The following is a 115,343-nucleotide window of genomic DNA, read 5'->3' as shown; positions in this document are numbered from 1 at the left end:
ATAAGCACATCAAGACCCATTTCATCTCTAAAATACTCAGCCATTGTTAAACCTGTTAAAGCAATACGATTTCTTGCCCCTGGTGGTTCATTCATTTGTCCATAACATAGAGCAACTTTGTCTAAAACATTACTTTCTTTCATTTCATTATAAAGGTCATTTCCTTCACGAGTTCTCTCACCCACACCTGCAAATACAGAATAGCCGCTATGCTTAAATGCAACATTGTGAATAAGCTCCATAATAATAACAGTTTTACCAACACCTGCACCACCAAAAAGACCTACTTTACCACCTTTTGCATAAGGAGCAAGTAAATCTACAACTTTAATCCCTGTTTCAAAAATCTCACTTTTTGTGCTTTGATCTTCAAAAGCTGGTGGATCTCTATGAATTGCCCATTTTTTATCGAAAGAAATTTCTTCACCTTCATCGATCAAATCTCCAGTAACATTGAAAATTCTTCCTAAAACTTTCTCACCAACAGGAACACTAATGGGAGCACCTAAAGCCTCAGCTTTTAAGCCCCTTACCAAACCATCTGTCATATCCATAGCAATAGTTCTAACTCTATTATCTCCTAAATGAGCTGCTACTTCTAAAACAAGTTTATGTTTTTTTCCTTCGCTTTCAAAATTTACAACAATTGCTTCATTAATTTGAGGCAAATAGTCGTTAAAATCTACATCAACAACCGGACCTAATACCTGTGAAATAAATCCTTGCATTATTTATCTTCTCCTTAAAATTTTACTATTTCATTGATTCAACACCACTGATAATCTCTATAAGCTCAGTAGTAATGGATTCTTGTCTTGCTTTGTTATAAGCTAAATTTAGTTGTTTCACTCTTGCCTTTGCGTTATTAGTTGCATTATCCATAGCTTGCATTCTTGCGCTATGCTCTGCCGCCAAAGAATCGATTAACGCATAATACATATTATACTCAAAATACGTTTTCATTAAATCTTTTAAAAGCTCAGTTCCTTCCGGTTCAAGCTCTAAAAGAGAATTATGAGTCTGTTCAATACTCTTTGGCTCAACTGGAATAAGATGATTAATTTTAAGTTCTTGCGTAATCATATTTTTATAACCATTATGAACTAAAATCACTTCATCTGTATTTCCATTTAAAAAATCATCTACAGCAGCATGAATTACTTCACATGCTTTCTCATAATCAGGACTAGAACTAAGATGGAAATATTTCTCTAACAATTCTATTTTTTGAAAATTAAAATATTCAATCCCAGTTTTACCTATAGCTCTAAGACGAATATTAATATTTTTTGCTTCATATTCTTTTAGCATTTCACTTACTGTTTTTAAAGTCTTAATATTAAAACCACCGCATAAGCCTTTATCTGCAGTGATAAATATTAAATCTACGGTTTTAATTTGTTCTTTTTTATGAAACAAAGATAAACGCACATCATCTTCATTGTGAACAATTTTATTGATCTGAAATGAAATTTCACTCAAAATTTCATCGATTTTTTGTGCATAAATTTTTGATCTTTTAGCTGCTTCTTCTGCTTTTTTTAACTTAGCAGTAGAAACTAGCTTCATAGCATTTGTAGTCTTTTGAGTGTTATGAACACTTTTAATTTTTCTTTTAATTTCTTTTAAATTAGACATAAAAGACCTTATAAATGATTTGCTTTAAACTCATTAATGGCTTTAGCTAGTTTTTCTTCCAAATCAGAATCTAAAGCTTTTTTAGAGCGAATTTGCTCAAAAATATCTGGATGTTTTGCCTCAATAAAAGGATAAATTCCATCTTCAAATTCCTTAATTCTAGAAACAGCAATATCATCTAAGAAACCTTTGGTTCCTGCAAAAATTAAAACTACTTGTTTTTCAACGCTAAGCGGAGAATAAGGTGGTTGTTTTAAAAGTTCAACCATTCTTTGTCCACGTTCAAGTTGTTTTCTACTTGCCTCATCTAAATCACTAGCAAATTGTGCAAAAGCTTGAAGCTCTCTATATTGAGCAAGGTCAAGTCTTAATGTGCCTGAAACTTGTTTTGTAGCTTTAATTTGAGCAGCCCCACCTACACGAGATACTGATAAACCAACATTAATTGCAGGACGAATTCCTGAGTTAAATAAATCAGTTTCTAAGAAAATTTGTCCATCTGTAATTGAAATAACATTAGTTGGAATATAAGCAGAAACATCTCCTGCTTGTGTTTCAATTATCGGCAATGCCGTCAAAGAACCAGCACCTAATTCATCATTTAGCTTGCTTGCTCTTTCAAGCAATCTTGAATGAAGGTAAAAAACATCACCTGGATAAGCTTCACGACCTGGAGGACGACGTAAAATCAAAGACATTTCGCGATAAGCTACAGCATGCTTGCTCAAATCATCATAAACAATTAAAGCATGTTTTGCGTTGTCTCTAAAAAATTCACCCATGGTTACACCAGTATATGGAGCTAAGTACTGTAAAGCCGCAGGATCTGAAGCACCGGCATTTACAACAATAGTATATTCCATAGCACCATGTTCTTCTAGTCTTTTAACCACTTGTGCCACTGTACTTTGCTTTTGACCAATTGCAACATATATACAGATAACTCCTTGACCTCTTTGAGATATAATAGTATCAACAGCAACAGTAGTTTTACCTGTTTGTCTATCACCTATGATAAGCTCTCTTTGACCACGACCAATTGGCACAAGCGCATCAATAGCTTTAATTCCTGTATGTAAAGGCTCATGAACACTTTTTCTCGCCATAATACCTTTTGCTTTTTCTTCAACAAAACGATATTCATTAGCATTGATCACACCTTTAGCATCAATTGGCTCACCTAAAGCATTTACAACACGGCCAATCAAAGCCTCACCTACTGAAACTTTAAGTAATTTCTTAAGTCTTTTTACAGAAGCACCTTCTTTTAAACCTTCTCCTTTTCCAAGTATAACAATACCTACACTCGACTCTTCAAGGTTTAAGGCCATTCCTTTATCACCATTTTCAAATTCTACCATTTCTCCAGCCATAATATTCTTAAGTCCATATACCTTAGCAACACCATCAGCTACAGAAATAATCTTTCCTGTTTCTTCAATTTCAAGATTTAAATCAAAATTTTCAATTCTTTCTTTGATTATTGAACTGATCTCATCAGCTTTAAATTTCATTTACTTTTTCTCCTTAGATAATTTTCAATATATATTCGTTTAGCTTATTTTGAAGAGCTTTCATAGAAAAAGAAAGTTCATAACCTAATTCTTCTAATTCTATTTTAACACTATCATCTTGACTGATTTTATTATTTAGTTTAATATTTGCATCAAATTTTTTGTTAAGTTTGACTTCAAGATCTTTAAGATTTTCTTGACTTAATTTTTCTTTAGAATATACAATACCAACAAAAATATTTTCTTTAAAAGCTTTTTGTCTTTCAAGTTCTTTAACTATTTGAGGAATGCATTCTAATCTTGAATTTTCAATCAAAAGTCTTAAAAAATTTTGAAAACTAGAATTTTTAATATCAAAAAAAGAATCAAGAAATTCCATTTTTCTTTCTTTTTTAATCTCATTAGATTCTATAATATTTTTAAATTTTGGCAAAACAAAAGCAGAATTTAAAATACACAAATTCTGATAAAAATCATTTATATCAGCTCTTGAAGCTATCGCTTTTGCATATCTTCTTGCAATTATATTTTCCATATTTAAGATACCTTCTTCATCATAAGTTCTATTATTTCACTCTGTTTTAATGTCATATTTGGATCAGAAAAAATTTCATTTAAAGTATTTGATACTAATTCTTTTTCCATTTTTCTAAATTCATAATCTTTTTGTTCCTCAAAATGTTTTTGAAGTAAATCTAACTCATCTTGAGTCTCTTTCTTAATATTTTGAACTAAAATTTCAGCTTCTTTTTTTGCTGTAATTAAAGCGGCAGCAGCACTTGCCTTAGCTTCTTCAAGTTTTTTCATCGTGTCTAATTTCTTAGCTTTACTTTCTAAAAGTTTTTTTTGAATTTCATCAAGTTTAGAAGAAATTTTTACAATACGGTTTTTGTAAAAATTTTTAAATGGAGTTGCAACAAAATAATACAATATAGCTACAAAAATTAGAAAATTAATAGTCCTTGGAATAATATCATATTCTCCACTACCGTTTGATGCACCAAAAGCATACAAAGGTAGCAAAAATATAATAAAGAATAACTTACTCATTTCTCTCCTCTTAAATTTTCTTTATGTTATTTTGCAAAGCTTGCTTAAGCTCAGATAAATGTATGTTTAAATGTTCTTGCAACTCTTTTTTTTGAACGGCTAAATCTGCATAAAAACTGGCCATTTTTCTTTCTAATTCTTCTTTCTTGCTTCTAAGAATTTGCTCTGCCTCTTCTTTAGCAGCAGCTATAGCACTTTGTTTAATTTTTTGAATTTCTTCTCTAGTGTTAATATGAATAGCTTCTAATTCATCATTCACACCTAAAACTTCTTGAGAATTTTCTTTTACTTTATTCTCATCATTTTTTATAGAATCATTTCTTTCATCCATAAATTTTAAAAGCGGCTTATACAGCATACTATTTAAAATAACTATCATAGCTAAAAAAATAGCCATAGTAGCAAGCATTATGGAAGGATGCATATCTTCAAACATAATTCTCCTTGGTTAGAATTTTTGAAGGACTATTTTACCATAAAAAAGCTAAGATTTTGGTTAAAGCTTTTCAAGCATTTTGATTAATTTTTTAATTTTATCAATATTTTCTAAATGAATTACAAAATCATTATTTTTATTTTTGCAGTCAAATCCAAAGCGATTTAGTATTTGTTTTAATTTTTTTATTTCATCTTCAAATTCTTGATTAGGTAAGCTTTCATTATTTTTTATTTTTTTAACTATTTTTTCAGTATCTCTAACATTAAGTTTTTGACCTATTATGCTATCAACCAACATTTTTTCATCTTTTTGATCTAAACCAACCAAAACTTTAGCATGACCCTGAGAAATTTTTCCAGAAGCAATCAACTCTTGAGTTCTAATATCTAAATTCAGAAGTCTTAAAGTATTTGTTATTTGAGTACGAGACTTATGAATAAGTTCTGCTAAATTCTCTTGAGTAATTTTATGAACTTGCATTAAATCCTTATAAGAATTAGCAAGCTCAATAGGGTTTAAATTCTCTCTTTGTATATTTTCAATAAGAGCCAATTCTCTAAGCTTATTCTCATCAATATCAGCAATAAAAGCTAGAATTTCTTTTTTTCCTAATGCTTTCACTGCTCTTAAGCGACGTTCCCCAGCAATTAAAATAAATTTATTATTTTTTTTAAATACAATAATAGGCTGAATAAGTCCAAATTCTTTGATAGAATTAGCAAGTTCATCTAAAGCTTCTTGATCAAAATTCTTTCTTGGCTGAAATGGATTGGGTGAAATTTGATCAATTTCTATCATAGTGCTTTGATTTTTATCAAAACCCAATTCTTTACTATAAACAGTATCCATATCACTGATTAAACTACTTAAACCCCTATCTTTATTTAACCCCATTATAATTATCCTAATATAGAATACGCCAAATTTTGATAAGCAACAGAACCTGGTGATTTAATATCATAAAGAATTATAGGCTTTCCAAAACTTGGACTTTCTGCAAGTTTTACATTGCGAGGGATCACAATAAAGTCATCTTCGTTTCCATTAATAGTAAAAAGTTGTTTTTTAAAATTTTGTTTCAAATCATCTACAACATCTTTAGAAAGATTATTTTGAGAGCTATACATTGTCGGTAAAAATCCACGAACCCTGAGTTTAGAATTAATAGTTTTTTTGATAATTTTAATTGTATTTAAAACCATAGCTACACCCTCGAGCGCATAAAATTCACACTGTATAGGGATAATTACACTATCACTTGCTGCAAAAGCATTTATAGTAATACTTCCAAGAGCAGGCGGAGAATCAATAATAATAAAATCATACTCATCAATCACTTCTTGAATTTGATTTTTAAGCAGCATTTTTTTCTCATTATTTTCACCTTTAGCAAGCTCTTGTTCTATACCTACAAGACCTATATTTGAAGGAGCTAAATGAAGTTGTGGCAATTCTGTTTTTAAAATAATATCTGAAAGCTTTTTTCTTCCTATAAAAACATGGTAAATATTATACTCATAATTATTACGATTAAAACCAAGTCCTGTAGTCGCATTAGCTTGCGGATCAACATCAATCAAAAGTACTTTTTTTTCAGCCACAGCCAAAGAAGCGGCTAAATTTACTGCTGTTGTAGTCTTTCCTACTCCACCTTTTTGATTTGCTATTGTAATAATTTCGCTCATCTTAAACTATACACCCTTTTATCGCCTAGTAAAATTGAACCATCTTCATACAAAAAAGAATTTTCAAGTGAAAAAACTTTACCTTCATGATGGACGCTAAATTTTCTTGATTTTTCGAATTCTAACATATACTTGCTAAAAATATTCTTCCATAAAATTTTTTTTTCTACTTTTTGCAAAAACTCACTCACTAAATCTTTAAGCGAAATTTCTATATCGCATAAAGCTGTATTTTGGGGTGCAAATTTCAGATTTAAACCCATACCGCCTATGATAAAATTTGAAATTTTAGCACTTATAACCCCTCCAGCTTTTTTATCATCTAAATATAGATCGTTAGGCCATTTAAGCCAAATTTTAGAACCTTTTTCTTGTAAAACTTCTTTAAGTAAATAAGCAAAATAAATACTCACAGAAGCTAAAGGTAAATCTTTTGGCAAGTCTTCTTCTTTAATACAGAAAGAAAGATGTAAATTTCCTTTAGAGCTCTGCCAAGAATTTTCCCTACTTCCAACTCCATTTATTTGTTCTAAAGCATAAATAGCAAAATTTTCATCAATCTTTCCATTGCGTATTTGCTTGCATAAAAAAAGATGAGTTGAGTCTATACTTTCAACACAAACTATCTTCACTTTTAAGCCTTTTTCCATTTAAATAAGTCCTACCATCAAGAGCTTTTTTTCCACTTTCTTGAAGTTTTTTAATACGCAAAACTCCTTGTTTGCAAGCAAGCAAAAAACTTTCTTTTTCTAATTCTAAAATTTCACCCATCTTAGCATTTTGTTTTAATTCATCCACAAGTTCAAGTTCTAAGAATTTAAGTCCATTTTCCAAGAAAACTCCAGGCCAAGGGGTGAAAGCTAGATATTTTTGATAAAGTTCTCTTGCATTTTGCAAATTTATAAGCCCATCTTCTTTTTTGATTTTTCTACAAAGTGTTGCTAGACTTTCCTCTTGTTTTTTAGGGGTGATTTTATCGAAATTTAAAAGAGTAGAGAGGATGATCTTAGCGGCCAAATTTGCTAAAAGTTCAAAAACTTCACTTGAATTTTTATCTTTTATATCACATTCTAAGCTTTCAAGTATAGCACCTGTGTCAAGCCCTTCTTCCATGAGCATGGTGCAAACTCCACTTTTTTCATCTTTGTTTAAAATCGCACTTTGGATCGGACTGGCACCACGGTATTTTGGAAGTAAAGAAGCGTGCAAATTCACACAAGGCGCTAAATCCAAAATGGCTTTAGGTAAAATTTTTCCATAGGCAGCAACCACGATAAAATCAGGATTTAAATCCTTAATCTCTCTTATAATATTTTTATCTTTTAAAGAACTTGGAGTAAAAATAGGAATACTAGGATAATTTTGACTTAAAAAAGCCTTAGTATCACTTGGAGTTAAAATTTGCTTTCTACCTACGGCTTTATCAGGCTGAGTAAAAAGTGCTACGAGTTTAAAATTTTCATTTTCTACTAGTGCTTTTAAAATACAAGTTGCGTAAGATGGAGTGCCCATAAAAATAATTTTTTTCATTTTTTCGCTTTGTGTGAAATTAAAAGTTTTAATTATAGCTTATTTGATTTTAAAAGAGAATTTAATAAATTAATCACTCAAACAAAGTTCCACCTATTTGTTTATCTTCTAATAAAAATGTCTTTGCCACACTTAAATCAAAGCCACTTGCTAAAAACATTTTTTTATTGTGTTCAAGTAAAAATTTAGCTGCCTTAAGTTTGGTTACTATACCACCTGTTCCGTGCTCACTACCTGTTTTTATGGTTGCTTGTAGCCATTCTTCTTTAATATGAGTGATTTTTTCTAAACGCTTTGCATCACTAAATTCACTAGGATTTTTATCGTAAAATCCATCAATATCGCTTAAAATCACAAGCAAATCCGCATCAAAAAAATGCGTAGCATAAGCACTTAAACTATCATTATCACCAAAGACAATTTCTTCTATAGCTGTAGCGTCATTTTCATTGATAATAGGCAAAATTCCTAAATTTATCATCATATCGATAGCATTTTTTGCGTGTTTAGTAGCTTTTCTAGAGTCAAAATCCTTGCCTGTAAGTAAAATTTGTCCGCCTAGTTTGTTAAATTTGGCTAAAAGCTCGTTATAAACACTGATTAAAAAAGGTTGTCCAATAGCAGCTAAAACTTGTTTATTAATAAGGTTTTTTCTATCGATATCTAGTTTGGTGTGTCCTGCCGAAATAGCCGCCGAGGTTACTAAAATTACTTCATATTTTTCCATGAGTTTAGCTAAAAATGCGACTAAATTTTTAAGACGCTCAAAACTTAAAGTGTTTTCTTCGCTAATCACATGAGAACCCACTTTAACAACTATTCTTTTCATGCTTATTCCTTGAAAAATTTTTATAATTTTAGCCAAAATTTCATATAAACTAGTTATTTTTGAAAAAATAGGGAGTGTTTGAAATTTTTAATATAAAACACTTCCTAGATTGTTAAATTTTTTTTGTTATTTCTTAAAGTTTTAATTTCTTCTAAAAGCATGAATTTAAGTTCTTTAAGTCCTGTTTTTTCAAGGCTTGAGACTTTGATTAAAAAGCTTTGTGGATTATTTATTTCTTTGAGATAATTGTCTAACTCATTAATGTTTAAAGCAATTTGCTCAGCAAATTCCTCTCCTAAACGAACACTATCACTTTTTGAAATCATGATGCCAAATTTACGCCCAAAAAGTTCATTGGAAAATTTTTCAAGTTCTTTTCTTAGTACTATAAATTGTTCTTTTAAAGGCATTTGCCTCATAGGATCTAGCACGAAAAGTAAAAAGCTCGTTCTTTCTATGTGCTTTAAAAAGGCAAGTCCTAAGCCTTTACCCCCACTTGCTCCTTCGATAATCCCTGGAATATCAGCCATAACAAAGGAATTATACTCATTTACATCTACAAGTCCAAGTTTTGGAGTAAGGGTGGTAAATTCATAATTTGCAATTTCAGGTTTTGCATTTGAAACAACGCTTATAAGAGTAGATTTTCCCACATTTGGAAAGCCCACAAGCCCTACATCGGCAATAAGTTTAAGTTCAAGTCTGACTAAGCGACTTTCTCCTTTTATACCAGGTTGTGCGTAATCGGGGCGTTGATTGGTGGCGTGTTTAAAATGGGTGTTGCCAAGTCCACCTTTTCCACCTTTTAAAAAAAGCTCTCTTTGTCCTTCTTTGGTAAGATCAAGTAAAATTTCATTGGTTTGTGCATCGATAACTTGCGTTCCTTCGGGCACTATAAGTTCTAAATTTTCACCCTTTTTGCCATTTTTATTGCGTCCCATTCCACCAGCACCATTTTGCGCGCGTAATTCTCTTTTGCCTTTGAAATTTACAAGAGTGTGGGTATTATTATCACATACGAAAATAATATCACCACCATTTCCACCATCTCCTCCATCAGGGCCACCAAGTGGAACATGTTTTTCACGGCGAAAACTTACAGCACCTTTGCCACCATCGCCTGAAGCTAAAGTAATTTTAACACTATCAATAAACATTTAAATTGCCTTTGACTTTAAATTTATAAAGCTAAATTTGAGTAAATAAAAGAAGTTAAATTTATAAATTTAAAGTTTTCAAGACGCTAAAAAGCGTCCTAAAAACTTATGCAGGATATACAGAAACTTTTTTTCTATCTTTGTCTTTTCTTTCGAATTTTACAAAACCATCAATTAGAGCAAAGATAGTATGATCTTTTCCCATGCCTACATTGTTACCTGCATGAGTTGCAGTTCCTCTTTGGCGGATGATGATATTTCCAGCTCTAACAAACTCGCCACCAAATTTTTTAACACCTAAACGACGACCTATGGAATCGCGGTTATTTTGAGTTGAACCTTGACCTTTCTTGTGTGCCATTCTTTACTCCTTAAGCTTTGATATCTTTTACTACAACGCGAGTAAATTGTCTTCTAAAACCGCGTTTGAGTTTAGAATCTTTTCTGCGTCTTTTTTTGTAAATCACAACTTTTTTATCTTTTCCGTGATTGATCACTTCCAAAACAACTTTTGCACCTGCTACGAAAGGCGCACCTACCTTTAATTCTTTATCATTGATAGCAAGAACTTCGCTTACTTCAATACTTGCTTTGCTTTCAGCTTCAAAGTGATCTAGTTTTAGCTCATCGCCAACACTTACTTTGTATTGCTTTCCGCTGTGTTTGATAATAGCATACATTGCTTTTCCTTATAAATTGGTAGTACCATAAAGCACCGTAATAACGGATTTAAAAGCTTTAGTGGTTTAATAAAATTTCGATTTTACAAAATTTTTCTTTAATTTTTGATGAATTTAAGAAAGAGTTTAGAGTTTGAGAAAAATCAAACTCTAAAAATTTAAAAGCCTAGATTTACTCCGCCGCCTTCTTGGGTTTGATAATTTGCATCACGACCTATAGTGTAGCCATTTCCACTACCAGTATTACTTAAAGGTCTGCAAATATCGCCCACTTTTACACTACCTTCTGTGATTTTTGCATAAGAAAATTTAGGGCTTGTGCGAGTGATTTCAATACTTCCTGTTTTGCTTTCTACTCTTCCTGTATTTTCTTTTGTATAAGTATCTTTTATAACCTTCCCAAGAGCAAAACATTCATAAACATCACCTTGATTTAAGCTTTGAGAAAATATTACTTCATTGTTTTCAACACTTGCAACTTTCAAAGGATAAATTGCGTTTAAAATATCTCCTGCTATACGATTTGCAATTTGTTTGAGTGCGGTTTCATTGGCACTAAGACTATTGTCTTTAAGATTGACTTTCATGCTTAAAGTATTAGAAAATTTAATTTGTCTTGTAGCAAATAAAAGCACACGATAATCTACGATAACTTCAATTTCAGTTTTGCTTTTTCCTGTTAAATTGCTTGTTTTTTGTTTACCTTCAAGTCCTGAAATAGAAAACAATAAAATATAATCTGTTGCTAACATATTTTTAAGTTTATAAACTTCATCGCTAGCTGCGTCGCCACTTTTGATTAAAGCTTTTTCCATTTCATAATAGCCACTAGAATCACGGTCTAAAACATTAAATTTACGACTTTGCAATAAATCAGAAATGATTTTTTGTTGCAAAGCTGAGCCTATACCTCTTTTTGCAGCATCTGGAGTAGAATCAAAAACAGTAATACTTCTTCTATTATCTGCACTTAAACCTGGAGCTTGATACTTTTTTGTTGTTGTGGTTTTAAAAATCGTTACATTGGCTGTATATTTACCATTTGCATCTTGTTCAACACTATTGATTTCATAAGTATCAGCTCTACCTTTGGTGGCTTTTGAAATTTGCTCGCTGTAATTATCTTGTATATTTGAACCTGAATTATCAGTTGAAACGCTAGTGTTAGATTTCTTAAGAGAATTGATGCTTACTCCACTCATTTTTCCTATAGCTTCTATAATGGCATTGTTTATCGCATCTTCCCTAGTCAAGCCTGTGCCTTCACCTGTGCTTGATTTTGTTGAAGTTGTGGTTATAACTTTAGCATTAAGACTTAGGCTTAAAAATAAGCCTAAAAAAAGAATTTTAATTATTTTCATCTTTTACCTTTAAAAATCATCCATGCTATTTACAACATTAGAACTTCTTTGTATGCTAGAAGATTTTTTAGCTTCATTTTTTGTTGCATTTGACTTTGAATTTAAAGCCTCATTTGTGTTAGCTAAATTTTCATAAGAATAAAATCTCACAGCTCCTACATGTTCAATACCATTTTCACTTGTATAGCTCCATTTTTTAAGAGTACGAATACCACGAATTTTACCGCTTGCGCTTGCTTTTATTTTACTATTTACTTTGTCAATAATATTTGTTATGTTTTGAGTTTGTTCTTGAGTGGAACTATCATTAACATTAATACTTTGTTTGATGATTTCCTCGTAAGTATCACCAGTTGTTCTTTCATCTTTAAGACTTAAATTTGTATTAATAAACTCTATAATAGCAGCATCAGCCATAGTAAGTGCTGTTTCTTTGGCTCTATCTTCTAAAATATTTGTTTTTTTAGCATTGCTAGGATCTGCTACATAACCCCAGTTTCCATAACTTAAAATAATAGGTGCACCATTTTCATCATAAACTAAGCGAATTCCATATTCATTTAAAAAGCCTTTTGTATCTTTTGGCAGATACTCACTTATTGCCTTGCCTTTACCCTTAATAGCACTCTGTCTTGCTAGTGCCATATCTTTTGCTAATTGGCGAGTTTTATTGGAAATAACAGCAACAACACCTACATCATACTCACCTCTTCTTTGTGTAACTATAGTTTGCACAGGAACAAGTCCACTCATAGAACCTATGGCATTTGTCATAGTTTTATTAAGAAATTCTTGCTTTAATAAAGTCTTTTTTCTGTCTTCGCTTAAAGAATTTGTATCTATACCTAAATCTTTTAATGCCTTATCAAGCTGAGCACCAGCTAATTGTGTAAGTTTATTTAAAATTTGATCAACCTTATCACCTTTTGGCAATTCATCAAATTCCTTAGCATTCGTAGAATTATCTGCTTCATAATTTTGAATCTTGCTTGTAGCAATTCTTCCAAAAGCATCTCTTATAAATTCGCTTTGCAAATTTAACATTGCTTTTTGGTAAGCATTTTGTAAAGCTTGTGCAAATTGTGGATCAGTATCATTTACAGCAACAGTACTTTTTCCTGTATAAAAAGTTTTTCCATCTTTGGTTATACCATATTCTATACCGAAATTATCCGCAAATTCTTCAAAAAAATCTTCAATTGATTTTGGGGTAATATCCTTAGTACTTGCGTCAGACATTTCATTTTGAGTATTTATATCTTGTTGTGTAATTTCTACAGGCTGGGAACCTTGTGCATAAAGTAAACTTGCCATAACTAAAGAGCCGATAAATAATATTTTTTTCATTTCGTATCCTTTTAAAAATCATAAAAAAAGCCCAAGCTAAACACTTGAGCTAAAAAATTTTATTCATAAATTAATTTTTATTTTACCAAGTAACTGATTTACTAGAACCGGTTTTATCAATAGTTTGTTCATCTTCCCAATAAACTAAACCTGATGTTAAATCAGTAAGTCTTAGTAAGAAAAAGTATTCTACTTGAGTTTTACCATTGCTAAGTTTTACATTATCTTGTCTAATTTTACCCGCAAGAGAAAAATCAGGCGATACCAATGTCCCTTTTTTTGCTATGGTTTTTTGATTAAACTCATCATTATCTCTTAATTCTCTTACATCTTCACTCATGCTATCAAGTGCTCCGCCTGCAGCAACTGCTGAAGTTAGAACAAATTTACCTGATTTTCTTAATGCAGAAGTGATTTTTGCGGTGAGTTTTTCAGTATCGATTCTTTGCGGGGTATCATTCACAACCCTACCAATAGCAATAACCTTTCTTGTACCTGGTTTAATATTTGCAAAAGCAGGATCGCTTAACATACTATTTATCATAGTTTCAGCTGCACTTTCAAAATCTTGTCTATCAAGACCCAAGGTTAAAGCATCGCCTTTTTTTACCTGACTTGCCTTTCCATCTGTATAAGCTGTTTGCGCACAACCACTAAAAAGCAAAGCTCCAATAAGAGCTGTTCCTAAAATTTTTGTTTTTTTCATGATTTATCCTTCCTAAAATGAGATTAATTTTTTGCTTTAATTTCTAATCTAAAATCATTCGCTCTTGTATCAGATGCAAGTTTACGAAGAATTACCTCTTGTCCTGCTGGAATTCTAAGGGCTTGATAGTCCTCATTTAAAACATCTCTTAGCACAAAACCATCTTTATCTAACCAATCTACTTTATAAATTACATCTTTAGCAAAAGTACTGCGCAAAATCACTTCAAATTCTAAATAACCATTGCTATTTATACGCTTTTGAAATTGTTTTACTAAACTTTTTGGTAAATTTGAACCTAAAATTACAGTATTTTGATTTGAATTTATTTGATAACTTGGTGCACAAGCACTAAGTAAAAACATTAAAATAAATAAAATATTTTTTTTCATCTTTTAGCCTTATTTTTCCATGATAGCAACACTTGCGGGTAAATACGGAGCAAAAGAACGCACTATCACAAGAGCATTTTTATTTTTATCCAATGATTTTTGAAACAAAATATTGCCTTGTGGATCTTTGATTTCTAAATTTCCGTCGTTTTCTATTGTTGCTATGGCAATACTTTTTGGTAAACCTCTCCAAGAACGCACATCAGCTTTATTGGTTGCAGCAGTTGCTACTGCTGTTGCAAGACTTAGCCATCCACCTGTAGAGTCATTATTTGCAACAGCTACATTTAAAGTGGTTTTAATTATAGTTTGAGCTAAGGCTTTAGCAATCATTGCAGGCATATTTATTTTAAATTCAGTAGCGACAATATTGTCTAAATCTACAAAATCATTTGTATTTTGACCATTTATATTTAAATTTGCAAAAGAAGCTTCCCTTTTTTTCAAGGTTTGCAAAGCAATATTTGTGCTAATAATTTTTTTATCCACTATAAAAGGTAAGGTTAAAGCAAATTCATCCTTAACTACACCAAATCCATTTTCATAAACTACAAAAACATATTTTTTAGCTTTTTTGACTTTTATTTTTGTGGCATATTCTTTAAAAATTTTAGCCTCTTTTTTGATAGTTTTGTTTTTTGGATAAATAATAGCTACTTCTCTAAATAAATCTGCAGCTTTTCTATAATCTTTATCCATAAAGAAAAATATTGAAGCAAGATAAGTCGCATAAGGATTTATGAAATTTTTTGTTGTATCAAATTCTTTAAATAAATTGTCATATTGCGCTTCTATAACTTTTGAATTTTCATTCATATTTTTATCATAATTTTTATCTTCTTTTGCCTTATCTAAATCAGCACGATTTTTTTCAATTTCTTTAGCAAAATATTCTTTTGCCTTATCTTGACGCATTAAAACACGATTAAACTCAACTCTTGCATTTTCATAATCATCTTCTTCCATATAGTTTAGAGCTTTATATATATTAACCATAATTCTTTCATATAAAGAACCATCATAATCTACTATATTATCATTAAGCAAGGTTGTACCAATAAATTTAGCTGCTTTAGGGCTTACATTTTCTAAATCCACATCATATTTATAAGATTCTTCTACAGCATCAAAAAATACATTACTTTTATTAAAATCACCACAATTTCTAGCAATCAAACCTGCATTTAATCCTGTATAAATGACATCATCATTTTTTTTAATTTTTTCTAAATTTTGATTGAAAAAATCATCACCACAATATTTTTGTGTTAAAGTATTTTCAAATGTTGTATTTTGTTTAACCTGATTAACACAAGCTGTTAAAAAAAGGCAAGCAATACCTGAAAAAATCAACCCAACTTTTATCTTCATTAAATTCCTTTCTTAAAGAAAATTAAAAATGAATATTATAGCGTAGTATATACTTAAAAACTAATGAAAAAATTTTAACCCTAGGAGAGAAAAACCTAGGGTTTGATTTAAATAAGCATAGGAGCTAATACAAAGCCTAATGCTACAGCAATTGCAATAGCTAAAACCCCTGGTATAAAGAATGAGTGATTAAATATAAATTTACCAATTCTAGTCGTTCCTGTATCATCCATTTGCACTGCACCTAACAAAGTCGGATAAGTTGGAAGTACAAAAAGTGCTGAAACTGCTGCAAAACAAGCTACAAGCATATAAGAATCATGCGGATTTGCTGCTGAAATTCCTAAAGCAGTGATAATTACAGGTACAATGGCCTTTGCGGTTGCTGCTTGAGAATATAAAAGCATACTTGCAAAGAAAAATGCAACTGCTAACATAGCAGGGGTTTGTTTAACCCAGTCGCCTGCTACTTCTTTGATAGAAGCTTCGTGTCCTGCAACAAAAGTATTTCCAAGCCATGCTACACCAAAAACACAAACACAAGCAGTCATACCGCTTTTAAATACACTAGTGTCAAGAATTTTACCTGGTTCAACTTTACAAAGCCAAGTGATCAAAGTTGCTGCAGTAAGTAAAAAGCTCATAATAGCTGCATCTCTTGAAACCACAACAGGATCAATCCATTTAATATTACTTGAAATTGCGGTTGCATAAAGTACAACTGCCAAAACAGTGATCAAGAAAATTACCACTGAAAGTTTAGCACCTGGTTTATCTTCGCCATGCAAAACAGCTCCTGCATCCTTTACAAGTCCTGCTTTTAATCGTTCTTGATAAACACTATCCTTACTCAAATCCATAGGAGTGATTAAACTCACTATAAAAGCTGCAAGCATACAAGCTACAAAAGTTGTGCTAATCCAAATTCCAATTAAAGTTGGATAATTCCATCCAAGTGGCTCTAAAACTCCGCTCATATAAACCACAGCTGCACTTACAGGAGAAGCAGTGATTCCAATTTGCGAAGAAACAACCATTAATGAAAGTGGAACACTAGGTTTTATGTTTTGAGATTTTGCAACATCAACTACAACAGGCATTAAAGAAAATACCGCATTTCCTGTTCCTGCTAAAATTGTAAGCAACCACCCACAAGCTGGAGCTAAATAATTTATAAATTTAGGACTTGATCTTAAAATTTTTTCTGTCACCCTTACCATGTAATCAAGTCCACCTGCTTGTTGCATAGCAGAAATTGCTGCAATAGCTGCGGCAATAATTAAAATAACATCCCAAGGAATATTACCAGGTTTCATACCTAAAACAAGCCCTAATATAACTACACCTAATCCTCCAGCATAACCTATAGCAATACCACCTAGGCGAATACCGATAAAAATCGCCCCAAGAAGGACGATTACTTGCAAAATTATCATTATATCCATATTAAATCCTAAGTGCTATTTTTTAGCTTCCATGTGAGGATTTAGCATATTTGATGGAGTTAAAATTTCATCAATTTGTTCTTTGCTTAAAAGCCCTCTTTCAAGCGCAATATCAGCCACTCTTTTTCCAGTGTTCATTGCCTCTTTGGCTATAGAAGCTGAATTTTCATAACCAATATAAGGATTTAAAGCTGTTACTATACCTACTGAATTATAGACAAAGTCTGAACAAATTTTTTCATTTGCGGTAATACCATCTATACATTTATCAGCTAAAGTATACATTGCTTTTTCTAGCATTACAACAGAATTAAATAAGCTATATGCTACAACTGGTTCAAAAACATTAAGTTGTAATTGTCCACCCTCACAAGCAAAAGTTACAGTTACGTCTGCTCCAATAACAAAATAACAAACTTGATTAACTACTTCAGGAATAACAGGATTTACCTTACCTGGCATGATAGAACTACCTGGTTGCATTTTTGGAAGATTAATCTCATTAAGACCACATTTTGGACCACTACTTAAAAGTCTTAAGTCATTACATACTTTAGAAAGTTTTGTTGCAACACGTTTTAAAACACCTGAAATTTGTACATAAGCTCCCGTATCTTGAGTCGCCTCGATTAAATCCTCAGCCACAGTATATTCAAAACCTGTCACTTCTCTTATTTTTCTTTCTACAACCTTCGGATAATCAGGATGAGAATTAATTCCTGTTCCAATAGCAGTTCCACCCAAATTGATCTCTAAAATCAATTTTCTAGCTTCTAATACTCTTTGTATATCTTCACCTATCATTACGGCAAAAGTTTTAAATTCACGACCTAAAGTCATAGGTACAGCATCTTGCAGTTGGGTTCTACCCATTTTAAGAACATCTTTAAATTCTTCAGCTTTTCTCTCATAAGCTTTTTTTAGATGTTCCATAGCTTTTGCCAAATCACTTAAATAATCATGCAAGGCAAGGTGTAAAGCTGTAGGATAAGCATCATTAGTACTTTGGCTTAAATTAACATGATCATTTGGATGAAGATATTGGTATTCACCTTTTTTATGACCCATAAGTTCAAGTCCTATGTTTGCTATAACTTCATTAGCATTCATATTTGTACTTGTTCCAGCACCTCCTTGGATCATATCTACTACAAATTGATCATAATACCCACCTTCTAAAATTTTATCACACGCTTTAATAATCGCATCTTGGATATTTTTATCCAAAAGACCTAATTCATGATTTGCCATAGCTGCAGCTTTTTTTACTCTAGCCAAAGCCCTAACAAAGCGAGGAAAATCTTTTAATCTATCATGAGAAATATCAAAATTTTCAACAGCTCTAAAAGTTTGCACTCCATAATAAACCTCATCAGAGATTTCCAATTCCCCAATAAAATCATGTTCTTTTCTTGTTCCCATTTTGAACCTTTCATAAAAGTATTTTAATTTTAAATCAAAAATTTTTGATTTAAATCATAAAATAATGATATCGCATTTTTAGTTAATAGTTGATTAATAAGTAAACTGCTTTCAAATACGATAAATTAAGTATTTTTATATCCTATTATGTCTTTATATTTAATTTTTATTAATATAAAAAATTTTATTTACTTCAAAAAAAATTAATATATTTTTGCAAGCTTTTTTGTTAGAATAAAATTTTTAATAATTTAAATAATTAGGGATAATATGGAAGAAATTACAATAAACATAGATAAGATTAAAATAAATGATGACTGGAAAGAATTTTTAAGAGACGAATTTCAAAAAAAATATTTTCTAGAAATCAAAAAACAATACCTAAATGCGATTAATCAAAATATAATTATTTATCCACCTGCGAATTTAATCTTTAATGCTTTTAATTTATGTCCTTTAAAAGAAATTAAAATTATTATCCTAGGACAAGATCCTTATCATCAACCAAATCAAGCAATGGGGCTTAGTTTTTCGGTTCCAAAAAATGTAAAAATCCCACCAAGTCTTAATAATATTTTTAAAGAATTGCAAAATGATTTAAACATCACTCCAGCAAAAAGCGGAGATTTAAGCTCTTGGGCAAAACAAGGAGTTTTGCTCTTAAATTCTATTCTTAGCGTTGAAGCAAATAAAGCAGCTAGCCATAGTTCGTGGGGTTGGCAAGAATTTAGTGATGCTATAATACATAAATTAAGTAATGAAAAATCAGGGCTTGTTTTTATGCTTTGGGGAAATTACGCAAAAAACAAGGAGATTTTGATTGATAATACTAAGCATTTGATTTTAAAAGCAGCTCACCCAAGCCCTTTAGCTAGAACAGGATTTTTAGGTTGTAAGCATTTTTCAAAGGCTAATGAATTTTTAAAAAAAGTTGGTAAAATTCCTATAGATTGGAAAATAGTTTAAAAAATTATTTTAAACTTTAATAAAAATATTAAAATATATTTATTTAAAAATAAATCATATTTCTATGAAATATATTGTAATAAAACGACTCAAAAATTAATTCTTAAGGAGAAAAATGAAAACCATTGGTATTATAGGCGGAATGAGTTTTGAAAGCACTATTACTTATTATAAAACAATAAATCAAGCTATAAATGATAAATTAAAATCTTTAAATTCTGCAAAAATTTTACTTTACAGTGTTAATTTTGAAGAAATAGAAAATTTACAAAGCCAAGATAAATGGCAAGAAGCTGCACAAATTTTGACTCAATGTGCTAAAAAATTAGAACTTGCAGGGGCTAATTTTATAATAATTGCAACTAATACTATGCATAAGGTTTTTGATGAAATTCAACAAAATATAAATATCCCTATTTTACATATTGCAAAAAGTTCTGCTAAGGCTTTAAAACAAGAAAACATACAAAAAATTGGTTTATTGGGTACTAAATACACAATGACGCAGGATTTTTATAAAAAAATGCTGATTGAAGAAAATATTAGCGTTATTACTCCTAGTGATGAAGATATAAAAATCGTTAATGATATTATTTTTAATGAGCTTTGCAAAGGTGAAATCAAGCAAGATTCTAAAGAAAAATATTTAAATATTATAAAAAAACTACAAGAAAAAGGGGCAAAAGGAGTGCTTTTAGCTTGCACTGAAATTGGTTTATTAATATCCAAAAATGATACAAATATCAAAATTTTTGACACAAGCCTTATTCACGCCCTTGATGCTGCTAATGAAGCTTTAAAAGATTTATGATTAAAAGATACCCAAAAATGGGCAAATTGCAATATTTTGAAAAGATTTATACTTATATCGGTTTAAATCTTATCTTGCTTTATAGTTTGCTATCTTTTTCTAATTGATTGATATTTAGCATTATAAATTTATAGCTCAGATAAATTACTAAAGGCCAAGCCAATAAAAACAAAGCATGTAACATTTTTTCTCCTTAATATGCGTGATCATCGTTTGCGATTTCTTCGCGTGTGATTTTTACTTTATCCATTGCATTCCAAACATAGATAATATAAGCTAAAACAAAAGGTACAAGTAAAGATACATAAGCCATGACGCTTAGAGTATAATAGCTTGAACTTGCATTTTTTAAAGTTAAAGAACTTTGTAAATCACTTAAAGATGGGTAAAAAGCACTTTGACCTAAACCAATGCTTGATAATAAAGCAAAAACTGTTAAAACCGTTCCAAGTCCTAGGGTAAAAATAGCTTTAGAGCAACCTTTTGTTCCTTGAACCATACCTAAAAGCACTAAAATCACACCAATAACAAGCAAAACAGCAAAAATCATTTGATTTAAGAAATTATATAAATATAAATTCGCACTCATGCTTACAACTCCATTTGTATCTACACTAAAACCATCTTTTAAGAAAATCCACGCTAAAAAACCTAAGAAAAAAGGTAAAAATAAAATACTATTGATCATGAGTTTTTTCATAGCTCTTATTTTGATATTCTCATCATTGATATTGTTCATAAAATACGCTGCGCCTAAAAGCCTTGCTAAAAATACTAAAGCTAAGCCTAAGAGATAATTAAAAGGATTAAGTAAAAGTTCTAAGCCGTGCAAAGGATTTTGCCAAGAAACAAAATTATGCTCATTTAAGATAAATTCAGAACCGCTAAAAAAACTACTTACTGCAACTCCGATTAAAAACACACCTAAATAACCATTAATTTTAAGAAAAATTTCATAGGTTTTAGAGCCATAAACATTATTTTCTTTTTTGCGATATTCATAAGCCACAGCCTGTAAAATAAAACAAAATAAAATACAAAGCCAAGCCCAATAAGCTCCGCCAAAACTTGTACTATAAAAAAGTGGAAAAGCTGCAAAAGCTGCTCCGCCAAAAAGTACGAGAGTTGTAAAACCAAGCTCCCATTTACGCCCTAAAGAATTAACTAGCATAGTTTTTTCAAGCTCATCCTTGCTAAGCTCATCGATTAAAGTCTGTCCACCTTGAACAAAAAACATAAAAACTAAAAGTCCACCAAGTAAACTTAAAATCAACCACCAATAAATTTGCAAACCTTCAAGTTCTAAACCAAAAAACATTATTTTTCTCCTTTGCCCATAAGTGGAGTATGTCCTGCATGTGCGTCAAAACCTTTTTTAATCTGAGTAAGCATGATTTTAACTTCTGCAATCAATAATGCTGTAAAAAGTACTGCAAAAATCCAAAATGAAATTTGAACATTGACTTTTCCAAGTTGTGTTGCTGCGATATGTACAGGAAGCAAGTCTTGAATTGCCCAAGGTTGTCTGCCTACTTCAGCAACAATCCAACCTGCTTCAGCGGCAATATAACCCAATGGAATGGATAACAAACACACCCAAAGTACTTTTCTAAATTTCTCAATATCATTTGCCATGGTAAGATAAAGCGTAACGATGAAAAGTAAAAAGAAAAAACTTCCTAAAGCAACCATGATATGAAAGCTATAAAAAGTTAAAGCCACAGGTGGAATAGTATCGCTTGGTTTTTCTAAATATCCATAACCAAAATCTTTAAAATGAGTTTCTAAAATGGATTTGTGATTTGCCATAGCTATTGTATCATTGTTTTCTTTAGCAAGTTTATAGTCTTTTAGAGTTTGTATAGCGATTTTTCCTCTATCGATACGATTTTGCATAGGTTCTATACCTTTGCTTTCATTTCCATAGATCAAATCTTCAATTCCTGGAACAAAAGAATTTGGATCACGGTTTCCTAATATAGAAAGAGCGTAAGGTATAGTAATGTCAAATAAAAACACACTTTCGTTATTATCTATGGTTTTTTTAGGATTTAAAATTCCAAAAGGTACAAGTCCTGCACGATGTTCACCTTGATAAACCCCTTCCATAGCTGCAAGTTTCATAGGTTGAGTTTGAGTTACACGGTAAGCGCTTTCATCTCCGCTGAAAAACAAAAAGATTGAACAAACCAAACCAAAACTAGCTCCTACAACTAAGCTTTTTTTAGCCTCGATAATATGGCGTCCTTTTAACATAAACCAAGCTGAAATTCCCATTACAAATAAAGCTGAAATTACATAACCACTGCCTATGGTATGTAAAAATTTTGAAATAGCTACAGGAGAAAGTGCTACTTCAAAAAAGCTTTGCATTTCATTTCTTGCTGTGTCAGGGTTAAAGCTCATTCCTACAGGATATTGCATCCAACCATTTGCCACTAAAATCCAAAAAGCAGAAAGATTACTTCCTATAGCCACACACCAAGTTGAAAGTAAGTGAAAACCCTTGCTTACTTTATCCCAGCCAAAAAACATAACTGCAAAAAAAGTAGCCTCTAAAAAAAATGCCATAATACCTTCAACCGCCAAAGGTGCACCAAAAATATCACCCACAAACCAGCTATAATTTGCCCAGTTTGTTCCAAATTCAAATTCCATTATAATGCCTGTAGCTACACCGATAGCAAAATTTATAGCAAATAATGAAAGCCAAAATTTGGTGATTTTTTTCCATCTTTCATTTTTAGTTTTTACATAGATGGTTTCCATGATAGCGATCATAAAAGACAAGCCTAAGGTTAAAGGCACAAACAAAAAATGATAAAGTGCAGTTAAAGCAAACTGCGCTCTTGACCAATCAACGCTACTAAGTTCGTTCATTTATTTTCCTTCGAGTGTAAGATTTTTGAGTACAAAAGTGCTTTTTTCTTTGTCGCTTTTAAAAATAGAATTAAAATTTACATCAAAAACAAAAAGTTTTAAAATCACAAACATAACAAAAAGTTTGATAAAAATAATTTTCCAAAGGGTCTTTCCAAGAGTTAAATTTTTAAAACCTTCTTTGTAAAAATTAAAAATTTGAGAGATGCTAAAATATAAGTGTTTAAGATACATATAAATTCTACCTTTAAAAACAACAAAATAAAACATTTTTAAAAAGCGGAAAATTATAATGAAATTTATGTTATTATTTTCTTAAAAATTTAAATACATATCAAGGTTTTTAATGCAAAAAATTATAGTTTTTATTTTATGTTGTTTTATGACTTTTTTTCTTTATGCATGTTCTTCTAAATTTGAAAATGTAAATCCTTTGGGGCGTTCATTTGGAGAATTTGAAGATACTGATCCTTTAAAACTAGGACTTGAACCTACTTTTCCTACCAATCAAGAAATTCCAAGTTTAATTAGCGGTGCTGATTTAGTACCTATTACTCCTATTACCCCACCTTTAACTAGAACAAGCAATAGTGCCAACAATAATGCAGCAAATGGGATCAATCCTCGCTTTAAAGACGAAGCTTTTAATGATGTTTTAATTTTTGAAAATCGCCCTGCGGTTTCTGATTTTTTAACCATTTTAGGCCCTAGCGGAGCAGCTTTAACGGTTTGGGCTTTAGCACAAGGAAATTGGATTTGGGGCTATACTTTAATCGATAGCAAAGGATTTGGCGATGCTAGAGTTTGGCAACTTTTGCTTTATCCTAATGATTTTGCAATGATTAAAAATGCCAAAACCAATACTTGTCTTAATGCTTATGGTAATGGAATTGTCCATTATCCTTGTGATGCAAGCAATCACGCACAAATGTGGAAACTTATCCCTATGAGCAATACAGCGGTTCAAATTAAAAATTTAGGAAATGGAAAATGCATACAAGCACCTATTACAAATCTTTATGGTGATTTTCACAAGGTTTTTAAAATTTTTACCGTAGAGTGTGCAAAAAAAGATAATTTTGATCAACAATGGTTTTTAACTACTCCGCCTTTTACCGCAAAACCTTTATATCGCCAAGGAGAGGTACGATGAAAAAAAATTATATGTTTATTTTTATCTTTTAACCTTGCTTTTGCAAATTTAGAAAATTTTAATGTTGGCACTTGGAATTTGCAAGGCTCATCCGCAGCCACAGAAAGCAAATGGAGTGTTAGTGTAAGACAACTTGTAAGTGGAGCAAACCCCTTAGATATCTTAATGATACAAGAAGCAGGAACTTTACCAAGAACAGCCACTCCAACAGGACGCCATGTGCAACAAGGTGGAACACCTATTGATGAATATGAGTGGAATTTAGGAACTCTTTCAAGGCCTGATAGGGTTTTTATTTATTATTCTCGCGTTGATGTAGGAGCTAATCGTGTAAATTTAGCTATAGTTTCAAGAATGCAAGCTGAAGAAGTGATTGTTTTACCTCCACCTACTACAGTTTCAAGACCCATTATAGGAATTCGCAATGGAAATGATGCTTTTTTCAATATCCATGCTTTAGCTAATGGAGGAACAGATGTAGGAGCAATTATCACAGCTGTAGATGCACATTTTGCAAATATGCCTCAAGTTAACTGGATGATAGCAGGGGATTTTAACCGTGATCCTTCTACTATAACAAGTACAGTGGATAGAGAATTAGCAAATAGAATTAGAGTGGTTTTTCCAACTAGCGCAACTCAAGCAAGCGGAGGGACTCTTGATTATGCAATTACAGGAAATTCAAATAGACAACAAACCTATACTCCACCGCTTTTAGCTGCGATTTTAATGCTTGCAAGTTTAAGATCTCATATAGTTTCAGATCATTTTCCAGTAAATTTTAGAAAATTTTAGGACATTTAATATGAAAAAAATTATTACTTTGTTTTTTATGTTTATAACTTTAGCCTTTGCAACTCCTACTGGAGATTTGAAAGATTTTACCGAAATGGTTTCTATAAGAAGCTTAGAAACGGGAATTTTTTTAAGCGCCTTTAGGGATACCTCAAAAGATCCTATTGATCAAAATTGGAATATTAAAGAAATTGTTTTAAGCGATGAGTTAAAACAAAAAGATAAATTAGCTGATGAACTTCCTTTTGGTTATGTGCAATTTACAAATCCAAAAGAAAGCGATCTTTGTTTAGCCATCTTAGAAGATGGAACCTTTGGAGCAAAATCTTGTCAAGATGATCTAAAAGATGGTAAATTAGAAACTGTATTTTCTATAATGCCAACAACAACTTCAGCTGTGCAAATTCGTTCTTTAGTTTTGGAATCTGATGAATGTATAGTAACTTTTTTTAATCCAAATATTCCTATACAAAAACGCTTTGGAATAGCCCCTTGCACCCTAGATCCTATTTTTTTTGCTGAAGTAAATGAACTAATGATTATAACCCCACCTTTAACAGCTGCTACCCCTTTAGAATAAGATTTTTATCTTGTTCTATTTTTATATTTATTTAATATTTATGATATTACTAAAATACACAAAATAATTAATAATAATACAATGTAATTTACCTTGCTCTATAATTTTTTTATTTTAATGTAATTTTTTGTTACAATAAATTTATACATAATAATTATCAAGGAGGAAAAATTGGAACAAATTTTAACATGGCAACAAATTTATGACCCTTTTTCAAATATTTGGCTAAGTGCTTTAGTGGCATTTTTACCTATACTATGTTTTTTAGTTTGTTTGGTTGTTTTAAAACTTAAAGGCTATCAAGCAGGTTTTTTAACTGTTATACTTGCTACTTTAGTAGCTTTATTTGCCTATAAAATGCCTTGGAATTTAGTGGGTGCAAGTTTTATTCAAGGCTTTACAAATGGTATGTGGCCTATAGCTTGGATTATCATCGCGGCAATCTTTCTTTACAAACTTTCTATCAAGTCAGGTTCTTTTGAAATCATTAAAAAAAGCGTGATGAGCATTACTCCAGATCATAGAATTCAAGTGATTTTAATAGGTTTTTGTTTTGGTTCATTTTTAGAGGGTGCTATAGGTTTTGGTGGCCCTGTGGCTATAACCGCTGCACTTTTAGTAGGACTTGGCTTGCGTCCTTTACAAGCTGCAGGGCTTTGTCTTATCGCAAATACCGCTCCTGTTGCTTTTGGTGCGGTGGGAATTCCTATTATTGCTATGGCAAATCTTGTCGGCATAGAACAGCATTCAGTTTCTGCCATGGTAGGTAGAATGCTAGTTCCTTTAAGCCTTACTATACCTTTTTTCATAGTTTTTTTAATGGATGGATTTAAAGGTATTAAAGAAACTTTTCCAGCTATTTTAGTTGCGGCGCTAAGTTTTACAACTACTCAATTTTTAAGCTCAAATCACCTAGGAGCGGAATTACCTGATATTATTTCAGCTGTGGTTTCTTTAGCAGTTACGACTGTATTTTTGAAATTTTGGAAACCAAAAAATATTTTTAGATTTGACAATGAAAGCAATTTCACTCAAGATAACACCTTAAGTTTTAATCAAATTTTAAAAGCTTGGTCACCTTTTATTTTACTCATTGTTTGTATTATCATTTGGACACAACCTTGGTTTAAAGCTCTCTTTGATAAGGACGGAATTTTAAGCTATACAAGTATTACTTTACAATTTAGCAATATCACAACTGGAATTTTAAGCCCTTCTATCACAGGCATAGGAGAAGCTAAGCCTTTATCTTTGGCCTTGGGTGTAGATTTAATCAATGGAAAAACCGTAGCTCAAGCAGGAACAGCGATTTTACTTGCCGCTTTTTTAACTATAGCTATTTTAAAAATCAAAGCCGAAGATGCTGCAGAATGCTTTTGGGTTACCTTAAAAGAAATGGCTATACCTTGTATCACCATAGGTTTGGTTGTGGCCTTTGCTTTTATCTCTAAAAATAGTGGTATGAGCACTACTTTAGGACTTGCTTTTGCACACACAGGTGATGCTTTTTCTTTCTTTTCACCAATCATTGGCTGGATAGGGGTATTTTTAACAGGCTCTGATACAAGTGCTAATTTACTTTTTGGAACCTTGCAACAAGTAAGCGCTCAAAAACTAGGTATTAGCGAAGCTTTATTTTTAGCAGCTAATTCAGTAGGTGGGGTTGTTGGGAAGATGATCAGTCCACAAAGCATTGCTATAGCTTGTGCAGCGGTTGGACTTGTGGGAAAAGAATCTGATCTTTTCAAATTCACATTAAAATATTCTGTAGCTTTTATTATTTTAATAGGAATTTGGACTTGCATTATAGCTTTTTTCTTACAAGGAATCATCCCTGAAGTTATAGTGAAATAATTAAAAAAATTTAAGTTTTATTTCAACAAATATTCGTTTTTAGAATATTTGTTAGAAATTTTACTTTGCTTTTATTTTTACAGGATTAGAACATTTATCCTAAATTATCCTAAAAGGAGAAAAATGATGAAAAAAGTGTATTTTTACGCCACATGCTTAGGAAGTACTGCTATGCAACAAAGCGTTTTAAATGCGATAAAACTTTTAAGGCGTGAGGGTATTGAAGTGATTTTCAAAAAAAATCAAACCTGTTGCGCCCAACCTTCTTTTAACTCAGGTTATTTCGATGAAAGTCGTGAGATCGCTTTATATAATGTAGATTTATTTGATAAAGATTATCCCATCGTTGTACCCAGTGGTTCTTGTGCGGGTATGATGAGTCATGACTATAAAGAGCTTTTTAAAAACAGGCCTGAATTTTCCAAAATAAAAACTTTTAGCTCTAGAGTGATAGAACTTTCACAATACCTTGATGAAGTTTTAAAAGTAGATTATGAAGATAAAGGTGTACCTATAAAAGTAACTTGGCATTCTAATTGCCATGCTTTAAGAGTGCAAAAAAGCATACAAGCGAGTAAAAATCTTATCAAAAAACTAAAAAACGTAGAATTAGTAGAACTTCAATACGAAGAAGAATGCTGTGGTTTTGGAGGAACCTTTTCAGTAAAAGAGCCTGAAATTTCAAATGCTATGGTAAGAAGCAAAATCAAAGATATACAAAATAGCGGTGCAAAATATCTCATCAGTGGTGATGGAGGTTGTCTTTTAAATATAGATGGCACAATGAAAAGAATGGGTTTGGATATAAAAGGCATACATTTATATGACTTTTTACTTAAACGCTTAGAAGGAGGGAGACTATGAGTCAAAAAATTCCTCACGAACAAATCGTTCAAATTAAACTCAATGACAAACAAATGCAAGAAAATTTAATGACTGCCATGCATACTTTGCAAAAAAATAGACTCAATGTTATTGATGCTAGATTTAAAGACTGGCAGGGCTTAAGAGCTAAAGCTAAGCAAGCTAAAAATAATGCCTTAATGAGCTTAGAAGAAAGACTTTTAGAATTTGAAAAAAATGCTACAAAAAATGGCATTAAGGTGCATTGGGCAAGTAGTGATGAAGATGCCTGTGAAATCGTCTATGAAATCATGAAAGAAAAAAATATCACCAAGCTTTTAAAAGGCAAGTCTATGGCAAGTGAAGAAATAGGCCTAAATCACTACCTAGAAAAAAAAGGTTTAAAAGCTATAGAAACCGATCTTGGAGAGCTTATTTTACAGCTTAATGAAGAACCCCCTTTACACATAGTTGTACCTGCCATACATAGAAACCGCCATGAAATCGGAGAAATTTTCAAAGAAAAATTAGGAGCAAATTTAGAAAACGATGAACCCGAAAGTTTAAATGCGGTGGCTAGAGAACATTTAAGAAAAGATTTTGAAGGCTTAAAACTTGGACTTAGTGGGGTCAATTTTGCCATGTCAAGAGAAGGAGCTTTTTGGCTTATAGAAAATGAAGGAAATGGTAGAATGTGCACTACAGCACCTGATATTCATATCGCACTTTGTGGTATAGAAAAAATCATGGAAAGCTTTGAAGATGCGGCTACTATGGTTTCTTTACTTACTCCTTCAGCCACAGGACAATTTATACCAACTTATAACAATATCATTACAGGTCCTAGAAAAAATGGAGATTTAGATGGTCCTAAAGAAGTACATGTGATTTTATTTGATCACAATCGCTCTAAAATGTTAGCTCATGAGGATTATTATGAGGCTTTGCGTTGTATTCGATGCGGGGCTTGTATGAATTTTTGCCCTGTTTATGATCAAATCGGCGGACATGCTTATCAAACCACTTATCCAGGACCTATAGGAGAAGTAATCAGTCCTAATATTTTTGGTATAGATCATACAGGAGATATTTTGAATTTCTGTTCACTTTGTGGGCGTTGTTCTGAAGTTTGTCCAGTCCAAATTCCTTTGGCTGATCTTATTCGCAAATTAAGATGTGATAAAATAGGACAAGGTAAAAATCCACCTTTAGGAGCAAATAATGTTCATCACAATGCCCTAGAAGCCTTTGCTTTTAAACAATTTAAAAATATCGCAACCAATGGCGATAAATGGCGTTTTTCACTTTCAAAAGCACATTATTTCAACTGGACGGTACAAAATTTCGCAAGCATTTTGCCTGTGATTAAAAAATGGTACGCTTTTAAAGAATTACCTCAAATTAAAATGGATCTTTATAAAGAAGTGCAAAAACTAGAAGGAGTAAGCTATGAGTAAAATCGATGAAATTTCAAGCAAAAGCAAAGCAAATATTTTAGAACATCTTAAAAAAGCTTACAAAGAAACAACTTTCACACGCATTGAAAGTATAGATCCTGTAGAACATATCCAGACAACCCAAGATATGCTTACAGAAATGAAGCAAAAAATGAGCGATAACAAATACATCGTTGAAAATGCTACAAAAGATACCTTAGAAGAAAAAATCAATGAAATTGTCGCAAAATATAGCTTTAAAAGTATGATTTATGGAGCGGATTTAAATTTAAATTTAGAACAAATCAAAGCAGAAAAAAAGATTTGCTTTGATAAAGAAATCGAAAATTTAAGATCTGAAGTTTTTCATAGTGATTTTTCCATCATTCACGCAAGAGCAGGGGTAAGCTCTCACGGAGTTGCACTTATACCTTCAAGTAAAACCCAACCTAGAATGCTAAGCCTTGCACCTAAACTTTGCATAGTATTGCTTAAAAAAGAAAATGTTGTTAAAAGTCTTAGCGAAGCTTTAAATTTAGTAAAAAAAGAAAATGAAATTTTACCTACTAATATCTTATTTATAGCAGGGCCTTCAAGAACAGCAGATATAGAACTTATCACTGTTTTTGGTGTTCATGGGCCACAAATTGCACATATTATTATTTACTGATTCTATACTAGAATCAGTAAGTCTTAATTTTTAATATTAATTATATATATTTTTTATATTATACAAATATAAATAAAATAAATAATTTCTAATTAATAATATTTTAATAAAATATTATGTAATATTTCACTCAAATATATTAAATTAATTTTAAATATAAAAATTAAAGAAGGTGCTTTTAGATAAATTAATTCCAACTTGGAATGAAAAATACAGTATTCATGACACAATGATTGACATTCAACACCAAAAACTTTGTGAACTTGCAAGCAAGGTTGAAAGTGCTGTTTATAAATTTGTAAAACGAGAAGAACTCAAAGAAATTTTAACAGAACTTTTTAACTATATGAAAGAACATTTTAGTAATGAAGAAGATTATATGCAAGAAATTCATTATCCTTATTTAAATGAACACAAAATCATGCATAAAATATCATTCGTGATATGTCTTATCTTATACAAAACATAAAAACCACTAATGATTTAAAAGAGAAGCTTTACACAGTTTCTAAAAAATGGCTTTTAGAACATATACTCTATAAAGATGTGAAAGTTGAACAATACAGAAGATCTTCTTTAACTTCTGAAGATGATGGGGAAGTAAGCTTTGAAGAAGTCAAAGAAGAAAAAGATGATGAAAATACAGTTTATCTTTATACATGCGAATGCGTAGAACAAATGCATGATGTACCATTTGGAATTCATCAAAAAATTCAACTTAAGGGCGTAAAATTTAAATGTAAAAAATGCAAAGAAGCCATACAGTTTTATAAAAAATATTCAGAAAATTTCTAATTAACTATTTATGCGTTAAAATAATAAATAAAGTATAAGTTAGACAAAGAAGGAAATTTAAGGATAAAAAAATAAAATATTTTATTTTGGATAAATTTGACTATTCCTATCCTATACTAACCAAAGATACAAAATGCTCATTTTGTGAAAATTTTTTCTCGATAGAATATAGCTCAAACTTAAAAACAATAGAAAAAGAATGTCCATTTTACAATAATAAAATGGACATTAAGCTTAAAGACTAAGCCTTAGTTTTACTTACAATATTAATAATATTTGAAGCTACTTCATCAGCAAGTTCTAAATGAGAAGTAAAACCTACACAAGAACAATTAATCTCGCCTAAAACATATTTATCATTGCCCTTTTCATCAGTATCTAAAATAAAATCAGCCGTCCAAATCAATGGTAAGTCGTAATTGCCTAATTTTTCCCTTACCTTAGGAAGCTCGCCTAAAAACATATCCACCAAAGTTTTCCAATCTTCTGGCTTATCATAGCGATATTTTGCCCCACTAAAAAGCGTAGCAGAAAAAGCATCAGCATCTTCGGCTGGTTTTTTATGCACTACATTTACAGGGGTGTTATAAAGCATTAAAAGTCTGATTTCACCTTCTTTAATGCGCGGTAAAAAAGTCATATCCACAAGCATACCATTATCACCTATGATATATTGCTCGCAAAAATCCATAAATTCCCCAAGCTCTCTATGTTCTACATGATTATCCTTAGCTTCTGTACATTTGATTTTTGTGTTTAAAGGCAAACTATCTCCACTAACATTACCCTCTACACTCACACGCCAAATTCCCTCTCCTGTAGAGCCACGATTTTGTTTTAAAACCCTTTCACCTTTAGCCAAACTTTTTGGAAAATTTTCTTTAAAAGTCTTAATATCATAGTAAGCATAAGTATCGCTTGGAACAAGATCAGTATCTGCTAATTTTGTAAGTGCATCTTTAGCACCATAACCTATCATAGCATCAGGATGAGGCATACCTACAAGCTTATCGGCACAAAGTTTTCTTAACATATCAAAATACTCATTTTCTTCTTTAAGATTGCCAGGATTGATGCGAGAAACATAACCATCAAAATTTTCTTTCACATATTTGTAAATTTCATCTTTTTTACCCACTTCAAAAAAAATCACCTCAGCATTCCAACCCTTAGCTTTTAAGGCATTTACCATAGGCATGGTATCTTTTCTATAGCCATCTTCACCTTTATCACTCCCACCTTTAACTTCGAAAAAAACAATATTTTTTTTCATTATTTTACTCCTTATCTAAGATATAAATAATTATTGCATAAAAATATTACAAAAATTAAATAAAAATATTTATATATTTTATCTAGCGTTTATAAAACTGCTATTAGTTTTATAAGCGATTTCGATTAAGCTTTTACTTATCAAGCTTGATGTTTGTCCTTCTAGGCGGTTAAGAAATTTATCAATCTTATCTTCTTCTTTCCAAACAGGATTTGAAACATTAGCAAGTTTTTCAAGCTCCTTTTTAGCATTTTCATAATTACTAAGCTCATCTATAAGACCAAGCTCCTTAGCCTTGGCAGCTAAAAACACTCTTGCATTTGCCCATTGATCTTTTTTGTTAAGATCTAATGCTCTTTCCTTGGCAACAAAACCTGTAAAAAGATCATAACTTTGATCAATTAAACCCTGTAAAAAATTTCTTTCATTCTCATTCCAAGCTCTTGCAAAAGTTCCAGCACTTTTAAATTCACCCGCTTGAATAGTTTGTTCTTTAATACCGAGTTTATTAGCCAATCCGCTTAAATCAGCTCCTTGCATAATCACACCGATAGAGCCTATAAAACTTGCCGGATTGGCTAAAATTTTATTTGCTCCAACTCCTGCTAAATAACTTCCACTTGCCATAGTTCCGCTTGCATAAACAAGCACAGGCTTTTTAATTTTTAAATCCTTTATAGCTAGAGCTAGTTCCATGCTAGGAGCAAAAGCTCCACCAGGAGAGTCTATAACAAAAAGCACTCCTTTGATATTGCTATCATTTTTAGCATTGATAATTTTTTCCAAAACCGCAGAGCTGTCAAAAATTTCACCCTTTAAATCAATGCGTTCTAAATTTGCAAGATTAGAGCTTGAATTTGCACTAGGTATTAAAATCCATATAACAATCAACAATAAAACAAAGGTTTTAAAATAAGTATTGATAAATTTTATACCGCATCCTAAAGCCTTAAAAAATGATTTTAAAATTTGCATTCTTTTCCTTTTATAAATAATTTATCCACTTCCTTAGCATTTAAAATAAACTGCAAAGGAGCTTGCTTTTTATCACATTCTCCTAGCTCAAATACGTTAAAATCAGCAATTTTACCTTTTTTAAGCTCTCCTAAATTTAAATTTAAAGCCCTTGCAGGATAAAGTGTTACCATTTGCAAAAGCTTAGAGGCTAACTCTAATAAATCAAAATTCTTATGTATAAGCAAATTCGCGCGCATTTCATCAAGTAAAGACAATGAAATATTTGAGCTAAGTCCATCGGTTCCTAAATGGATATTTAATCCACTTTTTAAAGCCGTTTTTAAATCTAAGCTTTTTTGACTTAAAAGGCGATTTGAAAATGCACAATGTGTAATAGAATGTAAATTTTTATCTAACCATTCATATTCTTTTAGATAAACACAATGCGTAAAAAGAGTCCTTACTCCTTTAAAAAGTTTAACAAAATCCTTTGGTGTATAAAGAGGCTTAGGATGAAGTGTGAAATTTTCAAGCCATTTTTTAAAACCCCCTTTAGACTCTCTAAGCCAGATATTTTCAGCCTTACTTTCTAAAAAATGCGTACTAGCTAGTAAATTTTGCTTTTTAGCTAAATCAAGAGCAAAATGAGCCAAACTAGGATGAGTTGAATAAGGAGAATGAATCGAAATTGCCGGGATAAAAAAATCATTTTTAAATTTCAAAGAATTTTCAAATCTTTTTAAAAATTCTTGTTTTTTATCTTCAACTTGATTTTCATTTGTACCCAAAATTTCATTAAAAAATACTATACGCATACCCTTGTGACTAGCCTTTAAGCAAGGATCTAAATCACTCCCAAAACTTGAAATTTCACCTATAGTGCCTATACCACTTTTTTGCATTTTTTTAATGCTTTGAAGTATTAATTCTTCTTTGGCCTGTGCATTTAATATGGAACGAGAATTTATAACACTTTTAAGCCAAATTAAAAATTCTCCAAAATGTAAAGTTGTTGAATTTGCACTAAATTCTAAATGTGTGTGAGGATTTATAAAAGCAGGTAAAATAACCGAATTTTTAGGTGTTTTGATGATTTTAGCCTTAGGATATTTTTTTTTTAAATTATCCAATTCACCCAATTCTAAAATTTTATCTTCAAAAACAAAGGCTTGATTTTCTAGTATTGTAAAATCTTCATCGCATAAAAAAAGATATCTTGCAGCAACTATAAACACGATTTTCCTTTCAAAAATTACATTGTAGCAAAAATTTATTTTTAAAATGTTATAATAAAAGGTTAAAAATAAATTTTTAAGGTTAAATCCATGAAAATAATGATTATCCAAGGCCCAAATGTTAATATGCTTGGCGTAAGAGAAGTGGGAATTTATGGTGCTATGAAAATGGAAGAAATTCATGAGCAAATGAAACTTGCAGCATCGCAAAACAATGTAGAACTTGACTTTTTCCAAAGTAATTTTGAAGGTGAAATCGTAGATAAAATTCAAGAATGCCTTGGAACAGTTGATGGAATTATTATCAATGCAGCAGGCTATACTCATACTTCAGTAGCTATTCGCGATGCTATTGCAGCAGTAGCTTTGCCTACAATTGAAGTACATATTAGCAATGTTTATCGCAGAGAAGAATTTCGTCAAAAAAGTCTTATAGCGCCTGTATGTTCTGGAACTATTGTTGGTTTTGGTCCTTTTGGCTATCACTTGGCTTTAATGGGTATAATTCAAATTTGCGAACAAATAAAAAATTTGCGCGCAATGCAACAAGCACAACAAACGAATAAATAATAATGCTAAAAATTCAAGGAGTAAAACACTTTGAAAAAAGTCGTTTTTTTCCTTTTTTTAGTCAAAATATACGATCTTTTAAATATTTAGCTCTTATAGGCTTAGGAAGCAATATAGAACCCGAAAAAAAAAGATTTGATATGCTTTTTCGAGTAATGATGGATGATAAAAGATTTAAAATTTTATCCACATCTCCTATGTTGATAAATGAAGCCTTTGGTTTTAAAGAGCAAAAAGATTTTACCAATGCTGTTATGTTGATACAAACTAATTTGCATGCACGAGCACTTTTGAAAGTTTTACTTTACTATGAAGTAAAATTTAAACGCAAGAGAACTTTCAAAAACGCTCCTAGAACGCTTGATTTAGATCTTTTATACTTTTCACAAAAAGTCAAGCGTGATAAGTGGTGTGAGGTGCCTCATAAAGGGGCTAAAGAAAGAGTGAGTGTAATTTTGCCTTTAGGCATGATATAAGGAATATAAATGGGACAACTTATACATACTTTTACCGTTGAAGATACAGAACAAATTATACCCAAAGTAAAAGAAGATTACGGAGATAAAGCTTTAATTATAACAAATAAACAAATTCGTCCTAAAACCTTAAATCGCAGTGCGCTTTATGAGGTTATGGTAGCCATAGAAGAAAGCGACTATGAAGAACACTTAAAAAAACAAGGAAAATCTTTACCTGCAAAAAAAAGCTCGCCAAAACCATCCTCTACCTCTCTTGCAGAAGAAAAAATTAGATCTCAAATCCCTCAAGAAGATGAAGATGTAGTCTTGGATTTCTCAAACACTCGCTTAAATACAAATTTAAACACTGTAAAAAACAATGACTTAGCTAAAAAAACCTATCAAGATTTTCCACAAAACAAAATCAACCCTCATCAAAATAAGACTCTAGGCTTTGATGATTTCAAAGAAAAACTAAGTGAAGTTAGCAATGAAATTTCTAAAGTCACAAACACACCTTTAGAAAATTACACCCCTAATCCAAATTATAATAAAAAAATAGAAAATTTTGAAAAGCAATTTGAAAAACAAATCAACAAGCTTAATGATAAAATAGATCTTCTTGCAGATATGATGTGGGACGATAAAGCTGAAGCTAGAAAAAATCTTATGATACCTCCTGAATTTGCAAGTATTTATAAACAAGCCAAAGAAAGTGGAATGCTTGAAAATCATCTAGAAGCGATTATGAAAGCAACTATAGAAAATATGCCAGCTGCTATGAAAACCAACAAAGATGCGGTTCAAAGATATTTTCACTCACTTTTAAGAAATATCTTGCCTTGTCGTGTTGAAAGCGATATAAAAAAACAAAAAATCATGATGCTAGTAGGCCCAACAGGAGTCGGAAAAACAACAACCTTAGCTAAGTTAGCTTTTCGCTATGCTTATGGAGATAAGCGTTATAAAACAGGTATTATTACGCTTGATACTTATAGAATCGGTGCAGTTGAGCAACTTTTTCAGTATGCAAAAATGATGAAACTTCCTATTATTGATAGCATAGAACCAAAGGATTTAGATGAAGCGATAAAAAGCTTAAATAATTGCGAAGTAATTTTAGTTGATACTATAGGAAATTCACAATACGATCAAAGCAAACTTGCTAAAACTAAAGAATTTTTAATGCACTCAAATGCAGAAATTGATGTAAATTTAGTGGTTTCTGCAAACACCAAACATGAAGATTTAATGGAAATTTATAAAAATTTTTCATTCTTAAATATTGATACTTTGATTATTACTAAATTTGATGAAACAAAGGTTTTTGGAAATATCTTCTCTCTTGTTTATGAAACAAATATTCCTCTAAGCTTTTTCTCTATAGGACAAGAAGTGCCAGATGATTTAGAAGTAGCCAATAGTGATTTTCTAGTTCATTGTATTTTAGAAGGGTTTAACAAAGGAAAAAATAATGAATAACCAAGCAAATAAACTTCGCAATCTCATGAGTCAAAATGGAACCAAAAAATCCCAAAACACTCATTTTATAGCTATTACAAGTGGAAAAGGTGGCGTTGGAAAAAGTACGATTAGCGCGAATCTAGCCAATGTTTTAGCAAATAATGGCTATAAAGTTGGGCTTTTTGATGCTGATATTGGCTTGGCAAATTTGGATGTCATTTTAAATGTACGCATACAAAAAAATCTCTTGCATGTTTTACGCGGAGAATGCTCCTTGGAAGACATTTTAATAGAAGTTAAGCCAAATTTATGGCTCATCCCAGGCGAAAGTGGAGATGAGATTTTAAAATATAATGATAAAAATATTTACGAGAGATTTTTAAATCAAGCAAGTATTTTAGATGAACTTGATTTTCTTATTATCGACACAGGCGCGGGTATTGGTGGAAATATTTTAAATTTTTTAGAAATGGCTGATGAAGTTATAGTAGTAACTGTTCCTGATCCTGCAGCAATCACTGATGCGTATGCAACCATAAAAACAACTTCTAAGACAAAAGAAAATTTACTAATGCTCTTTAATGTTGTAAAAAATGAAAATGAAGCTTTAAAAGTTTTTGAAAATATTAAAAAAGTTGCAGATGCAAACATTAAAAATCCTTTAAATTTAGAATTCTTAGGTCATTTAAGCGCTTCTAAAGATGTAAGTGGTAGTATTAAAAAAAGAACTTTATTTAGCGATGAAAACACAGCCTCAAGTGATGAGATTAAAGCCCTAGCTTCCAAGCTTTTATATAGATTGGAACGGAAAGTGCTTGATAATGTTTCAAATCGTAGTTTTTCAAGTTTTTTTAGAAAAATTATTGAAAGATTTTAGCAATAAAGAGAAGAGATTATGAGGCCAGAAAATTACGTAGCATTTTTCACTGTTTGTGGATTTTTTATAGGACTTGCATTTAGCATTATTAGTATAGATGAAGCCTTTGATATACTGATTTTTACTTGTTTTATTACTTTTATGTTTTATGTTTTTGTTCATATTGCTATTATGAATTTTATAGATGTAAAGAAAATTAGTGGCAGAATCTTTAATAAACACGATTATGAAAAAACTAGCAATAATATTATCAACGATTTAGTTATTCGTGAAAAGAAAATGGATATAATTTTAGAAAAGCTCAATGAAGAAAGAGAAGAGCTAAAGAAAAATGAATTCAAAGAAAGACGAAGAAATGCTAAAAGAGCCGCCTAAAGCTTATGCACAAATGCTAAAGAAAGAGCAAGATGAGCTTGTGCTTTCTTACATGCCAGCTCTGCGTGCTATGGCTTTTAGACTAAAAGAACGCTTGCCTTCAAGTATAGATGTTAATGATCTTATTAGCATAGGCGTTGAAGAAATGATAAAGCTTTCACGCCGTTACGATAAAGAACAAAATGATAACTTCTGGGGTTTTGCAAGAAAAAGAGTTAACGGCTCTATGCTTGATTATCTTAGAAGTCTTGATGTAATGAGTCGAAATAATCGTAAAATTATTAAAGATATTGATGCAATCATGGATGAATATTTTTTAGAACATGAATGCGAACCTGATGATGAGTATCTAGCCAAAAAACTTGATTTAGATGTAGAAAAAATCAAAGAAGTAAGAACAGCTCATGCTATTAGCTATACCCTGCCCATTGATGAGCAAATCGAACTTTATAATGAAGACAATACTTTAGAAAAAATTGAAAAAGAAGAACTTTTAGAAAAAATTCACGAAGTGCTAGATGATCTTAAAGAGCGCGATCAGTTAATTATTCAGCTTTATTATTATGAAGAATTAAGCCTAAAAGAAATCAGTGAAATTTTACAAATCAGTGAAAGCAGAATTTCACAAATTCACAAAAAACTTCTTAAAAAACTTAGAGAAAGGCTAGTGTAATGGCTGAGATACTCTCCCAAGAAGAAATTGATGCTCTACTTGAAGTTGTCGATGATAACACCGACACACCCATAGCCTCAAATTCAAAAGATGAAAAAGATGAAAGAAATATCGTTGTATATGATTTTAAGCGTCCCAACAGAGTTTCAAAAGAACAACTTAGGACGATTAAAGGCATACATGATAAATTAGCAAGAAATTTAGCCTCTCAAATTTCATCGATGATGAGAAGTATTGTTGAAACTAAACTTCATTCAGTCGATCAGATGACTTATGGAGAGTTTTTAATGTCTTTGCCAAGCCCAACAAGTTTTAATGTTTTTTCTATCAAACCTTTAGATGGAAACTGTGTTTTAGAAATCAATCCAAGCATAGCTTTTCCTATGATAGACAGGCTTTTAGGTGGTCAAGGCGATAGCTATGAAGCTTCGCGTGAGCTTACGGATATTGAGCTTAATTTACTTGATTCTATTTTGCGTATCATTATGCAAAGACTTAAAGAAAGCTGGGCTACCGTAACTGAAATTTATCCTAGTATAGAAGCTAAAGAATCAAGTCCAAATGTTGTGCAAATCGTATCTCAAAATGAGATTGTTATCATGGTAGTAATGGAAATCATCATAGGAAATTCAAGCGGAATGGTAAATATCTGCTATCCTGTAGTACATTTAGAAAGTATATTAAGCCGTTTAGCAAACCGTGATATTATGATGGGTGAAACCTCAGCCAAAAAATCACGTAACAAAGAGCTTAAAACTTTAATCGGTCGTGCTGAAGTGGTATATGAGGCAATTTTAGGAAAAACCTTAATTAATGTTCATGAATTTTTAGAACTTAAACAAGGCGATATTTTAAGGCTTGATAGAGAAGCAGACGATAAAGCTATAGTAAGTATCGATAAAAAAGATGTTTTCTTAGCACAAATTGGATTGCATCGTTTTAGAAAATCTATTAAAATTTTAGAACTTATACGCACAGATAAAGATGAAATCAAAGAAATTTTGGAAAAATACGAAGAAGAGCGTAAAGCTAAAGCCAGTGTTTATGATGAGCCTGAAGAGGAGGATGAAGAAATATGATCAATGATTTTTTAAAAATGTTTACAAATGAATGCATCAGCACCATTGAAGGTTTAACAGGAAAAAGTGCTGAATTTAGCGAATATAAAGAATTTGATGTCAATACAAGCGATACTTTAAAAGCACCTTTAGTGTATGCTATATTTAATATAGCAAATGGTGGAAAAATAGGAATTTTAGCTGGTGCTGTTTTAATGAGTGCTATTGGTGAATGGATGATGGGTGAAGAAGAGATCACCAAAAACGATAAACTAGGTCCTGATGAAATGGATGCAGCTAAAGAAGCCATCCAAAATATCATTTCAGCATTTTCTACAACCTTAGGAGCCCAAAAAGACATTCCAAAAATGGATTTTAGCATAGAATCTTGTGAATTTGTGCCTGAAAGCGTAGATTTTAAAGATTTTAAAAAATTATTTTTATATGATGTAAAAATAGGCGATTTAGAAGAACAAGTTTCTTTAGCCATGGATCAAACACTCCATAACATCCTAAGCGGGAAACCTGCTGAAACAGGAAATACAAGCACTGATTCTAATCACAATACTGAAGAAAAAGCGATAATGCTTAGCGAAGAGCTTAAAAATATCAATCTTATCATGGATGTGCGTTTGCCTGTTCGTGTGCGTATAGGCAATAAAAAAATGCTTTTAAAAGATGTTTTAACTATGGATATAGGCTCAGTTGTGGAGCTTAATCAACTTGCAAACGATCCGCTTGAAATTTTAATTGGGGATAAAAGAATTGCTTATGGCGAGGTAGTAATTGTCGATGGTAACTTCGGCGTTCAAATTACAGAAATTGGTTCTAAAAAAGAAAGATTAGAACAACTAAGATAAAAAGTTTTAGCCTACAAATTAAGAATAATAAATATAAACGAATTAAAACTAAAACAAACTAAAAGGGCTGAAATCAAAATGTAAAGATTTTGGAGTGTTTAACTTAAAAGGTTTTAGCTCTTTTTTAGGAGCAACAATTAAAGCATAACCACCTTTATTATATCTATCCCAAATACTAAAAAATTGACTTTTAGAACTTATATATTCTCCATGACTTGGATCAAGCACTTGTAAATAATTACCTTCATGATTGATAATTATAACAAAATGTGGAAAGCGTGGATCATCTTCAATTTTTACAAGCATTGGAATATTTACAAGTTTATCCAAGTTTTCTCTATTGATTTGATATGAATTGCTTTGAAAGTCTAGTTTTTTAACTGCATCGTTTAAATCTGCAAAGCTTACCATATCCGTATAAAGTTCTTGTCCGCTCATAATCTTTAAAAGTTCAAGTTCATCAAACTTTTTTTGATCATCAAGTATATTAAGTAAAGTTGCTAAAGATGAAGCACCACAAGATTGCTCATAAGTTTGTCTTATTACTCTTTCGTTTTTAATTTCTTGATAAGACTTAACTACCCATTCGGCTTTTGTACTCAAAGCAAGAATGGGTAAAAATAATAAAATTTTTAGAATTTTTTCCATAAGCTTATCCCAAATATGCTATCAGGAGAAGCAGAGCTTCCTCCAAAACTAGCATTAACAGAAACTGCGGTATCTGAATTAATGCTATAAGTAGAACCTAAACTTAAAGTTGGAATAGAACGCACTTCAGAATTTTGATAGCCATTGATTTTTTGTTTCATTTGAAATCTTTGCTCTGCTCCTAAATCTAAAGTAATTTTAGGACTTAGAATAATAGATAAATCCCCACCCACATAAATACTATTTCCATACTCTATTTTAAGGGTTTTAAATTTTCTTGATTGATTATAACCAAATCCTGTATAAATACTATAAAACAGGATCGCTATATCCCCTCAAACTAGCTTGTAAGCTTTGTGATTTCAGATAAAAGTTTTTGGTTTGATTGATTGCTTTTTCTCTTTGAACAACTGCAGTTTGAAAGGTAATTTGTGGAATTAAATCTGCAATGCTATCGCCTGTATAAATAAAACCTAGCCATAGATTATCAAATCCTATGCGATCTTTATGGGAATATGCATTTGTGAAAAAATTTGTATATTCTTGTCTTGCATAGCTTCCACCCCCTGAAATAAGTATGTCAAACTTAGGTGTTAGGGTATAAATGAAAGTTTGAGTTAAAAACACTTGCTTTGTATCATTCCAAATTGTAGGATCTCCGCCTATTGTTATATTAGGATAAAGAGAATACGAGTTTGCGTTTCCTGTGCTAAGTAAAGAAAAGCTTGCAATGCTTCTTAAGCCTATTTGCTTTTTAAATAAACTGTCTATATTTAGTTCATCGCTAGCAAAAACACAATTAACTAAAACCATAAATGTTAAGAAAATTTTTTTCATTGTCAATCCTTACATTTTAAATAATCAGCTCAAGTTAATTTTAAAATTTAATCCTTGATATTGAAAAGTTTATTATTCTAAATAAAGTATTTTAAAATCTTTAAATATTTTTACTTGCTTAATATAATTTAAGATAAAAATGAAAATTTATTACAAAAGCAAACAAACCGAGAATAAAATTTTAAGTATTTAAAGAAAATTCACTTAACTTTCAAAGCAAGATTAAACTTTTGCTAGAATAAGTCGATAGTAGTTTTAAAGAACTTACAAAAAGAATTTATGAAAGGATTTTCAATAAAAAAGATTTTTGCTTTATTAGCTTTAACTTCTTTACTGACTAGTTCTGTTTTTGCTGAGGATTTTTTAGCTAAACTCACAAAAGGTGCCTTAAGCGATACAAGCCCGGGTGTCAAAGAACTCAGCCTTGAAGAGATGAAAGAAGTGAAGGGTGGGTATATAACCTATTTAAAACGACTTAGTGATAATGAAGTTATAGCCTTTGCCAAACCTGATTGGAATTTGGAATTAACTTTATTTCAAGATAGTAACGGAGATCAATATTATTGGAATAGAGAAGGACTTGTTCGATTTGGTGGAATGTGCGGTATAGAAACTACAAATTGTTTGGTTAATGGTAAGCATTCCTATATCAATCAAAAAAGACTTTGGGAAACTATGAGTATAGTGGGCGATGACCCTTATCGTAACTTTCTTGGATATACTGTGAAAAGAAATATTGGTATTTCTAATTTAGGAAAAAGATTTGTGTATTTTTCTTATGGAGTGGCTGTAATCAACGAACAATCAGGTTCTTGGTATAGAGTAAAATCAAGTCCTGTTTTGAATAATTACAGAGTAGTTAAGGAAATCAGTTCAAACTATAAAGACTTTTTAGAAAGATATCTTGGTGGGTATTCTATCAAGTAAAGAGGAAAAACTAATGATAAATAGTCTAAACTCAAATTTAAACTATGATTATAACACTTCAAATTTTAAACAAGATAAAAATATTGATTTTAAAATCAACAAACACGGAGTAGCCGTTATAACAGGAGAAGGTGCTTTGCCTTATCGTGGAAAAAAATTTGAGTATAATCCTAAAATATTCGGACTTGATGAAAGTATTAGCAAAAAAGATATGCAAGAATTTAACAACTTTATGAAGTCAAATGCTTTAAAAGACCCCAATAAAATAGAAAAATCCCCTTTAAAAGATTTTAATCCTGCTTATACAAAATGGGACCCAACTACGGAGAAAATGATGTTAGGTTTTTTTGTTTCTTATTCTAAGATGTTTCATTTGGGCTACGACATCATCAAAAAAGCCGATGAATTTTATAAAGAATTTGACGCACTTATAAGTAAAGATTTAAGCTTAAATGAGTTTAAAACTAAATACATAGATTTTAAGCAAAGACACGATGAATTTGTGAAAGAATACGAAATGGCTATGGGTGATAAAATGTTGCTTTCTAGTGATGATGAAATTATCACTCAACAAAGTGAAAAACCCTTCAAAGCCATTCAAGGCGAAAGTAAAAACAAAGAAACTTACAAAGATGATAGCACAAGAAACGAACTTGTAAAAAAACTATTAGAAGGTAAATTTAGCACTAGTAAAGAATTAGAACTTCTTTTTGGTATGAAATTTAGTGATGATGATGCAGGAGAATTTAATAAAATCCTTTCTTTAAATTCTACACCAAAAAGTATAGATATTAAAGCTTAAGGATTTAAAAGTCTTTAAATTCCTAATCTTAATAAAATAAACCTATTAAAACTTATATAATAAAGAACTTATTATAAATTTTTAGCTAGAATGGAATTTATTTTAACTAAAGGTTGAAAAATGAATGAAAAAATAAGCCAAGATTTAGAAAAATTTGCTAACATACCAAACCTAAAAAATGCCGTAACTTTTTTTGGTTCAGCAAGACTTAAAGAAGATAATTTTTATTATCAGCAGGCTAAAATTTTGGCACAAAAATGTGCTCAAAATGGTTTTTGTGTGATAAGTGGTGGAGGTGGTGGTATTATGCGTGCAGCCAACGAAGGTGCTTTTTCACAAAAAAATAATACAAATTCAATGAGTTCTGTAGGGTTTAATATATTTTTACCTCACGAGCAAAAACTTAATGATTTTGTAGAATATAATATTACTTTTGAGAGCTTAGCCATACGCAAAATGGCTCTTATTGAAAAGAGTCTAGCTTTTGTGATCTTCCCAGGCGGCTTTGGAACACTTGATGAATTGTGTGAAATTCTTACATTAAAACAATTAGAATTTAAAAAAGATGTTCCTATTATTTTGTTTGGGAGTGAATTTTGGCGAGGTTTTGATGAGTTCGTCAGAAATTCTTTACTCAAACTTGAAGTGATTTCTAAAGGAGATGAGTTAAAGTATAAAATCACTGACGACTTGGATTTTATAATTAATACTTTAAAGGAAATTTAATGAAAATTCTAGTCGCTATGAGCGGTGGAGTTGATAGTACAGTCACTGCTTATAAACTTAAAAATTTAGGTCATGAAGTTATAGGTTGTTATATGAAACTTCATGGCAAACCAAATTATCACGAAGAAAATATCAAAAAAGTAGAAAAAGTTGCAAACTTTTTGCAAATTCCTTATCATATTTTAGACTTACAAGAAGATTTTAAAAACAAAGTTTACATGCCTTTTGTGGATACTTATAAAGAGGGTAAAACACCAAATCCTTGCGCTTTATGTAACCGTTTTATCAAACTTGGAAAACTTTTAGAATTTGCTAAAAGTTTAGGTTGTGAAAAACTTGCCACAGGGCATTATGCAAGACTTGAAAACAACTTAATAAAAACCGCAGTAGATGAAAGCAAGGATCAAAGCTATTTTTTGGCCAGTGCAGATAAAGAAGCTTTAAAATATCTTATTTTTCCGCTAGGCGAAATGAAAAAAGAAGATGTGAAAAAATTTGCTTCCACTATAGAGGTTTTAAAATCTTTTGCCACCCAAAAGGAAAGTTCTGAAATTTGCTTTGTTGAAGATACTTATGTGCAAGTTTTAGATCAGTTTATGGATACAAAAATTCCTGGAGAAGTATTAGATAGTAGCGGAAAAGTAGTAGGCAAACATGAGGGCTATATGCACTATACCATAGGCAAAAGAAGAGGCTTTGAAGTGCGTGGAGCGCATGAGCCGCATTTTGTTTTAAAAATCAATCCTAAGCAAAACCAAATCATCGTAGGAACCAAAGAAGAACTTAAAATCAGTGAATTTAACCTAAAAAATATCAATCTTTTTATAGACGCTAAAGAGCTTGATTGCGAAGTAAAAATCCGCTATCGTTCAAAATCCACACCTTGCAAGGTAGAAATTTATGAAGATAAAAGTGCAAAAATCATCCTAAAAGATCCTGTTTATGGGCTTGCTAGCGGACAAATGGCAGTCTTTTATGATCATGATAAAGTCATAGCAAGTGGTTTTATAGAATAATTTCTAGGAATTAATTCCTAGAAATTATTAATAAAATCCTAAAATTTTCCACCAAAAAAGCCCAACAGCTATCATCACCACTATATCAACTATGGAAATCACAAAACCTATACTCCACCATTTTTTAAGAGTTACACAGCCTGTTCCAAAAATAACAGGAGCTGTTCCTATTGCATAGTGAGTTAATGCCATCATAACATTACCTGAAGCTATCATAATAAAAGCATAAAAAAGTGGTGGTGCTCCTAAGGCAAGCTGCACTATAAAAAACAAAAAACATTGCTGATATATGAGCTGTAATGGAAGCAAAGAAATAGTGTGTATATAAAAAAAGCAAGGCTTAAAAATATCATAATAGAAATTTCCCCAAGTCCCATAGCAGAAGCAAATTCACCTTAAGCTTCAGCTAAAAACTGTGTAACGCCAAGTTTGCCAAATAAAGTTGCCATCATTACAAGAGCTGAAAACCATACTAAAGTATTCCAAGCAGCTTTTTCAGCCAAAACTTCCCCAAAAGTTAAAACTCCACTAATCAACACCAAAGACAACCCAAGCAAAGCCACACTAGTCGCATCAAGAGAAATTCCAAAAAAACAAGCCCAAAGCTCCAGCCCATAAAAGTAAAAGCGAGACAAAAACACTGAGTATGATTTTTTCACTATTTTTCATTTTTACAAGTTCTTTTAATTTATCTTTAGCAAAAGTAGAAGCATTAGGCGTGGATTTAATTTCTAGCGGAGAGAGAAAATAAAGCATCAAAGGCATCAAAAGCATAGCAGCTATACCAGGTAAAAACATCCCTAAAGCCTATTACCCCCAAGTTAAATACACTTCTAAATTTGTAGCTTGTGCTATAAGATCAACCACCAAAGGATTTGGAGCTGTAGCTGTAATAAACATAGCTGATGAAATAGGATTGGCTCTTGATAATTTACCAAAGAAAGATAAGTGCCTATTTTATTTTGTGTTCCATCTTCAGGAGTGGATTTAAAACTTCTTGCAATAACTTGAACTATAGGATTTATGATAGCCCCTGCTCTTGCAGTATTTGAAGGAGTAACTGGAGCTAAAATAGTTTCACAAAAAGCTATAGAATAAGCAATACCTAAGGTTTTTTTACCAAGAATACTGATAAAATGATAAGCCAAATGCTCTCCAAGTCCTGTTTTAATAACTCCACGAGCCACAATAATAGAAATCACTATAAACCAAATAAGAGAATTTGAAAAACCACTTAAAGCATCTTTTATGCCCGTTTTAGATTTTAAATTTGATATAGCAGTATTTACCTTTTCATCTTATGCTCTTTTGATATAAAAAATCAAGTGCTGAAGTATTTAAAGGAAATTTTAGTCTCATCAATAAGTTGTTGCGTAGAAGTTTTCGAAGTAGCTTTGGTGTAAATTTTACTTAGATTTTCAATTGGGTAGTGGTAATACCCACTAAGAGCTACTATGGCAATAGCTATAAAAGGCATTACTTGTAAAATCACTGCCATAATCACAGCAATAAAAAGCCCAAGAAAATGCCAAGAATTATCTTCCAAACCTACAGGAGTAGGTACAAGCCAAAACACAGCTGCAATTAAAATACACAGCACCAACAAGGGAATTTTCTTTCTATCCATTGTTTATCCTTTGATATTGGTAATGTAATTTACAATGCTTAAATTCTAGTTAACTAATATTTTAATAAATCTTAAAATTATAATTTTTAAATAAATTTTTAATTTATAAAAAAGCTAGCCTAATTGAAAAATGGGAATTTTAAAATGAATAAAACCCTTCCCCAGATAACTGCGGCACACACTAAAATCAAGTGCTCTGCTGTGTTCCCACCCTGAAGCGGTGCTTAAAAATAGCATTGCACAGGTCTAAGAAAAGGCTTAAAAATTATATCATAATATACTTAAAAAGCCTTGAGTTGTTAAGATTCAATATATAAATTTGCAATCAATCCATTGTTTTTATAAGAATTTTAAAAATTCATTTGTCAAATTATTATTTTATTTTCAAAAAATACGATATAAAAATAATTATTACATCCAAAAAGGAAAAATATGGAAGTTAAATGGAGTAGAGATTTTAGCATTAAAAATATGCAATTAGACAAACAACACGAACTAATTTTTGAAATTACCAATCTTGCAAATGATTTAGCTCTAAACATTCAAGATAATAATACACAACACAAAAATGATTTAAAACAAATTCTTGTAAAGCTATTTCAATACATCAAAATTCATTTTAAAGATGAAGAAAAATTTATGGAAAGCATTGATTTTCCTTTGATTGAAGAACATAAAAAATCTCATCAAATATTAGTAGAAAAAACCAAAAAGCTTTTAGAGCATTCAGATAATATTGTAAAAATGTCTCAAGAACTTTCCATATTAACCAAAGATTGGATTTTAGATCATTTTGCTAATGAAGATTTATGGATAGCTAATTTTACAAAAAAAGCCCTACACCTTCAAGAAATCCATTATACCTTAGAACAATACATAAAACTAAAATCAATCAAACAAGACCTAAGAGCTGAAAAAACCTATGATTATATTTGCAATTGTTCTTTGCGTATCCATGCAGTTCCACAGACTATACATCAAGAGCTTGTTAGCAAAGAAAATACCTTAAAGTGCGAAAAATGTGGGCAAATTTTAGTTCATTTGGATTATTTTGATTTGAATCAAAATTTCGAAAAATTCAATGCTATTTTTGAAGATGCACTACAAAATCACCATTTCACGACTCAAAAAAATGATATGGGGGGGGGGGATAGATGAATTTTCAAGTAAAAACCTTAGAAACTTTCAATCCTTTCGAAAGTTTAAATCACGAACAAGCAAACACAGAACAAATTCTTGATTTTAGAGTTATAGATTTTAAACTTCTGTGTTCTAGTGTAAAACCAGCAAAAACAAAAACTTATGAAAGAAAGGATTTTGACTTATTTTATGCAGATGATTTTTTTGTAAAAAACTACAATACCATAGTGCAAAAATTTCTTATAGAAATTTACCCAAAAACCCAAAGTTTTCCTTTTACAGTCAAACTTAGATCCAACTCCAACCTAACCCATCTAAAAGCCAGTATCAACCTTACAGAAAATTTTAAATATTATCCTAATTTAAAATTTGATATTTTACAAAATATCTACAAAATAATGATCAAACAAAAATTTTTAATCTTAAGACTTGATAAAAATTTATTTGACAAGATTGATGATTTTATCTTATCAATACAAAAAAGTCCATCTATTAAAGAAATAGAGCTTGAAATTGCCAAAGGTGTAGATAAGATTGAACATAAAAGTGATGAAATTATTTATCATAGAGATGTTAACGAAGAATGTTTTGACGAAAATATTAACTATGATGAAGGAAACTACTGTAAACCTATTGAAAAAAATGAGCTACTTTTTGAATACATTTATAGAATTCTTGGAAAAGAAGGACGAAATTTAAGAGGAGAGATACTTCATTTAAATCCAATAGCCTTTCTTGATAATCCTTTTATCATAAAAGATGAAAGCATTTACACAGAAGAATTAGAAGATAGAATTAAATATTTTAGCGCCAATTATGGATTTTTAAACAAAGATCATACAGGATATTGTATCGCAAATAATTTAAAATTATCACAAATAGGGCTTAAAACAACCGGTTCAATCAAAACAAATATCGATGAAAATATAAACTTAGAAATCACTAATTTTGATATAAGTGATGATGCTATTAAATCAGGTATTGTAAATGTTCAAGCTTCAAATATAAAAGTAAATGGGAATGTTGGAGCAACAAAACTTTATGGAAAAAATATCAGTATCAAAGGCTTAACTCATGCAAAAAGCGAAATTTTTGCACAAGATATTTTTATTACAACACACAAAGGAACTTTGCAAGCTGACACTGTATATATAAAAAATTTAGAAAATGGGACAATTATAGCTAAAAATGTATTTGTTGAAAACTGCATGGGTGGAAAAATAGAAGCAGAAAATATTTATATTTGCAATTTACTAACGGATAATACTTTATATCCAAGAAAAAATCTAATCATAACAAACAATATAAAATTTAAAAACAATATCGTAGTTTCACCACTAGTTTCTATTGAAAACAACTCAGATACAGAATGCGAAAATCTTAAAAATCTAAGCCTTAAAATAAAAAGTAAGCTTGATGACACCATAAGCAAAATGCAAAATTACTATGATTATCTAATCAAAAATCAAATCAAAATCATCAAACTTCAAAAGACTAAAAATCCTAACGCCATAGAAATGAAATTTTCAAATCTTTATCACGATATCATAAAAAAATACAATCATCTTAGCATTTCGTATAAAAAATTTATAAAATTAAAATATCAAATTGATGCGAAATTAAATTTCTTAAATGAAATGGTTTACAATGTAAAAATATACATAAAAGCCGAAAATATCGGAGAGGATAATTTTTTAAAATTTTATCCTAACACAAACACCAACCTTGAACTAAAACATCATATAAATTTAAAAGACTATGAAAAGGTTTTATATCTTGAAAAAGGACAGCAAGTAAGTTATATTAAATCAAGCCATAATTATAGCGAAAGCGACATAGAAGAAATTAAAATTATTTTTGAAAAATTAGAAAAAGATAATTCCTAAGAATTATCTTTTCATATTAATGGCTTTTTGTATCATCTGATCACTTGTAGTGATACTTTTTGAGCTTGCATCAAAGGCTTTTTGAGTTACGATAAGGTTTGAAAGCTCTGCGCTTAAATCAACATTTGATTGTTCTAAGAATCCGCCTTTAAATTTAGCTGTATTAACAACTTGACCATCTTTCATAATAAAACTTGCATCACCGCTATTTGCCGTTGCTGCAAAAATATTATCTCCCATAGCAACTAATCCTTGCTCATTGATAAAATTATATAAAGCAAGCTTTCCAACTATGGCATTTTTACCATTGCTAAATTGCGCAACAATACTTCCATCATCGGATATATTATATTGTTCAAAAAACCCTTCAGCTACACCATCTTGTTGTGTAACTACATTTTTTTCGACGCCTTGTTTAATATAAATCCCACTATAACCCGAACCAGGCTTGTTAGCATCATAAGGAGAACCTAAATCAATATTAATTGTTCCACCATTTGGATTTGCAATGCTTGTAATATTGTTTTGAAGCAAAGCACCATTTTTATCAAAAACCATATTTCCTTCAGTCGGATTGCCTACGGCATTGCCATTAGAATCATAAATTTGTGCAATAGCTTTATATTGTATATTATCGCCTTCTTGCGGTAAAACTCTTTCAAGTGTAACCCTTAAAGTGCTTTTACTTCCATCTGCATTATAAATAGGGGATTCTAAAATATCTTTATTGGCTTTTTGTTGCTCTGTTGAAATTTGAGCTGTATCAAGCTTGATGCTATTTTCATCCAATCCTTTTAAATCAAGCTCGTTACTTTTAAAATTTAGATTTTCATCTAAAGTCGCTTCAAAGCTTGTTTTTACGCCATTATCATCAGTGAAATTTAAAATAATCCTATCACCCGCTTTAGCACTAAACACATCTTCTTTGCTAACACTACCACTAACTACATATTTTCCATCTTCAGTTTTTGTAATGTTAAATTTACTAGGATCAAGATCTACTTTAACTACTTCTGTTGTTGTGTTAGTATTTAAACTTCCACTCCATTTTACATTTTGAGTTACTTGAGGAGGTAAATACATATTCACAGGTACTTTAATAGCCCCTTGAGAAGCGGTTGTGCCTATACTGAAAGAATTATTTGAATTTACAGTAAAACCATTATTTACCGGAGTTCCTGTGTTAAGATAATCCCCCATAAGCCCAGCAACTCTATCGCTATAGTTAATACCAGTAAAAGCAGGATTCATTGTTCCTAAAACAAAATTTCCATAAGAATCTACCAAATATCCATTGGCATCTCTTCTAAATGATCCATTTCTAGTATAGTAAGCATTGCCATCAGCCCCTAAAACCCCAAAAAATCCTTTTCCTTGCAAAGCCACATCAAATTCGCCATCACTTGCAACAGGAGAACCCTGTTCGAAAACAACTTGAGAAGATGCTGCACCGCTACCATAACCACCTTGAGCAGGGTTGGTTGATTGGGTTGTTATGGTAGTATAAAAAATATCTTTAAATTGAGCATCAGAGTATTTAAAGCCCGTGGTATTGACATTTGCTATGTTATTAGCAGTGATATCAATACCAAAGCTATTGCTTTTTACTCCAGAAATCCCATTATAAAATGAATTCATCATGGCTTATGCCTTTTCCTCTTTGTCGCCATCTTCTGTAGATCCAGACCCAGAAGAATCTCCATCGCTTGAACCACCACTTGAGTCTCCACTTGAACCGCTTCCTCCAGTAGATGAAGATGAACCAAGCTTATAATCTGTTATTTCTTGTATTGCATCAAAAGGAACTTCTTGTCCAGCCATTTTTGCATAGGCAACACCATCTTTAAAAACAACACCTTCGATAGGATAAGTTCCGTAATTTGCAGTGATTTTTTCACCATTTTTATTATTATAAACCATTTTAACAGTGTACTCACCATCACCTGCATAAACCCCATCGTTATTTCTTCCTGGCCACTCCATAGTAAATAAACCTTGAGAAATAGATTTAGCATCGCTTTTTTCACTGAAAACAAGTTTATTATTGCTATCATAAATTTCTAGCGTAACACCGTTTTCATCAGAATCTTCAGGCAAATACATTTTAAGAGCGATAAGCTCATCTGCACCTGTAAGTTTGATTTTATTATCTGAAACAGTTGCCATTTTACCAATAGCCCCTAAAGCTGAAGTACTCATACTTGTACTAAAAGAATCAGAAAGCTTTTGCATAGTTTCAACCATTTTTTGCATAGTTGTATTGGTATTTTGCTGCATTTCAAGTGCACTAAGCTGTGAAGTTTGAGTAAGCATTTTATCGCTATCCATAGGATCTGTTGGATCTTGATGTTGAAGCTCTATCAAAAGAAGTTTTAAAAACGCATCCTTATCTAAGGTAGCATTTGGATTGCTCACTATTCCTGAGCTACTGCTTGAATCTGTTCTAGTTGTTCCACTAGTACTTCCTGAAGAAGTAGTACCTGAAGTTGTAGCAGTGGTATTTAAATTCCAATCCGATGATGATATCATTATAAACTCCTTTTTATTTAGTTTTTTATTATTTAAGCAATAAGTGTTCCAATTTAAAAATACTTCGCTAAAACAAGCTCTAGATTGACTTTTTCACTTTCATTTTTTCCATCTAAAGCATCTTTAAAACCATATCCACTACGATTTTTTCCTTGATTTTGATTTTGCTCTCTTTTACCTTGATCACTAAAATTCATTTCAAGTCCAGTAAATCCCATATTTACAAGAGAATTTTTAAACTCGGCTTGATTTTGGATAAACAAATTCATTGCATTGGCATTGGAGTTGAAATTGATATGAAGGTTATTACCTCTTTGTATCAAAGTTACCTCCACTTCTCCAAGATTATTAGGATTTAGAGTGATACTAAGTTTAGTAATAGGCGCTTTGTATTGATCCACAGCCTCTTTTAAATCTTGTGAAAAATACTGCAAAGTTTCTTTAGGAGTGATATTGCGAGCATTGTTTTGTGTTACTTTATTTAAATCTTTGACTAAAGAATTTAACTCATCTAAGCTATTTTTATCTACATTTTCACTGTGCGTTTTTGTTTGCTCTTGAGTAAAAGTTTCTTTATTAGTAGTATTATTATTAAAATTTGCATTATTCTCTTTGTTTTGAACTACTTGAGTTTTATTTAAATTTTCAAAATTTAATTTTTGATCAAAGAAATTTTGTTTTATATCTTTATTTTCTTTGTTGTTGTTTTTAGGCTCTTTATTTAGATTAAAATCTTTTTGTGTTAAATTTGAAACTAATTTCTGAGTATCTTTGACAATTTCTTTATTTAAATTTTTATCAAGATTTAAATTTTGATCATTGTTCTTTAAATTTTTATTTTGATCTTGTATATTTTCTTGATTTAAATTGTTTTTTTCTTGATTTTTATTTAACTCTTTATTAAAATCTTTGTTTAAGTCTTTGCTTTCTTTATTTAAATTATCTTGGTTTTTTTTATCTTTTATATTTAACTCTTCTGTTAAATTTTTTGCAAACTCATCATTTTTGATATTTTTTAAAGTATTTTTAGCATCTGTGGTATCTTCTTCTATTTTTGATTTAACTTTATCGTTTTTTTCGTGTTTGCTTTCTTTGGATGAAAGTATGGAATCTAAATTTTTTAAAGTTTGAGAAAGCAAAGAACCGCTATCTTTAGAATTTGTTTTTTGCATAGAATGAGTGCTTGTAGTATGAGTTGTATTTTCTAAATTGTGATTTAAATTTTTACTCACATTGGAAATTTTATTATTGATGATTTCTTTAAAAACATTATCCACAGCACCCTTAAAAAAATCAGCCTTATCTAAATTTGGAAAAGTTGCTTTAAGATCAAGAAGACGATCTACTTTAATATTTTTTACATTTAAGCCCAGATCTTTAGCTATGTCCAAAAGCTCACTAAGATTTGATGCACCTTTTAAAGCATTAAAATTAGCCTCTGTTTTAATAAGACTTGAAAGTTGAGTAGAAAGATTTGCTAGTTTAACATCTGCTGTATCTGTTTTTAGCTTATCTAACAAAGAAAGAATTTGCATAAAAGAAGCAGATTCGAAAATGCTTATCTTATCGCTCTCATCAAAAGCTCCTTTTTGAAGTCTGCTCATCGCTTCATTAACAACTTCTTTTTGACTGATCTTCATATGATCAGGTAAAAATTCATTGGTTTCATTGATAGAATTAAGCAAAGAATTTAAAAAACTTTCCGTATCATCTTGAGTTGAATTTTTACTATCACTACTTTCATGTTCTTTATTTTTACTAGTTTTACTAAAAGAACTGCTAGTAGTAGAAGTTTTACTCGGCGTAAGATTTAAAACATCATTTTGCGGAGCTAAATTTGACATCACTTTTCCTTCAAAAAAAATTATTTTAAAAATTTATCTACCATTACATTAGGAAATTTTTCTTTCAAATAAGAATCTTCATATACTTTAATCATCTTATCTTCATTTAAAGCAATTAAAATATTTAAAAGCTCTTCTAAATTTTTAGCATTTAAAATTTTTTCTAAATTTTCTTCATTTTCTAAAATTTCTGTAAGCTCACTTGAAATTCTTGCCATTTTTTCATTTTTATCTGATCTAAAAGTTTCTAAAAGTTCTAAAACTTGAAGTAAAACTTCATTTTTTCTCTCAGCTAAATCGCTTTTAAATTCAATAAAAATCTCTTCATTTAATGGTTTTGACATTTTAACTTCCTTTTTAAAATTTTAATTTCACAAGTCTTTAAAGCAAGAAGTGTTCCAAGTTTTGATGCTTTGTAGTTTAAGTTAAATTTTTGTATAATCTAAGCTTTTAAAAATTTAGCTTTGGAGAAGAAAATTTGGAAAACATTAGAAATATAGCAGTTATAGCTCACGTTGACCATGGTAAAACCACTATGGTAGATGAATTATTAAAACAATCAGGCACCTTTAGCGAAAGAGAACAAATTTCAGAACGCGTTATGGATAGCAACGATATAGAAAAAGAACGTGGCATTACCATACTTTCAAAAAACACAGCGATCAATTACAAAGGTACAAAAATCAACATCATAGATACTCCAGGGCATGCTGATTTTGGCGGAGAAGTAGAACGCGTTTTAAAAATGATTGATGGAGTTTTGCTTTTAGTAGATGCTCAAGAAGGCGTTATGCCGCAAACTAAATTCGTGGTTAAAAAAGCTTTATCTTTAGGGCTTAAACCTATAGTTGTAATCAACAAAATAGACAAACCAGCTGCTGATCCTGAAAGAGTGATCAATGAAATTTTTGATCTTTTTGTAGCCCTAGATGCAAACGATGAGCAACTTGACTTTGCTATAGTTTATGCTGCAGCAAAAAATGGTTATGCTAAGCTTGATCTAAACGATGAAAGTGATAATATGGAGCCACTTTTTAAAACCATACTTGAACGCGTTCCAGCTCCAAGTGGTAGTGATGAAAATCCTTTGCAGCTTCAAGTTTTCACTTTGGGGTATGATAATTTCGTAGGTAAAATAGGCATTGCTAGAATTTTCAATGGGGTTGTGAAGAAAAACCAAAGCGTAATGCTTGCAAAAGCTGATGGTACCAAGGTAAATGGTAGAATTTCAAAACTCATTGGCTTTATGGGCTTAGAAAAAATGGACATCGAAGAAGCAGGAAGTGGAGATATCGTAGCTATAGCAGGTTTTGAAGCTTTAGATGTGGGTGATAGCGTTGTAGATCCAAACAATCCTATGCCACTTGATCCTTTACACATTGAAGAGCCGACTTTAAGCATAGTATTTTCTGTAAATGATGGACCATTAGCAGGAACTGAAGGAAAACATGTAACTTCAAATAAAATCGCTGAACGCTTAGAAGCTGAAATGAAAACTAATATTGCTATGAAATACGAAAGCACAGGCGAAGGTAAATTTAAAGTAAGCGGTAGGGGCGAACTTCAAATCACTATTTTAGCTGAAAATATGCGTCGTGAAGGTTTTGAGTTTTGCATGGGAAGACCTGAAGTTATCGTAAAAGTTGAAGATGGAGTTAAAACAGAACCTTTTGAACATTTAGTTATCGATGTGCCTGAAGAATTTAGCGGTGCGGTAATAGAAAAACTTGGCAAAAGAAAAGCTGAAATGAAAACCATGGCACCAACGGGCGATGGACAAACAAGGCTTGAGTTTGAAATTCCAGCACGCGGACTTATAGGTTTTAGAAGTCAGTTTTTAACTGATACCAAAGGCGAAGGCGTGATGAATCATAGCTTTTTAGAATTCCGTCCTTTTAGCGGTGCGGTTGAAAAGCGTAATAATGGAGCGTTAATTTCTATGGAAAATGGCGTGGCTTTAGGGTATTCTTTGTTTAACCTTCAAGAGCGTGGAGTACTTTTCATAGAGCCTCAAACTAAAGTTTATACCGGTATGATTATAGGTGAGCACTCTCGTCCAAATGATTTAGATGTTAATCCTATCAAAGGAAAGAATCTTACCAATGTAAGAGCAAGTGGAAGCGATGATGCAATCAAGCTTGTGCCACCTAGAAAATTAAGCCTTGAAAGAGCTTTAGAGTGGATAGAAGAAGATGAACTTGTAGAAGTTACGCCTGTAAATGTGCGTGTTCGCAAACGCTATCTTGATCCAACTCAAAGAAAAAGAATGGAAAAAGCAAAATCTTAATGGATTTAAAAAGCTTAGAAAATAATAGACTTTATATACTTAAACGCTTAGGAATCTTAAAATTCCTAAGCATTATCGAAGCCTTACTTGTAGGTTTTTTAGCCTTTGTTTTTATAAGAGATGCCTTAATCGCAGTGATTTTAGCTGTTTTTGTAGGTGTTTTTTTCTTTCGTTTTACAGCCAAAAAACTAAAACTCGCACAAAAAGAATTACAAATTGATGCTTTAAATTTGTTTTTGCGTCGTTTTGGGGCGAAATTTAAAAAGCAAAGTTTAAGCCAAAAAGACTTTTTAAAACTAGGGCTTACAAAGGATTTGAAAGAATTTAAAAGTCAAAACTGCTTTGAATTTAAGGATTTTAAAATTTATGATATTCAGTTTTTGGACGAAAACAAACGCTTTTTTTGCGGAATTTTACTCGAAATTTTAAGTGCAAACAAAAATCCTAGCTTTGAAAACGAAGACCAAATTTATATCAAACTTAAAGATAAAAATTTCACTTTAAATCATATCTTTTCTAAAGAAAATCATTATCTTATCGCTACTTTAAGCAATCCTTTCTTTATAGATATAAAAAAAGATTTAGAAAACAATTTCAAAAATTTAGAAGAAAATCTAAACTCTATAAAAAACAAACTATTTAAATAATTAACATAAAGTTAATATCATAAAATTTTAATAAATATTAATTATATACTTTAAAAATATATTACTTTTAGTAACACTTTAAAATTTAATTTTATTTAAATTATTCTTATTATGCTTAATATTTAAGAAAAAATACACTAAAATCAATTTGAACTGCAAATAAAAAGGAGGAAAATCATGAAAAAACACATTTTATTGCTTGGTTTATGTCTTAGTTTGAGTCTTAGCGCTAAAAGCGTGAGTGATTACAAAGTAGGAGAAGAATTAAGCGACAAGGAAGGAGTAGAGTATTTTAAGGAACTTTCCAAAAGACCTGTGCAAGAATGGCCAAATAAAAATTTAAGCATCAATAATGTTCCAAAAGGTAAGCAAGGGGATTTAATCCGTTATGGCATAGAGCTTTTAAGCAAGACAGAAAGTACTCTAGGACCCTATAGCAAGCTAAAAAAGACAAGCAACGAAGTAAACTGTATTTCCTGTCACATGGACAATGACGGCAATGGTTTACCAGGGACAAAAAAATATGTTATTCCATTTTTAAATGTCCTAAACAATTATCCAAGACTTGATATAGAAACGATGAAAATCATCTCTGTTGAAGATAGAATTCGCGGAATGGGCGGAACTGACTCTCATAGATTTCCTAATGATTCTAAAGAAATGAAAGCAATTTTAGCTTATTTTAAGTGGTTAAAAGAAGCTTATGGCATCAAAGACGGCGTAAAGCTTGAAGGAGATTTTTTTGCTAAGATGAATTTTCCAAATCGCCCAGCTGACCCTGTGCGTGGAAAAAACTCTTTGAAGAAAATTGCGTTGCTTGCCATGGCGAAAGAGGACTTGGGGTAAAAAATGATAATTACAAACAAGGTAGCGGACATTTATATCCATCTTTACTTATCTATCCTGATGGTGGACACATGGCTATGATACCATTTTTAGCAAGATTTTTAAAATCAGCCATGCCTTTTGGTGCGAGTGCGGATAATCCTATATTAAGCGATGAAGATGCACTAGATATAGCAGCTTATGTCAATACAGGTTTTGTAAGAATGCCTATAACCACTACAGAAAATCGTGCAGGACTTGATACAGCTTATAGCAAATCCCCATCATTAAAACCTGAGTATTTTGCTTCACCACAACAAAATTTAGACCCTAAAGAATACATAAAAGTAAAATACGGACCTTGGAAAAATCCAAATCACTTCCCAGGAGAATGATTAATTTTGGGCTTAGCCCAAAATTAATCCTCATCTTTGGCTAAATTTTCAAGACTTTTAATCCCTTCTTCGCCTATCAAATTTCCACCTTGTAAGTCGCTAAATATCGCATTTAAAGAACTCACTATGGCAGTGGAATTAAAACTTAGATTTTCTATAGCTCTTTCTCTTTTTTTCCATATATTTTGCAAAGCCCTTTTTTCAGCTTCTAATTCTTCTTTCATATTTTGATAAGTTTTGAGTATAAAAGTGATTTGCGTGTTAAATTCCTTGGAATTTAAGTATTCGTATAAAATGTGATTTTTTTCATCTTTGTTTTGCAGGGCATTTTTGAGTTTATAAGCGTTTATAATGCTTTCTCTAAGCACTGCTAAAACACCTTTGAATTCATTAAAAGTACAAATCAAAATTCCTTCTTTAAAATGCGTTTTTTCTTTATCTTTTGGCATAGTTTTTGTGATCAAAACTGCTATATCACTTTTTGCGGCTATACTATCTAGTTTAAGTTTATCAAGCCATTCTTTATTAAATTCTTTAGTGCGTTTGCTCTCATACAAAATACTTCCACAAATATTTCCAAAATTATCCTTTACTATATGCAGACAATCAGCTCCATTTACGCCCTTTGGTACTTCTTTTACTTCATCGCTTAAATACTCACTTTGTATGTATTCTTCTATGAGTAGTTCGGCTGCTTCGCCTTGGAGTTGCTGTGAGCCTTGTTCTATCCTGCGTTGTGCGTCTTCTAACTTTTGGGCTACACTTTTAAAATTCGTTTCTAGTTCTTTGTATTTAAGATCTTGCTCTTGAGTGCTTTTTTGAAATTCAAGACGCATTTTTTCTCTTTCAAATTCCAAATTTTTGCTTTCTTGTTCTTTAAATTCTTTAAAAGCCTCTTCTTTGGCTTGAAATTTCAATCTTTCTTCATTTTCTTTTTGCTCTCTTTTTAGCCTTTCATTTTCAACCTTTATGCTTAAAAACTCGCTAAGCTCTTTGCTTTTTTTCTCGAGTTCTTCTTGCATGATTTTCATTTCATTTTCATGCTCTTTGTTAAATTTCTCGCTGAATTCTTTTTGGAAATTTTGCTTTTGTGTGAGAAGTTCTTGTTCAAATTTTTGCTTTTCTAAAAGAAGCTTTTGGCTTACTTGCTCGTTTATGAGTTTTTCTTGTTCTATCTTTTGAGTTTTTAAATCATTTAAAGCTTTGGTATATTCAGCTCTTTTAGCATTTACCTCATCATCAAATTCTTTTTTTTGTTTTAGCATTTCTTGCTTGGCTTTATCTAAAATTTGAACATATAAAGCAGTGCTAATATCGATAAAACTTCCACAACTTGGGCATTTGATTTGTTCATTTTGGTTTAAATTTTGCATAAAATTTCCTTAGAATTTTTCCCTAAATTTAACATAGAAAAACAAAGATTATTCTAAGATTGACTTGTTAAAATCATTCTTTTAGAATAATTAGGATTACAAATGCAAAAACACACCAAAATTCACGGCTTTGCCAAATTTAAACTTATCATTATCCTTGCTTTGATGTCAAGCATAGCGCCACTTTCTACAGATATGTATTTACCCGCACTTTCTCATGTAGAACAAAGCTTTCAAACTAATTCTTTTTTAACCCAACTTAGTATCGCAAGTTTTTTTATCGCTTTTGCCTTAGGACAGCTTATATATGGTCCTTTAAGTGATATTTTTGGGCGTAAAATTCCAGCTTTGGTAGGGATATTTTTCTTCATCGTTTCGAGTTTGTTTTGTGTGATTATCGATGATATTTATGCTTTTATCGCTTTGAGATTTTTTGAAGCACTTGGGGGTTGTGCAGGTGTGGTTATCGCAAGGGCTATTGTCAATGACTTGTTTGAGATCAAAGAAGCTGCAGGGATTTTTGCTTTGATGATGGTTTTTAGTTCTCTTGCTCCTATGCTTTCGCCAACTTTTGGGGGAATTTTGCTAGAGTATTTTTCATGGCATAGTATTTTTGCGACTTTGTTTGCTTTAGGAATTTTACTTTTTTTGATGATACTTTTTGGTTTAAAAGAGTCCGCACCTCATCTTAAAAACAAAAAATTTTCCCATCATGAAGCGATGAAAAGCTACAAATTTGTTTTAAGCGATAAACGCTTTTTAGTTTATATACTATGTGCTTCTTTTGCTTTGGCGGCGATGTTTGCTTATATCACAGGATCAAGCTTTGTTTTTACGCAGTTTTTTAGCTTAAGTGAGCAAAAATTTGCTTTGCTTTTTGGGGCAAATGCTTTAGGTTTTGTCGTCTGTGCAAATATCAATGCGAGATTGGTTTTAAAATACGAAAGCGAAAAAATTTTGGCAAAAGCTTTGATGATAATGTTTATATCGACTGTGATTTTACTTGCAAATGCCTTTTTTCACCCAAATTTCTTGCTTTTTGAACTTAGTATTTTTACAAGTATCGCTATGCTTGGTTTCATCGCACCCAATACCACGACTTTGGCTATGGCAAGGTTTAAAGAACATAGCGGAACTGCTTCTGCGGTGCTTGGAACGGTGCAATTTGGTTTTGCAGGGCTTATTTCTTTTGTGGTTGGGGCTATTAACGCAAATACGCCGATAATCCTTGCTTTTGTAATGTGTGCTTGCGTATTGGTTGCAAATATGATATATTTTCTAATCAAAATAAAGGAGAAAAAATGAAAACAAATAATATCTTTATGGCTTTAGCCATAGTTTTGGCAAGTTTGATTCTAGCTTTTGGATTTAACAAGGCTTTAAGTGATTTTAAAACACTTGAAAGAAGTGTAAGTGTAAAGGGTTTAAGTCAAAAAGAAGTCGAAGCAGATACTTTGATACTTCCTATAAAATTCACAAGATCAAACAACAATCTTACAAATTTATACGAAGAACTAGAACAAGATAAAGAAAATATCATCAAATTTTTAGAAAAACAAGGCATAAAAGAAGATGAGATCAGCTACAACTCGCCAAATATCATAGATCGTTTAAGCGATCCTTATAGCAACGACACTCAAGCTGCATACCGATACATAGGCACTGCGAATTTACTCATCTATACTCAAAATGTAAAGCTTGGAAAAAGCATACTAGAAAACATTTCAAGTCTTGCAAAATTTGGTATAGTAACAAAAATCGATGATTATGATATAGAATACCTTTACACCAAGCTAAATGATATAAAACCACAAATGATAGAAGAAGCAACGCTCAATGCTAGAAATGCAGCGATAAAATTCGCACAAGACTCAAACAGCCATCTAGGCAAGATAAAAAAGGCTTCTCAAGGACAATTTAGCATCAGCAACAGAGATAAAAACACCCCTTATATCAAAACTATAAGAGTGGTTTCTACTATAGAATACTACTTAAAAGACTGATGATAAAATTTCAAGCTAAGCTTTAAGGCTTAGCTTGGCACTATGGAATTTTTTCGTGCGGTTTTTTGGAGTGAGAATATACAAAGCAAAAGTATAATGCCATATAAAACACCAGTGGATTTTATGGTGTTTTCTGTAATCTCGTCTTGATTTATAATCTTTAAAATCCCTTCAAAACTTGATTTAAATTTCAAAAGAGCCAAGACACTTTTTAATTTATCTTGACTGTCTTTTTGATCAAAAAGAGCCATTTGCTCAGGTGATAGTTTTTCAGATATAGAAAAATTACTTTTTATCGCATATAAAATATCTATTTCTTGATTAAAATTTAATTTTAAAAATTTATTAAGTTGAGCAGATACAACGCTATTGTTGTTTTTATTGTCTATCTCTTCTATGATATTTTTTACATTTGATGTGTTATTTTCTAGTTCATTTAAAACCTTTTTATAATCACTTACATATTTATCATTATACACTTTAGATAAAATTTCTTTTAATTTTTCTTTATTTGCTATTATCAAAGCTTTAGCTGAATTTAACTCTGTAAAAGAAATATTTTGATCTTTTAAATGGAGATTAAAATCATTTTGCAATATGCTTGCTAGATTTACAATAGCACTCGTATTTAAATCATTTAACCTTTTTTCAAATTTACTTTCATAAAGTTTATCTGATGAAAAAATTCCTACAAAAGGATTGATAAGTTGAGGTTTTAAAATAACAACCCCAATTAGACAAATATAGGCAAACAATCTCGAAATAAAAACAAAAAGTTTAATTTTACAGATAAATAAAAGATAGGAAATTAATATACCTACAAAATAAATTAAAAAATAAAAAGCTGGAATGTATATTGGTGATAAAAATGATACTATGCTGATTATAAAAAGACCATAAATAAGAAATAATAAAATAGCACCATGTTGATATAATTGCCTTGTAAGGCTAATAAAAATAATTAATAACATTAATAAAACGATATAATTCATTGCAGCTATTGTCATTGGACCAAAAGATAATATAAAATCCATATTATTTAAAAATAATAAGCCAAAAATAGCATATGATGAAATCATTAAAATCGTAAAATTTAAAATTTTTAAGAAATTTGTATGGTGATTGCTAGTATTCCTATAAACTTGTAACAAAACACAATCAAACCATAAAGTAAAATCTAGCATTGTTTTTCCAAGACTACTAATTTTTCTATAGAATTTTAAATACTCAAGCTTTAAAATTCTGTCGATTGAAGCTATACAAAATATGCAAGATAAAATAATTTGTATTATTTTGCATATACTTTTTATAACATTGCAAAATATCTCAATAATTGATAATAAAAAACCAAAGATTGATCTTCCTATAAGCATTATAAAACAAACAACAAAATCGCAAATTTTTATATACTTGTCACTTAAACTTTGAATCTTTGCAAGTATATTGCTTGGATTGTTGCTTGGTTTTTTTATTACTGATTTTTTTATTTTTTGAATATTTTTAATACTATCTTTATTATCACCACCTAGTTGAATTTCTAACTCTTTCTCTTTCGCATAAAGCTCTAACTTGTGCCACTCTTGAGCTTCTAAGGTATTATTTTGAGTGATTAAAACATCTTTTATAACCCTGAAAGAATCTTTTAAATTTTTAGCATATCTTAATTTATGTTCGTTTTTATAACTTTCATCTTGATAGTTATCTTCTATATATTTCTCCACTGATTTAAAATCTAGCTTATCTATATCGACATTGATTAAATTTACAGCTTTTGGTTCTTTAAAATAACAAGCGCTAAAATTCGGAGTTTTATAAAACTTCACTCCATAAAAACAAGCTATTTTTTCAAATTCGCATTCGTGAAAGTCGACATAATCTTTAAAATGAGAATTATTAAAATAAACATTATCTTTAAATTTAGACATTTTAAAACTAACTTTATTTTCAAATTCAAAGTTCATAAAATTAACTTTTTCTTTTATTTCACAAAAATCAAACGTAAAAGTACCTTTTATAGTAGCATTAGAAAAGCCATATAAATTAAAATCATTAAATTCACATTTTTGAAATTCGATATTTCCATCTATATGATTATTGATAGATATTTGTTTAAATTTGCAGTCATTAATGCTAATTTTATCAATAACTTCAACTCTCCCATTAAATTGCAAATATAATTCATTACAGTTATTAATAAACAATTTATTAAATTTGACATTATCATTAATTATCAAAGATAGTTTTTTCACATTATCAAAAACTAAATCTTGCTCAAAAAGCATATTATTTAAATGTATTTCTAAAATCTTATTTTCGTCATAATGTCGCTTAAAATTATCTTTATTTCCATCAAAACAACAACTACTTTCTATAATATATTGTTTTTCACTATTTAACTTTGCTTCACCTTTTATATAATTTTCAAATTTTATATCTTCTTCATTATTGATATTTTTTTTAGATAAAAAACTACTTACCAAATCCATTATTTCCCTTCTATGATTTTTATTTCTTCTTCGGTGAGATTGTAAAGTTTATAAGTCAAAGAATTGATTTTATTTTCTAGTTCTTGGGTATTTGCGTTTTTGTCTTGTTCTTTGGCTTTTAAAATTTCATCGACTAAATTTATAAGCTCATCGGCTATTTTTTGATTTTTAGAATTTATTTTTGGTATAGGAAACTTTTCTACATATTGATTTGATAATAAAAAGCCTTTGTCAGAATACAAATGTCCTATATTTTTAAAATAATAAAATATCAAACTAGAATTTAAAAACCCTAAAAGATATTTGAGTTCATTTTTAGAATTTGCTACCATAAAAGCCATAGAGTCTAACAAAATACATTCTCTTTCCAAGATAAAACTTGGCTCTTGTGTTATTCTTTGCCAACCTAGCTTTTCTTTTTCAAATTCTTGATAATAGTTTGCTCCCCATCTTTGCAAACAATACCATTCATAACGAATTCCTGTTTCTTCTTTATTTCTTTTAGATAATCTTTCTTTATGAGACAACAAGTGCTTATATAAGCTCGGATATTGTTCTTTTAAATCTTGTTCATTTTCTAGCATTGTCTTTGGTTTTTCAACATTTGGAAAATGCCAAGGTATAAATATCACCCAAAGTCCCGCCCACTCGTAACTATATCTTTTTATATCGCGTCCGCGTAGCATTTTGCGTATGAGTTTAGCGGTGCGTTCTTTTTCGGCTTCATCTTTGCAATTTGCTAAAATTTCATTTCTTTTTTCAGTAGTGATGATAAAGGCTTCGTTATAGCCTGTTAAAATTCCACGATATATATTAAGTCCTTGCCATTCTTTAAGCGGAGTTCCTATGCGTTCTATCTTAGCCTTTAAAGCACTAGTATTCTCATCACTAAAAGTGAAGCTTTCTTTACTTAAAGAATTTTGCGAAAATTCTGCAAAGTCCTTATATAAGCCGATGTTATAGGCACAAGTTTTTAAAATTTCATTGCTTAGGGCAAGGTATTTGAATTTATTATCTTTGCTTTTTGATTTTTCAAAACAAAGTATGGAAGTATCCACTGTAGCACTATCAAAAACTTTTATGCCGTTTAAATCGGTGTATTCTAAAAACTTAACATTTTTAAGCAAAAATTCACGCAATGCTTCCCCATATCCTGCACGCGTGTATTTGTTAGAAGTGATATAGCTTAATACCCCATTATCTTTTAAAACATTAAATCCTAGTTCATAAAAATAAGTATAAATATCGCTCGTGCCTTTATAAACCTTATAATTTTTAGCTAAATGGGGCTTGAGTTCTTTAAGCTCTTCTTGTCTTATATAAGGTGGATTGCCGATGATGAGATCAAAGCCTTTGAAATTTCCATCATCGTCCAAAATTTCAGGGAATTCAAAACGCCATTCAAAAGGATGATTGCTTTCTAGGTTAAAGATATTGTCGTATTCTTTTTTAAGATTTGCAAATTCTTTTGTGGCTTCTTTTTCATCAAAGTCAAAAAGAGTCAAATTCGCACTAACAAAGAATTTCAAATTTTCATCATCTACGGCTAAGAAATTTCCGTATTTTTTAGAGTATTTTTCACATTTATCATTAAAGCTTTTCATTTCTTTTTTAAATTTATCTGCAAAGCAGAAATTTTTAAAAGAAATTTTGAGATTTTTTATCTCTTGGTTGATGTGGCTTTTATCTGTGTAAAAGCCTTCTTTATAGTCTTTTACTATGCGTTTGTATTTGCCCATACGTTCTTTGATGTTAGGATAGTGGTTTAGGCTTTTGCCTGTTTCAAAGTAAGATACCAAAGAATTTCCGCATTTTATGTTTATATCGATGTTTGGCAGGGTTTTAAGATCGTGATAATTCTCATCATCAAAGCTTTGATAAAAACTATGTTTTAAAAGCTCTATCCAAAGCCTTAGCTTCGTGATCTCGCATGAGTTAGGGTTGATATCGACTCCAAAAAGGTTGTTTTCTATGATGTCTTTTTTAGTGTGAAAAAGTTCTTGTTGGATAAGATGGGCTTTATCTTTAGGCGTACTTGGGCGTTTATACTCTATAAACTCACCTTTTCTACCCGTGATGAGAATTTCATCGTTTTGCACTTCTAGATAAAATTCTTCATCAAAAAGATTTAGCTCATCATAAATGCTTAACATAACATTTAAAGCAGAAACCAAAAAATGCCCGCTTCCCACTGCAGGATCGCAAATTTTTATAGAGTTTAAAAGCTCTTTTTGTGCTTTTTTGTCTTCTTTTCTTAAAGACTTTCTTAGTTCGCTTATATCTTTAGCATCAAGATCAAATTGAGCGTTGAATTTATCAAGCACAACTTTTGTGATGCTTTCTTTACACATATAAGAAGTGATAAAGCTTGGCGTGTAAAAGCTCCCTTCTTTGTAGCCATTGAGTTTTTCAAACACATTTCCTAAAACGCTTGAGCTTATGAGTTCTTTTTGGCTTAAAATTTCGCTTTGCTCATCATCGCTACCAAAATCAAAGCTATCCAAAAATTCAAACAAGTATTCTAAAAGCCCCACTTGTCCTTTTTTAGCCTTGCATTTATCATCTTTTAGCACAGTGTTTTTATAGTAAAAAAGCTTTAAGTCATTGCTTAAGCTTGAAATTTCAAGTGTGTTTTCTATGCTTTGTTTTTCAAACAAAGAAGAATTTAGATAAGGCAGATAGGCAAATTCGCTTTTCTTTCTTGTGCTTTTTTCTTTGGCTAAAACTTCAAAGAAAAGTTCGCTAAGCTTGTCAAAATCAGGGATTTTTTTGAAATTTAAAAATTTCAAATTTTTATCATCATTAAAACGCACCAAATTTGACTCTATAAGCTTTAAAAACAAAATGCGATTAAGCCATAAGATCAAAAGTTTTAAGATGGTTTCAAAATTTTCTTCTTTAAGCTTAGAGTTTATAGCGGTGTAGAAAGTGCCTTGCTCTTCTTTGCTTTCTTCACTTTTTGCGATGATGAGTTTTGAGTTTTGTTTGCTCTCGCAAAGCCCTAAGATATATAAAAGCTCTTTGTAAAAAGCATTGTTGAGTGAATTTGCATCGTTGGGGTTAAACTCACTTAGCAAAAAGTCTCTATGAAAAGTTTTATAAATACTTGCTAGGTTTTTAAAATTTGATTTTTGTTTGTCTTTTAAAAACGTCAAGTCAATCAAAAAGCCTTTTAAGTTTTCTTTGGAATTTTCTATGAGTTTGGCTACTTCTTTATAGAATTCTTCAGTATTACCTTTGAAAAGTGAATTTGGATTACAAAATTCTTCAAAAAGTTTTTTAAAACTTGGATTTTTATAAAAAAGCTCTTCAAACTCACTAATTTTAAAAATGTAAAATTTATAAAAATCTGTGATGATAATAAATTTTAAGCTAAAACTATACTCTCTATTTCTAAAATAATATAAAATAGTCTCGTGTAAGGCTTTAGAATTTACCTTTGTATGAGTGATAAATTCTTTTGAATTTGGCTTTTTAGCCTCAATAAGAACTTCTAAGTCTTTACTAAACTCATCTTTAGAGATGGATAAGTCAATCTCACTTTTGCCTTTTTGCTTGGTTTTGATGTGGGTTTTGAAATTTAACATGGTTAAAAATGGACTAAGTGCATTAGCTACAAGATAATCTTCATTTTCACTTTGCGAACTTTCAAGTCTTTCTAGATATTGCATTAAAGCCTTGTTAAATATATCAAATTCATTTTGCATGATTTGCTTTTTGCGGTAGTATGGGTTGAAAAAATCTTTTTCATTTAGCAAAGTGAAATGCATTTTTAACCTTTATAAAAAATATTTTGTATTTTATCAAATTTTACTTTTATATAAAATTTTTTAAGAATTTAATATATCATTAATACCTTTATATGCTTCCTGTATAGGTTTTTTAATAAAAAAATCATTTAAAATTTGAATAAAATCTTTTTTAGAATTTTGATTTTCAATCAACCAATAAATAAAAGCGTATTCTCCTTCTAATTTTTCATTGTTTATTAATTTATCACAATAATAGTGATTTTGATATTTTCTAACATTTTCTTCTTTTACATCTTTAAATAATTTTAAACATTCTTTATATTTTTCATTTTCTATATCTTCTTCATCATCATTTGAAATTTCAAATGTCAAACCAATAATATCATAGTATTTTTTTTTAAAATAAATATATATACATGGATATATGCTTTCATTCTTATAATCAATAGGATAAAATATAAACACACCATGATTAACACGATTTTCTTCTATTTTATTGCCGATAAAAGTTATATCACCTATTTTAATTTCCTTATGTTCAAAACTATCAAAAAATTCTTCTATTATATATTCGCAGATGTTGCTCCATTTATGCTGGATAATATCTTTAGCTTTCTTATAGTTTTCTTCATTTAAATTTTTAAGCTCTGATTTGTTTTTGTTATATCTATATAAAATCATCGCATTTTTTAAATTTTGCATTTTTATATTGTTTTGAAAAATAAATTCTAGTACATCATCTCTTTGAGTATACTCATCTGTCATATACCATTGTAAAATACTTTTGTATTGATTTAGAGTAAAAATAATGTTTTGTATATCAAGAATAAATTTTTGATCTTTGGTTGATTTTTCTTCATATATTTTTATACACTCATCAATCCATTCCTTAATCCATATATAATCCATCTTCAAATAATAGCTAACATTATTTTCATTTTTATCTTTAATCAAATTTGTCTTTATTGTAAAATTTCCCAAACTATAATCACTAGGACTAGCACACTCATCTTGATGCAAATATATAGTCAATATGTTTTTATAACAATCTTTTATATTTTTGATATTTTTTCTTACAAAATTAATATAATCTTTCAATTGATTTTTTTGATCTTTTGCATAAATTTTATTTTCTATTATAATATATCTTTTATCACTTAATGTTATTAAAATATCTATCCTTCTATTATCTTTTATGCAGGCTTCTGTTTCTACGCTTTTTATATCTTCTATGTTTAAATTTTCAAATTTCGTATTTACTAAACTCTTACCAAGTTTTTCTAAAAATACCTTTGCAAAATTTTTTTGATAATGATCCTTATTTATATCAATTAAATAAGCTATAAATTTAGAATGATAATTTTCTTTTGTTTCAATATTCAAAGCATCAAATATATTTATATCACTCAAACCATTATTCACATCTTTTTCAAATTTAATATCTTCTTCAAGCAACCTTTCAATAAATTTTTCCATGTATCACTTTCCAAATTTTATACAATTTTACATGTAAATAAATTTTTAATTACAAACTAAAAAAACTGATTATTAATTTTATAGGCAAGTTAAGTAGAATTAACAAGTCCGCAATGAGCTACTTTCCCCCTGCCAGTAAGGCGTAGTATCATCACCCACGATGTGCTTAGCTTCTTGGTTCGGGATGGAGCAAGGCGTTTCCACATCTGTATAATCACGGACATTGTTATTTAAATATTCTTTGAAAGACTGAATTTAAGAATAAAGCCTAATCTTTTATTTCTTTACTTTTTTCTTTATTCTCTTTCTTCTTTTATTTTTCTTTCTTCTTTACTTATCTTTGATAAGTCTTTATATAGAATACTTAAAAAACAATGTTAAGAGCAAGTTTTAATACAAACTCTACTTGAAAGATTTCTATTAAACTCTAAATATTATCTATATTCAAAGTCTTCTAAAAACCTTAACAAGGAAGTGATGCTTTATTAAAGATAAGCCAAACGCTCTATTAGTACTGGTCAGCTAAAGGACTTTCATCCATTACACACCCAGCCTATCAAACTAGTAGTCTTCTAGAGAGCTTAGAGAAGATTCATCTTAGAGTTGGCTTCACGCTTAGATGCTTTCAGCGTTTATCCTTTCCAAACTTAGCTACGCTGCGATGCTCTTGGCAGAACAACAGCTACACCAGTGGTTTGTTCAACCCGGTCCTCTCGTACTAGGGTCAAATCTCTTCAATCTTCTTACGCCCACGGCAGATAGGGACCGAACTGTCTCACGACGTTCTGAACCCAGCTCGCGTACCGCTTTAAATGGCGAACAGCCATACCCTTGGGACCTGCTCCAGCCCCAGGATGCGATGAGCCGACATCGAGGTGCCAAACCTCCCCGTCGATGTGAGCTCTTGGGGGAGATCAGCCTGTTATCCCCGGGGTACCTTTTATCCTTTGAGCGATGGCCCTTCCACACAGAACCACCGGATCACTAAGACCGACTTTCGTCTCTGCTTGACTTGTATGTCTTGCAGTTAAGCTGGCTTATACCTTTATACTCTACGAACGATTTCCAACCGTTCTGAGCCAACCTTTGTAAGCCTCCGTTATTATTTGGGAGGCGACCGCCCCAGTCAAACTACCCACCAGACATTGTCCCACTTGAGGATAACTCAAGCTGGTTAGCTACCCAAATAAGAAAGAGTGGTATCTCAACAATGGCTCATATACAACTGGCGTCATATACTCAAAGCCTCCCACCTATCCTGCACATTCTTATCCAAGTAGCAGTGTCAAGCTGTAGTAAAGGTCCACGGGGTCTTTCCGTCTTGCCGCGGGTAGGAGGAATTTTCACCTCCACTACAATTTCACTGGATCCCTCTTTGAGACAGCTCCCATCTCGTTACGCCATTCATGCAGGTCGGTATTTAACCGACAAGGAATTTCGCTACCTTAGGACCGTTATAGTTACGGCCGCCGTTTACTCGGGCTTCGATCAAGAGCTTCGCTAATGCTAACCCCATCAATTAACCTTCGAGCACCGGGCAGGCGTCACACCCTATACATCCTCTTACGAGTTAGCAGAGTGCTGTGTTTTTGGTAAACAGTCGGGAGGGACTCTTTGTTGTAAGTTTCCTTGCTTTCGGAGTAAATCCTAATACAAAGCTAACCACACCTTATACCGAAGATACGGTGCTATTTTGCAGAGTTCCTTAAAGAGAGTTCTTCCACGCGCCTTAGAATACTCATCCCACCCACCTGTGTCGGTTTACGGTACGGGCAACATTAGCTAAACTTAGAAACTTTTCTTGGCTCGACGGCATCAGGGGTTCTTCTATCCATCCGAAGACTTCAAAAAGCCTTTCAGTTCTCGGAGTATTGTTATACGGATTTGCCTGTATAACCTCCTACGACCTTAGACTAGCACTTCCATCCGCTAGCCCCCTTAGCCCTAAGCGTCCTTCCATCGCACACTAATGTTGGTATTGGAATATTAACCAATTTGCCATCGTCTACCCCTTTCGGACTCGACTTAGGACCCGACTAACCCTACGATGACGAGCATCGCGTAGGAAACCTTGGGTTTACGGCGTTAATGATTCTCACATTAATTATCGCTACTCATGCCTGCATGCTCACTTCTATTCGCTCCAGCACTCCTTACCGGTATACCTTCGACGCAAATAGAACGCTCTCCTACCACTTAGTAAACTAAGTCTACAGCTTCGGTACTTACTTTAGCCCCGTTATATTTTCCGCGCAAAATCACTAGACCAGTGAGCTATTACGCTTTCTTTAAAGGATGGCTGCTTCTAAGCCAACCTCCTGGTTGTTTAAGTAACTTCACATCGTTTTCCACTTAAGTAAGACTTAGGGACCTTAGCTGGTAGTCTGGGTTGTTTCCCTCTTGACGACGGATTTTATCACTCGCCGCCTGACTGCTGTGATTACATATAAGGTATTCGGAGTTTGATAGGGTTTGGTACATTGGTGTATGCCCTAGCCCATTCAGTGCTCTACCCCCTTATATTACGACACAACGCTATACCTAAATATATTTCGGAGAGAACCAGCTATCACGAAGTTTGATTGGCCTTTCACCCCTATCCACAAGTCATCCCGGGGCTTTTCAACGCCTATGGGTTCAGTCCTCCACTAGTTCTTACACTAGCTTCAACTTGCTCATGGATAGATCACTTCGTTTCGGGTCTGCAGCATCTGACTAAGCGCCCTATTCAGACTCGCTTTCGCTACGGCTTCGCGTTTGCTTAACCTTGCCAGACACCACAACTCGCAGGCTCATTATGCAAAAGGCAGTCCATCACCCTGTATTGCTACATAGGGCTCTGAATGATTGTAAGCAAATGGTTTCAGGTTCTATTTCACTCTGATCACCTCAGTTCTTTTCACCTTTCCCTCACGGTACTTGTGCACTATCGATCTGGTATTAGTATTTAGGGTTGGATCGTGGTCGACCCGGATTCAGACAGGATTCCTCGTGTCCCGCCCTACTCAGGATACTGCTAGCTAAGGTTTGTTTTTCGCATACGGGACTATCACCCTCTATGGTTATACTTTCCAGAATGTTCTGCTAAACTTACCTCTTGCATATTGCAGTCCTACAACCCCCAGTGCAAGCACTGGGTTTGCCCTCTTGCGCTTTCGCTCGCCGCTACTGACGCAATCTCTATTGATTTCTTTTCCTGAGGGTACTAAGATGTTTCAATTCCCCTCGTTCGCTCCTATATAGGTAATGTATATCTCTATACATTGGGTTGCCCCATTCGGAAATCTACGGATCAAAGCTTCTTGACAGCTCCCCGTAGCTTATCGCAGTCTAGTACGTCCTTCATCGCCTTTACCAGTCAAGGCATCCACCATTCGCTCTTAGTAGCTTACCTTTTTTACCTTTTATTATTGATTCTAAAACGCATCACTTCCTTGTTAAAGTTTTTATGATAAGACTTCTTTATCTTAAGACGGAAAGCATTCAAACACTTAATATAAAACTAAATGATTTAGTCTCAACTAAGCTGTGAGTTTGAAACTTGTCTTTAATTTATAATCCTTAAATCTAATATTCTCTTTATTCATAGAAATAAAGACAGCTAAAAGTTAAGTTAAACTAAAGAAAAGATAAATAGGTTTTATCCTTTAACAAGTCCTGTAAAATTGTTTTTATTAAAACTTGCTTGTGACTCTTAACAATGATAATTAAAAAGAACATTAGGTTTAAAACCTAAAGGAAGTATATATATTAATATAATCATTATAAATATAAATACATAATGTATATGTTATTTATATCTATCTAAAGTATATTCTTTTATAGCTAAAGATAAAAATAAATCTAAGTATTTAGAGTTTATATTTTATATTTAATCTACTTTATATACTTGCTTTAGATTTTAAAGCTTCTTTATTCAAATCTTTTTTATGGTGGGCCTAACAAGACTTGAACTTGTGACCTCACCCTTATCAGGGGTGCACTCTAACCAGCTGAGCTATAGGCCCTTAATAAATGGTGGAGAATAGCGGGATCGAACCGCTGACCTCCTGCGTGCAAAGCAGGCGCTCTCCCAGCTGAGCTAATTCCCCATAAACAATTAGCTTTATCATCAATCTTTGAAATCTAAACAAGAATCAATTGAGTTTATATATTGAAGTAATAGTTGTGAGACTTATTACTTTGTACTCTAGAAAGGAGGTGATCCAACCGCAGGTTCTCCTACGGTTACCTTGTTACGACTTCACCCCAGTCGCTGATTCCACTGTGGACGGTAACTAGTTTAGTATTCCGGCTTCGAGTGAAATCAACTCCCATGGTGTGACGGGCGGTGAGTACAAGACCCGGGAACGTATTCACCGTAGCATGGCTGATCTACGATTACTAGCGATTCCGGCTTCATGCTCTCGAGTTGCAGAGAACAATCCGAACTGGGACATATTTTATAGATTTGCTCCACCTCGCGGTATTGCGTCTCATTGTATATGCCATTGTAGCACGTGTGTCGCCCTGGGCATAAGGGCCATGATGACTTGACGTCGTCCACACCTTCCTCCTCCTTACGAAGGCAGTCTATTTAGAGTGCTCGGCCGAACCGTTAGCAACTAAATACGTGGGTTGCGCTCGTTGCGGGACTTAACCCAACATCTCACGACACGAGCTGACGACAGCCGTGCAGCACCTGTCTCTAAGTTCTAGCAAGCTAGCACCCTCTTATCTCTAAAAGGTTCTTAGGATATCAAGCCCAGGTAAGGTTCTTCGCGTATCTTCGAATTAAACCACATGCTCCACCGCTTGTGCGGGTCCCCGTCTATTCCTTTGAGTTTTAATCTTGCGACCGTACTCCCCAGGCGGTACACTTAATGCGTTAGCTGCATTACTGAGATGACTAGCACCCCAACAACTAGTGTACATCGTTTAGGGCGTGGACTACCAGGGTATCTAATCCTGTTTGCTCCCCACGCTTTCGCGCCTTAGCGTCAGTTGAGTTCCAGCAGATCGCCTTCGCAATGGGTATTCTTGGTGATATCTACGGATTTTACCCCTACACCACCAATTCCATCTGCCTCTCCCTCACTCTAGACTATCAGTTTCCCAAGCAGTTTAATGGTTAAGCCATTAGATTTCACAAGAGACTTGATAATCCGCCTACGCGCCCTTTACGCCCAGTGATTCCGAGTAACGCTTGCACCCTCCGTATTACCGCGGCTGCTGGCACGGAGTTAGCCGGTGCTTATTCCTTAGGTACCGTCAGAATTCTTCCCTAAGAAAAGGAGTTTACGCTCCGAAAAGTGTCATCCTCCACGCGGCGTTGCTGCGTCAGGGTTTCCCCCATTGCGCAATATTCCCTACTGCTGCCTCCCGTAGGAGTCTGGACCGTGTCTCAGTTCCAGTGTGACTGATCATCCTCTCAGACCAGTTAAGCGTCATAGCCTTGGTAAGCCATTACCTTACCAACTAGCTGATACTATATAGTCTCATCCTACACCGAAAAACTTTCCCTACTCAACTTGTGTTAAGCAGGAGTATAGAGTATTAGCAGTCGTTTACAACTGTTGTCCTCTTGAGTAGGGCAGATTAACTATACCTTACTCACCCGTGCGCCACTAATCCACTTCTAGCAAGCTAAAAGCTTCATCGTTCGACTTGCATGTATTAGGCACGCCGCCAGCGTTCACTCTGAGCCAGGATCAAACTCTCCATAAAAAATTATAGATAGTTTAATCTTTTTCTTCAAAGAAAAAGTTATGAAAGATTAAAAGAAAAGTTTTTAATCTTTTTAATTATTAGATTGAATAGATTTTACATAATTGCTTATGCCTAAATCTGTTCTGGCTCAATCGATCACTTATTTAGATTTCAAAGATTGACTAATAAGATTTGAATAACAATACTAATTTAAAAGAACAAAACAAAAAATCATTTTTAAAAGAAAAGTTTTTAAATTAAAAAACAAGATTTATAAAAAAGCTTTTAGTTTATAAGACAAAAACCAAAAGAGTTAATTTATAAAATCTACTAAGCTAGTGAAACTTTATAATTTAAAAGATTTTAAGTCCTTTTTTCAAAAAAGGAAATGAAAGTATAACCAATTAAACTTAAAAGGGGATTAAATAAAGGATTAAATAGTATAAATATTTGTGTAAGTATTTATATAAGTATTTGGTGGGTTTAAAAATGGGGGGGGGGGATTTTAAATGATAATAAAAAATACAAGATATAATATACTATTAATAGGATTGAAAGGCTTGACTTAGGGAAGATAAGTTCCCTAAGTTTAGAAATATTTAAAAAATTTTAATATTTTAAAAAATACTCTTGAATTTTTTTAGGATCACTTGTTTTTGTAAGTGCTAACATAAGCAAAACTCTTGCTTTTTGAGGATTTAAATCTTCAGCACTAATAAAACCTAATTTTTCATCTGAATCACTCACAGCAACACAACCTGCTACAACCCTTGAACTTACAACAACCTTAAGCCCTTTTTTTAAAAGCTCTTTTAAAACATCTTTTTGATTTTTGTGTATACTTCCTGCTCCACTTCCTGCAACAACTATGCCCTTAGTTCCATGTTCAAATAAAGCTTTTGCAGCGACACCACTACCATCATTTGAATAGCTATAAAGAATATCTACTTTTGGCAAACTTGTGAGTTTGCTTACATCAAAAGGAGCGTTTTTTGTGTGAGCTTTAGTAACATTATTATAGAAAAAGACTTTACCATCTACTATATAACCCAAATCCCCAAAATCAGGAGAAGAGAAAGCATCAACATTTAAACTATGAGTTTTTACTACGCCTCTAGCGCTTAAAATTTTATCATTTATAGCTACCATAACACCCTTATTCTTAGCTTCTTTATTGGCAACTAATGCCACTGCATTATAAAGATTTTTCGGACCATCCGCACTTATAGCAGTTGATGGACGCATAGCGCCAACTAGAACTACGGGCTTATCACTTTTAATGGTTAAATTTAAAAAATAAGCAGTTTCTTCCATAGTATCAGTACCATGAGTTATCACCACACCGTCTATCCCCTCAGCAAAAAGCTTAGCAATTTTTTTAGCAAGCCTTAACCAAATTTCATCACACATATTTGAACTATCAATATTTGCTATTTGCTCCCAACTAATATCTGCTAAATCTCTAATTTGCGGAACTGCTTTAATTAATACATCTATATCAATGGCTCCGGCCGTATATCCTGTTGTAGCAATAGTGCTATCAATGAAGCCTGCTATCGTTCCGCCTGTTCCTAAAATAGCAATCCTTGATTTAGCTTTTTTCATACATACTCCTATAAAAAGACAACATATAAATAATTTTTTAATCTCTTGTATATTAATTTTTTAATGTTATTAATGCAAATTATAAGTAAAAATTTTTATAAAATCTCTTTAACAACAAACTGTGGAGTTACCATTCCCCTAAATTCATTCTTAGAAATACTTCCAAGCAAAGAAATATTTTGATTCAATTCTGGCTCTTTATCAAAATTAAAAAATAAAGCTTCTATGGTTTTATTTTCCTTAGTTAAAACAAGCTTTAAGTGTTTTTCATCTTTACCTAGAAGTTTTTTATTTTTTACACAAAGATTTTCTAAAACAAAAAAAGGTCGTGGATTTTTATGTCCAAAAGGTTCAAAAGATTCTAAAATTTCAAGCATTTCAAAATCAATTTCGCTAGGTTCTAAGATTCCTAAAATTTCATCTGTATCCAAAAATTCACTTTCAGAAATTTGCGAACATTCTTTTTTGATTTTATTTTTAAATTGTTCAAAATTTTCAGAGTTTAAACTGATTCCAGCAGCACCTTTATGACCACCATAATTGCTTAATATAGAATTTGTCTTAGAAATTAAAGCTAAAATATCAATCTTGCCAACACTTCTTGCGCTGCCTTTTAAGTGTTCTTCATTTTGAGAAAATACAAAAGCAGGTTTATTAAAATGTTTAGCTAAACGACTTGCCACAATCCCTAAAACACCTTCATGCCAATTTAAACCCGATACCACAATACAAGAATCGTTTTCATCGATTTGATTTAAACTATCTTCAAAAAGCTGTTTTTCTTCATCTTTACGACTTTCATTAAAACTAACAATTTGCTCTAGATATTCTAAAGCTTTATTAAAATCTTTAGTGTGTAAAAATTCATAAGAAATACTTGCATCATCCATTCTTCCAGCACTATTTATAAGCGGAGCAATTAAAAATCCTATATTATCAAGAGCAAATTTATCCTTTTGATAATAATGCTTAATAGCCCTAAAAGCAGCCCTTTTAGATTTGTTAATATGATCTATGCCACGCCTTACTAAAGCACGATTTAAATCTCTAAGTTCCATCATATCTGCAACAATTGCAATCGCCAAAAGTTCTAAAAATTTACACATGTCATATTTAAGCTTGCACACCTCTTTTAAAGCCGCTATCAAATACCATGCGACTTGAGCTCCACAAATTTCAATTTCTGGAAAATCACAATCTTTTTGCTTTGGATTGATAATGGCAAAAGCATCAGGTAAAACATCTTGAGGCATATGATGATCAGTGATAATCAAATCTATATTTTTTTCTTTACAGAGTTTGGCTGCTTCAAGAGCAGCTATTCCATTATCTACTGTTATTATTAAATTTACATCAAGTTCGTTGATGATCTCAGCATTTAATCCATATCCATCTTTAAAACGATTTGGAATTCTTATAATATAATCAAAACCTATATCATCGAAAAATTCTGCCATAATAACACAAGAAATGATTCCATCAACATCATAATCTCCTACTATGGCGACTTTCTCATTTTTTTCTACAGCTTCTTTGATGCGATTAGCTGCTTTATATGCATCCTTTAAACAGCATGGCAAAGGCAGATCACAAAGTTTGGTATGCAAATCTTTTTCAAAGCGTGAAGCCAAAATTTTTTTAATTTCATTTTTATTAATTATCTTCATAGTTTATAGCTGCCTTGATAAAACTGCAAATCACAGGATTAACATGCTCAAGTCTTGATGTAAATTCTGGATGAAACTGCACAGCCAAGAAAAAAGGATGACAGTTAAGCTCAACTGCTTCAATCAATCCTTTGCTTTCACCACTTACAATCAAACCGTGTTTTTCAAAATCTGCTCTATATTTTGGATTTGCTTCATAGCGATGACGATGGCGTTCTTTTACACTCTTTACTTCATTATAAACCTTAGCCAAAAGGGATTTTTCCTTGATATCACATTTATAAGCCCCTAAACGCATAGTTCCACCTAAAGGAGTTTTTGCAGTACGAATTTGTTTTTCTCCATTTGTATCCATAAATTCATCAATCAAATAAACCACAGGATTTTGGCATTTTTCATTAAATTCACTTGAATTTGCATCTTTAAGTTTTAATACATTTCTAGCAAATTCCACCAAAGCAAGCTGCATACCTAAACAAATTCCTAAAAAAGGAATTTTATTTTCTCTTGCGTATTGAATGGCTTTTATCTTACCTTCTACACCACGATATCCAAATCCCCCAGCAACCAAAATTCCACTCACATCTTTAAATACTTCAGAACTTTCCATATTTTCAAGTTTTTCACTATCTACCCATTTTAACTCCACTTTAGTATCTAGGGCTGCACCTGCGTGTATAATAGCTTCAGTAAGGCTTTTATAACTTTCTTTTAAATCCACATATTTGCCTACAAAAGCGATTTTAACTTCATTGCTTGGAGCTATAACTCTTTTTACCAAAGAGTCCCAATTTTCCATATTAGGTTTTAAATTTTTCAAATCCAAAATTTCAGCAATAGGGCTTAAAATATCTTGCTTTAAAAAATTAAGTGGAATTTGATAAATACTAGCCGCATCAACACTTTCTATCACGCAATTTTTTTCTACCCCGCAAGAAATAGCAATTTTATCTTTTAAATCTCTATCAAGAGCTTTTTCACTACGACAAATAATCATATCAGGACTAATGCCTATGCGTCTTAACTCGCCTACACTATGTTGAGTTGGCTTTGTTTTTAATTCCCCTGCAGCCTTAATAAAAGGTACTAGAGTAAGATGAATATTCATAGCATTATTTTTACCCACTTCCAAACGCAAAGCACGAATAGCTTCTAAAAAAGGCAAGCCTTCTATATCCCCAACAGTTCCGCCTATTTCAACGATAAGTATATCTTTGCCTTCTCCTGCTTTTTTAATGCGATCTTTGATTTCTCCTACTATATGAGGGATAACTTGAATGGTTTTGCCAAGATATTCTCCACGCCTTTCTTTTTCAATCACACTTTGATAAACCCGTCCTGTAGTGAAGTTATTATCTTGAGATAAACTCTCATCCAAAAAACGCTCATAATGCCCCAAATCAAGATCCGTTTCTGCTCCATCATCAGTTACAAAAACCTCTCCATGCTCAAAAGGACTCATAGTGCCTGGATCAACATTGATATAAGGATCAGCTTTTAAAATACTCACTTTAAGCCCTGAATTTTTTAAAAGTGTTGCGATAGAAGCAGCGGCTATCCCTTTACCCAAAGAACTTAAAACTCCACCTGTTACAAAAATATATTTTGTTTGTTTCATTGACAATAAGCCTTATTTTTTTATCTAATTATAGCTTGATAAAACTTTTTATTTCATTAGAATTTTAAGTAAAAAATGCAAGAATTACAAAAAATATTTTTATCAAAAAAGGAATAAGCATGCAAATCACTTTACTTTTTCACACTCCATTATCTGTTTGTTCTCATGCAACAAGAACTTGTTGGCAAAGCTTTGAAAAAGGCGATTGCGGTGGCGAAAAAGATAAAGAACTTATCGATCGCGTGGGTAATAAATTCAAACACGCTTCAACCTTAGAACATCTAAACTATACTTTTTATATACAAGGAATTTCAAGAGCTTGCTTACAAGAAGTTGCAAGACACCGTCACACTAGTCCTAGTGTAAAAAGCACGCGTTATACCTTAAAAGAACTTCGCAATGAAGCTGAATTTAAAATAGGAGATTTTGAAAATGCAAGCCGTTATCTTGTGCTTTGTGGTAATGAAGAGGTTGATAACGCAAGCATTAAAGCCTTAGAAAATTTACGCACTATTTTACAAAAAAGCATTAGTCTAGATATAGCCAAATACTGCTTACCAGAAAGCTATAAAACCGAACTTACACTAACGATTAATGCAAGAAGTTTACAAAATTTTATATCTTTGCGTAGTTCAAAATCAGCTCTTTGGGAGATTAGAAATTTAGCAAATGCTTTATTTGAAGCCTTACCACAAGAACACAAATTTATATTTGAACATTGCCTACATAAAGATATAGAATAAATCATACTAATTTTATCTTATTTAAAATATTTTTATGCTACCATTTATAAAATCAAGCTTTATGCAAGTATATTTTCATATACCTTGTGCTTGATTACAGTTTCTTATAAGGACTTTTTATGGATAAACAATTTTTTCAAGATTTTCTAATGCTTTCACAAGCTCATACTATAGCTACTCTTGCTATACTTTGTGTTGTTTTTTACGCATTAAAAAAAATGCGGGATATAAAAATCAATTTTTCTCTTCGCATGCTATTTGCGCTTTTAATGGGTTTGGGGTTTGGTTTTGCTTTGCAATATTTGGCAAATTTTCCAGATGCTGAAGAAGCAAGCAATATTCTTTGGTATAGTGAAACAAAACATTGGTTTGCATTTGTAAGTTCTGTTTTTGTAGCTTTTATAAAAATGCTAGTTGTTCCTCTTGTAAGCATTTGCATTATAAAAGTAATTATAGAAATTGATAAAAATATCAAAATATCTTCCTTGCTTGGAATAAGTCTTTTTTGGATACTCTTTAGCACAGCCATAGCTGCAACCTTGGGTATATTTTTAGGTTATAGTTTTGATTTAGGAAGTAATTTTGCTATATATGAAGGAGATAAACAAATTCGCGAAATTCAAACTTTTTCAAATATTATACTAGGGCTAATACCTAGCAACATCATTACAGCTATTAATAAAGAAAATATTATAGCTATTGTCATTTTTTCTTTTTTTATAGGAATTAGTGCTAAAAAAATTTCTAAAAAAGAAGAGTATGAACAAGCCTTTAAAAGTTTTCATAATTTTATCCTAACCTTTTATAATATTATGATGAACATGACTGCTACAGTCATTAGATTTATGCCTTATGCTGTAGTTTGTATGATGGCTAATGTGCTTTTAAGCAATGGTTTTGAAGCTATCAAAACAGCTGGACTTTTTATAATGCTTATTTATATAGCCATGTTTATAATGTTTGGGGTGCATTTTTTACTTCTTGCTTCACAAGGGTTAAACCCTATAAAATATGCAAAAAAAGCCTTTCCTGTATGGTTATTTGCATTTAGCTCAAGATCTTCTTTAGGCACTTTGCCTATGACCACTTCAACTTTGCAAAATAAATTTGGAGTTAATTCAGCTATAGCTAATTTTGTAGCATCTATAGGTACAACAACAGGACTTAATGGTTGTGCGGGATATTTTCCAGCTTTAGCGGCAGTTTTTGTAGCTTTTGCTACACATACACATATTGATTTTACATTTGCTTTAATGATAGTTTTGGTAGCTGTTATTGGATCCTTGGGTATAGCTGGGGTACCTGGAAGTGCAACTATGGCAGCTTCTATTATGCTAGCAGGGATTGGATTTGGTAGTAATTTTGTCATGCTAAGTTTGATTTTAGCCATAGATCCTATTATAGATATGGCAAGAACAGCAAGCAATGTCTCAGGAGCTATGACTTCGGCACTTTGTACTGCAAAAAATCTAAAAGCTCTAGATAAAGAAATTTACAATTCTTAATCTTTTAAAACCCAATGCTTTTCATTGGGTTTTAGTATTTATTGGCAACCTTCACATTCTATGCTACGATCTGCAACATTGACTTTTTCACTATCAGGGCTTTCGCTTCTTAGATAATAAGTAGATTTTACTCCGAGCTCCCAAGCGAGTTGATAAATTTCATTTAAATATCCCCCACTTGCTTTATCAAGTGATAAAAAGATATTTAAACTCTGCCCTTGATCGATCCATTTACCACGCACAGCAGCAGCCTTTACAAGAATTTTTTGATCAAGTTCATAGGCTGGAGTATAGTATTGCCAAGTATCAAGGCTTAAATTTGGCACAACAACAGGTATCATACCACTTAAATTTTGTTCAAACCACTTTCTTTTGTAAACAGGTTCTATAGTCTGCGTAGTACCCACCAAGATAGAAATAGAAGAAGTAGGCGCAATGGCCATCAAATAACCATTTCTCATACCATCTTTTTTAACTTTTTCTCTAAGTTTAACCCAGTCGCATTCACTTTGATCAAATAAGCCTTCTCTTAAAGTTAAAGCTTTAGCCTTAGGACTTGCTACATCAATAGGAAAAATCCCCTTGCTCCAATTTGATCCTTCAAAATCTTCATAAGAACCTTTTTCAAGAGCTAAATTTGAACTCGCATTAATAGCCTCAAAGCTAATTTGCTCCATAATCTCATCGATTTTATTTAAATGCTCATCGCTTCCCCAATGAATCTTAGCCTCAGCAAGCATTTGTGCCTCGCCCATAACTCCAAGACCTATGGCACGAGATTTTAAATTTGTATCTTTTACTTTTCTATGAGGATAAAAATTTAAATCAATTACATTATCAAGCATACGAATAGCTGTTGGAACAACACGCTCTATATCTTCTTTAGTATATACTTTGCTAAGATTTATACTTGCTAAATTACAAACGGCTGTTTTTCCATCATTTTTATATTTTTCCACTATATAAACTTTATTACCTTCAATACTATCTAAAGTTGAGATTTTTTTGGCTGGTTTTTCATATCCCCCATCGATCACAACCTTTTGCTCTTCATCAAAATGAAGCTCATCTCCATTTTCAAAAACTACTTTAATTTGATAATAATTTGGCTCGGTATTTTGAAAAATTTCAGTACATAAATTTGAACTTCTAATAATTCCTACATGAGCATTTGGATTTGCTCTGTTGGCACTATCTTTAAAACATAAAAATGGCAAGCCTGTTTCAAAATAATTTAGCAAAATTTTCTTCCAAAGCTCTTTAGCTTCTACGATTTCTTTGGTAATGCTTTCATCTTTTTCATATTCTTCATAGCGTTTTTCAAAAGCTTCACCATACAAATCACACAAATCCGCTGTATCTGCAGGATCAAAAAGAGTCCATTTATCATTAGCTCTTACTCTCTTCATGAAAAGATCATTGATCCATAAAGCAGGGAAAAGTTCATGAGCACGGCGTCTTTCTTCACCTGAATTTTTACGCAAATCGATAAAATCACTTATATCCATGTGCCAAGGTTCTATATAAACGGCTATAGCTCCTTTTCTGGTTCCTAGTTGATCTACTGCCACAGCAATATCGTTGGTAATTTTCAAGAAAGGTATAATCCCTCCTGCGGCATTTTTATGCCCATCTATGCTTCCACCCATAGCACGCACTTTAGACCAATCCCAACCTATACCACCACCAAATTTAGAAAGCAAAGCCATTTCTTGGTAAGAATCAAAAATACCTTCAATATTATCAGGGGTTGATCCTATATAACAAGAACTAAGCTGATGGCGCGTTGTTCTTGCATTAGATAAAGTCGGAGTTGCAAGCATGAGTTCAAATTTAGAAATAAGATCGTAAAATTTCTTCGCCCATTCTTGAGGATTAAATTCATTCTGCGCTAAAAACATCGCAATGGCCATAAACATTTGTTGAGGAAGTTCTATAGGCATACCTTTACTATCTTTAATCAAGTATCTATCATATAAAGTTTTAATACCAAGATAAGTAAATTGCATATCGCGTTCAGGTTTAATATAAGCATTTAAATCATCTAAATCATATTTTTCTTTAAGACCAAGTAAAATTCTTCCTTCTTTTTCACCCTTTTGAAAATACTCACGCAAATGATTATAGCGATTCATACCATTAACTTTTTTATATAAATCAAATAAAAAAAGTCTAGCTGCAACAAAGGTCCAATTTGGACAATCAATATCTATCTTATCTACTGCAGTTTTAATTAAAGTTTTTTGAATTTCTTCAGTTGAAATTCCATCACGAAATTGAATCTTTGCATCAAGTTCAAGTTCGCTTAAATTCACACCTTCTAAATCTTTTACAGCATCAGAGGTGCATTTTTTGATCTTAGAAACATCCAATTCTTCTGTACGACCATTTCTTTTAATAACTTTCATTGCCTTCCTTGCTTTTTATTTAAATGTTCTTTTAAAAATTGCATCAACATTTTTTGTATAGTAGTTATAATCGAAACATTTTCTTACATCCTCTTCGCTCAAACTTTTTCTTAAATCTTCATCGCTTAAAAGCGCTAACAAAAACAAACTTTCATTTTTTTCATTGATAGCAGCCTTGCCATTTTGCAAATCTGCCCAAACTTTCATAGCGTTTCTTTGAACTATTTTATAAGCTTCTTCACGGCTAATGCCTTTAAATGGAAGTTCTAAAAGCACCCTCCCTGAAAATACAAGCCCGCCTGTAAGATTTAAATTTTTCATCATATTTTCAGGATAAACCAAAAGCTTATCAATCAAATTTGTAAGACGCATAAGCATAAAATCAGCCGTGATAAAAGCATCAGGCAAAATAAATCTTTCAACACTAGAATGAGATATATCTCTTTCATGCCAAAGTGCAACATTTTCCAAAGCTGGAGTTACAAAAGATCTAAGCACACGACAAAGTCCTGTGATATTTTCACTTAAAACAGGATTTCTTTTATGTGGCATAGCTGAACTTCCTTTTTGTCCTACACTAAAATACTCCTCAGCCTCATAAACTTCAGTTCTTTGAAAATGTCTTATGGCTACAGCGATTTGCTCACAACTTGAAGCTAAAATCGCAATAGCAGAAATAACCTGAGCATAACGATCTCTTTGGATCACTTGATTTGAAACAGGAGCGGCCTTAAGACCTAAATTTTTACAAACTTCTTCTTCAAATTCTAAAGGAGCATGAGCAAAATTTCCCATTGCACCGCTGATTTTTCCATAGCTTATCACTTCTTTTGCATGTTCTAAAAGCTCTTTTGCATGCGAAATTTCATCATACCAAATAGCTAACACCAAACCAAAAGTAATAGGTTCTCCATGAATTCCATGACTTCTTCCTACCATTAAGGTGTTTTTATGCTCCAAAGCACGCTTTTTGATCGCTTCTAAAAGCAAAGAAACATCTTCTAAAATAAGCTCCAAACTCTCTTTTATCTGTAAAGCAACAGCTGTATCTATACAATCAGAACTTGTCATTGCATAATGCACAAAACGACTCTCTTCTCCCAAACTTTCACTTACACTTGTAAGAAAAGCTATAACATCATGTTTTGTGGTTTTTTCTATTTCGTCTATTCTTGCAATATCAAATTTTGCATTTTTAAGAATTTTTTCGCAGTCTGTGTCATCAATGAGACCGAGTTTGTTCCAAGCTTTTACAGCGGCTAATTCTACTTTTAACCACGCATCGTATTTTGCTTGCATGTCCCATTTTTTAGCCATGATTTCTCTGCTATATCTTTCAACCATCTTTGAAACCTTTTTAGCTATAATTTTATATTTTAAAAAACAGAAATTATATCAAATTATCCTAAGAAAGTTATTAAATGGCTTACATAAAAATAAAACTCTCAAATAATGGAAAAAAGGCGTTTCAAGTCCTTATGGAAAATTTAAAAATTAGCATAAATGAAGCACAAAAACTCATAGACAAAAAAAGACTTTTTTGTGATGGAATTTTAGTAGAAGAAAAGAATAAAATTTTAAATGGTTTAGTAGAGCTTATAGTCTATGAAAACAATCCCAAAGGAGTAGAAATTGTCTTTGAAAATGAAGACTTTGCCATACTTGAAAAAGAAAGTGGGATCTTAAGCCATCCAAATGGTAGACATTGCAAATACAGTCTTAGTGATGAAATTTGGCATCTTTGGGGAAAAGAAGCTTGCGTAGCACACAGGCTCGATAAAGAAACGAGCGGACTTATACTTATAACCAAAAATAAAAAAGCTCAAATTGATCTTAAAAGCTTGTTTGAAAAAAAACTAGTTCAAAAAGAATACCTTGCTCTAGCTCATGGAAAAATAGAAGAAAATTTTATAGTTGATAAAGCTATAAATTTAACTAAAAACTACGATGATGTAAAAACAAGAATGCAAATTTGCAAAGAAGGAAAACAAGCTATCACTGAATTTGAAATTTTAGAATACTTTCCTAAAATCAACGCTACTCTTTTACTTTGTAAACCCTTAACAGGCAGACAACATCAAATAAGAGTGCATTTACACTATAAAAATCATACCATTTTAGGCGATCCACTTTATGGGCTTAGCAAACAACAAATCGAAAGTATTTTAGATGAAAAATTAAATCCTAAAGAACGCTTAAAACTTACAGGTGCCTTGCGTTTGTGTTTGCATTCTTATCGTTTGAAATTTCAATATAAAAATCAAAATTTTGATATCAACTCAAAAATAAACATAAAAGAAATTTTCAACAATTCCATAAAATAAAATGATGTTTCACTACGCTACAATCAATCACTTTTTTACCAAATTTTAAAACAAAAAAATAATTCTTGCTAAAACTTTAAGTATAATTAAATAAAAAAGCGAGATTTTCCAATGAAATTTGTTAATTTTATACAGGGTCAAAAACACAATCTAGGAGTACTAAATTCTAGTGGAAAAATTGTAAGTTTTACTGATCTTGGCATTGAAACTAACGATATGAATGAATTTATTATCTATTTTGATAAATTTAAACACAAGCTTACAGACTTGGATTCTAAAATAGCCTATGAAATTCCAAAAGAAAATTATCTAGCCCCTATTATAGAACCTCGCCAAGATATTATATGTCTTGGGATTAATTTTTTAGATCATGCCAAAGAATCTGCCAAATTTAAGGGTGAAAAATTTGAAGAAAGAGAATATCCTGTATATTTTGGAAAACGCTGCAATCAAGCTACGGCACCTTTTGGCGATATACCTTTACATGCAGATGTAACTTCTCAGCTTGATTATGAATGTGAGCTTGCATTTATTTTAAGTAAAGATGCTTATAAAATCAAAGCTAAAGATGCAAAAGATTATATCTTTGGCTATACTATTATCAATGAAATTTCAGCTCGCGAACTTCAAAAACGCCACAAACAATTCTACCGAGCAAAAAGTCTTGAAGGTAGCACTATAATGGGACCTTATATCACAAGCGTAGATGAAATTTCTTATCCTCCTAAACTCCAACTTCAAAGCTATGTCAATGATGAACTACGCCAAAACTCTAACACTCAATTGTTTATTTTTGATATTGCTTATGTCTTAGAAGAACTTAGCGCAGGCATGCTTTTAAAAGCTGGAAGTATTATATCTATGGGAACTCCTAGTGGAGTAGGTATGGGGTTAAATCCACCTACTTTTTTAAAATCAGGAGATAAAGTACGTTGCGTCATAGAAAATTTAGGAGAACTTTGCAATAAAATAAAAAATATCAATTATTAAACAATTTACTAAAATTACACTATAATGGCATTTTAAAAACTTAAATTAAGGCAGAAATTTACCATGAAAAAAATAATAATGATTTTATGTTTATCTTATGCAAATATAGTCTTTGCAGTAGATATGATAACCCCTATTCCAAATTCCATCTCTTATGATAAAGAAAAAGCTAAACTTGGAAAAAGTCTTTATATGGATAAAAGTTTATCCAAAGATGGAAAAGTTTCGTGCAATACTTGCCATAGGCTTGATCAACACGGCGTTGATGGACTTGAATTTTCAATAGGAGTTGATAATCAACTCGATAAACCCTTTAACACTCCTACAACCTTTAATTCTGTATTTAATTTTGTGCAATTTTGGAATGGTAGAGCTAAAGATTTAGCAGAACAAGCTACAGTACCTTTTTTCAATCCTAAAGAAATGGGGCTAAGTCCTGAACTTCTTTTACAAAAAGTTAATTCAAATGAAAATTATGTAAAAACTTTTAAAAAACTTTATGGAGAAGTTACGGTAGAAAACATAGCTCTTGCAATCGCCGAATTTGAAAAAACCTTGATCACTCCAAATTCTCCTTTTGATCGCTATCTTAGCGGGGATCAAAATGCTATTTCAGCTCAAGCTAAAAAAGGTTACGAAGATTTTAAAGCTAATGGCTGCATCTCTTGTCATCAAGGTCAAAATATAGGTGGGAATATGTTTCAAAAAATCGGTATTTTTGAAGAATACCCAAACCAAGAAGATTTAGGGCGCTATGAAATCACAAAAAGAGAAGCTGATAAAATGGTATTTAAAGTTCCTAGTCTTAGAAATATAGCCAAAACCGCACCTTATTTTCATGATGGATCTATACCTACTTTAGATGCTTGTGTTCAGTTTATGGCTTACTATCAACTAGGAAAATTTTTAGATCAAGAAACAGTTGACAATATAGTTGCATTCTTAGAAAGCTTAACAGGAGAATATCATGACAAATAAAAAAAGTTCATTTTTGATAAAATTTATTATTTTATCTACACTAGTTTTAGCTTTCATTCTTGTTTTATTAGGTATTATTTTTAATAACTATTCTTCATCTAAAGATAATAAAGAATTGATAAACATAGTTCAACAACTAGAAATTTCAGATGAAAAAATCAATTCTGTTTTTCAAAATAGTTTTAATTTTATCAACTACGATCCAAGTGTTCAAGCGATAAAAAAAATGCAAGAAAACTTTACAAAACTTAAAACTTTTGGGATTGACATAAACAAAGCAGAAGAAATTTTTAATGTCAAACTAATCCAGCTTAATTATTTTAAATCCGCAAATTCCATAGCAGTAAATTCAAAACTTTATTTATTTGAACTAGCTAAAAATTATTTTGAAGAATTGGAACAAAACCATGAAACAAATAAAAACAACTATAAAACAATGAGTTCTATGTTAAGCGTTCTTTCAACTGAAAATATTTTACAAAAAACAACATTAAATCAACTCAACAGTCTTATGAAAGAAATCAAAAATGATGCAAAAAATGAAAATTTGCAACTTTTTTTAAAACACTATAAAATGATTGTAAAGCAAATTTCTATTATGCAAGATAATTCTTCTATTTATGAAAATAATTCCCTTATGAAAGAGTTAAAACAACTTGACACTTTTACCCAAAATACTATAGAACAATCTAATTTATTTAAATTTTATATCGCTTTGGCAGTATTTGGAATTACTATCGTATTATTTGTATTTTTTATTTTATTAACACTAAAAAAGTCATCATACCAATTCATACTTTAGAAAAACTAAGTGCTAATTTAGCTAGCAAAGAAGCCAATCTACATTCTCGTTTAAACATAGATCCAAAAAGCGAGCTTGGACAAAGCGCTCAATATATTAATTCATTTATATCCACCGTTCAAAACTCGATCATAGAAGCCATAGAAAATGCTAAATCAAGTCATCAAAATTCACAAAAACTCAAAAACAATTCTATGATGCTTGAAAACAGTTCTAATTCTCAACATGAACAAATTCAAGGAGTTAAAGAAATCACTCATGTTTTAGATGATCATATCAATCTTGCGGGAAATTTAGCACAAGAAAGTATAGAAAATATGCAAGATATGCACATACTAATGGATAAAGTAGAACTTACTCTATCTGAACTTGTAAATTTGATAAATGAAAACAATGAAAAAGAACAAAATGTAGTAGCCAATATGGATAGTCTAACCCAAAGTGCGGATAATATTATAGAAATCACAAATTCCATTAAAGATATAGCTGATCAAACTAATTTACTTGCTCTAAATGCAGCTATCGAAGCTGCAAGAGCAGGCGAACATGGGCGTGGATTTGCTGTTGTAGCCGATGAAGTTGGACAACTTGCTGATAAAACAAGCAAATCTCTTTTAAATATCAATGCTACTGTTAATACTATAGTCCAACAAATCAATGACAACAAAGCCTTAATGGATCTTATCCATGATTCTATGAAAGAAACCTCTTCAAAAACCAATGATTTACAACAAGAACTTGTAAATTCTATGCATAAATTGGAAAGCTCTATAGAATCAACCCAAACCATGAAAGATAAAAGCATGGAAGTAAAAGATAAAATGCTTATCCTAGGAACAAATATAGACAAAGTTAACGAACTTGCAAATTCTGTTAAAGATTTATCATGCGAAATCAATAATATCTCTCAAAATGTTCTAAATGGTGCCTCTAAACTCTCCGAAAAATTAAGTAGCTTTCAGTAACTTTTTTCACGTTAATTTAACTTAACGTGAAATTTCAATAAAAATTTTATTTTTAATTTATGTTTTTCAAGTAAAATTAGCAGTTTTTATTTCAAAGGAGATGCTATGGAGTTTCTTGAACTTTTATTAGTTTTAATCGCCTTGATACTGATTATCAAAAAACCAGAAAAAGAAAATTTGGCTTTTGGTTTGGTAATGGTAGCTTGGCTTTTAATGGTTTTTTTCTATGTTGGCCACAAAACAGGCGCACTATTAACAATAATGAATCTGTAAGGAAGGGCTAAATGAACGAAATCAATAAAACAAAAAATTTCTACACACTAATGTGTTTAGCAGGCTTTTTGATTATACTCTTGCCTGTAGGTATTGCAAATTTGATATTTGGTTATATGTTGGGCGATAGTCCTTGCACGCTTTGCTGGGGACAAAGAGAAGCAATGATCTTTATCGGTGTAATGGCGCTTTTCATTGTTCGTTATGGTATGAAAGGTAAATACCTTGCTGCTCTTTTAATCATGACAGCAGTAGGACTTTATCAATCTTTTGCTCACTATGGTAATCACGCTCATAGAGATTTAGATCAAGGTTTTGGTTTAGCAGTTTTTGGTATCCATACTTATTTTTGGGCTGAAGTAGTATTTTGGGCTGTTGTATTGCTCTTAGGTGTGATTTTTGCTTTTGCCCCTAAATTTAATGCTTTTGAAGCTGAACTAAATGGAGAAAAGTTTAGAAAATATACTAAATTTAGCTTTGCAGCAGTTTTAATCAGTGCTATCATCGTAGCATCAAATGTTTTCCAAGCCTTTGTTAGCACAGGTATTCCTCCTTATGTAGGACAAGGCGATCCTGTAAGATTTAGTTTAAATCCAAAATACATCATTTGGAGTAAAGAAGGTTGGAATGGTTTATGGCAAAATATTTCTTTCTTAGGAAAACGCGATGTTAAAGCTCCTGATTATGCTTTTGCACCTGCAAGTGAAAAACTTGGCATAAAATTTGATAATGATATCAACAATGCTCCATTTGCAAAAATCAATGATGAGCTTAAAATCACAAATGAACAAACCATAAATTTTGACAAAGCCATCAATACTCTTGATTATATCAATAACGAATTTGTAGCAAGTTCTAAATGGGATGTAGTTTTCTTAGATAATAATTTTAGCGTTAAAGAAGGTTTTGAACTTGATCCTTATTTTTCAGCTTCTATCGATCCAATCATCGGTATCATACCTTATATGAACGATAAATTCATTCTTATGGGCTCAAACAAATCTTTCTTAAGATTTGCAAAAAATCCTAATGCAAGTGAAGAAGATATCGCTAAACAATACGCTGACTTTGTAAAAGGCAATGATAAATTTAAAGGTCAAGGCGAAAGTTTAGGTCGCGGAAGACTTGATACCGTAAGAGCAAAATTTAACCATGTAGCAAGTATGACTACAGATGGAAATTATCTTTATCTTGCAACTGTTCCAAACAACAAAGACGCTAAAACTTTTGTAATCTCTAAAGTTTCTTTAAAAGATCGTGTTCTTTCAGGAGAATTTACTCCAAAAGCAAATCTTAAAGAAGGTAAAACTTTAGGCGATCTTTATGTAACTTCTATGACTTTTAAAGATGGGGAAATTTATGCACTTAGCAAAAATCACAATGTGATTGCCGTAATTGATCCAGTCAAAGAAGAAGTAGTGAAAACTATCGCTTTCCCAAGCTCTATCACTAATGCTAGAAGCATTTTCTTTAAAGATGGAAAAATCAATATTCTTTCTTATCAAGATGGAGCAAACAAGCTTTATACTTTAAACTAAGCTTTAAGTCCTAGTGAAAACTAGGACTTATATTTAATCTTATCTTTAAATCCTGCTTTTTCAAAACCTCTTAAACGAAGCAAACAACTATCACACTCCCCACAAGCTTCATCTTCACTCTCATAACAAGACCAAGTAAGTTCTAAAGGTACATTTTCTTTTAAGGCTAGTTCTACAATTTTAGCTTTGTTTAGTCTAACAAGCGGAGTTTTTATACAAACTTTGAAATTCTTACTCGTACCTTCATTGATAAATTCTTGTGCCTTTTGTATAAACTCATCAGTACAGTCGGGATAACCACTGCCATCTTCTTCTACCACCCCTATAAAAACACTCTCACAATTTTCCTTTTCAGCCAAAGATCCTGCTATACTTAAGAAAATTCCATTGCGAAAAGGCACATAAGTGATAGGTGGAGTATCGCTTGTACAAAGCTCATTTTTAGGGATGTCTATACTTTTATCGGTTAAGGCATTGCCCCCTATATCTTTGATAAAACTCACATCTAAAATATAAGATTTTTCTACTTTTAAAGCCTTGCAAATTTGCTTAAAACATTCTTTTTCTTTTTCTTGAGTGCGTTGTTCATAGTCAAAATGCAAAGCGATGATTTCATAACCTTCTTTTTTGGCCAGATAAGCACACAAAGTACTATCCATACCGCCACTTATGATACAAAGTGCTTTTTTACTCATTTTTATCCTTAAATTTGCTATAATTTCACAATTTTAACGAAAATTTTTAAATTTAAATTGCAAAAAAGGCAAAAGCATGATAAACATAAAACTCATAGAACACATTTTTAAAGCCGCTTCTATTAGTCGCTGGAATGATTATCCAAGAATGGCAAATTTGGTTGAACTTGACAAACAAGCTCATAAATTCATCATCGCATATTTTATCGCTAAAATGGAAAAAGATGTGGATATGAGAGTGATTATAGAAGGGGGAATTTTTGAGTTTTTAAGTCGTGTTGTGGTAACTGATATACGCCCTGATGTGTATCATGAAATCGTGCGTCAAAAAAAAGCTGAAGTTAATGCTTGGGTTTTAAGCAAAATCGAACCTATGATAGAAGATATAGAAGATGGGGAATTTCTAAAGCGTTTTGAAGCATATTTAAACGGTAATGCTTATGCTAAAGAAAGACTTATCTTAAAAGCAGCTTCATATTTTGCTACAAGATGGGAATTTAACATAGTTTATCAAACCTCAGCTTTTTTAAATGATATTGATGAGATTAAAAACAAAGTTGAAGAAGAATTAGAAGATTACTATGAGCTTATAGGAGCTAGAAAAATCGCTTTAAATCAAAAAATAGCCAAAATTATTGATCTTAGCGGAAGACTTCGCTTTCAAAAACGTTGGGCTCAAACTCCACGCATACCAGAAACCGCGGTTTTAGGACATATGCTTGTGGTGGCGATTTTAGGATATTTTTACTCACTAAAAATCAAGGCTTGCGATAAAAGACTTGAGAATAATTTTTATTGTGCTTTGTTTCATGATTTGCCAGAGTCTTTAACACGTGATATTATCAGCCCTGTAAAATACGGCATTGATGGACTTCATGATATCATAAATGATTATGAAATGAAACTTATTAATGAAAGAATTTTACCCTTTGTACCTGAGGGTTTAAGGGCTGAGTTTTCTTATATTTTAGGCATTAGAGAAGGTAGAAACGGTGAGTCAAATTTTGTAAAAAATGAGTTTGAAAATCGCACTTATAAAAATGCTAAAATCGAGCTTTGCAGCGGAAGTTTAAGCTCTTTTAATGAAAATGAATTTGGTGCTATAGATGGTAAGGCGCTTAAATACTGCGATAAAATTGCTGCTTATATAGAAGCAGGACTTAGTATAAGTTATGGTGTAAAGTCTAAAGAACTTGAAAGTGGTTTTTTAGGAATGCATGAGTTTTTTAAAGAAAATCCTACCATAGATGGGGTGAATTTTTTTGAAATTTGTGAAAGTTTAAGAGAGTATTTTAAAATTTAAATAAGATTTTTATACTACTATTTTCAATATGTTTTAAATAAAAATATTATAAATTCAAATTTTATTTTGTATAAAATATAAAGGAGTTATTATGAAAAAATACTTTCAAAAGCGCTATACTTTAGCCTTTTTTATAGGTATATTAGCGGGTATTTTCGGAGCTATTGTTAAATGGGGTTGGGAAGTACCTTTTCCTCCAAGAAATCCCAATGTTTTTTGGCCAGCAGATGCTTTAGAACGTGTTACTCCACCTAAAATTTTTCTAGAACAACTAGGCTTGCCTACTGATTGGACTTATATGTTTTCGGGTATGCAAATGCCTTTGTCAATTTTTATAGTACATGTCGGTTTTTCTATTATTTTTGGAGTGGCTTATTGTATGATAGCGGAAAAATGGCACCGTATTACTATGTGGCAAGGTGCAGTTTTTGGATTTTTTGTTTATCTTTTTGCCCATGTTATTGTAATGCCTTTAATTGCAGAAGTTCCACCACTTTCTGAAATTCCTTTTGATGAACACCTGTCTGAAATTTTTGGCCATATTGTTTGGCTGTGGGGCATGGAAATAGTTCGTAGAGATATAAGAAATCGTATAACCAAAGAAATAGAAGAATGAAAGGAAGCCTTTCATTCCATATCTAAAACCGCACCTTTACTAGCATTGCTAACAAGTTTTTGATACATTCTAAGCCATCTTGAAGACACCTCTTTTTGAGGCAATGCAAATTCTTTTTTACGTTTAGCAATTTCTTCTTCACTTACATTTGCATGGATAGTATAAGCATCTACATCAATTTCTATTTCATCTCCATCTTTTAAAAGTCCTATAAGACCACCTTCAGCTGCTTCAGGGGAAATATGACCGACGCTTAAACCCCTTGTAGCCCCACTAAAACGACCATCGGTGATTAAAGCTACATCAGCACCTAAACCCATACCCATTAAAAGTGAAGTAGGACTTAACATTTCTTGCATACCAGGACCCCCTTTTGGACCTTCATAGCGTATTACACAAACATTTCCTTTTTGCACCTTGCCTTTGATAATGCCTTTTATAGCTTCATCTTGAGAGTTAAAACAAACAGCTTTGCCTTTAAATTTTCTTTCTCCGATTATTCCTGCGGTTTTTATAACGCAACCTTGCTTGGCTAAATTTCCAAACAAAATGGCAAGCCCACCTACTTTTGAGTAAGCATTATCTACTTTACGAATGATATTTTCATCTTTGATTTTGGCATTTTTTAAGCGTTCTTTGAGACTTTCTCCTGTAATGGTCAGTGCATCAAGTTCTAAAATATGTCCTTGTCTGCTTGAAATTTCAGCCATAACTGCACTCACACCGCCTGCTTTGTGGATATCATCCATATAAACACTATTTAGCGATGGGGCTATTTTTGCTATGTGTGCAACTTTGCTTGAGATGAAATTTAAATCTTTAATATCTAGTGCTACCCCTGCTTCACGCGAAATGGCAAGCATGTGTAAAACTGTATTGCTACTTCCACCCATTGCCATATCTACTACCATAGCATTACGCACAGCTTTTTGAGTGATGATATTACGAATTTTAAAACGTTCATCTAGGGCGATTTCACAAATACGACGCGCTGCTTTTCTTAAAAGCTCTTCTCTTTCTTTACTTAAAGCTAAAATGGTTCCATTGCCTTCTAGTGCTATACCCATAGCTTCGCATAAGGTATTCATAGAATTTGCTGTAAACATTCCCGAACAAGATCCACCACTTGGACAGGCTGAACATTCTATATCTTTAAATTCTTCTTCACTAATTTTTTTGGATTCATAAGCCCCTACAGCTTCAAAAACAGAGCTAAGGCTGATCTTTTCTCCTTTTTTGGTTACTCCTGAAGCCATAGGCCCACCACTTACAAAAATGGTTGGAACATTGACCCTTAAAGCTCCCATTAACATACCAGGAGTAATTTTATCGCAGTTTGGAATACAGATTAAAGCATCAAGTTGATGAGCATTCATCACCGTTTCAATAGAATTTGCGATAAGTTCACGACTTGGTAAAGAATAAAGCATACCTTCATGTCCCATAGCTATACCATCATCTACGCCTATGGTATTAAACTCAAAAGGTACGCAACCATTTTTGCGTATCTCATCTTTAATGATTTTAGCATAATCATTTAAAAAATAATGCCCTGGGATTATATCTATATAGCTATTTGCTACACCTATAAAAGGTTTGTCAAAATCTTCATCTTTCAAACCACAAGCACGAAGTAAAGAACGATTAGGTGCTCTTAAATGTCCTTTTTTTATCGCATCGCTTCTCATTGTAACTCCTGATAATAATTTTTTAAAATTATATTTAGCAAAGCTTAATTTTTGTGAAATTTATTTTGATATACATTTTCATAAATGATAAAAATTATTAATTGACAAAAATATTTTTTTATAATACAATACTTTTTGATAATCAAAAAAGGAGTCAAAATGAGACAATATGAAACCTATAAATGCCAAAAATGTGGCAATGAAGTAGAAGTTCAAAATGTAGGTGGCGGTAAGCTTAGTTGTTGTGGTGAAGAAATGAAATGTATCACTACAGATTTAACTGCAGTAAATTTAATGAAAGCTTTTGCAGGCGAATCTATGGCAAGAAACAAATACGATTTATTTGCTGATGTAGCTGAAGAAGAAGGTTGGCATGCGGTTGCTAGACATTTTAGAGAAGCGGCTGAAAATGAAAAATGGCATGCAAGAGCAGAATTTAAAGCTTATCATGAAATCGTTGATGGCAAACCTTTAGAAGTAACTACAAAAAACCTAGTAACTGCTGCAGAAGGTGAAAACTATGAGCACACAACTATGTATCCAAATTTTGCAAAAATCGCTGAAGATGAAGGCAAAAAGGCTATAGCGAGATTATTTACAGCTATTGGTAAAGTAGAAATCGAACACGAAAGAGAATATCTAGCGCTTAAAAAAATGCTCGAAGAAGAAGAATTTTTTAATAGTGAAGTAGAAGAATTATGGGTTTGTGAAGTATGCGGACATATACATCGTGGCAAAAAAGCTCCAGCAGCCTGTCCTTTATGTAAAGCACCAAAAGAGTATTTTAAACGCGAATTTTTGGGTTAAGTTAAGAAATTCTTATCCTTTTTAAGATAATATTATAATTATTTTTTAATAAAAGGATAAGAAAATGAAAAAATTACTATTTTTATTTTTTGCTTTAACGGCTTTTCTCTTTGGTGCTGTAAATATCAACACTGCAACACTAAAAGAATTAAAAAGTTTAAATGGTATTGGCGAAGCTAAAGCTAAAGCGATTTTAGAATACCGCAAAGAAGCAAATTTTACAAGTATTGATGATCTTAAAAAAGTTAAAGGCATAGGTGATAAGCTTTTTGAAAAAATCAAAAATGATATCACAATAGAATAAAAGGGCATTTTTGCCCTTCTTTTTAGAAAAATTTGAAAACTTTATTTGACACAAAAGAACTTTTAAACGAATTTGATATAAATTTAATCGGTATTGATGAAGCAGGACGCGGTGCTTTAGCAGGTCCTATGATGATGGCAGCTTGCAAACTGAACAAACAACTTGATGGGTTGTGTGATTCTAAAAAACTAAGCGAAAAAAAACGCGAAGAACTTTATGAAATCATCATCAAAAATTCAAACTATCTCATACTTGCTTTTTCTTCAGAACAAATCGACGCACTAGGCTTAAGCACTTGTTTAAAAAAAGGCTTAAAACTTATAAAAAAGCATTTTAAAACAGAAAATAACTTCTTATATGATGGAAACACCAACCTAGGTATAAACGGGATAAAAACACAAATCAAAGCCGACACTAGCATTTTGCAAGTAAGTGCAGCTAGCATACTCGCAAAAGTTAGTAAAGATAGAGTGATGAATTTCTTAGCTAAAGACTTTCCTTGTTATGAATTTGAAAAAAACAAAGCCTATGGCACAAAAGCTCATAAAGAATTTATAGCTAAATTTGGAATTTGCAAACTCCACCGAAAAAGTTTTAAACTTTTATGATTATTTTGCTAAATTTTGATGCAAACTCAAAGCACATTCTATACCATCTTTTATAGCCCAAACAACTAAAGATTGTCCTTTTCTAGCATCTCCACAAGCAAAGATTTTTTTATGAGTGGTTTGGAAATTTTCTGTGCTTATGTTGTTTTTCTCATCTAATTTCACTCCAAAATTTTTAGAGATAGCTTCTTCGCACCCGCTAAAACCCATAGCTAAAAGCACTAAATCCGCTTTATAAGTTTTTTTAGAATTTGAAATTTCGACATTTATAGCTTTGCCTTCTTTAAACTCGCGTTTTAAATCATTTGCTTCAACACCTTCTACATGAGTTTTTCCTAAAAATTTCTTTGTCATTTTTTGATATTCCCTAGGATCTTTGCCATATACAGCAATGGCTTCTTCTAAACCATAATCAGTAGTAAAAATGTCAGCTTTTAAAGGCCAAGGATTGTTTTGGCTTCTTTGCAAAGGTCTTTTTGGACTTCTTTCAAAACGCACTATAGATTTAGCCCCTTGTCTTGTCGCTACAGCGATACAATCCACACTTGTATCCCCGCTTCCTATAACCAAGACATTTTTACCTTTGGCCATATCTGCACCCTTGCCTGTTTTTAACAAAGTTTTGGTATTTTGCGTTAAAAAATCAAGGGCAAATTCAACCCCTTTTAGCTTTCTACCTTCTATATCAAGATCTATAGGCTTACTTGCTCCTGTACAAAGCACCAAAGCATCAAATTCTTTTAGAAGTTTTGAAACCTTATCTTTGCTGTCTATATTTTCATTCACTTTAAATTCAATCCCACTTTTTTTAAGCAAATCCACCCGTCTTTGAACTATACTTTTATCAAGCTTCATATCAGGGATGCCATACATCAAAAGTCCGCCTATTTTATCGCTTCTTTCAAAAACACTTACTTTATAACCTAGTGAATTTAAAGTATTGGCACAAGCAAGCCCAGCAGGCCCACTTCCTATGACAGCGATTTTTTTGCCATTGTATTGCTTAGGTTTATTTACTCTTACTAAATTTTCCTTAAAAGCATTTTCTATAATGGATAATTCATTATTTTTTATGCTCACACTAACACCATTTATCGCACACACACAAGAATCCTCACAAGGAGCAGGGCAAACACGACCGGTAAATTCAGGAAAAGGATTGGTAAGATCAAGTCTTTCATAAGCTTCTTTCCATAAAGAACGATAAACAAGATCGTTCCATTCAGGAATGAGATTGTTTAAAGGACAGCCCACATCTTTTCCTTCGCTCATCACACCCGTATGACAAAAAGCTACCCCACAATCCATACATCGTCCACCTTGAACTTCTTGTTCTTTTTTATCCAAAGGTATAGTAAATTCTTTGTAATTTAAAATCCTTTCTTTAGGAGCAATTTTTTTAAAATCCATTCTTTTAAAGTCCAAAAAACCTCTTGCATTTCCCATTTTTACTCCTTATTTAATATACTTTTTAGCTTGTCTATAATAATTTTTTTTCTTTCTTCTATAAAATTATTAAAATTTTCCAAAGATAAATCAACATCAGGAATTAAGTGTTTTCCTAAAAATTCCTTTCTATTTCCATTACATTTTTCATTTACCCATTGCTTTAAAGGTTTGTTATTTTTAGATTCATTTTCATTTGCATCAAGCATTTGTAAATTTGGTAAAGAATCATAAATATTAAAAGAAATACAATTATCTGTAGCTTTATAAAGTTTTTCATATTCTTTATATGCGGACTCTGGATGCAAATGATCTTTATGAAAATTATTATTTTTATAATCTAAATTTGGATAAAGTAAAGATAACACAGCAAACGCTTCAGGACTATTTTTACGGCATTCTATGACATTATTTTCTAAATATTCTTCATCTATTGTTTGTATATATTTTGCCTCTTTTTCAATTTCTTCCAATGGAAATAATTCTATTTCTCTATCAAAAAAGCCACTATTTTGCTTAAAATCTTTAATAAAAGCTTTACGCATGTTAGACAATACCGTATCACTACTTCCACCAAAAGGCTTTAAAATAATTGCCCTTAACAACCATTTTTTTATTATAGCTCTATTTTCATTACACTTGACAGAATCTACTATATTATTTGTCAAATTTTTATGATAAATAAAATATAAAATGGGTAAAATAGCATTATTTGATGAAAGTGTTTTTGCTTCAAATCCAAAACTTCTAAGCAATCTAAATGTTTCAATAAAAGCATTTTTTATGCCTTCCCATTTAGCTTCTATGGATTCTATAAAATTTTTATCAAAACTATTGATTTGAAATTTAATATTGTTATGGAATAAATATAAAAATCCTTTAAGGATTAAATCTTTAGAGATATCGAAATTTTCATTAATTTTATCTACAAGATTATTTATTTCTGTTCTTGCATCAATTTTATTCCAATTTGCAATAGCAATACTAAATAAAATATCAGAATAATCAAGAGGCTCACCATTTGAATTAATTCTAATAAAAATATTAACCGCTTTATCTGGATCTTGTTCTTCTTCTAAATAGAAATTAATTAAATTCTTATCAAATATCTTTTGATGCAATAGATCTAATCTATCTTCTTCATTTTCGTTTAAATTAAATTCTTTTGCTATTTTTCTTACTCTTCCTGAATCATATTGATATAAATACTGACACTTAAACCATTTTTGCTGATATTTATCAATATAAATATTTTGTTCTTTTGTTTCTAATTTATCAAGCCATAAAAATTCATATTCAATATTTTCATTTTCTGGTTTCTTGCTTTGAGTGAGATTAAAATAAAAATGACAAATTTTAAAATATCTATCATTGTTCTCCCATTTATTATATGATCTGTGAATATCATAATTTCCAAACAAAGCAAAATAAAGCGAAGTTAATCTTTGTTGTCCATCTAAAATCGCATAAAAATCTTTATGGTTTGAGGTGTTAAAATAATCATTATGCGTATGATACGATTCACGATAATATTCTAAAAATCTATAAAATTTCCAAGCTGTCTTGCTTTCATCTTTTACTTTCCAAAAAAGCATAGAACTTATAGGATATCCTCGTATTAGTGAATCAAATAATTCTTCTATCTGCCAAGGCTCCCAAACATACTCTCTTTGAAATGCTGGAAGTAAATATTCATTGTTTTTTATTCTTTGCATTGCTTCATTAATTGTTATTGGTGATTGAAATCCTGCCATTTTTACTCCTTATTTTTGTGTGATTTTCAAAAATGCTGCTAAATTTGGATCTTTTTCATTTTTACAAAGATCAAGCATTTTTAACATCTTTTCATAATCTCTTGGCATGACTTTAAAAAAGTCTTTTTTATCGAATTTTTCTAAAATATCTTTAGCCTTTTTAGAATCTGTATAAGTGATATGTTTTTCTATCACAGCTTTTAATTCTTTTTCATCCTTAGCATTAAGATCTTTAATATCCACAAGCTCGGTATTTACATGAGCTTCATTGTGTCTTCCAAAGATATAAACAACGCCCCCACTCATACCAGCAGCGAAATTCGCACCCACATCTCCAAGAACTACAACTTGTCCACCTGTCATATATTCACAACCATGCACGCCTGTTCCTAAAACCACAGCCAAAGCCCCTGAATTTCTTACACAAAATCTTTCCCCTGCTATACCATCTAAATACACTTCACCTTTTGTAGCTCCGTATAAACAAGCATTTCCTGCGATGATATTTTCTTCAGGTGAAAAAGTGGCTTCATTTGAAATTTTTGCTATGATTTTACCACCACTTAAACCCTTGCCTAAATAATCATTGCTATCGCCTATAATCTCAAGTTTAATACCCTTTAACAAAAACGCTCCAAAGCTATTGCCTGCATTGCCTATAGCTTTGATATGGATACTATCTTCATCTAAAGCATCTTTTCCATAAGTTTTTAAAATTTCACTTGAAAGCATAGTTGCAAAAGTACGACTTTGATTTCCTACTTCTAAAGAAAGTTTGATAGGCTCTTTTTTCTCCACAGCATTTTTACAAAGTGGTAGTAAAATTCTATAATCAATCGTTTTTTCAAGTTTATTGTCTTTATAATCTTTAAAATGCACAGCGGTTCTATTATAAGTAGGCAAGGATTTTAAAATTTTATCTAAATTTAGCTTTCCTGCTTTACCTTGCACACTTTTTTGGCGGAGTTTATCCACGCGACCTATCATATCATCTAGGCGTTCAAAACCAAGCCTTGCCATGTATTCTCTAAGCTCCTCAGCTATAAAATACATGAAATTAATCACATCATCTACTTTGCCTTTGAAACGATCTCTAAGTTCTGTATCTTGAGTGGCTATACCAAAAGGACAGGTATTTAGATGACAAACTCTCATCATTGTACAACCTAAAACAATCAAAGGAGCGGTTGCAAAACCAAATTCTTCAGCTCCTAAAAGTGCTGCTATGGCTAAATCACGCCCATTCATAAGCTTTCCATCAGTTTCTAATCTTACCCTATCTCTAAGCTTATTTAAGATCAAAGTTTGATGCGTTTCAGCTAAGCCTAACTCCCAAGGAATTCCAGCATGCGGTATAGAAGTTCTAGGACTTGCACCCGTACCTCCATCATAACCTGAAACAAGGATTAAATTCGCGCCTGCCTTAGCCACACCTGCAGCAACCGTTCCTATGCCATTTTCGCTTACAAGTTTTACTGAAATTTTAGCGTCTTTGTTCGCATGTTTTAAATCATAAATGAGTTGAGCCAAATCCTCAATAGAATAAATATCATGATGAGGAGGTGGGGAAATAAGCGTCACACCTGCAGTAGAATGTCTAGCCTTAGCTATCCAAGGATAGACTTTAAAGCCCATTAATTGTCCGCCCTCACCTGGTTTTGCACCTTGAGCGACTTTGATTTGAATTTCTTTTGCATGACTTAAGTAGTTTAAATCCACGCCAAAACGCCCACTTGCTACTTGCTTAATGGCTGAGTTTTTATCCACACCCTCTTTGATTTCATAGCGTTCTTCATCCTCACCACCTTCACCTGAATTTGATTTAGCACCTATTTTATTCATAGCCTGTGCTAAACACTCGTGTGCTTCTTTAGAAATAGAACCATAACTCATCGCCCCTGTTCTAAAGCGTTTAACTATACTTTCTACACTTTCAACCTTATCTATACTGATAGCTTCACTAAAATCAAATTCCATCAAAGAACGCAAATTAACTTGTTTTTCATCTACTAAAGCCGAGTATTTTTTAAAGCTTTTATAGTCTTTGTTGCGACAGGCTTGCTGAAGATTAAAAATCACAAGCGGATCGATTAAATGTTCTTCTTTAGCACTTCTAAAACCATGAATTCCTTTAGAATCTAAAGCCTTATGTGTATCGTTAAAAGCATGTTTGTGTAAAGCAATGAGTTCTTTTTCAAAATCTTCTAAATCCATACCTTCAATGCGTGAAGTTGTAGAAGTGAAGTATTTATCAATCACCTTAGAGCTTAAGCCCAGACATTCAAAAAGTGCAGAGCCATTATAACTTTGCAAGGTAGAAACCCCCATTTTAGAAGCAATTTTGACTATACCACTTGAACTTGCCTTGATGAAATTTTCTACCGCCTTTTCATAACTTAAATTTAAATCTTTATTGGCAATGAGTTTTTGTATACTCTCATAAACCAAATAAGGATTAATAACAGTCGCACCATAACCTAAAAGACATGCAAAATGATGAATTTCTCTAGGTTCACCACTTTCGATGATAAGACTTGTATGTGTTCTTAAATTTTTTCTTACTAGATGATTATGCACTCCAGAAACAGCAAGCAAAGCAGGGATATAAGCGTTTTTTTCATCCACTCCTTTATCGCTTAAAATGATAATAGAAACACCTTTTTTAACCTCATCTTCTATCTTAACGCAAAGTTCATCTAAAGCCTTTTCTAAAGTTTTTTTAGAATAATCATAAAGTATAGAAAATTCTTTAACTTGAAATTTATTTAAAGCCTTAACTTCAAAAAGTTCTTCATTGCTTATCACAGGCAAGGCTATTTTTACGCGTTTTGCATTGTTTTCATCGGGTTTTAATAAATTGCCTTCGCTTCCTAGATAAATCCTTGTAGAAGTAACAATCTCTTCTCTTATGGCATCAAGAGGAGGATTAGTTACTTGTGCAAAAAGTTGTTTAAAATAATTATACAAAGGTTGATAAGTTTTAGAAAGTATAGCCAAAGGAGTATCTACACCCATAGCTGCTATAGCTTCTTTACCATTTTGAGCCATAGCAGCCACGCTCATTTTAAGCTCATCATAACTCCAACCAAAAGCTTTTTGAAGTTTTAAAACCTCATCTTCTTTTAAAAACTGATGTTTATAAACTCCGCTTTTTTGTTTTTCAAGTTCAACTAAATTTTTAAGCCATTTTTTATAAGGCTTAGCATTAGCATAATGCTCTTTGATTTCATTATCAGCTATAACCCTACCTCTTGCTGTATCAACGAGTAAAAGTTTTCCAGGTTCTAAGCGTTTTTTAGCTTTGATATTTTTTTCATCAAGTTTTAAAGCCCCTGTTTCACTTGAAAGTATGAGCATATCATCTTTTGTAAGATAATACCTTGAAGGACGAAAACCATTTCTATCCAAACTCGCCCCCATAATCACTCCATCAGTAAAAACTATAGCAGCAGGTCCATCCCAAGGCTCCATCAATAAAGAATGATATTCATAAAAAGCACGCTTTTTGCTTTCCATATTTTCATTTTTATGCCAAGGTTCTGGCACCATCATCATAAAAGCTTCTTCTAAAGTACGACCATTTAGAGCTAAAAATTCTAAAGTATTATCAAACATTGCAGAATCACTGCTAAGCTTAGCTATGATAGGAAAAATTTCATCTAAATTTTCAAAATACTCACTTTGCATCAAGCCTTCTCTAGCTCTTATGCTATCAACATTTCCGCGTATGGTATTAATCTCTCCATTATGCACCATATAACGGTTTGGATGGGCTCTTTCCCAACTTGGGAAGGTATTAGTCGAAAAGCGAGAATGCACCAAAGCGATGGCTGATTTCATATTGACATCTTTAAAATCAAGATAAAAATCGCTCAATTGAGTTGAAAGAAGCATTCCTTTATAAACTATGGTGCGTGAAGAAAAACTTGAAAAATAAAATTTTGGCACATTAATAGCTCTTTTTTCTATAAGTCGACGCGTACTATAAAGCACTCTTTCAAACTCAAGTCCTGCACTTATTTTACTTGGTTTTTTTACAAAGGCTTGTAAAAAATAAGGCATAGCTTTTAAAGCACTTGCACCTATATCGCTAGGATTAAAAGGCACTTCTCTAAAACCTAAAAATTCAAGTTTTTTATCCTTTAAACCTTGTAAAAATATTTCTTTTGCTTCTTCTTTTGCATCAGTATTGGGTGATAAAAACATCTGTGCTACAGCATAATCACCCTTTTTAGGAAGTTCAAAACCCAATTCTTGAGTTTTAAAAAAATCATGTGGAATTTGGATTAAAATCCCCGCCCCATCACCTGAATTTTCTTCAGCTCCTGTACCACCTCGGTGTTCAAGATTCATCAAAATTTCTAAAGCATCACAAATAACCTTATAAGAAGCAATACCGCGTATATTAGCAACTGCAGCGATACCACAGGCATCGTGTTCGTTCTTTGGGTGATATAAACCTATGCTTTGATTATTTTCTAGGATATTTTCTAAATCCATTTTGCTCTCCTTATAAGACTGATTTAAATTTTGTTAGCTTTATAAGGATTATAGCATACATTTTTTTAAAATCGATATAATTTTTATCTTAAAAATAAATAAATTAAAAAATATTTTAATAGATTTGCAAAAATTATAAAAACATGGCGATAATACTACCTAAAATCAATAATGGACCATTATAAAAAATAAAAGTTGGTATGCAAGTATCTTTAATGTGATCGTGTTGTTTATCAGCATTTAATCCTACAGTAGTTCCCATGGTTGTTTCACTGGCTGGACTTCCTGCATCTCCTAAAGCTCCTGCTACTCCTAAGATAAATATAATAAGTGCTGTACTAAAACCAAGCTCCAAACAAATAGGACAAAAAAGCGTAGCTATGATAGGTATAGTTCCAAAAGAAGTACCTATACCCATAGTGATGATAAGTCCTATTAAAAGCATGAAAAATACTGCTAAAAATTTACTTTGTTCCATCCAAGGAACGACTGAATTTACAAGATCTACTACTGATCCACTTTCTTTTAAAACTTCTCCATATCCTGCAGCAACAAGGATAACAAAAGCTATAAAACCCATCATTTTAAGCCCATCATCAAAAACTTCATTGACTTTTGAAAATTCAACTCCACCCAAAATAACCATTAAAACAAAACCCAAAAGCCCTGATAAAGGTAAATTCATAGTCAAAATTTGCAAAATTAAAGTTAAAACAAGCCCAGCTAAAACGCCCCATTCCTTACGCGTCATTTCAAGATTTTCTAAATCCACTTTAGCAATTTCTACTTCTTGATACTCTCTTGGCTTACGATAAAACACAAAAAGCGCTAGAAAAAGTCCTGCTATCATACAAATAGCAGCGAAATACATAGTATTTGTAACATCATTTAAAGATGCACTTACATTATTTGCATTTAAATTATCTTTTAAAAGATCTTGAAAAGTAAGCCCAAAACCTACTGGCAAAACCATATAAGGCGTAGTAAGTCCAAAAGTTAAAGCACAAGCAACCGCTCTACGATCGATTTTAAGTTTATTAAAAAGACTTAAAAGAGGTGGAATCAACAAAGGTATAAAAGCTACATGAATAGGAATTAAATTTTGAGAAAAACAAGAAATCAAAGCTATAGACAAAAGCAATAAATATTTTTTATGAGATATAAAATGACTTACTATCTTAATCAAATATGCAGTTAAATTTGTCTTTGAAATCGCTGCGGCAATGGCCCCTAAAAGTATATAGCTAAGAGCTGTTTTTAAATTTTCTTTCATTCCGCTTATAAGTATATTCATAGTATCTACGAGTTCAAGATGAGAAAATACACCTGCAACAAGAGCTGAGATCAAAAGACTCAAAAGTACATTAAAACGAAACAAACAAAGTAAAGTCATCAAAACAACACTGATAATGATAGGATTAGTAAGTAAAGTCAAAATCATTCCTTAAATAATTTTAAAAATTTAATTGTAGAAAAAACTTAGTTAAAATGTAATAAAACTCGAACATATGATGATTTTATTTTAATATGTAAAATTATAAAAATAATTAATTTTTTTAATTTAAATAATTAATATAATTAATTATTTAAATTTTTAAAATTTATAATAAAATAAAAGATTATATAAATATTTAAGGATATTTCAATGAAACAGAACGATCAAAAAGAAAATCGTAGAGACTTTCTAAAAAATATAGGACTTGGTTTATTTGGCATTAGTGTATTGTCAAATTTTTCTTTTGAGAATTTTTTAGGAAGTAAGGCTTTGGCAAAAGAATTGCCTGATTTTAAAATAGAAGGTAAAAAAGATCTTATCTACCATGGCGAAAAACCATTAACAGCAGAAACTGAAATTTATGCTCTTGATTCTGATTTTACTAAACCTGAAAATTTCTTTGTTAGAAATAATGGCTTACCACCAAGCCTAGAAACGATAAAAGAAAGACTTCATAAAGGTTGGACTTTAGAAATCGATGGAGAAAGCATTATCAATAAAAAATCTTACACCATAGAAGATTTAAAAAAGAAATTTAAAACCTATACTTATGCCTTAACAGTTGAATGCGGTGGAAATGGTAGATCCGAAGTTATACCTAGCACAAAAGGAACTCAATGGGGTTATGGTGCAGTAGCTTGCGGTAGATGGACAGGAGTGCGTTTAAAAGATATTTTAAAAGATTGTGGCATCAAAAATGATGCGGTTTATATCGGATATTATGGCATAGATACAAAATTAAATGGTGAAGAAACTTCACCTATTAGTAGAGGAGTTCCTATTTCTAAAGCTTTACAAGATGAAACTCTAATAGCTTGGGCTTATGAAGGCAAAGATATTCCTTTAGTCAATGGCTATCCACTTAGACTTGTTTGTGGTGGTTACCCTGCAAGTACAAGCGGTAAATGGCTTTATAAAATTTCAGTAAGAAATAAAATTCATGATGGTGAAAAAATGGAAGGTTCTTATAAAGTTCCTGTAAATCCGGTAAAACCAGGAGATTTTAACTATAAAGGCGAGATGAAAATCATAGAATCAATGCCTATAAGATCTGTAATTACTAATATCAAAAATGGTTCTGAAATAAAAGCAAATAAAAAATTTGAAGTTAGAGGTAAAGCTTGGGCTGGAGAACTTGAAGTTAGTGAAGTTTATGTAAGCAATGATTATGGCGTAACATGGACTAAAGCAAAGGTAGAAAAACCATTAAATAGATTAGCATGGCAAAAATGGAGTGCTCAAATATCAATACCAACAAAAGGATATTATGAAATTTGGGCAAGAGCTATCGATAGTCAAGGTAACAGTCAACCTATGGTTTTAGCACAGTGGAATCCAGGAGGATATATCAATAATGCATGCCATAGAGTTAATGTTTATGGAGTTTAAGTATGAAAAAAATTATATTGATCTTAGCATTGTTTTTAAGTGCAAGTTGGGCTCAAAATCTTGAAATTAACCCTGATACAGGATTGATTATCGATCCTGATTCACCTTTAGTGGAAGCAAATTGTTTAGCTTGTCATGGATCCAATCTCATTACCAATATGCATGCAAGTAGAAAAGCTTGGTTAGCAGCTATAAGATGGATGCAAGATAGTGAAGGACTTTGGGAAATAGAACCTGAAGATGAAGAAAAAATTTTAAATTATCTTGAAAAATATTATGGAGAAAAATACGATACAAGAAGAAGAATTCCTCTAGCTATACTCTTACAAAACAAAACTCATTGAAGAAATCATTTCTTCAATGATAAATTTTTACACATCCAAATGCTTTACATCTTTAGCGTGCGCTTGGATATAATCGCGTCTTGGTTCAACCTCATCACCCATAAAGAGATTAAAGGTATCATTTGCACTTTGTGCATCTTCAATAGTGATTTTTAAAAGTCTTCTTACGCTTGGATCCATTGTGGTTTCCCAAAGTTGCTCAGGATTCATTTCCCCTAAACCTTTATAGCGTTGTATAGTAGCACCTTTTTTAGCATTGGTTTCAACATCTTCAAGAACTTCTAAAATATCTTTATCAAATTCCAAGCTTCTATCTTTAATCTTATCAAAAATATAACTCGCTTCTTCATATAGTGGATGAGTGAAAAGTTCTTCATTGATCACAAGTTCTTCTAAGCCATTTTGAGTTTGAACGAAAGCTCGAATTTCATTTTCGTTGATATAATGATTTAAGATATTGTGTCCTTGTGTTTCTAAAAATTGTTTGATTACACTAAATAATTCTTCATTATTTCCTTTAACTAAATTTGAATTTTCTATCATATAGCGTATCACAGAAATCACATTAAAACGCTTTTCAAGATCTTTTAAAATCGCACGATAAGCTGCAACGATTTTTAAATAATCTTTTAAATCATTCATTCCTATACCTTCATAGTTTAAACCTTCTATTCCCGTTTCTATCAGGTATTCGCTCAAAGCTTTTTCATCTTTTAAATAAATTTGCTTTTTAGCTTTTTTATAAAGATATAAAGGTGGTTGTGCTAGATAAATATGTCCATTTGCCACAAGTTCATTCATAAAACGGAAGAAGAAAGTTAAAAGCAAGGTTTGTATATGAGATCCATCAACATCCGCATCTGTCATGATGATGATTTTATGATATCTAAGTTTTGAAAGATCAAAATCTTCACCTATACCACAGCCAAAAGCGGTAATCATATTTTGAATTTGCTCAGATTTTAAAATTTTATCTAGTCTTGCTTTTTCAACATTTAAAATTTTACCACGCAAAGGCAGTATAGCTTGGAAAGATCTTTCTCTACCTTGTTTTGCAGAACCTCCTGCAGAATCCCCTTCCACAAGATAAATTTCACTTTCACTTGGATCTTTACTTTGACAATCAGCTAATTTCCCTGGTAAAGTTCCTACGCTTAAACTTTCTTTTTTGCGCGTTAATTCTCTAGCTTTTTTCGCTGCTTCTCTTCCTCTAGCTGCCATTAAAGCTTTATTCATTATAGCTTTAGCTTCGATAGGATTTTCTTCAAAATATTTAGTCAAATACTCAAAACTTGCTTTTGAAACTATAGGACGCACATAAGTTGAACCAAGTTTTCCTTTGGTTTGTCCTTCAAATTGTGGTTCAGGTACCTTTACACTCACAATAGCGATCAAACCTTCACGCACATCATCACCCGTGATTTTATTATCCTTTTCTCTAGCACTTGCATTTGCTTCTATATAGTTACTTATCACACGAGTTAAACCCATTCTAAAACCAGCTTCGTGTGTTCCACCATCTGGGGTTTTAATATTATTTACAAAAGAGAGTAAATTTTCACTATAAGTATCATTGTAAAGCAAAGCTACTTCAACATTCACATCTTCTTCATCTACACTAAAGAAAATTGCTTTAGTTAAAGCTTCTTTTTTATTTAAGTCTGTAACAAACTGAGAAATTCCACCTTCAAAGTGAAAACTTTCATGTTTGCCTACGCGGTTATCTTTAAAATTTATAGTGATTTTTGGATTTAAGTATGCAAGTTCACGAAATCTTTTAGCCAAAATTTCATAATCAAATTCAGTCACTTCAAAAATTTGATCATCAGGCCAAAATTCTATAGTTGTTCCTGTTTTTTTACTTTTTCCTATCACACCAAATTCACTGATAACTTTACCTTCTGAAAATTCTTGACGATAAATTTCTCCATTTCTTTCAACTGTAGCTACAAGTTTTTTAGAGAGTGCATTTACAACCGAAACCCCAACACCGTGCAAACCGCCTGAAACTTTATAAGTATCTTTATCGAATTTTCCCCCTGCATGTAGGACAGTTAAAACAACAGTTAAAGTTGGCATATTTTCAGTTGGGTGCATATCAACAGGAATACCACGACCATTATCACTAACTATACAGCTTCCTTCAGTAGTGATTTCTACATCTATAGTATCGCAATGTCCTGCCATAGCTTCATCGATAGAATTATCCACAACTTCATAAATCATATGATGAAGTCCGCCTATGTTTGTATCTCCTATATACATACCTGGGCGTTTTCTAACAGCTTCTAAGCCTTTTAGGACTTTAATATTACTCGCACCGTAATTTTCTTGCATATTTTTCCTTTATCTTTTACTTGTTTTATTACAAAATCATAGGCATGATAATCATTGATAGTCCTTGGGATTTGACTATAAATGCTGAATTAGGTTCATTTACACTTAAAGTGAATTTTTCTTCTTCTATAGAAGTTAAGAAATCAAGTAAATGTTTGATTTTTATAGTAAGATTAAATTCTTCACTTACTCCTGTTTGAATTTCAAGTTCTGTTTTTGCTTCCATATTGTCTAAACTTATACCTTCAAAGATGATTTTATCTTTGTTAAAATGAAGTCTCATTTTTTCAGTTACAACGCTGATTTTTTTAAGACTATCTATAAAATCTTCAGTTGAAAAACTGAGTTCTTGTTTGAAAGTTTTTGGTATAACTTTTTCATAATCTGGAAATTTATCATTGATAAGTTTTGTAAAGAATTCAAAATTTTCATTTTTGGCAATAAGCATATTTTGATCATAAAAAATTTCTATTTTTTCATAGAAAAGTTTTTGCATTTCCATAATAGCTTTTTTAGGGATACTAAAACTAAATTCTTGATTATTTGCTTTTTCTAAAGTATAGATTGCAAGTCGTTTTGTATCAGTTCCTACGAAGTTAATTTTATCTGTTTTTATATCTAAAAATGCACCATTTAAGGAGTATTTTGGGTTGTTTGTATCAATACTTGGTAATATCTTTTTAAGAGAACGGCTTAAATCACTTGAATCAATGTCAAATTGGTTTTTTCCTTCTGTATTTGGAAAATTTGGAAAATCTTCATGATTAAACATAGGAAGTTTGTATTTTGTGCTTTTTTGTCTTATAAATAAGAAATTATCAATGGTTTCTAAAATAACTTCTTCATTATTTAAGCTTTTAATAACATCTGCAATACTTTTTGCGTTTGCAGTAGCAAAACCACTTGATTCTACGCGGATTTTTTTTATCTTATAGTTGATACCTATTTCATAATCACTAGCTCTAATAAGAAGTTTATCTTCATCAGCATGAAAAAAAAGATGAGAAGTAATAGTGCTTGAGTCTTTTTTTTCTACATAAGCATTACATAAAATCACTGCAGATTCTAAAGTATTTTTATTGATACTTAACTTCATTTTTTCTCCTTGGTTTATTTTAATTTTAAATTCGTTGTAATAATAAGCTTGTTGAAATTGTGAAATTCTTCAAAGCAAAATAATCAAATTTGTATTTTATCATACTTTGCTTAATTTCTTTTTTTCACACTCTAGAATTTATTTTTCACATCCTTTCACTTAACTTTGACTTTTAACAAGAATTTTATTTTTAAGTTCTTCGATTTTTGCTTTTAAAGAACCATCATTTTCTATCATTTCTGTGATTTTTTTAACATTATGTGAAATAGCTGTATGATCTTTCATTTCAAAATAATTCGCAAGTTGTGGCATAGTCAAAGCCGTAAGTGCCCTAGCTAGGTAAATCACAATGCGTCTTGCTGTGACTATATTTTGAGTTTTTTTATTGGATTTCACATCGCTTGGTTTGATGTTAAATTCTTTACATACCAAAGATAAAATGTCATCTATAGTGATATTTTCTTTCTTTTCTTTGATATGATCTTTCATCACACTTTTGGCAAGTTCGAGTGTGATTTCTTGTCCTAGTATGGTTGCATAAGCATTTAAACTTATGATGATACCTTCGATTTCTCTTATATTATCCCCTAAAGAAGTAGCGATATAGTTTATAATATCATTAGAAAGATTGATATCGTTAAATTCACATTTTTTTCTTATGATGGCTATTTTTGTATCTAGTTGAGGTGGAGTTATATCAGCTATGATCCCATGTGCAAAACGACTTTTTAAGCGTTCGGTTATACCTTTTAGCATGTTGGGTGGATTGTCTGAAGTCATGATGATTTGTCCATCGTTATTTTTGATTTCATTAAATATAAAGAAAAATTCTTCTTGAATTTTATCGGTTTTTCCTAAAAACTGTACATCATCTATAAGTAAAACATCGCAGTTTCTATACTTTTCATGAAATTTATCTAAAGAACCATTTTTTAAATTTGAAGTAAAATCGTTGATGAAATTTTCACTGGTAGCGTAAATAACTTTTTTTCCCATTTCTAAGCTTGCATTTCCAACTGCTTGAAGTAAATGTGTTTTTCCAAGTCCTGTAGGTCCATAAACAAAGATTGGATTATAAAGTTTTCCAAGTTTGTCTTTATGTGCTATGGCTTTACATGCTCCATAAGCGTATTTGTTAGAATCCCCTACAACAAAACTTTCAAAAGTAAAAGAAGGATTTAAAATCGTGCTTTGTGCTTTTATATGAGCTATGTCGATTTTTGTGCTTTTGTTGCTTTGTTTAGCACTTTGTGCTTGTATATTTATGATGGCTTTATTTCCGCTTTGCACTTCATAAAAATGCGCGATTTTTTTGCCGTATTTTGTTTGTATGAATTTAGCCATGAGTTCATTTGGAGCATTAAAAACTAAAAGATCTGCTTTGCTTTGTTTTTCGTTGAATTTTAAATTTGATAAATAGTTTTCGTATTCGTTTTCACTTAATTCTTTTTTTAAATTTTCAAGTATTTGGCTTGGATTCAT

General features: G+C 31.6%; 98 protein-coding genes, 2 tRNA genes, 3 rRNA genes, 1 other RNA gene and 3 pseudogenes (1 of these 107 running past the window's edge). 45 read left to right on the top strand and 62 right to left on the bottom strand.

The window, feature by feature from the left end; genetic code table 11:
- From atpD to aspA, 21 genes are all read right to left on the bottom strand, one after another.
- On the bottom strand, positions 1 to 728 hold the 5' portion of the coding sequence (gene atpD / locus FBF02_RS00530; protein WP_002852005.1) for a F0F1 ATP synthase subunit beta. Its footprint begins 670 nt before the window's first position; 728 of the gene's 1,398 nt are visible here — the first part of the coding sequence; the start codon lies at positions 726 to 728; the stop codon falls past the left edge of the window.
- A 25-nt stretch (positions 729 to 753) separates the two neighbouring features.
- Positions 754 to 1,638: an ATP synthase F1 subunit gamma gene (gene atpG, locus FBF02_RS00525; RefSeq protein ID WP_002851834.1), complete on the bottom strand. Its 885-nt coding sequence runs from the start codon at positions 1,636 to 1,638 to the stop codon at positions 754 to 756.
- A gap of 8 nt (positions 1,639 to 1,646) precedes the next feature.
- Entirely contained in the window at positions 1,647 to 3,152 is a 1,506-nt protein-coding gene (gene atpA / locus FBF02_RS00520; RefSeq protein WP_168940563.1) for a F0F1 ATP synthase subunit alpha, read from the bottom strand.
- 13 nt (positions 3,153 to 3,165) lie between these two features.
- On the bottom strand, positions 3,166 to 3,687 hold the full coding sequence (locus FBF02_RS00515) for a F0F1 ATP synthase subunit delta (RefSeq protein ID WP_002851861.1): 522 nt from the start codon (positions 3,685 to 3,687) through the stop codon (positions 3,166 to 3,168).
- A gap of 2 nt (positions 3,688 to 3,689) precedes the next feature.
- On the bottom strand, positions 3,690 to 4,202 hold the full coding sequence (locus FBF02_RS00510; protein ID WP_002851681.1) for a F0F1 ATP synthase subunit B: 513 nt from the start codon (positions 4,200 to 4,202) through the stop codon (positions 3,690 to 3,692).
- Between the two features lie 10 nt (positions 4,203 to 4,212).
- Positions 4,213 to 4,638, bottom strand: coding sequence for a FoF1 ATP synthase subunit B' (locus FBF02_RS00505; RefSeq protein ID WP_002851812.1), 426 nt, complete (start codon positions 4,636 to 4,638; stop codon positions 4,213 to 4,215).
- A gap of 60 nt (positions 4,639 to 4,698) precedes the next feature.
- Positions 4,699 to 5,535 (bottom strand): ParB/RepB/Spo0J family partition protein, encoded by an 837-nt coding sequence (locus tag FBF02_RS00500; RefSeq protein ID WP_002851919.1) that lies wholly within the window; start codon positions 5,533 to 5,535, stop codon positions 4,699 to 4,701.
- Positions 5,536 to 5,540: 5 nt separating this feature from the next.
- Complete coding sequence (locus FBF02_RS00495; protein ID WP_002851697.1) at positions 5,541 to 6,326, bottom strand: AAA family ATPase; 786 nt, start codon at positions 6,324 to 6,326, stop codon at positions 5,541 to 5,543.
- Positions 6,323 to 6,976 carry a biotin--[acetyl-CoA-carboxylase] ligase gene (locus FBF02_RS00490; protein WP_002858812.1) on the bottom strand — a complete coding sequence of 218 codons (654 nt, stop codon included), beginning with the start codon at positions 6,974 to 6,976 and terminating at the stop codon, positions 6,323 to 6,325. The genes FBF02_RS00495 and FBF02_RS00490 overlap by 4 nt, the downstream gene beginning before the upstream one ends.
- Positions 6,939 to 7,856, bottom strand: a complete 918-nt coding sequence (fmt, locus tag FBF02_RS00485) for a methionyl-tRNA formyltransferase (protein ID WP_002851657.1) — start codon at positions 7,854 to 7,856, stop codon at positions 6,939 to 6,941. The genes FBF02_RS00490 and fmt overlap by 38 nt, the downstream gene beginning before the upstream one ends.
- Positions 7,857 to 7,929: 73 nt before the next feature.
- Positions 7,930 to 8,685: a glutamate 5-kinase gene (proB, locus tag FBF02_RS00480; RefSeq protein ID WP_002851769.1), complete on the bottom strand. Its 756-nt coding sequence runs from the start codon at positions 8,683 to 8,685 to the stop codon at positions 7,930 to 7,932.
- Between the two features lie 104 nt (positions 8,686 to 8,789).
- A complete protein-coding gene (gene obgE / locus FBF02_RS00475; RefSeq protein ID WP_002851611.1) occupies positions 8,790 to 9,842 on the bottom strand; it encodes a GTPase ObgE in 1,053 nt (350 codons plus the stop codon).
- A gap of 106 nt (positions 9,843 to 9,948) precedes the next feature.
- On the bottom strand, positions 9,949 to 10,203 hold the full coding sequence (gene rpmA / locus FBF02_RS00470; protein ID WP_002800974.1) for a 50S ribosomal protein L27: 255 nt from the start codon (positions 10,201 to 10,203) through the stop codon (positions 9,949 to 9,951).
- Positions 10,204 to 10,213: 10 nt separating this feature from the next.
- On the bottom strand, positions 10,214 to 10,522 hold the full coding sequence (gene rplU, locus FBF02_RS00465; protein WP_002778820.1) for a 50S ribosomal protein L21: 309 nt from the start codon (positions 10,520 to 10,522) through the stop codon (positions 10,214 to 10,216).
- 158 nt (positions 10,523 to 10,680) lie between these two features.
- On the bottom strand, positions 10,681 to 11,883 hold the full coding sequence (locus FBF02_RS00460) for a CsgG/HfaB family protein (RefSeq protein ID WP_002852012.1): 1,203 nt from the start codon (positions 11,881 to 11,883) through the stop codon (positions 10,681 to 10,683).
- 9 nt (positions 11,884 to 11,892) lie between these two features.
- Positions 11,893 to 13,230, bottom strand: a complete 1,338-nt coding sequence (locus FBF02_RS00455; RefSeq protein ID WP_002858797.1) for a DUF6844 domain-containing protein — start codon at positions 13,228 to 13,230, stop codon at positions 11,893 to 11,895.
- An 82-nt stretch (positions 13,231 to 13,312) separates the two neighbouring features.
- A complete protein-coding gene (gene lpoB, locus FBF02_RS00450; RefSeq protein ID WP_002851945.1) occupies positions 13,313 to 13,936 on the bottom strand; it encodes a penicillin-binding protein activator LpoB in 624 nt (207 codons plus the stop codon).
- A 23-nt stretch (positions 13,937 to 13,959) separates the two neighbouring features.
- Positions 13,960 to 14,328: a YcfL family protein gene (locus tag FBF02_RS00445; RefSeq protein ID WP_002851817.1), complete on the bottom strand. Its 369-nt coding sequence runs from the start codon at positions 14,326 to 14,328 to the stop codon at positions 13,960 to 13,962.
- 9 nt (positions 14,329 to 14,337) lie between these two features.
- Entirely contained in the window at positions 14,338 to 15,699 is a 1,362-nt protein-coding gene (locus FBF02_RS00440; protein WP_002851858.1) for a COG3014 family protein, read from the bottom strand.
- 107 nt (positions 15,700 to 15,806) lie between these two features.
- The gene (locus tag FBF02_RS00435; protein WP_002852014.1) at positions 15,807 to 17,144 is read right to left on the bottom strand and encodes an anaerobic C4-dicarboxylate transporter; all 1,338 of its coding nucleotides are present in this window, start codon (positions 17,142 to 17,144) and stop codon (positions 15,807 to 15,809) included.
- 15 nt (positions 17,145 to 17,159) lie between these two features.
- The gene (gene aspA, locus FBF02_RS00430) at positions 17,160 to 18,566 is read right to left on the bottom strand and encodes an aspartate ammonia-lyase (RefSeq protein ID WP_002851742.1); all 1,407 of its coding nucleotides are present in this window, start codon (positions 18,564 to 18,566) and stop codon (positions 17,160 to 17,162) included.
- 270 nt (positions 18,567 to 18,836) lie between these two features.
- Between aspA and ung the strand changes: the two genes are divergently transcribed.
- Together ung and FBF02_RS00420 are read left to right on the top strand one after the other, a co-directional pair.
- Positions 18,837 to 19,532: a uracil-DNA glycosylase gene (ung, locus tag FBF02_RS00425; RefSeq protein ID WP_002851931.1), complete on the top strand. Its 696-nt coding sequence runs from the start codon at positions 18,837 to 18,839 to the stop codon at positions 19,530 to 19,532.
- Between the two features lie 115 nt (positions 19,533 to 19,647).
- Positions 19,648 to 20,343: an aspartate/glutamate racemase family protein gene (locus FBF02_RS00420; protein WP_002851706.1), complete on the top strand. Its 696-nt coding sequence runs from the start codon at positions 19,648 to 19,650 to the stop codon at positions 20,341 to 20,343.
- 193 nt (positions 20,344 to 20,536) lie between these two features.
- On the opposite strand, the gene cydB is transcribed toward FBF02_RS00420, so the two are convergent.
- The 3 genes from cydB to FBF02_RS00405 are packed head-to-tail and all read right to left on the bottom strand — an operon-like array spanning position 20,537 to position 23,457.
- Positions 20,537 to 21,661 (bottom strand): cytochrome d ubiquinol oxidase subunit II, encoded by a 1,125-nt coding sequence (gene cydB, locus FBF02_RS00415; protein WP_002851984.1) that lies wholly within the window; start codon positions 21,659 to 21,661, stop codon positions 20,537 to 20,539.
- A complete protein-coding gene (locus tag FBF02_RS00410) occupies positions 21,661 to 23,223 on the bottom strand; it encodes a cytochrome ubiquinol oxidase subunit I (protein WP_002858826.1) in 1,563 nt (520 codons plus the stop codon). The genes cydB and FBF02_RS00410 overlap by 1 nt, the downstream gene beginning before the upstream one ends.
- Entirely contained in the window at positions 23,224 to 23,457 is a 234-nt protein-coding gene (locus tag FBF02_RS00405) for a DUF4492 domain-containing protein (protein ID WP_002851632.1), read from the bottom strand.
- Between the two features lie 112 nt (positions 23,458 to 23,569).
- Here FBF02_RS00405 and cdtA point away from each other — a divergent pair, with 112 nt between their 5' ends.
- The 9 genes from cdtA to FBF02_RS08965 all read left to right on the top strand — a co-directional run bounded on the left by cdtA (position 23,570) and on the right by FBF02_RS08965 (position 31,349).
- Entirely contained in the window at positions 23,570 to 24,376 is an 807-nt protein-coding gene (cdtA, locus tag FBF02_RS00400; protein ID WP_002852021.1) for a cytolethal distending toxin subunit Cj-CdtA, read from the top strand.
- Positions 24,377 to 24,382: 6 nt separating this feature from the next.
- Complete coding sequence (cdtB, locus tag FBF02_RS00395) at positions 24,383 to 25,171, top strand: cytolethal distending toxin nuclease subunit Cj-CdtB (protein ID WP_168940583.1); 789 nt, start codon at positions 24,383 to 24,385, stop codon at positions 25,169 to 25,171.
- 10 nt (positions 25,172 to 25,181) lie between these two features.
- Positions 25,182 to 25,751, top strand: a complete 570-nt coding sequence (gene cdtC / locus FBF02_RS00390) for a cytolethal distending toxin subunit Cj-CdtC (RefSeq protein WP_002851967.1) — start codon at positions 25,182 to 25,184, stop codon at positions 25,749 to 25,751.
- Between the two features lie 171 nt (positions 25,752 to 25,922).
- On the top strand, positions 25,923 to 27,605 hold the full coding sequence (locus tag FBF02_RS00385) for an L-lactate permease (RefSeq protein ID WP_002851907.1): 1,683 nt from the start codon (positions 25,923 to 25,925) through the stop codon (positions 27,603 to 27,605).
- A gap of 123 nt (positions 27,606 to 27,728) precedes the next feature.
- Positions 27,729 to 28,469 carry a (Fe-S)-binding protein gene (locus FBF02_RS00380; protein ID WP_002851599.1) on the top strand — a complete coding sequence of 247 codons (741 nt, stop codon included), beginning with the start codon at positions 27,729 to 27,731 and terminating at the stop codon, positions 28,467 to 28,469.
- Positions 28,466 to 29,905 carry a LutB/LldF family L-lactate oxidation iron-sulfur protein gene (locus FBF02_RS00375; protein ID WP_002851925.1) on the top strand — a complete coding sequence of 480 codons (1,440 nt, stop codon included), beginning with the start codon at positions 28,466 to 28,468 and terminating at the stop codon, positions 29,903 to 29,905. Before FBF02_RS00380 ends, FBF02_RS00375 begins: the two co-directional genes overlap by 4 nt.
- Positions 29,898 to 30,554 carry a lactate utilization protein C gene (locus FBF02_RS00370; RefSeq protein WP_002851721.1) on the top strand — a complete coding sequence of 219 codons (657 nt, stop codon included), beginning with the start codon at positions 29,898 to 29,900 and terminating at the stop codon, positions 30,552 to 30,554. Before FBF02_RS00375 ends, FBF02_RS00370 begins: the two co-directional genes overlap by 8 nt.
- Positions 30,555 to 30,726: 172 nt before the next feature.
- Positions 30,727 to 31,023 carry a hemerythrin domain-containing protein gene (locus tag FBF02_RS08970; protein ID WP_002864365.1) on the top strand — a complete coding sequence of 99 codons (297 nt, stop codon included), beginning with the start codon at positions 30,727 to 30,729 and terminating at the stop codon, positions 31,021 to 31,023.
- Positions 30,999 to 31,349, top strand: coding sequence for a cation-binding protein (locus tag FBF02_RS08965; RefSeq protein WP_002851815.1), 351 nt, complete (start codon positions 30,999 to 31,001; stop codon positions 31,347 to 31,349). The genes FBF02_RS08970 and FBF02_RS08965 overlap by 25 nt, the downstream gene beginning before the upstream one ends.
- Before the next feature lie 241 nt (positions 31,350 to 31,590).
- Here FBF02_RS08965 and FBF02_RS00360 read toward each other — a convergent pair whose 3' ends face one another.
- The 3 genes from FBF02_RS00360 to FBF02_RS00350 all read right to left on the bottom strand — a co-directional run bounded on the left by FBF02_RS00360 (position 31,591) and on the right by FBF02_RS00350 (position 34,814).
- Complete coding sequence (locus FBF02_RS00360) at positions 31,591 to 32,622, bottom strand: Cj0069 family protein (protein WP_002851763.1); 1,032 nt, start codon at positions 32,620 to 32,622, stop codon at positions 31,591 to 31,593.
- Positions 32,623 to 32,700: 78 nt separating this feature from the next.
- Positions 32,701 to 33,597: a signal peptide peptidase SppA gene (gene sppA, locus FBF02_RS00355; RefSeq protein WP_002851869.1), complete on the bottom strand. Its 897-nt coding sequence runs from the start codon at positions 33,595 to 33,597 to the stop codon at positions 32,701 to 32,703.
- Complete coding sequence (locus FBF02_RS00350) at positions 33,585 to 34,814, bottom strand: metal-dependent hydrolase (RefSeq protein WP_002851913.1); 1,230 nt, start codon at positions 34,812 to 34,814, stop codon at positions 33,585 to 33,587. The genes sppA and FBF02_RS00350 overlap by 13 nt, the downstream gene beginning before the upstream one ends.
- Positions 34,815 to 34,904: 90 nt before the next feature.
- Here FBF02_RS00350 and aroQ point away from each other — a divergent pair, with 90 nt between their 5' ends.
- From aroQ to fliY, 8 genes are read left to right on the top strand one after another with little or no spacing between them, the layout of a single operon-like run.
- Positions 34,905 to 35,384, top strand: a complete 480-nt coding sequence (aroQ, locus tag FBF02_RS00345) for a type II 3-dehydroquinate dehydratase (protein ID WP_002852001.1) — start codon at positions 34,905 to 34,907, stop codon at positions 35,382 to 35,384.
- Between the two features lie 2 nt (positions 35,385 to 35,386).
- Positions 35,387 to 35,860, top strand: a complete 474-nt coding sequence (gene folK, locus FBF02_RS00340; RefSeq protein WP_002851803.1) for a 2-amino-4-hydroxy-6-hydroxymethyldihydropteridine diphosphokinase — start codon at positions 35,387 to 35,389, stop codon at positions 35,858 to 35,860.
- A 9-nt stretch (positions 35,861 to 35,869) separates the two neighbouring features.
- Complete coding sequence (flhF, locus tag FBF02_RS00335; protein WP_002851941.1) at positions 35,870 to 37,324, top strand: flagellar biosynthesis protein FlhF; 1,455 nt, start codon at positions 35,870 to 35,872, stop codon at positions 37,322 to 37,324.
- Entirely contained in the window at positions 37,317 to 38,183 is an 867-nt protein-coding gene (flhG, locus tag FBF02_RS00330; RefSeq protein WP_002851985.1) for a flagella biosynthesis ATPase FlhG, read from the top strand. The genes flhF and flhG overlap by 8 nt, the downstream gene beginning before the upstream one ends.
- 18 nt (positions 38,184 to 38,201) lie before the next feature.
- Positions 38,202 to 38,558 (top strand): membrane protein, encoded by a 357-nt coding sequence (locus FBF02_RS00325; RefSeq protein ID WP_002851727.1) that lies wholly within the window; start codon positions 38,202 to 38,204, stop codon positions 38,556 to 38,558.
- Positions 38,539 to 39,231: an RNA polymerase sigma factor FliA gene (locus FBF02_RS00320; protein ID WP_002851943.1), complete on the top strand. Its 693-nt coding sequence runs from the start codon at positions 38,539 to 38,541 to the stop codon at positions 39,229 to 39,231. The genes FBF02_RS00325 and FBF02_RS00320 overlap by 20 nt, the downstream gene beginning before the upstream one ends.
- Entirely contained in the window at positions 39,231 to 40,310 is a 1,080-nt protein-coding gene (fliM, locus tag FBF02_RS00315; protein WP_002851710.1) for a flagellar motor switch protein FliM, read from the top strand. Before FBF02_RS00320 ends, fliM begins: the two co-directional genes overlap by 1 nt.
- Positions 40,307 to 41,149: a flagellar motor switch protein FliY gene (gene fliY / locus FBF02_RS00310; RefSeq protein WP_002858804.1), complete on the top strand. Its 843-nt coding sequence runs from the start codon at positions 40,307 to 40,309 to the stop codon at positions 41,147 to 41,149. Before fliM ends, fliY begins: the two co-directional genes overlap by 4 nt.
- A gap of 48 nt (positions 41,150 to 41,197) precedes the next feature.
- Here fliY and FBF02_RS00305 read toward each other — a convergent pair whose 3' ends face one another.
- On the bottom strand, positions 41,198 to 41,797 hold the full coding sequence (locus FBF02_RS00305) for a C39 family peptidase (protein WP_002858829.1): 600 nt from the start codon (positions 41,795 to 41,797) through the stop codon (positions 41,198 to 41,200).
- A pseudogene (locus FBF02_RS00300) lies at positions 41,782 to 42,634 on the bottom strand (hypothetical protein). Before FBF02_RS00300 ends, FBF02_RS00305 begins: the two are co-directional and overlap by 16 nt.
- Before the next feature lie 279 nt (positions 42,635 to 42,913).
- Between FBF02_RS00300 and FBF02_RS00295 the strand changes: the two are divergent.
- The 4 genes from FBF02_RS00295 to mnmA all read left to right on the top strand — a co-directional run bounded on the left by FBF02_RS00295 (position 42,914) and on the right by mnmA (position 46,105).
- Positions 42,914 to 43,561 carry a hypothetical protein gene (locus FBF02_RS00295; protein WP_002858832.1) on the top strand — a complete coding sequence of 216 codons (648 nt, stop codon included), beginning with the start codon at positions 42,914 to 42,916 and terminating at the stop codon, positions 43,559 to 43,561.
- A gap of 13 nt (positions 43,562 to 43,574) precedes the next feature.
- Positions 43,575 to 44,363 carry a hypothetical protein gene (locus FBF02_RS00290; RefSeq protein ID WP_002858816.1) on the top strand — a complete coding sequence of 263 codons (789 nt, stop codon included), beginning with the start codon at positions 43,575 to 43,577 and terminating at the stop codon, positions 44,361 to 44,363.
- A gap of 120 nt (positions 44,364 to 44,483) precedes the next feature.
- The gene (locus FBF02_RS00285) at positions 44,484 to 45,089 is read left to right on the top strand and encodes a TIGR00730 family Rossman fold protein (RefSeq protein ID WP_002858801.1); all 606 of its coding nucleotides are present in this window, start codon (positions 44,484 to 44,486) and stop codon (positions 45,087 to 45,089) included.
- Entirely contained in the window at positions 45,089 to 46,105 is a 1,017-nt protein-coding gene (gene mnmA / locus FBF02_RS00280) for a tRNA 2-thiouridine(34) synthase MnmA (protein WP_002851977.1), read from the top strand. The genes FBF02_RS00285 and mnmA overlap by 1 nt, the downstream gene beginning before the upstream one ends.
- Positions 46,106 to 46,132: 27 nt before the next feature.
- Here the strand turns inward: mnmA and FBF02_RS00275 are convergent, their stop codons facing one another.
- From FBF02_RS00275 to ffs, 6 genes are all read right to left on the bottom strand, one after another.
- The gene (locus tag FBF02_RS00275; RefSeq protein WP_002858802.1) at positions 46,133 to 46,378 is read right to left on the bottom strand and encodes an anion permease; all 246 of its coding nucleotides are present in this window, start codon (positions 46,376 to 46,378) and stop codon (positions 46,133 to 46,135) included.
- A gap of 122 nt (positions 46,379 to 46,500) precedes the next feature.
- Positions 46,501 to 46,668 carry an anion permease gene (locus FBF02_RS09005; protein WP_002858796.1) on the bottom strand — a complete coding sequence of 56 codons (168 nt, stop codon included), beginning with the start codon at positions 46,666 to 46,668 and terminating at the stop codon, positions 46,501 to 46,503.
- Positions 46,669 to 46,678: 10 nt separating this feature from the next.
- A complete protein-coding gene (locus tag FBF02_RS00265; RefSeq protein ID WP_002858834.1) occupies positions 46,679 to 46,903 on the bottom strand; it encodes an anion permease in 225 nt (74 codons plus the stop codon).
- A 53-nt stretch (positions 46,904 to 46,956) separates the two neighbouring features.
- Positions 46,957 to 47,355, bottom strand: coding sequence for an SLC13 family permease (locus FBF02_RS00260; protein ID WP_079254411.1), 399 nt, complete (start codon positions 47,353 to 47,355; stop codon positions 46,957 to 46,959).
- A gap of 71 nt (positions 47,356 to 47,426) precedes the next feature.
- The gene (locus FBF02_RS09000; RefSeq protein ID WP_002858819.1) at positions 47,427 to 47,732 is read right to left on the bottom strand and encodes an anion permease; all 306 of its coding nucleotides are present in this window, start codon (positions 47,730 to 47,732) and stop codon (positions 47,427 to 47,429) included.
- Between the two features lie 155 nt (positions 47,733 to 47,887).
- Positions 47,888 to 47,985, bottom strand: an RNA gene (gene ffs, locus FBF02_RS00250) — signal recognition particle sRNA small type.
- Positions 47,986 to 48,164: 179 nt separating this feature from the next.
- On the opposite strand from ffs, the gene FBF02_RS00245 reads away from it, so the two are divergent.
- Entirely contained in the window at positions 48,165 to 48,890 is a 726-nt protein-coding gene (locus tag FBF02_RS00245; RefSeq protein ID WP_002916395.1) for a bacteriohemerythrin, read from the top strand.
- The gene (locus tag FBF02_RS00240; protein ID WP_002866623.1) at positions 48,887 to 50,758 is read left to right on the top strand and encodes a flagellar assembly protein A; all 1,872 of its coding nucleotides are present in this window, start codon (positions 48,887 to 48,889) and stop codon (positions 50,756 to 50,758) included. Before FBF02_RS00245 ends, FBF02_RS00240 begins: the two co-directional genes overlap by 4 nt.
- 3 nt (positions 50,759 to 50,761) lie before the next feature.
- Here the strand turns inward: FBF02_RS00240 and FBF02_RS00235 are convergent, their stop codons facing one another.
- From FBF02_RS00235 to FBF02_RS00220, 4 genes are read right to left on the bottom strand one after another with little or no spacing between them, the layout of a single operon-like run.
- A complete protein-coding gene (locus FBF02_RS00235) occupies positions 50,762 to 52,399 on the bottom strand; it encodes a flagellar hook protein FlgE (protein WP_002805291.1) in 1,638 nt (545 codons plus the stop codon).
- 3 nt (positions 52,400 to 52,402) lie between these two features.
- A complete protein-coding gene (locus FBF02_RS00230; protein ID WP_002805290.1) occupies positions 52,403 to 53,287 on the bottom strand; it encodes a flagellar basal body rod modification protein in 885 nt (294 codons plus the stop codon).
- A gap of 53 nt (positions 53,288 to 53,340) precedes the next feature.
- Positions 53,341 to 55,134: a flagellar hook-length control protein FliK gene (locus FBF02_RS00225; protein WP_075912916.1), complete on the bottom strand. Its 1,794-nt coding sequence runs from the start codon at positions 55,132 to 55,134 to the stop codon at positions 53,341 to 53,343.
- Between the two features lie 17 nt (positions 55,135 to 55,151).
- Entirely contained in the window at positions 55,152 to 55,475 is a 324-nt protein-coding gene (locus FBF02_RS00220) for a hypothetical protein (protein WP_002824650.1), read from the bottom strand.
- A gap of 134 nt (positions 55,476 to 55,609) precedes the next feature.
- On the opposite strand from FBF02_RS00220, the gene typA reads away from it, so the two are divergent.
- From typA to FBF02_RS00205, 3 genes and pseudogenes are all read left to right on the top strand, one after another.
- The gene (gene typA / locus FBF02_RS00215; protein WP_002859745.1) at positions 55,610 to 57,418 is read left to right on the top strand and encodes a translational GTPase TypA; all 1,809 of its coding nucleotides are present in this window, start codon (positions 55,610 to 55,612) and stop codon (positions 57,416 to 57,418) included.
- Positions 57,418 to 58,065 carry a hypothetical protein gene (locus tag FBF02_RS00210; protein ID WP_002860888.1) on the top strand — a complete coding sequence of 216 codons (648 nt, stop codon included), beginning with the start codon at positions 57,418 to 57,420 and terminating at the stop codon, positions 58,063 to 58,065. The genes typA and FBF02_RS00210 overlap by 1 nt, the downstream gene beginning before the upstream one ends.
- Before the next feature lie 177 nt (positions 58,066 to 58,242).
- Positions 58,243 to 59,285: pseudogene (locus tag FBF02_RS00205) on the top strand (c-type cytochrome).
- Between the two features lie 23 nt (positions 59,286 to 59,308).
- Here FBF02_RS00205 and FBF02_RS00200 read toward each other — a convergent pair.
- Entirely contained in the window at positions 59,309 to 60,658 is a 1,350-nt protein-coding gene (locus FBF02_RS00200) for a DUF2130 domain-containing protein (protein ID WP_021034168.1), read from the bottom strand.
- A gap of 102 nt (positions 60,659 to 60,760) precedes the next feature.
- On the opposite strand from FBF02_RS00200, the gene FBF02_RS00195 reads away from it, so the two are divergent.
- Positions 60,761 to 61,963, top strand: a complete 1,203-nt coding sequence (locus tag FBF02_RS00195; RefSeq protein WP_021034167.1) for a multidrug effflux MFS transporter — start codon at positions 60,761 to 60,763, stop codon at positions 61,961 to 61,963.
- Positions 61,960 to 62,661, top strand: coding sequence for an SIMPL domain-containing protein (locus tag FBF02_RS00190; RefSeq protein ID WP_002866314.1), 702 nt, complete (start codon positions 61,960 to 61,962; stop codon positions 62,659 to 62,661). The genes FBF02_RS00195 and FBF02_RS00190 overlap by 4 nt, the downstream gene beginning before the upstream one ends.
- Positions 62,662 to 62,690: 29 nt before the next feature.
- Here FBF02_RS00190 and FBF02_RS00185 read toward each other — a convergent pair whose 3' ends face one another.
- From FBF02_RS00185 to FBF02_RS00135, 11 genes are all read right to left on the bottom strand, one after another.
- The gene (locus FBF02_RS00185) at positions 62,691 to 65,147 is read right to left on the bottom strand and encodes a pentapeptide repeat-containing protein (protein WP_011049573.1); all 2,457 of its coding nucleotides are present in this window, start codon (positions 65,145 to 65,147) and stop codon (positions 62,691 to 62,693) included.
- A complete protein-coding gene (locus tag FBF02_RS00180) occupies positions 65,147 to 68,917 on the bottom strand; it encodes an Eco57I restriction-modification methylase domain-containing protein (RefSeq protein ID WP_021034166.1) in 3,771 nt (1,256 codons plus the stop codon). The genes FBF02_RS00185 and FBF02_RS00180 overlap by 1 nt, the downstream gene beginning before the upstream one ends.
- A 60-nt stretch (positions 68,918 to 68,977) precedes the next feature.
- Entirely contained in the window at positions 68,978 to 70,375 is a 1,398-nt protein-coding gene (locus FBF02_RS00175) for a PD-(D/E)XK nuclease family protein (RefSeq protein ID WP_002800617.1), read from the bottom strand.
- 105 nt (positions 70,376 to 70,480) lie between these two features.
- Positions 70,481 to 70,597: ribosomal RNA gene (gene rrf / locus FBF02_RS00170) — 5S ribosomal RNA — on the bottom strand.
- Between the two features lie 265 nt (positions 70,598 to 70,862).
- Positions 70,863 to 73,769 (bottom strand): 23S ribosomal RNA (locus FBF02_RS00165).
- A gap of 536 nt (positions 73,770 to 74,305) precedes the next feature.
- Positions 74,306 to 74,382, bottom strand: a tRNA-Ile gene (locus FBF02_RS00160).
- Positions 74,383 to 74,390: 8 nt separating this feature from the next.
- A tRNA-Ala gene (locus tag FBF02_RS00155) sits at positions 74,391 to 74,466 on the bottom strand.
- A 102-nt stretch (positions 74,467 to 74,568) separates the two neighbouring features.
- Positions 74,569 to 76,081 (bottom strand): 16S ribosomal RNA (locus tag FBF02_RS00150).
- The 16S, 23S and 5S rRNA genes sit together here with 2 tRNA genes alongside, the layout of an rRNA operon.
- A gap of 591 nt (positions 76,082 to 76,672) precedes the next feature.
- Positions 76,673 to 77,680 (bottom strand): type II asparaginase, encoded by a 1,008-nt coding sequence (locus FBF02_RS00145; RefSeq protein ID WP_257067281.1) that lies wholly within the window; start codon positions 77,678 to 77,680, stop codon positions 76,673 to 76,675.
- Between the two features lie 83 nt (positions 77,681 to 77,763).
- Entirely contained in the window at positions 77,764 to 79,335 is a 1,572-nt protein-coding gene (gene recJ / locus FBF02_RS00140; protein ID WP_002855578.1) for a single-stranded-DNA-specific exonuclease RecJ, read from the bottom strand.
- The gene (locus FBF02_RS00135) at positions 79,322 to 80,953 is read right to left on the bottom strand and encodes a CTP synthase (protein WP_002855601.1); all 1,632 of its coding nucleotides are present in this window, start codon (positions 80,951 to 80,953) and stop codon (positions 79,322 to 79,324) included. Before FBF02_RS00135 ends, recJ begins: the two co-directional genes overlap by 14 nt.
- Positions 80,954 to 81,072: 119 nt before the next feature.
- Between FBF02_RS00135 and thyX the strand changes: the two genes are divergently transcribed.
- Together thyX and FBF02_RS00125 are read left to right on the top strand one after the other, a co-directional pair.
- The gene (thyX, locus tag FBF02_RS00130; RefSeq protein ID WP_002853111.1) at positions 81,073 to 81,696 is read left to right on the top strand and encodes an FAD-dependent thymidylate synthase; all 624 of its coding nucleotides are present in this window, start codon (positions 81,073 to 81,075) and stop codon (positions 81,694 to 81,696) included.
- A gap of 119 nt (positions 81,697 to 81,815) precedes the next feature.
- A complete protein-coding gene (locus tag FBF02_RS00125; RefSeq protein ID WP_021034165.1) occupies positions 81,816 to 83,201 on the top strand; it encodes a cation:dicarboxylase symporter family transporter in 1,386 nt (461 codons plus the stop codon).
- Positions 83,202 to 83,239: 38 nt separating this feature from the next.
- Here the strand turns inward: FBF02_RS00125 and FBF02_RS00120 are convergent, their stop codons facing one another.
- Both FBF02_RS00120 and purB read right to left on the bottom strand, forming a co-directional pair.
- Positions 83,240 to 85,609 (bottom strand): ribonucleoside-diphosphate reductase subunit alpha, encoded by a 2,370-nt coding sequence (locus tag FBF02_RS00120; protein WP_002865087.1) that lies wholly within the window; start codon positions 85,607 to 85,609, stop codon positions 83,240 to 83,242.
- A gap of 15 nt (positions 85,610 to 85,624) precedes the next feature.
- Complete coding sequence (gene purB, locus FBF02_RS00115) at positions 85,625 to 86,953, bottom strand: adenylosuccinate lyase (protein ID WP_002865088.1); 1,329 nt, start codon at positions 86,951 to 86,953, stop codon at positions 85,625 to 85,627.
- Between the two features lie 77 nt (positions 86,954 to 87,030).
- Here purB and FBF02_RS00110 point away from each other — a divergent pair, with 77 nt between their 5' ends.
- The 6 genes and pseudogenes from FBF02_RS00110 to dsbI all read left to right on the top strand — a co-directional run bounded on the left by FBF02_RS00110 (position 87,031) and on the right by dsbI (position 93,479).
- A complete protein-coding gene (locus tag FBF02_RS00110) occupies positions 87,031 to 87,933 on the top strand; it encodes an RluA family pseudouridine synthase (protein WP_002928256.1) in 903 nt (300 codons plus the stop codon).
- Between the two features lie 111 nt (positions 87,934 to 88,044).
- A complete protein-coding gene (locus tag FBF02_RS00105; RefSeq protein ID WP_002858817.1) occupies positions 88,045 to 88,923 on the top strand; it encodes a fumarylacetoacetate hydrolase family protein in 879 nt (292 codons plus the stop codon).
- A gap of 63 nt (positions 88,924 to 88,986) precedes the next feature.
- Positions 88,987 to 89,901: a cytochrome-c peroxidase gene (locus FBF02_RS00100; RefSeq protein WP_002865312.1), complete on the top strand. Its 915-nt coding sequence runs from the start codon at positions 88,987 to 88,989 to the stop codon at positions 89,899 to 89,901.
- Positions 89,891 to 91,668 (top strand): annotated as a pseudogene (locus FBF02_RS00095) (methyl-accepting chemotaxis protein). Before FBF02_RS00100 ends, FBF02_RS00095 begins: the two are co-directional and overlap by 11 nt.
- 105 nt (positions 91,669 to 91,773) lie before the next feature.
- The gene (dba, locus tag FBF02_RS00090; RefSeq protein ID WP_002779270.1) at positions 91,774 to 91,941 is read left to right on the top strand and encodes a disulfide bond formation protein Dba; all 168 of its coding nucleotides are present in this window, start codon (positions 91,774 to 91,776) and stop codon (positions 91,939 to 91,941) included.
- An 11-nt stretch (positions 91,942 to 91,952) separates the two neighbouring features.
- Positions 91,953 to 93,479: a disulfide bond formation protein DsbI gene (gene dsbI / locus FBF02_RS00085; RefSeq protein WP_002858830.1), complete on the top strand. Its 1,527-nt coding sequence runs from the start codon at positions 91,953 to 91,955 to the stop codon at positions 93,477 to 93,479.
- Between the two features lie 20 nt (positions 93,480 to 93,499).
- On the opposite strand, the gene queC is transcribed toward dsbI, so the two are convergent.
- Complete coding sequence (gene queC, locus FBF02_RS00080; RefSeq protein WP_002858807.1) at positions 93,500 to 94,174, bottom strand: 7-cyano-7-deazaguanine synthase QueC; 675 nt, start codon at positions 94,172 to 94,174, stop codon at positions 93,500 to 93,502.
- A 76-nt stretch (positions 94,175 to 94,250) separates the two neighbouring features.
- Between queC and FBF02_RS00075 the strand changes: the two genes are divergently transcribed.
- On the top strand, positions 94,251 to 95,477 hold the full coding sequence (locus FBF02_RS00075) for an HD domain-containing protein (RefSeq protein ID WP_002853125.1): 1,227 nt from the start codon (positions 94,251 to 94,253) through the stop codon (positions 95,475 to 95,477).
- A 91-nt stretch (positions 95,478 to 95,568) separates the two neighbouring features.
- The gene (locus FBF02_RS00070) at positions 95,569 to 96,093 is read left to right on the top strand and encodes a YagU family protein (protein ID WP_002857701.1); all 525 of its coding nucleotides are present in this window, start codon (positions 95,569 to 95,571) and stop codon (positions 96,091 to 96,093) included.
- 11 nt (positions 96,094 to 96,104) lie between these two features.
- Here FBF02_RS00070 and ilvD read toward each other — a convergent pair whose 3' ends face one another.
- Positions 96,105 to 97,781, bottom strand: a complete 1,677-nt coding sequence (gene ilvD, locus FBF02_RS00065) for a dihydroxy-acid dehydratase (RefSeq protein WP_002853088.1) — start codon at positions 97,779 to 97,781, stop codon at positions 96,105 to 96,107.
- 159 nt (positions 97,782 to 97,940) lie between these two features.
- Here ilvD and FBF02_RS00060 point away from each other — a divergent pair, with 159 nt between their 5' ends.
- The 3 genes from FBF02_RS00060 (at position 97,941) to FBF02_RS00050 (ending at position 99,500) form a co-directional block, all read left to right on the top strand.
- On the top strand, positions 97,941 to 98,588 hold the full coding sequence (locus FBF02_RS00060) for a ferritin family protein (protein ID WP_002853081.1): 648 nt from the start codon (positions 97,941 to 97,943) through the stop codon (positions 98,586 to 98,588).
- A 64-nt stretch (positions 98,589 to 98,652) separates the two neighbouring features.
- Positions 98,653 to 98,892: a ComEA family DNA-binding protein gene (locus tag FBF02_RS00055; protein ID WP_002853093.1), complete on the top strand. Its 240-nt coding sequence runs from the start codon at positions 98,653 to 98,655 to the stop codon at positions 98,890 to 98,892.
- 32 nt (positions 98,893 to 98,924) lie between these two features.
- Positions 98,925 to 99,500 carry a ribonuclease HII gene (locus FBF02_RS00050; protein ID WP_002853153.1) on the top strand — a complete coding sequence of 192 codons (576 nt, stop codon included), beginning with the start codon at positions 98,925 to 98,927 and terminating at the stop codon, positions 99,498 to 99,500.
- Here the strand turns inward: FBF02_RS00050 and FBF02_RS00045 are convergent, their stop codons facing one another.
- From FBF02_RS00045 to FBF02_RS00030, 4 genes are all read right to left on the bottom strand, one after another.
- Positions 99,501 to 100,946, bottom strand: coding sequence for a glutamate synthase subunit beta (locus FBF02_RS00045; RefSeq protein WP_002853084.1), 1,446 nt, complete (start codon positions 100,944 to 100,946; stop codon positions 99,501 to 99,503).
- A 2-nt stretch (positions 100,947 to 100,948) separates the two neighbouring features.
- Positions 100,949 to 102,700, bottom strand: a complete 1,752-nt coding sequence (locus FBF02_RS00040; RefSeq protein WP_002853121.1) for a DUF262 domain-containing protein — start codon at positions 102,698 to 102,700, stop codon at positions 100,949 to 100,951.
- Between the two features lie 9 nt (positions 102,701 to 102,709).
- Positions 102,710 to 107,200, bottom strand: coding sequence for a glutamate synthase large subunit (gltB, locus tag FBF02_RS00035; protein ID WP_002853155.1), 4,491 nt, complete (start codon positions 107,198 to 107,200; stop codon positions 102,710 to 102,712).
- A 133-nt stretch (positions 107,201 to 107,333) separates the two neighbouring features.
- Positions 107,334 to 108,641, bottom strand: a complete 1,308-nt coding sequence (locus FBF02_RS00030; protein ID WP_002864082.1) for a Na+/H+ antiporter family protein — start codon at positions 108,639 to 108,641, stop codon at positions 107,334 to 107,336.
- Between the two features lie 204 nt (positions 108,642 to 108,845).
- On the opposite strand from FBF02_RS00030, the gene FBF02_RS00025 reads away from it, so the two are divergent.
- Together FBF02_RS00025 and FBF02_RS00020 are read left to right on the top strand one after the other, a co-directional pair.
- Positions 108,846 to 110,084, top strand: coding sequence for a sulfite oxidase (locus tag FBF02_RS00025; protein ID WP_002853131.1), 1,239 nt, complete (start codon positions 108,846 to 108,848; stop codon positions 110,082 to 110,084).
- A gap of 2 nt (positions 110,085 to 110,086) precedes the next feature.
- Positions 110,087 to 110,428 carry a monoheme cytochrome C gene (locus tag FBF02_RS00020; RefSeq protein ID WP_002853099.1) on the top strand — a complete coding sequence of 114 codons (342 nt, stop codon included), beginning with the start codon at positions 110,087 to 110,089 and terminating at the stop codon, positions 110,426 to 110,428.
- Positions 110,429 to 110,455: 27 nt separating this feature from the next.
- On the opposite strand, the gene gyrB is transcribed toward FBF02_RS00020, so the two are convergent.
- From gyrB to dnaA, 3 genes are all read right to left on the bottom strand, one after another.
- A complete protein-coding gene (gene gyrB, locus FBF02_RS00015; protein ID WP_002858833.1) occupies positions 110,456 to 112,765 on the bottom strand; it encodes a DNA topoisomerase (ATP-hydrolyzing) subunit B in 2,310 nt (769 codons plus the stop codon).
- 28 nt (positions 112,766 to 112,793) lie between these two features.
- Positions 112,794 to 113,861 (bottom strand): DNA polymerase III subunit beta, encoded by a 1,068-nt coding sequence (gene dnaN / locus FBF02_RS00010; protein ID WP_021034163.1) that lies wholly within the window; start codon positions 113,859 to 113,861, stop codon positions 112,794 to 112,796.
- A gap of 159 nt (positions 113,862 to 114,020) precedes the next feature.
- Positions 114,021 to 115,343, bottom strand: coding sequence for a chromosomal replication initiator protein DnaA (gene dnaA / locus FBF02_RS00005; protein WP_002853144.1), 1,323 nt, complete (start codon positions 115,341 to 115,343; stop codon positions 114,021 to 114,023).

Source organism: Campylobacter sp. CFSAN093226, assembly GCF_012897595.1.
In the GTDB taxonomy this organism is placed as follows: domain Bacteria; phylum Campylobacterota; class Campylobacteria; order Campylobacterales; family Campylobacteraceae; genus Campylobacter_D; species Campylobacter_D jejuni.
The sequence above is the reverse complement of the archived record's forward strand: the minus strand, read 5'-3'. Positions and strand labels throughout refer to the sequence as shown.

Excerpts from the sequence above, each read along its gene's own strand:
- dba (WP_002779270.1), top strand. The coding sequence starts at position 91,774 with ATGGAGTTTCTTGAACTTTTATTAGTTTTAATCGCCTTGATACTGATT.
- FBF02_RS00055 (WP_002853093.1), top strand. The coding sequence starts at position 98,653 with ATGAAAAAATTACTATTTTTATTTTTTGCTTTAACGGCTTTTCTCTTT.
- FBF02_RS09000 (WP_002858819.1), bottom strand. The coding sequence starts at position 47,732 with ATGGATAGAAAGAAAATTCCCTTGTTGGTGCTGTGTATTTTAATTGCA.
- FBF02_RS00120 (WP_002865087.1), bottom strand. The coding sequence starts at position 85,609 with ATGAAAGTTATTAAAAGAAATGGTCGTACAGAAGAATTGGATGTTTCT.
- dnaN (WP_021034163.1), bottom strand. The coding sequence starts at position 113,861 with ATGAAGTTAAGTATCAATAAAAATACTTTAGAATCTGCAGTGATTTTA.
- FBF02_RS00490 (WP_002858812.1), bottom strand. The coding sequence starts at position 6,976 with ATGGAAAAAGGCTTAAAAGTGAAGATAGTTTGTGTTGAAAGTATAGAC.
- dsbI (WP_002858830.1), top strand. The coding sequence starts at position 91,953 with ATGAACGAAATCAATAAAACAAAAAATTTCTACACACTAATGTGTTTA.
- ung (WP_002851931.1), top strand. The coding sequence starts at position 18,837 with ATGGAAGAAATTACAATAAACATAGATAAGATTAAAATAAATGATGAC.
- FBF02_RS00460 (WP_002852012.1), bottom strand. The coding sequence starts at position 11,883 with ATGAAAATAATTAAAATTCTTTTTTTAGGCTTATTTTTAAGCCTAAGT.
- fmt (WP_002851657.1), bottom strand. The coding sequence starts at position 7,856 with ATGAAAAAAATTATTTTTATGGGCACTCCATCTTACGCAACTTGTATT.
- atpA (WP_168940563.1), bottom strand. The coding sequence starts at position 3,152 with ATGAAATTTAAAGCTGATGAGATCAGTTCAATAATCAAAGAAAGAATT.
- mnmA (WP_002851977.1), top strand. The coding sequence starts at position 45,089 with ATGAAAATTCTAGTCGCTATGAGCGGTGGAGTTGATAGTACAGTCACT.
- FBF02_RS00195 (WP_021034167.1), top strand. The coding sequence starts at position 60,761 with ATGCAAAAACACACCAAAATTCACGGCTTTGCCAAATTTAAACTTATC.
- flhG (WP_002851985.1), top strand. The coding sequence starts at position 37,317 with ATGAATAACCAAGCAAATAAACTTCGCAATCTCATGAGTCAAAATGGA.
- cdtA (WP_002852021.1), top strand. The coding sequence starts at position 23,570 with ATGCAAAAAATTATAGTTTTTATTTTATGTTGTTTTATGACTTTTTTT.
- FBF02_RS00375 (WP_002851925.1), top strand. The coding sequence starts at position 28,466 with ATGAGTCAAAAAATTCCTCACGAACAAATCGTTCAAATTAAACTCAAT.
- FBF02_RS00100 (WP_002865312.1), top strand. The coding sequence starts at position 88,987 with ATGAAAAAAATAATAATGATTTTATGTTTATCTTATGCAAATATAGTC.
- dnaA (WP_002853144.1), bottom strand. The coding sequence starts at position 115,343 with ATGAATCCAAGCCAAATACTTGAAAATTTAAAAAAAGAATTAAGTGAA.
- cdtC (WP_002851967.1), top strand. The coding sequence starts at position 25,182 with ATGAAAAAAATTATTACTTTGTTTTTTATGTTTATAACTTTAGCCTTT.
- atpG (WP_002851834.1), bottom strand. The coding sequence starts at position 1,638 with ATGTCTAATTTAAAAGAAATTAAAAGAAAAATTAAAAGTGTTCATAAC.
- FBF02_RS00440 (WP_002851858.1), bottom strand. The coding sequence starts at position 15,699 with ATGAAGATAAAAGTTGGGTTGATTTTTTCAGGTATTGCTTGCCTTTTT.
- rpmA (WP_002800974.1), bottom strand. The coding sequence starts at position 10,203 with ATGGCACACAAGAAAGGTCAAGGTTCAACTCAAAATAACCGCGATTCC.
- FBF02_RS00500 (WP_002851919.1), bottom strand. The coding sequence starts at position 5,535 with ATGGGGTTAAATAAAGATAGGGGTTTAAGTAGTTTAATCAGTGATATG.
- FBF02_RS00030 (WP_002864082.1), bottom strand. The coding sequence starts at position 108,641 with ATGATTTTGACTTTACTTACTAATCCTATCATTATCAGTGTTGTTTTG.
- FBF02_RS00105 (WP_002858817.1), top strand. The coding sequence starts at position 88,045 with ATGAAATTTGTTAATTTTATACAGGGTCAAAAACACAATCTAGGAGTA.
- thyX (WP_002853111.1), top strand. The coding sequence starts at position 81,073 with ATGCAAATCACTTTACTTTTTCACACTCCATTATCTGTTTGTTCTCAT.
- FBF02_RS00180 (WP_021034166.1), bottom strand. The coding sequence starts at position 68,917 with ATGCATTTCACTTTGCTAAATGAAAAAGATTTTTTCAACCCATACTAC.
- gltB (WP_002853155.1), bottom strand. The coding sequence starts at position 107,200 with ATGGATTTAGAAAATATCCTAGAAAATAATCAAAGCATAGGTTTATAT.
- FBF02_RS00210 (WP_002860888.1), top strand. The coding sequence starts at position 57,418 with ATGGATTTAAAAAGCTTAGAAAATAATAGACTTTATATACTTAAACGC.
- FBF02_RS00510 (WP_002851681.1), bottom strand. The coding sequence starts at position 4,202 with ATGAGTAAGTTATTCTTTATTATATTTTTGCTACCTTTGTATGCTTTT.
- fliM (WP_002851710.1), top strand. The coding sequence starts at position 39,231 with ATGGCTGAGATACTCTCCCAAGAAGAAATTGATGCTCTACTTGAAGTT.
- fliY (WP_002858804.1), top strand. The coding sequence starts at position 40,307 with ATGATCAATGATTTTTTAAAAATGTTTACAAATGAATGCATCAGCACC.
- folK (WP_002851803.1), top strand. The coding sequence starts at position 35,387 with ATGCTAAAAATTCAAGGAGTAAAACACTTTGAAAAAAGTCGTTTTTTT.
- FBF02_RS00240 (WP_002866623.1), top strand. The coding sequence starts at position 48,887 with ATGAATTTTCAAGTAAAAACCTTAGAAACTTTCAATCCTTTCGAAAGT.
- FBF02_RS00420 (WP_002851706.1), top strand. The coding sequence starts at position 19,648 with ATGAAAACCATTGGTATTATAGGCGGAATGAGTTTTGAAAGCACTATT.
- FBF02_RS00455 (WP_002858797.1), bottom strand. The coding sequence starts at position 13,230 with ATGAAAAAAATATTATTTATCGGCTCTTTAGTTATGGCAAGTTTACTT.
- FBF02_RS00305 (WP_002858829.1), bottom strand. The coding sequence starts at position 41,797 with ATGGAAAAAATTCTAAAAATTTTATTATTTTTACCCATTCTTGCTTTG.
- gyrB (WP_002858833.1), bottom strand. The coding sequence starts at position 112,765 with ATGCAAGAAAATTACGGTGCGAGTAATATTAAAGTCCTAAAAGGCTTA.
- FBF02_RS00370 (WP_002851721.1), top strand. The coding sequence starts at position 29,898 with ATGAGTAAAATCGATGAAATTTCAAGCAAAAGCAAAGCAAATATTTTA.
- FBF02_RS00235 (WP_002805291.1), bottom strand. The coding sequence starts at position 52,399 with ATGATGAATTCATTTTATAATGGGATTTCTGGAGTAAAAAGCAATAGC.
- rplU (WP_002778820.1), bottom strand. The coding sequence starts at position 10,522 with ATGTATGCTATTATCAAACACAGCGGAAAGCAATACAAAGTAAGTGTT.
- FBF02_RS00380 (WP_002851599.1), top strand. The coding sequence starts at position 27,729 with ATGATGAAAAAAGTGTATTTTTACGCCACATGCTTAGGAAGTACTGCT.
- flhF (WP_002851941.1), top strand. The coding sequence starts at position 35,870 with ATGGGACAACTTATACATACTTTTACCGTTGAAGATACAGAACAAATT.
- FBF02_RS00320 (WP_002851943.1), top strand. The coding sequence starts at position 38,539 with ATGCTAAAAGAGCCGCCTAAAGCTTATGCACAAATGCTAAAGAAAGAG.
- FBF02_RS00220 (WP_002824650.1), bottom strand. The coding sequence starts at position 55,475 with ATGTCAAAACCATTAAATGAAGAGATTTTTATTGAATTTAAAAGCGAT.
- sppA (WP_002851869.1), bottom strand. The coding sequence starts at position 33,597 with ATGCAAATTTTAAAATCATTTTTTAAGGCTTTAGGATGCGGTATAAAA.
- FBF02_RS00230 (WP_002805290.1), bottom strand. The coding sequence starts at position 53,287 with ATGATATCATCATCGGATTGGAATTTAAATACCACTGCTACAACTTCA.
- FBF02_RS00360 (WP_002851763.1), bottom strand. The coding sequence starts at position 32,622 with ATGAAAAAAAATATTGTTTTTTTCGAAGTTAAAGGTGGGAGTGATAAA.
- FBF02_RS00040 (WP_002853121.1), bottom strand. The coding sequence starts at position 102,700 with ATGGCAGGATTTCAATCACCAATAACAATTAATGAAGCAATGCAAAGA.
- FBF02_RS00495 (WP_002851697.1), bottom strand. The coding sequence starts at position 6,326 with ATGAGCGAAATTATTACAATAGCAAATCAAAAAGGTGGAGTAGGAAAG.
- queC (WP_002858807.1), bottom strand. The coding sequence starts at position 94,174 with ATGAGTAAAAAAGCACTTTGTATCATAAGTGGCGGTATGGATAGTACT.
- cydB (WP_002851984.1), bottom strand. The coding sequence starts at position 21,661 with ATGTTTTTTGGTTTAGAACTTGAAGGTTTGCAAATTTATTGGTGGTTG.
- FBF02_RS00245 (WP_002916395.1), top strand. The coding sequence starts at position 48,165 with ATGGAAGTTAAATGGAGTAGAGATTTTAGCATTAAAAATATGCAATTA.
- FBF02_RS00285 (WP_002858801.1), top strand. The coding sequence starts at position 44,484 with ATGAATGAAAAAATAAGCCAAGATTTAGAAAAATTTGCTAACATACCA.
- FBF02_RS00505 (WP_002851812.1), bottom strand. The coding sequence starts at position 4,638 with ATGTTTGAAGATATGCATCCTTCCATAATGCTTGCTACTATGGCTATT.
- FBF02_RS00290 (WP_002858816.1), top strand. The coding sequence starts at position 43,575 with ATGATAAATAGTCTAAACTCAAATTTAAACTATGATTATAACACTTCA.
- FBF02_RS00125 (WP_021034165.1), top strand. The coding sequence starts at position 81,816 with ATGGATAAACAATTTTTTCAAGATTTTCTAATGCTTTCACAAGCTCAT.
- FBF02_RS00175 (WP_002800617.1), bottom strand. The coding sequence starts at position 70,375 with ATGGAAAAATTTATTGAAAGGTTGCTTGAAGAAGATATTAAATTTGAA.
- FBF02_RS00405 (WP_002851632.1), bottom strand. The coding sequence starts at position 23,457 with ATGTATCTTAAACACTTATATTTTAGCATCTCTCAAATTTTTAATTTT.
- purB (WP_002865088.1), bottom strand. The coding sequence starts at position 86,953 with ATGGTTGAAAGATATAGCAGAGAAATCATGGCTAAAAAATGGGACATG.
- FBF02_RS00135 (WP_002855601.1), bottom strand. The coding sequence starts at position 80,953 with ATGAAACAAACAAAATATATTTTTGTAACAGGTGGAGTTTTAAGTTCT.
- FBF02_RS00070 (WP_002857701.1), top strand. The coding sequence starts at position 95,569 with ATGAAAAAATACTTTCAAAAGCGCTATACTTTAGCCTTTTTTATAGGT.
- FBF02_RS00020 (WP_002853099.1), top strand. The coding sequence starts at position 110,087 with ATGAAAAAAATTATATTGATCTTAGCATTGTTTTTAAGTGCAAGTTGG.
- FBF02_RS00435 (WP_002852014.1), bottom strand. The coding sequence starts at position 17,144 with ATGGATATAATGATAATTTTGCAAGTAATCGTCCTTCTTGGGGCGATT.
- FBF02_RS00410 (WP_002858826.1), bottom strand. The coding sequence starts at position 23,223 with ATGAACGAACTTAGTAGCGTTGATTGGTCAAGAGCGCAGTTTGCTTTA.
- FBF02_RS00265 (WP_002858834.1), bottom strand. The coding sequence starts at position 46,903 with ATGTTTTTACCTGGTATAGCTGCTATGCTTTTGATGCCTTTGATGCTT.
- obgE (WP_002851611.1), bottom strand. The coding sequence starts at position 9,842 with ATGTTTATTGATAGTGTTAAAATTACTTTAGCTTCAGGCGATGGTGGC.
- FBF02_RS00025 (WP_002853131.1), top strand. The coding sequence starts at position 108,846 with ATGAAACAGAACGATCAAAAAGAAAATCGTAGAGACTTTCTAAAAAAT.
- FBF02_RS00445 (WP_002851817.1), bottom strand. The coding sequence starts at position 14,328 with ATGAAAAAAAATATTTTATTTATTTTAATGTTTTTACTTAGTGCTTGT.
- aroQ (WP_002852001.1), top strand. The coding sequence starts at position 34,905 with ATGAAAATAATGATTATCCAAGGCCCAAATGTTAATATGCTTGGCGTA.
- lpoB (WP_002851945.1), bottom strand. The coding sequence starts at position 13,936 with ATGAAAAAAACAAAAATTTTAGGAACAGCTCTTATTGGAGCTTTGCTT.
- FBF02_RS08965 (WP_002851815.1), top strand. The coding sequence starts at position 30,999 with ATGTCTTATCTTATACAAAACATAAAAACCACTAATGATTTAAAAGAG.
- FBF02_RS00295 (WP_002858832.1), top strand. The coding sequence starts at position 42,914 with ATGAAAGGATTTTCAATAAAAAAGATTTTTGCTTTATTAGCTTTAACT.
- FBF02_RS00110 (WP_002928256.1), top strand. The coding sequence starts at position 87,031 with ATGGCTTACATAAAAATAAAACTCTCAAATAATGGAAAAAAGGCGTTT.
- FBF02_RS00200 (WP_021034168.1), bottom strand. The coding sequence starts at position 60,658 with ATGCAAAATTTAAACCAAAATGAACAAATCAAATGCCCAAGTTGTGGA.
- FBF02_RS00185 (WP_011049573.1), bottom strand. The coding sequence starts at position 65,147 with ATGGATTTGGTAAGTAGTTTTTTATCTAAAAAAAATATCAATAATGAA.
- ilvD (WP_002853088.1), bottom strand. The coding sequence starts at position 97,781 with ATGAGAAGCGATGCGATAAAAAAAGGACATTTAAGAGCACCTAATCGT.
- FBF02_RS00045 (WP_002853084.1), bottom strand. The coding sequence starts at position 100,946 with ATGGGAAATGCAAGAGGTTTTTTGGACTTTAAAAGAATGGATTTTAAA.
- FBF02_RS00060 (WP_002853081.1), top strand. The coding sequence starts at position 97,941 with ATGAGACAATATGAAACCTATAAATGCCAAAAATGTGGCAATGAAGTA.
- aspA (WP_002851742.1), bottom strand. The coding sequence starts at position 18,566 with ATGGGAACAAGAAAAGAACATGATTTTATTGGGGAATTGGAAATCTCT.
- FBF02_RS00190 (WP_002866314.1), top strand. The coding sequence starts at position 61,960 with ATGAAAACAAATAATATCTTTATGGCTTTAGCCATAGTTTTGGCAAGT.
- FBF02_RS00075 (WP_002853125.1), top strand. The coding sequence starts at position 94,251 with ATGATAAACATAAAACTCATAGAACACATTTTTAAAGCCGCTTCTATT.
- proB (WP_002851769.1), bottom strand. The coding sequence starts at position 8,685 with ATGAAAAGAATAGTTGTTAAAGTGGGTTCTCATGTGATTAGCGAAGAA.
- recJ (WP_002855578.1), bottom strand. The coding sequence starts at position 79,335 with ATGAAGATAATTAATAAAAATGAAATTAAAAAAATTTTGGCTTCACGC.
- FBF02_RS00515 (WP_002851861.1), bottom strand. The coding sequence starts at position 3,687 with ATGGAAAATATAATTGCAAGAAGATATGCAAAAGCGATAGCTTCAAGA.
- FBF02_RS00325 (WP_002851727.1), top strand. The coding sequence starts at position 38,202 with ATGAGGCCAGAAAATTACGTAGCATTTTTCACTGTTTGTGGATTTTTT.